Annotated in this window: 112 protein-coding genes (1 of these 112 running past the window's edge); 42 read left to right on the forward strand and 70 right to left on the reverse strand. The window is 66.6% G+C overall.

The genetic code is table 11. The features are described 5' to 3' along the window. The first annotated feature begins 127 nt into the window (after positions 1-127). Complete coding sequence (locus tag ACODTJ_RS18385; protein ID WP_454656734.1) at positions 128-445, forward strand: cytochrome b; 318 nt, start codon at positions 128-130, stop codon at positions 443-445. 31 nt (positions 446-476) lie between these two features. Here ACODTJ_RS18385 and ACODTJ_RS18390 read toward each other — a convergent pair whose 3' ends face one another. Next, positions 477-1,220, reverse strand: coding sequence for a response regulator (locus tag ACODTJ_RS18390; protein WP_454656733.1), 744 nt, complete (start codon positions 1,218-1,220; stop codon positions 477-479). A gap of 138 nt (positions 1,221-1,358) precedes the next feature. Between ACODTJ_RS18390 and ACODTJ_RS18395 the strand changes: the two genes are divergently transcribed. Beyond that, positions 1,359-2,111 (forward strand): Crp/Fnr family transcriptional regulator, encoded by a 753-nt coding sequence (locus ACODTJ_RS18395; RefSeq protein ID WP_454656732.1) that lies wholly within the window; start codon positions 1,359-1,361, stop codon positions 2,109-2,111. A gap of 9 nt (positions 2,112-2,120) precedes the next feature. Further along, a complete protein-coding gene (locus ACODTJ_RS18400) occupies positions 2,121-4,034 on the forward strand; it encodes a hybrid sensor histidine kinase/response regulator (RefSeq protein ID WP_454656731.1) in 1,914 nt (637 codons plus the stop codon). A gap of 26 nt (positions 4,035-4,060) precedes the next feature. Here ACODTJ_RS18400 and ACODTJ_RS18405 read toward each other — a convergent pair whose 3' ends face one another. Continuing rightward, positions 4,061-5,647, reverse strand: a complete 1,587-nt coding sequence (locus ACODTJ_RS18405; RefSeq protein ID WP_454656730.1) for a bifunctional aminoglycoside phosphotransferase/ATP-binding protein — start codon at positions 5,645-5,647, stop codon at positions 4,061-4,063. Positions 5,648-5,791: 144 nt separating this feature from the next. Between ACODTJ_RS18405 and ACODTJ_RS18410 the strand changes: the two genes are divergently transcribed. After that, complete coding sequence (locus ACODTJ_RS18410; RefSeq protein ID WP_454656729.1) at positions 5,792-6,034, forward strand: hypothetical protein; 243 nt, start codon at positions 5,792-5,794, stop codon at positions 6,032-6,034. A 38-nt stretch (positions 6,035-6,072) separates the two neighbouring features. Here the strand turns inward: ACODTJ_RS18410 and ACODTJ_RS18415 are convergent, their stop codons facing one another. Together ACODTJ_RS18415 and ACODTJ_RS18420 are read right to left on the reverse strand one after the other, a co-directional pair. Next, positions 6,073-7,680, reverse strand: coding sequence for an MBL fold metallo-hydrolase RNA specificity domain-containing protein (locus ACODTJ_RS18415; RefSeq protein WP_454656728.1), 1,608 nt, complete (start codon positions 7,678-7,680; stop codon positions 6,073-6,075). Further along, positions 7,677-7,868: a hypothetical protein gene (locus ACODTJ_RS18420; RefSeq protein ID WP_488849569.1), complete on the reverse strand. Its 192-nt coding sequence runs from the start codon at positions 7,866-7,868 to the stop codon at positions 7,677-7,679. Before ACODTJ_RS18420 ends, ACODTJ_RS18415 begins: the two co-directional genes overlap by 4 nt. On the opposite strand from ACODTJ_RS18420, the gene ACODTJ_RS18425 reads away from it, so the two are divergent. Both ACODTJ_RS18425 and ACODTJ_RS18430 read left to right on the forward strand, forming a co-directional pair. Continuing rightward, positions 7,867-8,313, forward strand: coding sequence for a host attachment protein (locus tag ACODTJ_RS18425; protein ID WP_454656727.1), 447 nt, complete (start codon positions 7,867-7,869; stop codon positions 8,311-8,313). The two genes, ACODTJ_RS18420 and ACODTJ_RS18425, sit on opposite strands and share 2 nt — an antisense overlap. Before the next feature lie 1,031 nt (positions 8,314-9,344). Continuing rightward, positions 9,345-9,500 carry a hypothetical protein gene (locus ACODTJ_RS18430; RefSeq protein WP_454656726.1) on the forward strand — a complete coding sequence of 52 codons (156 nt, stop codon included), beginning with the start codon at positions 9,345-9,347 and terminating at the stop codon, positions 9,498-9,500. 31 nt (positions 9,501-9,531) lie between these two features. On the opposite strand, the gene ACODTJ_RS18435 is transcribed toward ACODTJ_RS18430, so the two are convergent. Together ACODTJ_RS18435 and ACODTJ_RS18440 are read right to left on the reverse strand one after the other, a co-directional pair. Continuing rightward, a complete protein-coding gene (locus ACODTJ_RS18435) occupies positions 9,532-10,908 on the reverse strand; it encodes a PleD family two-component system response regulator (RefSeq protein WP_488849570.1) in 1,377 nt (458 codons plus the stop codon). Positions 10,909-10,926: 18 nt separating this feature from the next. After that, positions 10,927-11,295 carry a response regulator gene (locus ACODTJ_RS18440; protein ID WP_061968283.1) on the reverse strand — a complete coding sequence of 123 codons (369 nt, stop codon included), beginning with the start codon at positions 11,293-11,295 and terminating at the stop codon, positions 10,927-10,929. 133 nt (positions 11,296-11,428) lie between these two features. On the opposite strand from ACODTJ_RS18440, the gene ACODTJ_RS18445 reads away from it, so the two are divergent. Further along, a complete protein-coding gene (locus tag ACODTJ_RS18445) occupies positions 11,429-11,719 on the forward strand; it encodes a DUF3572 domain-containing protein (protein ID WP_454656724.1) in 291 nt (96 codons plus the stop codon). Continuing rightward, a complete protein-coding gene (locus ACODTJ_RS18450) occupies positions 11,716-13,065 on the forward strand; it encodes a DNA polymerase IV (protein ID WP_454656723.1) in 1,350 nt (449 codons plus the stop codon). The genes ACODTJ_RS18445 and ACODTJ_RS18450 overlap by 4 nt, the downstream gene beginning before the upstream one ends. On the opposite strand, the gene ACODTJ_RS18455 is transcribed toward ACODTJ_RS18450, so the two are convergent. After that, entirely contained in the window at positions 13,022-13,867 is an 846-nt protein-coding gene (locus ACODTJ_RS18455) for a cell envelope integrity EipB family protein (protein ID WP_454656722.1), read from the reverse strand. The two genes, ACODTJ_RS18450 and ACODTJ_RS18455, sit on opposite strands and share 44 nt — an antisense overlap. A gap of 193 nt (positions 13,868-14,060) precedes the next feature. Here ACODTJ_RS18455 and ACODTJ_RS18460 point away from each other — a divergent pair, with 193 nt between their 5' ends. The 7 genes from ACODTJ_RS18460 to ACODTJ_RS18490 all read left to right on the forward strand — a co-directional run bounded on the left by ACODTJ_RS18460 (position 14,061) and on the right by ACODTJ_RS18490 (position 19,282). Further along, complete coding sequence (locus ACODTJ_RS18460; RefSeq protein ID WP_454656721.1) at positions 14,061-14,534, forward strand: RidA family protein; 474 nt, start codon at positions 14,061-14,063, stop codon at positions 14,532-14,534. Next, positions 14,534-15,313: a glycerophosphodiester phosphodiesterase family protein gene (locus tag ACODTJ_RS18465; protein ID WP_454656720.1), complete on the forward strand. Its 780-nt coding sequence runs from the start codon at positions 14,534-14,536 to the stop codon at positions 15,311-15,313. The genes ACODTJ_RS18460 and ACODTJ_RS18465 overlap by 1 nt, the downstream gene beginning before the upstream one ends. Further along, a complete protein-coding gene (locus ACODTJ_RS18470; protein WP_454656719.1) occupies positions 15,310-16,548 on the forward strand; it encodes a GNAT family N-acetyltransferase in 1,239 nt (412 codons plus the stop codon). The genes ACODTJ_RS18465 and ACODTJ_RS18470 overlap by 4 nt, the downstream gene beginning before the upstream one ends. Next, complete coding sequence (locus ACODTJ_RS18475; RefSeq protein WP_454656718.1) at positions 16,541-17,317, forward strand: 2'-5' RNA ligase family protein; 777 nt, start codon at positions 16,541-16,543, stop codon at positions 17,315-17,317. The genes ACODTJ_RS18470 and ACODTJ_RS18475 overlap by 8 nt, the downstream gene beginning before the upstream one ends. A 90-nt stretch (positions 17,318-17,407) precedes the next feature. Then, positions 17,408-17,836: an HIT family protein gene (locus ACODTJ_RS18480; RefSeq protein WP_257731955.1), complete on the forward strand. Its 429-nt coding sequence runs from the start codon at positions 17,408-17,410 to the stop codon at positions 17,834-17,836. Between the two features lie 62 nt (positions 17,837-17,898). After that, on the forward strand, positions 17,899-18,369 hold the full coding sequence (locus ACODTJ_RS18485; protein ID WP_454656717.1) for a carboxymuconolactone decarboxylase family protein: 471 nt from the start codon (positions 17,899-17,901) through the stop codon (positions 18,367-18,369). Positions 18,370-18,388: 19 nt separating this feature from the next. Beyond that, the gene (locus ACODTJ_RS18490) at positions 18,389-19,282 is read left to right on the forward strand and encodes a sigma-70 family RNA polymerase sigma factor (protein ID WP_454656716.1); all 894 of its coding nucleotides are present in this window, start codon (positions 18,389-18,391) and stop codon (positions 19,280-19,282) included. Between the two features lie 185 nt (positions 19,283-19,467). Here ACODTJ_RS18490 and ACODTJ_RS18495 read toward each other — a convergent pair whose 3' ends face one another. The 5 genes from ACODTJ_RS18495 to clpS all read right to left on the reverse strand — a co-directional run bounded on the left by ACODTJ_RS18495 (position 19,468) and on the right by clpS (position 23,929). Next, the gene (locus ACODTJ_RS18495; RefSeq protein WP_454656715.1) at positions 19,468-19,827 is read right to left on the reverse strand and encodes an AzlD domain-containing protein; all 360 of its coding nucleotides are present in this window, start codon (positions 19,825-19,827) and stop codon (positions 19,468-19,470) included. Further along, positions 19,824-20,546, reverse strand: a complete 723-nt coding sequence (locus ACODTJ_RS18500) for an AzlC family ABC transporter permease (RefSeq protein ID WP_454656714.1) — start codon at positions 20,544-20,546, stop codon at positions 19,824-19,826. Before ACODTJ_RS18500 ends, ACODTJ_RS18495 begins: the two co-directional genes overlap by 4 nt. Before the next feature lie 147 nt (positions 20,547-20,693). Beyond that, positions 20,694-20,993 carry a hypothetical protein gene (locus ACODTJ_RS18505; RefSeq protein ID WP_488849571.1) on the reverse strand — a complete coding sequence of 100 codons (300 nt, stop codon included), beginning with the start codon at positions 20,991-20,993 and terminating at the stop codon, positions 20,694-20,696. Between the two features lie 4 nt (positions 20,994-20,997). Next, on the reverse strand, positions 20,998-23,523 hold the full coding sequence (gene clpA / locus ACODTJ_RS18510; protein ID WP_488849572.1) for an ATP-dependent Clp protease ATP-binding subunit ClpA: 2,526 nt from the start codon (positions 23,521-23,523) through the stop codon (positions 20,998-21,000). 46 nt (positions 23,524-23,569) lie between these two features. Further along, positions 23,570-23,929 carry an ATP-dependent Clp protease adapter ClpS gene (gene clpS, locus ACODTJ_RS18515; protein ID WP_454658984.1) on the reverse strand — a complete coding sequence of 120 codons (360 nt, stop codon included), beginning with the start codon at positions 23,927-23,929 and terminating at the stop codon, positions 23,570-23,572. Between the two features lie 285 nt (positions 23,930-24,214). On the opposite strand from clpS, the gene kdsA reads away from it, so the two are divergent. Both kdsA and ACODTJ_RS18525 read left to right on the forward strand, forming a co-directional pair. Next, positions 24,215-25,087: a 3-deoxy-8-phosphooctulonate synthase gene (gene kdsA / locus ACODTJ_RS18520; protein WP_454656711.1), complete on the forward strand. Its 873-nt coding sequence runs from the start codon at positions 24,215-24,217 to the stop codon at positions 25,085-25,087. Next, positions 25,080-26,303: an MFS transporter gene (locus ACODTJ_RS18525; RefSeq protein WP_454656710.1), complete on the forward strand. Its 1,224-nt coding sequence runs from the start codon at positions 25,080-25,082 to the stop codon at positions 26,301-26,303. The genes kdsA and ACODTJ_RS18525 overlap by 8 nt, the downstream gene beginning before the upstream one ends. Here the strand turns inward: ACODTJ_RS18525 and queF are convergent. Further along, a complete protein-coding gene (queF, locus tag ACODTJ_RS18530) occupies positions 26,288-26,743 on the reverse strand; it encodes a preQ(1) synthase (protein WP_377848791.1) in 456 nt (151 codons plus the stop codon). The two genes, ACODTJ_RS18525 and queF, sit on opposite strands and share 16 nt — an antisense overlap. A gap of 282 nt (positions 26,744-27,025) precedes the next feature. Here queF and ACODTJ_RS18535 point away from each other — a divergent pair, with 282 nt between their 5' ends. Further along, positions 27,026-27,349 (forward strand): hypothetical protein, encoded by a 324-nt coding sequence (locus ACODTJ_RS18535; RefSeq protein ID WP_454656709.1) that lies wholly within the window; start codon positions 27,026-27,028, stop codon positions 27,347-27,349. Between the two features lie 202 nt (positions 27,350-27,551). After that, positions 27,552-28,835, forward strand: a complete 1,284-nt coding sequence (eno, locus tag ACODTJ_RS18540; RefSeq protein WP_454656708.1) for a phosphopyruvate hydratase — start codon at positions 27,552-27,554, stop codon at positions 28,833-28,835. Between the two features lie 24 nt (positions 28,836-28,859). On the opposite strand, the gene ACODTJ_RS18545 is transcribed toward eno, so the two are convergent. Continuing rightward, a complete protein-coding gene (locus ACODTJ_RS18545) occupies positions 28,860-29,486 on the reverse strand; it encodes a hypothetical protein (RefSeq protein WP_488849573.1) in 627 nt (208 codons plus the stop codon). A 171-nt stretch (positions 29,487-29,657) separates the two neighbouring features. Here ACODTJ_RS18545 and ACODTJ_RS18550 point away from each other — a divergent pair, with 171 nt between their 5' ends. Beyond that, positions 29,658-30,647 carry a DMT family transporter gene (locus tag ACODTJ_RS18550; protein WP_454656706.1) on the forward strand — a complete coding sequence of 330 codons (990 nt, stop codon included), beginning with the start codon at positions 29,658-29,660 and terminating at the stop codon, positions 30,645-30,647. Here ACODTJ_RS18550 and ACODTJ_RS18555 read toward each other — a convergent pair. From ACODTJ_RS18555 to ACODTJ_RS18580, 6 genes are all read right to left on the reverse strand, one after another. Next, positions 30,561-31,346 carry a hypothetical protein gene (locus tag ACODTJ_RS18555; RefSeq protein ID WP_454656705.1) on the reverse strand — a complete coding sequence of 262 codons (786 nt, stop codon included), beginning with the start codon at positions 31,344-31,346 and terminating at the stop codon, positions 30,561-30,563. The genes ACODTJ_RS18550 and ACODTJ_RS18555 overlap by 87 nt on opposite strands. Further along, positions 31,343-32,506, reverse strand: a complete 1,164-nt coding sequence (gene tgt, locus ACODTJ_RS18560; protein WP_454656704.1) for a tRNA guanosine(34) transglycosylase Tgt — start codon at positions 32,504-32,506, stop codon at positions 31,343-31,345. Before tgt ends, ACODTJ_RS18555 begins: the two co-directional genes overlap by 4 nt. Positions 32,507-32,590: 84 nt before the next feature. After that, positions 32,591-33,337, reverse strand: a complete 747-nt coding sequence (locus tag ACODTJ_RS18565; protein ID WP_454656703.1) for a hypothetical protein — start codon at positions 33,335-33,337, stop codon at positions 32,591-32,593. Positions 33,338-33,432: 95 nt separating this feature from the next. Continuing rightward, the gene (locus ACODTJ_RS18570) at positions 33,433-33,789 is read right to left on the reverse strand and encodes an ArsC family reductase (RefSeq protein ID WP_454656702.1); all 357 of its coding nucleotides are present in this window, start codon (positions 33,787-33,789) and stop codon (positions 33,433-33,435) included. Between the two features lie 176 nt (positions 33,790-33,965). Beyond that, positions 33,966-34,673 (reverse strand): glutathione S-transferase N-terminal domain-containing protein, encoded by a 708-nt coding sequence (locus ACODTJ_RS18575; RefSeq protein ID WP_454656701.1) that lies wholly within the window; start codon positions 34,671-34,673, stop codon positions 33,966-33,968. Positions 34,674-34,791: 118 nt separating this feature from the next. Further along, positions 34,792-35,439 carry a 2'-5' RNA ligase family protein gene (locus tag ACODTJ_RS18580; protein WP_454656700.1) on the reverse strand — a complete coding sequence of 216 codons (648 nt, stop codon included), beginning with the start codon at positions 35,437-35,439 and terminating at the stop codon, positions 34,792-34,794. 142 nt (positions 35,440-35,581) lie between these two features. Between ACODTJ_RS18580 and ACODTJ_RS18585 the strand changes: the two genes are divergently transcribed. Beyond that, positions 35,582-36,961 carry a M20/M25/M40 family metallo-hydrolase gene (locus ACODTJ_RS18585; protein WP_454656699.1) on the forward strand — a complete coding sequence of 460 codons (1,380 nt, stop codon included), beginning with the start codon at positions 35,582-35,584 and terminating at the stop codon, positions 36,959-36,961. Between the two features lie 271 nt (positions 36,962-37,232). Here the strand turns inward: ACODTJ_RS18585 and ACODTJ_RS18590 are convergent, their stop codons facing one another. The 3 genes from ACODTJ_RS18590 to ACODTJ_RS18600 form a co-directional block, all read right to left on the reverse strand. Continuing rightward, positions 37,233-38,015 carry an enoyl-CoA hydratase/isomerase family protein gene (locus ACODTJ_RS18590; protein ID WP_454656698.1) on the reverse strand — a complete coding sequence of 261 codons (783 nt, stop codon included), beginning with the start codon at positions 38,013-38,015 and terminating at the stop codon, positions 37,233-37,235. A gap of 12 nt (positions 38,016-38,027) precedes the next feature. Then, a complete protein-coding gene (locus tag ACODTJ_RS18595) occupies positions 38,028-39,221 on the reverse strand; it encodes a CaiB/BaiF CoA transferase family protein (RefSeq protein WP_454656697.1) in 1,194 nt (397 codons plus the stop codon). A 283-nt stretch (positions 39,222-39,504) separates the two neighbouring features. Further along, positions 39,505-40,821 carry an aspartate aminotransferase family protein gene (locus ACODTJ_RS18600; RefSeq protein WP_454656696.1) on the reverse strand — a complete coding sequence of 439 codons (1,317 nt, stop codon included), beginning with the start codon at positions 40,819-40,821 and terminating at the stop codon, positions 39,505-39,507. A gap of 133 nt (positions 40,822-40,954) precedes the next feature. Here ACODTJ_RS18600 and ACODTJ_RS18605 point away from each other — a divergent pair, with 133 nt between their 5' ends. Then, complete coding sequence (locus tag ACODTJ_RS18605) at positions 40,955-41,746, forward strand: IclR family transcriptional regulator (protein WP_293808767.1); 792 nt, start codon at positions 40,955-40,957, stop codon at positions 41,744-41,746. A gap of 5 nt (positions 41,747-41,751) precedes the next feature. Here ACODTJ_RS18605 and ACODTJ_RS18610 read toward each other — a convergent pair whose 3' ends face one another. From ACODTJ_RS18610 to ACODTJ_RS18660, 11 genes are all read right to left on the reverse strand, one after another. Continuing rightward, positions 41,752-42,699, reverse strand: coding sequence for an ABC transporter permease (locus ACODTJ_RS18610; RefSeq protein ID WP_454656695.1), 948 nt, complete (start codon positions 42,697-42,699; stop codon positions 41,752-41,754). Then, complete coding sequence (locus ACODTJ_RS18615) at positions 42,696-43,574, reverse strand: ABC transporter permease (RefSeq protein WP_454656694.1); 879 nt, start codon at positions 43,572-43,574, stop codon at positions 42,696-42,698. Before ACODTJ_RS18615 ends, ACODTJ_RS18610 begins: the two co-directional genes overlap by 4 nt. Positions 43,575-43,617: 43 nt before the next feature. Beyond that, positions 43,618-45,156, reverse strand: coding sequence for an ABC transporter substrate-binding protein (locus tag ACODTJ_RS18620; protein WP_454656693.1), 1,539 nt, complete (start codon positions 45,154-45,156; stop codon positions 43,618-43,620). A gap of 31 nt (positions 45,157-45,187) precedes the next feature. After that, positions 45,188-46,696, reverse strand: coding sequence for a M81 family metallopeptidase (locus tag ACODTJ_RS18625; RefSeq protein ID WP_454656692.1), 1,509 nt, complete (start codon positions 46,694-46,696; stop codon positions 45,188-45,190). A 339-nt stretch (positions 46,697-47,035) separates the two neighbouring features. Then, complete coding sequence (locus tag ACODTJ_RS18630) at positions 47,036-47,998, reverse strand: ABC transporter ATP-binding protein (protein WP_454656691.1); 963 nt, start codon at positions 47,996-47,998, stop codon at positions 47,036-47,038. Beyond that, complete coding sequence (locus ACODTJ_RS18635; protein ID WP_454656690.1) at positions 47,995-48,807, reverse strand: ABC transporter ATP-binding protein; 813 nt, start codon at positions 48,805-48,807, stop codon at positions 47,995-47,997. The genes ACODTJ_RS18630 and ACODTJ_RS18635 overlap by 4 nt, the downstream gene beginning before the upstream one ends. After that, positions 48,804-49,658 (reverse strand): ABC transporter permease, encoded by an 855-nt coding sequence (locus ACODTJ_RS18640; RefSeq protein ID WP_454656689.1) that lies wholly within the window; start codon positions 49,656-49,658, stop codon positions 48,804-48,806. The genes ACODTJ_RS18635 and ACODTJ_RS18640 overlap by 4 nt, the downstream gene beginning before the upstream one ends. Before the next feature lie 8 nt (positions 49,659-49,666). Next, a complete protein-coding gene (locus ACODTJ_RS18645) occupies positions 49,667-50,608 on the reverse strand; it encodes an ABC transporter permease (RefSeq protein ID WP_454656688.1) in 942 nt (313 codons plus the stop codon). Between the two features lie 34 nt (positions 50,609-50,642). Next, positions 50,643-52,241, reverse strand: coding sequence for an ABC transporter substrate-binding protein (locus ACODTJ_RS18650; protein WP_454656687.1), 1,599 nt, complete (start codon positions 52,239-52,241; stop codon positions 50,643-50,645). A gap of 216 nt (positions 52,242-52,457) precedes the next feature. Continuing rightward, the gene (locus ACODTJ_RS18655; protein ID WP_454656686.1) at positions 52,458-53,774 is read right to left on the reverse strand and encodes an alanine racemase; all 1,317 of its coding nucleotides are present in this window, start codon (positions 53,772-53,774) and stop codon (positions 52,458-52,460) included. Beyond that, complete coding sequence (locus ACODTJ_RS18660) at positions 53,765-55,225, reverse strand: M81 family metallopeptidase (RefSeq protein WP_454656685.1); 1,461 nt, start codon at positions 55,223-55,225, stop codon at positions 53,765-53,767. Before ACODTJ_RS18660 ends, ACODTJ_RS18655 begins: the two co-directional genes overlap by 10 nt. A gap of 187 nt (positions 55,226-55,412) precedes the next feature. On the opposite strand from ACODTJ_RS18660, the gene ACODTJ_RS18665 reads away from it, so the two are divergent. Further along, positions 55,413-56,897: a M81 family metallopeptidase gene (locus tag ACODTJ_RS18665; RefSeq protein ID WP_454656684.1), complete on the forward strand. Its 1,485-nt coding sequence runs from the start codon at positions 55,413-55,415 to the stop codon at positions 56,895-56,897. Positions 56,898-57,138: 241 nt separating this feature from the next. Then, entirely contained in the window at positions 57,139-59,532 is a 2,394-nt protein-coding gene (locus tag ACODTJ_RS18670) for a heavy metal translocating P-type ATPase (protein WP_454656683.1), read from the forward strand. Positions 59,533-59,731: 199 nt separating this feature from the next. Here ACODTJ_RS18670 and ACODTJ_RS18675 read toward each other — a convergent pair whose 3' ends face one another. Beyond that, a complete protein-coding gene (locus ACODTJ_RS18675) occupies positions 59,732-60,085 on the reverse strand; it encodes a hypothetical protein (RefSeq protein WP_454656682.1) in 354 nt (117 codons plus the stop codon). Positions 60,086-60,646: 561 nt separating this feature from the next. Here ACODTJ_RS18675 and ACODTJ_RS18680 point away from each other — a divergent pair. Both ACODTJ_RS18680 and trmFO read left to right on the forward strand, forming a co-directional pair. Then, positions 60,647-60,802, forward strand: coding sequence for a DUF1127 domain-containing protein (locus tag ACODTJ_RS18680; protein WP_082009515.1), 156 nt, complete (start codon positions 60,647-60,649; stop codon positions 60,800-60,802). Between the two features lie 185 nt (positions 60,803-60,987). After that, on the forward strand, positions 60,988-62,394 hold the full coding sequence (gene trmFO, locus ACODTJ_RS18685; RefSeq protein ID WP_454656681.1) for a methylenetetrahydrofolate--tRNA-(uracil(54)-C(5))-methyltransferase (FADH(2)-oxidizing) TrmFO: 1,407 nt from the start codon (positions 60,988-60,990) through the stop codon (positions 62,392-62,394). 45 nt (positions 62,395-62,439) lie between these two features. Here trmFO and ACODTJ_RS18690 read toward each other — a convergent pair whose 3' ends face one another. The 5 genes from ACODTJ_RS18690 to yajC form a co-directional block, all read right to left on the reverse strand. Then, complete coding sequence (locus ACODTJ_RS18690; RefSeq protein ID WP_488849574.1) at positions 62,440-63,327, reverse strand: phytoene/squalene synthase family protein; 888 nt, start codon at positions 63,325-63,327, stop codon at positions 62,440-62,442. Between the two features lie 89 nt (positions 63,328-63,416). After that, positions 63,417-63,794, reverse strand: a complete 378-nt coding sequence (locus tag ACODTJ_RS18695; RefSeq protein WP_454656679.1) for an Mth938-like domain-containing protein — start codon at positions 63,792-63,794, stop codon at positions 63,417-63,419. Between the two features lie 135 nt (positions 63,795-63,929). Then, positions 63,930-64,892, reverse strand: coding sequence for a protein translocase subunit SecF (gene secF / locus ACODTJ_RS18700; protein ID WP_488849581.1), 963 nt, complete (start codon positions 64,890-64,892; stop codon positions 63,930-63,932). 33 nt (positions 64,893-64,925) lie between these two features. After that, positions 64,926-66,536, reverse strand: coding sequence for a protein translocase subunit SecD (gene secD, locus ACODTJ_RS18705; RefSeq protein ID WP_454656678.1), 1,611 nt, complete (start codon positions 66,534-66,536; stop codon positions 64,926-64,928). Between the two features lie 62 nt (positions 66,537-66,598). Beyond that, a complete protein-coding gene (yajC, locus tag ACODTJ_RS18710) occupies positions 66,599-66,874 on the reverse strand; it encodes a preprotein translocase subunit YajC (RefSeq protein WP_454658982.1) in 276 nt (91 codons plus the stop codon). A 342-nt stretch (positions 66,875-67,216) separates the two neighbouring features. Here yajC and ACODTJ_RS18715 point away from each other — a divergent pair, with 342 nt between their 5' ends. Beyond that, positions 67,217-68,101 carry an ATP-binding protein gene (locus tag ACODTJ_RS18715; RefSeq protein WP_454656677.1) on the forward strand — a complete coding sequence of 295 codons (885 nt, stop codon included), beginning with the start codon at positions 67,217-67,219 and terminating at the stop codon, positions 68,099-68,101. Between the two features lie 302 nt (positions 68,102-68,403). Here the strand turns inward: ACODTJ_RS18715 and ACODTJ_RS18720 are convergent, their stop codons facing one another. The 15 genes from ACODTJ_RS18720 to ACODTJ_RS18790 all read right to left on the reverse strand — a co-directional run bounded on the left by ACODTJ_RS18720 (position 68,404) and on the right by ACODTJ_RS18790 (position 85,047). Continuing rightward, positions 68,404-69,777 (reverse strand): peptidoglycan DD-metalloendopeptidase family protein, encoded by a 1,374-nt coding sequence (locus tag ACODTJ_RS18720; RefSeq protein WP_454656676.1) that lies wholly within the window; start codon positions 69,775-69,777, stop codon positions 68,404-68,406. Between the two features lie 422 nt (positions 69,778-70,199). Continuing rightward, positions 70,200-70,862, reverse strand: coding sequence for a protein-L-isoaspartate O-methyltransferase family protein (locus ACODTJ_RS18725; protein ID WP_454656675.1), 663 nt, complete (start codon positions 70,860-70,862; stop codon positions 70,200-70,202). Positions 70,863-70,881: 19 nt separating this feature from the next. After that, positions 70,882-71,643 carry a 5'/3'-nucleotidase SurE gene (surE, locus tag ACODTJ_RS18730; protein WP_454656674.1) on the reverse strand — a complete coding sequence of 254 codons (762 nt, stop codon included), beginning with the start codon at positions 71,641-71,643 and terminating at the stop codon, positions 70,882-70,884. Positions 71,644-71,646: 3 nt separating this feature from the next. Then, positions 71,647-72,948 carry a serine--tRNA ligase gene (serS, locus tag ACODTJ_RS18735; RefSeq protein ID WP_454656673.1) on the reverse strand — a complete coding sequence of 434 codons (1,302 nt, stop codon included), beginning with the start codon at positions 72,946-72,948 and terminating at the stop codon, positions 71,647-71,649. Positions 72,949-73,054: 106 nt separating this feature from the next. Next, positions 73,055-73,867, reverse strand: coding sequence for a twin-arginine translocase subunit TatC (tatC, locus tag ACODTJ_RS18740; RefSeq protein ID WP_454656672.1), 813 nt, complete (start codon positions 73,865-73,867; stop codon positions 73,055-73,057). Further along, the gene (tatB, locus tag ACODTJ_RS18745; RefSeq protein WP_454656671.1) at positions 73,864-74,550 is read right to left on the reverse strand and encodes a Sec-independent protein translocase protein TatB; all 687 of its coding nucleotides are present in this window, start codon (positions 74,548-74,550) and stop codon (positions 73,864-73,866) included. Before tatB ends, tatC begins: the two co-directional genes overlap by 4 nt. Positions 74,551-74,594: 44 nt before the next feature. After that, positions 74,595-74,843, reverse strand: coding sequence for a twin-arginine translocase TatA/TatE family subunit (locus ACODTJ_RS18750; protein ID WP_454656670.1), 249 nt, complete (start codon positions 74,841-74,843; stop codon positions 74,595-74,597). Between the two features lie 80 nt (positions 74,844-74,923). Further along, a complete protein-coding gene (locus ACODTJ_RS18755; protein ID WP_454658981.1) occupies positions 74,924-75,964 on the reverse strand; it encodes an ABC transporter ATP-binding protein in 1,041 nt (346 codons plus the stop codon). Positions 75,965-76,211: 247 nt separating this feature from the next. Beyond that, positions 76,212-76,910: an SMC-Scp complex subunit ScpB gene (gene scpB / locus ACODTJ_RS18760; RefSeq protein WP_454656669.1), complete on the reverse strand. Its 699-nt coding sequence runs from the start codon at positions 76,908-76,910 to the stop codon at positions 76,212-76,214. Continuing rightward, complete coding sequence (locus ACODTJ_RS18765; RefSeq protein WP_454656668.1) at positions 76,907-77,737, reverse strand: segregation and condensation protein A; 831 nt, start codon at positions 77,735-77,737, stop codon at positions 76,907-76,909. The genes scpB and ACODTJ_RS18765 overlap by 4 nt, the downstream gene beginning before the upstream one ends. Before the next feature lie 48 nt (positions 77,738-77,785). After that, entirely contained in the window at positions 77,786-78,796 is a 1,011-nt protein-coding gene (gene nagZ / locus ACODTJ_RS18770; protein ID WP_454656667.1) for a beta-N-acetylhexosaminidase, read from the reverse strand. Between the two features lie 238 nt (positions 78,797-79,034). Beyond that, a complete protein-coding gene (locus ACODTJ_RS18775) occupies positions 79,035-80,129 on the reverse strand; it encodes a TRAP transporter substrate-binding protein (RefSeq protein ID WP_454656666.1) in 1,095 nt (364 codons plus the stop codon). Positions 80,130-80,312: 183 nt separating this feature from the next. After that, a complete protein-coding gene (locus ACODTJ_RS18780) occupies positions 80,313-81,890 on the reverse strand; it encodes an SPOR domain-containing protein (protein ID WP_454656665.1) in 1,578 nt (525 codons plus the stop codon). 101 nt (positions 81,891-81,991) lie between these two features. Then, positions 81,992-83,758 (reverse strand): arginine--tRNA ligase, encoded by a 1,767-nt coding sequence (gene argS / locus ACODTJ_RS18785; RefSeq protein WP_488849575.1) that lies wholly within the window; start codon positions 83,756-83,758, stop codon positions 81,992-81,994. Positions 83,759-83,793: 35 nt separating this feature from the next. Further along, positions 83,794-85,047 carry a deoxyguanosinetriphosphate triphosphohydrolase gene (locus ACODTJ_RS18790; protein ID WP_454656663.1) on the reverse strand — a complete coding sequence of 418 codons (1,254 nt, stop codon included), beginning with the start codon at positions 85,045-85,047 and terminating at the stop codon, positions 83,794-83,796. Between the two features lie 100 nt (positions 85,048-85,147). Between ACODTJ_RS18790 and ACODTJ_RS18795 the strand changes: the two genes are divergently transcribed. Beyond that, positions 85,148-85,498 (forward strand): HesB/IscA family protein, encoded by a 351-nt coding sequence (locus tag ACODTJ_RS18795; protein ID WP_454656662.1) that lies wholly within the window; start codon positions 85,148-85,150, stop codon positions 85,496-85,498. 3 nt (positions 85,499-85,501) lie between these two features. Here ACODTJ_RS18795 and ACODTJ_RS18800 read toward each other — a convergent pair whose 3' ends face one another. Further along, positions 85,502-86,377: an HD-GYP domain-containing protein gene (locus ACODTJ_RS18800; RefSeq protein WP_454656661.1), complete on the reverse strand. Its 876-nt coding sequence runs from the start codon at positions 86,375-86,377 to the stop codon at positions 85,502-85,504. A 21-nt stretch (positions 86,378-86,398) separates the two neighbouring features. Here ACODTJ_RS18800 and ACODTJ_RS18805 point away from each other — a divergent pair, with 21 nt between their 5' ends. After that, a complete protein-coding gene (locus ACODTJ_RS18805) occupies positions 86,399-86,638 on the forward strand; it encodes a hypothetical protein (RefSeq protein ID WP_454656660.1) in 240 nt (79 codons plus the stop codon). A 129-nt stretch (positions 86,639-86,767) separates the two neighbouring features. Here ACODTJ_RS18805 and ACODTJ_RS18810 read toward each other — a convergent pair whose 3' ends face one another. Further along, entirely contained in the window at positions 86,768-87,385 is a 618-nt protein-coding gene (locus ACODTJ_RS18810; RefSeq protein ID WP_454656659.1) for a cold-shock protein, read from the reverse strand. A 199-nt stretch (positions 87,386-87,584) separates the two neighbouring features. Between ACODTJ_RS18810 and ACODTJ_RS18815 the strand changes: the two genes are divergently transcribed. Then, a complete protein-coding gene (locus ACODTJ_RS18815) occupies positions 87,585-88,214 on the forward strand; it encodes a LysE family translocator (RefSeq protein WP_454656658.1) in 630 nt (209 codons plus the stop codon). Here ACODTJ_RS18815 and ACODTJ_RS18820 read toward each other — a convergent pair. Further along, the gene (locus ACODTJ_RS18820; RefSeq protein WP_454656657.1) at positions 88,211-88,966 is read right to left on the reverse strand and encodes an SIR2 family NAD-dependent protein deacylase; all 756 of its coding nucleotides are present in this window, start codon (positions 88,964-88,966) and stop codon (positions 88,211-88,213) included. The genes ACODTJ_RS18815 and ACODTJ_RS18820 overlap by 4 nt on opposite strands. A 106-nt stretch (positions 88,967-89,072) precedes the next feature. On the opposite strand from ACODTJ_RS18820, the gene ACODTJ_RS18825 reads away from it, so the two are divergent. Continuing rightward, positions 89,073-90,257 (forward strand): aminotransferase, encoded by a 1,185-nt coding sequence (locus ACODTJ_RS18825; protein ID WP_454656656.1) that lies wholly within the window; start codon positions 89,073-89,075, stop codon positions 90,255-90,257. 132 nt (positions 90,258-90,389) lie between these two features. Here the strand turns inward: ACODTJ_RS18825 and ACODTJ_RS18830 are convergent, their stop codons facing one another. After that, positions 90,390-90,782 carry a hypothetical protein gene (locus tag ACODTJ_RS18830; protein WP_454656655.1) on the reverse strand — a complete coding sequence of 131 codons (393 nt, stop codon included), beginning with the start codon at positions 90,780-90,782 and terminating at the stop codon, positions 90,390-90,392. A gap of 210 nt (positions 90,783-90,992) precedes the next feature. Between ACODTJ_RS18830 and ACODTJ_RS18835 the strand changes: the two genes are divergently transcribed. After that, positions 90,993-91,967 carry a VOC family protein gene (locus ACODTJ_RS18835; RefSeq protein ID WP_454656654.1) on the forward strand — a complete coding sequence of 325 codons (975 nt, stop codon included), beginning with the start codon at positions 90,993-90,995 and terminating at the stop codon, positions 91,965-91,967. Between the two features lie 18 nt (positions 91,968-91,985). On the opposite strand, the gene ACODTJ_RS18840 is transcribed toward ACODTJ_RS18835, so the two are convergent. Continuing rightward, positions 91,986-93,515: a UxaA family hydrolase gene (locus tag ACODTJ_RS18840; protein WP_488849576.1), complete on the reverse strand. Its 1,530-nt coding sequence runs from the start codon at positions 93,513-93,515 to the stop codon at positions 91,986-91,988. A gap of 222 nt (positions 93,516-93,737) precedes the next feature. Between ACODTJ_RS18840 and ACODTJ_RS18845 the strand changes: the two genes are divergently transcribed. The 6 genes from ACODTJ_RS18845 to ACODTJ_RS18870 all read left to right on the forward strand — a co-directional run bounded on the left by ACODTJ_RS18845 (position 93,738) and on the right by ACODTJ_RS18870 (position 97,035). Next, complete coding sequence (locus tag ACODTJ_RS18845) at positions 93,738-93,959, forward strand: GDCCVxC domain-containing (seleno)protein (protein WP_454656652.1); 222 nt, start codon at positions 93,738-93,740, stop codon at positions 93,957-93,959. A 101-nt stretch (positions 93,960-94,060) separates the two neighbouring features. After that, the gene (locus ACODTJ_RS18850) at positions 94,061-94,765 is read left to right on the forward strand and encodes a L,D-transpeptidase (protein WP_454656651.1); all 705 of its coding nucleotides are present in this window, start codon (positions 94,061-94,063) and stop codon (positions 94,763-94,765) included. Positions 94,766-94,851: 86 nt separating this feature from the next. Then, on the forward strand, positions 94,852-95,178 hold the full coding sequence (locus ACODTJ_RS18855; RefSeq protein ID WP_454656650.1) for a hypothetical protein: 327 nt from the start codon (positions 94,852-94,854) through the stop codon (positions 95,176-95,178). Between the two features lie 195 nt (positions 95,179-95,373). Continuing rightward, on the forward strand, positions 95,374-96,075 hold the full coding sequence (locus ACODTJ_RS18860) for a L,D-transpeptidase (RefSeq protein ID WP_454656649.1): 702 nt from the start codon (positions 95,374-95,376) through the stop codon (positions 96,073-96,075). A 69-nt stretch (positions 96,076-96,144) separates the two neighbouring features. Next, entirely contained in the window at positions 96,145-96,531 is a 387-nt protein-coding gene (locus tag ACODTJ_RS18865) for an ACT domain-containing protein (protein ID WP_454656648.1), read from the forward strand. 42 nt (positions 96,532-96,573) lie between these two features. After that, positions 96,574-97,035, forward strand: a complete 462-nt coding sequence (locus ACODTJ_RS18870) for a GNAT family N-acetyltransferase (protein WP_454656647.1) — start codon at positions 96,574-96,576, stop codon at positions 97,033-97,035. On the opposite strand, the gene ACODTJ_RS18875 is transcribed toward ACODTJ_RS18870, so the two are convergent. The 3 genes from ACODTJ_RS18875 to ACODTJ_RS18885 form a co-directional block, all read right to left on the reverse strand. Then, positions 96,926-97,660, reverse strand: coding sequence for an SCO family protein (locus ACODTJ_RS18875; RefSeq protein ID WP_454656646.1), 735 nt, complete (start codon positions 97,658-97,660; stop codon positions 96,926-96,928). The genes ACODTJ_RS18870 and ACODTJ_RS18875 overlap by 110 nt on opposite strands. Next, entirely contained in the window at positions 97,654-98,238 is a 585-nt protein-coding gene (locus tag ACODTJ_RS18880; RefSeq protein WP_454656645.1) for a methyltransferase family protein, read from the reverse strand. Before ACODTJ_RS18880 ends, ACODTJ_RS18875 begins: the two co-directional genes overlap by 7 nt. Positions 98,239-98,449: 211 nt before the next feature. After that, positions 98,450-98,797 (reverse strand): phasin family protein, encoded by a 348-nt coding sequence (locus tag ACODTJ_RS18885; RefSeq protein ID WP_454656644.1) that lies wholly within the window; start codon positions 98,795-98,797, stop codon positions 98,450-98,452. Between the two features lie 295 nt (positions 98,798-99,092). Here ACODTJ_RS18885 and ACODTJ_RS18890 point away from each other — a divergent pair, with 295 nt between their 5' ends. Further along, positions 99,093-100,742: an SPOR domain-containing protein gene (locus tag ACODTJ_RS18890; protein ID WP_454656643.1), complete on the forward strand. Its 1,650-nt coding sequence runs from the start codon at positions 99,093-99,095 to the stop codon at positions 100,740-100,742. Between the two features lie 58 nt (positions 100,743-100,800). Here ACODTJ_RS18890 and ACODTJ_RS18895 read toward each other — a convergent pair whose 3' ends face one another. Both ACODTJ_RS18895 and ACODTJ_RS18900 read right to left on the reverse strand, forming a co-directional pair. After that, positions 100,801-101,520 carry a J domain-containing protein gene (locus ACODTJ_RS18895; protein WP_488849577.1) on the reverse strand — a complete coding sequence of 240 codons (720 nt, stop codon included), beginning with the start codon at positions 101,518-101,520 and terminating at the stop codon, positions 100,801-100,803. Beyond that, positions 101,517-102,257, reverse strand: coding sequence for a VWA domain-containing protein (locus ACODTJ_RS18900; protein ID WP_454656641.1), 741 nt, complete (start codon positions 102,255-102,257; stop codon positions 101,517-101,519). Before ACODTJ_RS18900 ends, ACODTJ_RS18895 begins: the two co-directional genes overlap by 4 nt. Before the next feature lie 207 nt (positions 102,258-102,464). On the opposite strand from ACODTJ_RS18900, the gene panC reads away from it, so the two are divergent. Further along, positions 102,465-103,355 (forward strand): pantoate--beta-alanine ligase, encoded by an 891-nt coding sequence (gene panC, locus ACODTJ_RS18905; protein WP_454658980.1) that lies wholly within the window; start codon positions 102,465-102,467, stop codon positions 103,353-103,355. A gap of 33 nt (positions 103,356-103,388) precedes the next feature. Here the strand turns inward: panC and ACODTJ_RS18910 are convergent, their stop codons facing one another. The 3 genes from ACODTJ_RS18910 to ACODTJ_RS18920 are packed head-to-tail and all read right to left on the reverse strand — an operon-like array spanning position 103,389 to position 104,410. Then, positions 103,389-103,682 (reverse strand): type II toxin-antitoxin system RelE/ParE family toxin, encoded by a 294-nt coding sequence (locus ACODTJ_RS18910; protein ID WP_454656640.1) that lies wholly within the window; start codon positions 103,680-103,682, stop codon positions 103,389-103,391. Further along, complete coding sequence (locus tag ACODTJ_RS18915; protein ID WP_454656639.1) at positions 103,675-103,917, reverse strand: type II toxin-antitoxin system ParD family antitoxin; 243 nt, start codon at positions 103,915-103,917, stop codon at positions 103,675-103,677. Before ACODTJ_RS18915 ends, ACODTJ_RS18910 begins: the two co-directional genes overlap by 8 nt. A 55-nt stretch (positions 103,918-103,972) precedes the next feature. Further along, a complete protein-coding gene (locus tag ACODTJ_RS18920; protein ID WP_454656638.1) occupies positions 103,973-104,410 on the reverse strand; it encodes a DUF1489 family protein in 438 nt (145 codons plus the stop codon). Positions 104,411-104,629: 219 nt separating this feature from the next. Here ACODTJ_RS18920 and ACODTJ_RS18925 point away from each other — a divergent pair, with 219 nt between their 5' ends. Together ACODTJ_RS18925 and ACODTJ_RS18930 are read left to right on the forward strand one after the other, a co-directional pair. Next, positions 104,630-105,397 (forward strand): SDR family oxidoreductase, encoded by a 768-nt coding sequence (locus ACODTJ_RS18925; RefSeq protein WP_454656637.1) that lies wholly within the window; start codon positions 104,630-104,632, stop codon positions 105,395-105,397. Further along, positions 105,394-106,239, forward strand: coding sequence for an aminoglycoside phosphotransferase family protein (locus tag ACODTJ_RS18930; protein ID WP_454656636.1), 846 nt, complete (start codon positions 105,394-105,396; stop codon positions 106,237-106,239). Before ACODTJ_RS18925 ends, ACODTJ_RS18930 begins: the two co-directional genes overlap by 4 nt. 190 nt (positions 106,240-106,429) lie before the next feature. Here the strand turns inward: ACODTJ_RS18930 and ACODTJ_RS18935 are convergent, their stop codons facing one another. Together ACODTJ_RS18935 and ACODTJ_RS18940 are read right to left on the reverse strand one after the other, a co-directional pair. Beyond that, positions 106,430-108,415, reverse strand: coding sequence for an acetyl/propionyl/methylcrotonyl-CoA carboxylase subunit alpha (locus ACODTJ_RS18935; protein WP_454656635.1), 1,986 nt, complete (start codon positions 108,413-108,415; stop codon positions 106,430-106,432). 31 nt (positions 108,416-108,446) lie between these two features. Beyond that, on the reverse strand, positions 108,447-109,019 hold the 3' portion of the coding sequence (locus ACODTJ_RS18940) for a cation efflux transmembrane domain-containing protein (RefSeq protein ID WP_454656634.1). It continues 144 nt past the right edge of the window; the window shows 573 of its 717 coding nt (coding positions 145-717); its start codon lies beyond the right edge, outside the window — the gene reads right to left on this strand; it ends in the stop codon at positions 108,447-108,449.

The following is a 109,019-nucleotide window of genomic DNA, read 5'->3' on the forward strand; positions in this document are numbered from 1 at the left end:
AACGGTGGCCGGATATTGATCGGAATGCCGGCCGGCTTCACGTCGGAATCCGCAAGCACGGGCGCTATATCCGCGAGCATGGCGTGGACATGCCGGAAGTGAGTGACTGGGAGTGGACCGCGACGGGATGAGACCAGCGTCGACGACTCGTCCGCACCAAAGTCTGCGGGGCTGCTACCCGGCGGGCGTGGCGGGTCTCATCTCAGTTCTCGGCCTCGTCAACGTGGCCGTGCGAGGCTGGGACTGGTTCGGAATCGTGCAGATACCGGGGTTTGCCTCTGACGATCGGGCCCTGCGACGTTCCATCAACGGCTGGCATGAGCTTGCCGTCAACGCGCTGCTCAGTCTCGCAGTCATTCATGCCGTGGCCGCTCTGTATCATCAGCTCGTGCGAGGCGATGACCTGCTTAAGCGCATGTGGTTTGCGCGGCGGAACATGTCCTGATCGAGGAAGCCAGGCGATGCCCTAGGCACACCTAGACCGTTCGCGCTGGCGATTGCCCGGTGAAGACGTATCCCACTCCGCGCACGGACTTGATCAGGACCAGCGGATCCTTGCCGCCTTCGATCTTCTTGCGCAAACGGGAGATCTGCGCATCGATCGCCCGGTCGAAAGCCTCGTAACTTCGGCCTTTCGTCAAGTTCATTAGCGTATCACGTGAAAAAACGCGGCCGGGATGCTTGGCCATCACCATGAGAATGTTGAATTCTCCCGTCGTCAGCGCGACGTCTTCTCCTTCAGGCGTGATCAGCCGACGCTCCCGGGGATCCAACATCCAGCCATTGAACCGGATGACGTTCCCATCTTCGGTGTCGATCGTTTGGTGCGGACTCGGGTGGTGCCGACGTAGCACGGTGCGTAGCCTCGCCAGGACTTCCCGCAGATGGAACGGCTTCGCGATGTAATCGTCGGCGCCCATTTCCAGCCCGACGATCCTGTCCACAACGTCATCCCGACCCGTCAGCATGATGATGGGCACATCCGATCTGGATCGGATTTCGCGGGCCAACATCAATCCGTCCTCTCCGCTGTCGAGGATCAGGTCCAGCAAGACGATGTCGATCGCGTTGCGCTGTAACGCATCACGCATTCCCCGACCGTCCGCCACTGCACTGACGTGGTAGCCTTCCTCCTCGAAGTAGCGGATCAGCATCTGGCGGATGCGCGGATCGTCGTCCACGACCAGAATATGAGCGCTTCGCGATGTCGGCTCGGCCATGGCGGGTTGCACCGATTGGGCCACGGATCGGTTGTTACAATCCGTAACAATTCTACACACACGCTAACACGCAGACCTTCGACGCGCCATGCGTCGCCGCTTTCATCCCCTCATCAGATCGAAGCGGAGGATCGCGCTATGCTCATCGTGAATGCGGCGTCCAACTTTCCTTCCCCATTGCCCATCGTCGCGAAGGGCGAACCGAAACCTGGGTTGCTGGGGCTGTTCAGTCAGCAGCCTCTCGAAGCGTTCGGACGTGGCCAGACCATTTGCCGGGACGGCGATCCGGCCACGCACGTCTTCAAGATCGTGACCGGGCTGGTCCGCATTTCCAAGATCCTCAGCGATGGCAGCCGCGTCATCACGGGCTTCTTCTATCCCGGCGAGATCTTCGGCCTTTCTCCGGATGAACACTGTCTCGGCGACGCGGAGGCAGTCGGAGAGGTAAAGCTCCGGCGGTTGAATCGGAGTCGCTTTCAGCAGGCGGTCGACAGTTCCGAACAATTGCGCCCCCAATTCGTCAACTGGCTGTGCCAGGAGATGGCGAGTGCACAGGCGAGAATGATCCTGCTTGCCCGCAAGAAAGCCGAGGAGCGCGTTTGCGATCTGCTGCTCACGCTCGCGCGGCGTGCCGGAAACGAGCACGGCCCGGCCACCGAGATCGAAATCCCGATCAGCCGGGTCGACATGGCGGACTATCTCGGCCTGACGATCGAAACGGTGTCGAGAACGATGACGAACCTGATCAAGCGGGGCGTCATTCAGTCCAACACTCGTTATCGCTTCACGATCCGCAAGCCGGCGCTATTGAGAAGCCTTGCCGACGGCGGAGACGAATACGATGATCTGCACGACATTCCTCCCGGCCGACAGGCCATGCGAGCGCATTGACGGGGAAGCATGACGGCAGCGCGCGGCCCAAGGGCTATCAGCCAGAGGAGCCTGGATGAGATCGTTCAGGTGCTCGATGACGCCAATATCCTGGTCTATGAGTTCGATGGCAGGATTGTTCGCTGGAGCGGTGGCTGCGAGGATCTATACGGTTGGAACGCCCGGGAAGCCCTCGGTCAGAATGTCCGCCAACTCCTGAGGACCGAGTTTCCGCAGCCGCTGGATGTCATCCTGCGGGATGTGCGTCGAGACGGAACCTGGAAAGGCGAGCTGACGCAGCGCCACCGGGATGGAAGACGGATATTCGTCGTGAGCCGGTGGGTGGTCGTGATCAGGCAAGCGCCGGAAGACTCGGTCGTCCTCGCCACGAACATTGACATCAGCGAACTGAAAAACGCGCAGGCCGCCCTCGCCTCCCGTCAGTCACACCTGCTCTCGATCCTCGATACCGTTCCGGAAGCGATGGTCGTGATCGATGAAGCCGGTATCATGATGTCGTTCAGCAAGGCCGCGGAGAAGCTGTTCGGCTACGCCGCCGACGAAGTCTGCGGCCGGAGTGTCAAGGTCCTCATGCCCGATCCCGATCGGAGCCGACACGATGGCTATATCGGCCGCTATCTCGCGACCGGAGAGCGTCGCATCATCGGCTTCGGACGCGTGGTGACGGGCCAACGCAAGGACGGAACGACCTTTCCAATGGAACTTGCCGTTGGTGAGGCCGCCGCGAATGGCCAGCGCATCTTCACGGGCTTCATCCGCGACCTGACCAGCCGGCACCGGATGGAGGAGGAATTGCGGCAATCCCAGAAGATGGAGGCCATCGGTCAGCTCACCGGCGGGATCGCGCATGATTTCAACAACCTGCTGACGGTGATCAGCGGGAATCTCGAGATGGTCGAGCGCCGCCTCGAAGACGGTCAGCTTCTGGAACTGCTGCGCGAAGCCCAGGGTGCGACCGATGACGGAGCCAAGCTCACGGGCCAACTTCTCGCCTTCGGCCGGCGCCAAGCCCTCAACGCAAAACTGACGAATATCGGGGAGCTCGTTTCGACATTCTCCGAGCTGCTGCGCAGAACCCTTGGCGAAACCATAGAATTGCAGACCGTCGTCACGGGCCATTCCCTCACGGCGCTCGTCGACACAACCCAATTGCAGAATGCATTACTGAACCTTGCGCTGAACGCCCGCGATGCGATGCCGCGCGGCGGGCGTCTCAGGGTCGAGATCGCGCGCACTCACCTCGATCCCGACTATGTCCAGATGTATCCGCAGATTCGGCTGGGAGATTATGTTCTGATCAGCGTCTCCGATACCGGTGTCGGGATGACCGAAGAGGTCAAGCAAAGAGCATTCGACCCGTTCTTCACCACGAAAGGCGTGGGCGCCGGAACCGGGCTGGGCCTCAGCATGGTCTACGGCTTCGCACGTCAGTCCGGGGGCCACGTTCAACTCTACAGCGAACTTGACGAGGGAACGACCGTTCGCTTGTTTCTTCCCGCCGCCAATCCGGTGTCCGTTCCCGACGCGGGCAACGTCGATCCTGTTCCCGCCGCCAAGCCCAGCGCGGACGAATGCATCCTCGTGGTCGAGGACGATGCGCGCGTGCGCAGGGTCGTCGTCGCACGCTTGGAGGAGGAAGGGTACCACGTCATTCAGGCGGCCGATGGCAAGGAGGCGCTGTCGCTCGTGGCTGCGCACCCGGAAATCCGACTGCTCTTCACCGATATCATCATGCCGGGAGGTATGTTCGGCGATGAGCTGGCCAGGGAAGCTCGCATTCTTCGTCCGAGCCTGAAGGTTCTCTTCACGTCCGGCTATGCCGAGCCGAGCCTCGCCGGACGCGAGCTCGCCGAAGGAAGCTGGCTCAAGAAGCCATACACTGCGCGGGAGCTAGCCTCACGGCTGCGCGTGCTGCTCGACTGAAGATCCGCGCAGATACGACAGCACGCTCATGTCTTCACCGCGTGCGTCCCTGATCGCGCGCATACCGGACTGGGCCAAACCGCCGCGGCTCCAGCCTGCAAGCCGATCGCTGCAAGAGCGGCAGCGGCGACAATGTCGATATTCTCCTGTGCCGAGATCCGCATCCATTCGGTCGCAGCCCCATGCCGGGCAATCTGGTCGATCACGACGCTGGGGGTGGCGTCGGAAGGATCACCGCGACGCTCGATTACCCGTTGCACGAGCGCATCTTTCGGCGCCCGAAGCCAAAGGCCGCAGAACGGCACGCCGGCGCGCCTAGCCACTTCGCCGATCCGCTCCCGCTCGATGCGGCGGTCGAACACGGCGTCGGATACAGCGGCATGGCTCTGCGCCAATGCCGCCTCCGCAACCTGTATCATGACGGCATACGTTCGGGCCGAGACCTCCGCGTGATACGCATCCACCGGCAATCGGGTCTCTGCGGGAACGCCATGCAGCTTCTTCCGGATCCGATCCGAGGCGGCTATGCGGGCCCCGGGGGGCGGCCCCAGCAGGGGCGCGAGCTTCGCCGCAAGCGTCGATTTCCCCGAACCTGAATAGCCGCCGACCGCGACCAGGACGGGAGGTCTGGACTTAAGGAGGCGGCGGCAAAGGTCGAGATAGGCTCTCGCCTCGGTCAATCGGTCTGTCTCGGACCTCCCGGTGTCGACCGCAACAACGTGCGCGCGCACGGCTGCTCTCACCGCCATAAAGAACGGTAGCAGGCGAATTCCCCGCTCGTCGTCGACGGCGTCGAGGTAGCGGTTGAAGAGGAGGTTGGCGAGTACTTCAAGATTCCGGTGCCAGAGGTCCATGAGCACGAAAGCGAGATCATAGAGAACATCCACGGTCGCCAGGTCCTCATCGAACTCGAGGCAATCGAAGAGCAACGGTTCGCCCTTGAACAGGCAGATGTTGCGCAGGTGCAGGTCGCCATGCCCGCGCCGTACTTTTCCCTCCTGGGCTCTCTGGTTCAGCAAGTCGGTATGACGAGTCAGCGCTTCCCGACAGCCCGCGATAACGGCTTCGACTTCATCGCGAGGAAGAATGTCCGCACCGGCAAGAGCGCGCTCGTTGACCGCGAGCACGCGCGTCATCCGCTCGGCTCCTTCGCTGTCCGTCGAGACGGAGGCCGTCCGATGAAGTCGCGCGATCACACTCGCGAGCTCAGTCATATCGGTCGCGGTGAGACGCTGCCGCTCCGCCATCCGGTCGAAGAGCCAGTTGTCGTTGAAGCGCTCCATTTCTAGGACGGCATCGACCAACTCACCTTGGCCGTTCAGGGCAAGCTCGCCATTTTGTTCGCGAGTGATCCGATGGACCGCATGATAGAGACCCGATGCCGTCCGGCGGTTCATCATCAGCTCTTGCTCGCACATCGACAATCGCCGTTCCGGCGTCGACAAATCGACGTAAGCCAGTTTGACCGCGCGCTTCAACTTGAGGGCGCGGGCCCCGATCAGCATGACAACCGAGATGTGGGTGGAGACCAGTTCGATCCACTCAGCCCCCCCTCCAAAAGCGTCGCACGAACCGATAAAGCAGATCGTTTCATTCTGGCTGGCCATCTGCATGACGAGTCTCCGGTCGAAGCGCCACTTTCTTCCCGCCCGGAGAAATCACCTTGATTCTCATCAATCTGAAGGTCCTGGTTCTCTCCAAGTTTGAGCAGCTCCGGCGCTTCGCGATCGCTCGTTTCGGGAACTGGAGTGTCATCCTTGACGATGATCAAGGACTGCCGCCGGGGTTGCGATCATGAAGGCTCGTTCCCTTCGAAGGGCCATGCCATGCCCGAAGCACATGCGACCGACTGGATAGCAAAGGCCCGGCGTTCCTGGCGAGCTTGGCGCGAAACCCGACCGCCCGAGATCATCAGCGCACTCGATCAGAAGCCGACCTTGGCGTTCCTGCTACATCTGCGGGCCTTCATCAGCCTCATTCGCGAAATCCTGTCCCGCTGAGACCATCCCGCCGCGGGGTCCCATCGAGCGGCCGAAGCTCACTCGGACGTAAGCGCCTTCCGCAGCCGCCGGATGATCTGCTTCCGCCCACGTTCGTCGGCGGCGAGCGACATCTGCTCGTCGATATCGAGGATCAGGCTGGACAATTCATTATGCCAGTCGAGCCGTCCGGCGCTGTTCGCAGCGCTGCGGACCGGATTGCCGATCTGACGCGGCGCCCCGCCCGGGAGCGTGAACATGCTGTCGAGCAGGGGGGCGATCACCAGCAGCTCGGGATCCAGCTTCTTCAACCTGTCAGCGAAACTTTGCATGGCACGCTCCTCGCCATGCGTCAGAAAAACGGAACCGGAGATCGGCCGCCGCCCCGCAACCCAGGCAGCGAGCTGAGGCCCGTCGGCATGGCCGGAATAGACATCGAGCGAGCGAATGCGGGCCTTCACCTGGACATCCTCGCCCATCAGCCGCACATGGTGGGCGCCGTCGAGCAGAATTCGCCCGAGCGTCCCTTGCGCCTGGAAGCCGGCGAACAGGATCGTCGCGGCACCCCGCCACAGCCATTCTTTCAGATGATGCCGAATGCGGCCCGCATCGCACATGCCGCTCGCCGCTATCACGATATGAAAGCCGCGAATGCGGTCGATGGCTTTGCTCTGTTCGACGGATTCCGTGAACCGGACCTGGGGATCCCGCAAGGCCTTGAGTAAGGCTTGGCCGTTAGTCATCTCACCAGCGTGCTTCTCGAAGACCGCACTGGCCCTGGTCGCAAGCGGTGAATCGACGAAGATCGGCGCGCCCGGAATGCGACCTGCCTTCATCAGCCGGATGAGATCGACAAGGAGTTCCTGGGTCCGTTCGACGGCGAAGGAGGGAATCAGAAGCGGTCCCTCGAGCTGCGCCGCAGCGGTTACCTCGGCTTGCAGCAACAGCAGGCGTCGGTCCAGCATAACGTCTTCCCGATCGACGTCGCCATAGGTCGTCTCGCAGATGACGTAATCGATCCCTTGTGGACCGGTCGGATCAGCATGAAACGGCTTAAGGCTGGAGCCGACATCCCCCGAGAAGAGTATCCGAAGGGGTATGCCGCCGGGTCTGTCGATCTCGACCTCGATGGAGGCCGAGCCGAGCAGATGCCCGGCATCCCAGTATCGCGCACGTATCCCTTTGGCGATTGCCATCAGCTTGCCGAGCGGAACGGAACGGAACTGCGTAAGGGTCGTGATGGCCTGCTCGACCCCGTAGATCGCCTCCACCGCCGAACGGCCCCGCCGTGCGTTTCGCCGGTTGAGTTGTTCGACTTCCATCTCCTGGATGTGCCCGGAATCCGGCAGCATTACCGAGCAGAGGTCTACGGTCGCCGCCGTTGCGAAGATCGGTCCCGAGAAGCCGTCCTTCGCGAGCTTTGGCAGCAACCCGCTGTGATCGATATGGGCATGCGTCAGGAGCACGGCGTCGATCAAAGCTGGGTCGAAGGGAAATGCCCGGTAGTTCAGTTCCTTTTCCGACTTTGATCCCTGGAACATGCCGCAATCGATGAGGATGTGAGCCTCGTCCGTCCGAAGCGAGAAGCAGGAACCGGTGACGGCGTGGGCTGCTCCGTGAAAACAAAGACGGATTCCGGTTTCCTGCCGACTTTCGACCTCCGTCATTGTCGATCTCCGAAAAGGGCCGCGAACCTGAAGGCCAGCGAAGGCTTTCCCAGCACGATCCGTCGCGTCACGCCTTGAGAACGATCAAATTCGCCGCTGAGGCGTTCCTTTTGAGTTGGATCAAGGCGCGCGCCAGGCCAGCAGCGATCCTCGGCAAAGACCAGATCCGACTTAGGGAGCGCAGTCATGGACCTCCGGATTCCGCACGATGCCTGGGTGATCGTATGCGACGCCCGCAAGGCGATGTTTCTACGAAACGAGGGCAACCCGACGCAGCCCAAGTTCGAAGTCGACGAGGTGAGGGAAGCCTCCGCGAACCCGCCGAGCGCTCGACAAGGAGCGGACCGGCCAGGCCGTATTCAAAACGCCGTCGGCCCCACGAGCGCGACCGAGGAGACGAATTGGCACGAGCTTGCCGAGACGAAATTTGCGCGCGACACGGCTGCTGCCCTCAACCGTCCCAATCAGTCCGGACTACCCCGGGACATCGTGCTGGTGGCGCCGCCACGTATCCTCGCGGCGCTTCGCCAACACCTCGATGGGGAATCGCGTGCTCGCATCCTCGCGGAAGTCGACAAGGACCTGACCAAGCACCCGATCCACGAAATTGAGCGGCTATTGTCGAGCCCATAGGGATCGGCCTGAACTCGAGAGTCATCCGAGGCAAAGCAGGGTTGCTCCCCCAAAACCGTGCTCAATGTGTTTCGGCGTGCAAGTTTGACCCCATGAGGCGGGGGATCGGCGTCCAACTTTGCCCCCCTTGAGCCGGCTTCGGATGGGCGGGCGGGGGATGAAGGGCGTGGATACAATTGCGCGGATCCGGCGCGAGTTTTCGATCCGCGGGAAGATGCCGTTCGTCGCTATGCGCGAGGCTGGCGCCGCGATGAGCAGCCGCGGCGCGGCTACCAGGCCTGCCCACGGAGGTCGGGGCCGGTGTATCGGCAGACGGGATCGTGAACCACCGCAGCGTGTCGGTGATAGATTCCTGCTCGCGAAGAGGAAGAGGCGCCACCCGGCCAGGGTACGATAGAAGCGCTAAGTATTAATGTACGTGCCCGAAACGGATTCTGGCAATGCGAGGTGGCCGGCCAGCGACGGTTCTGAGGAGGCCAGAATTCCATCACCGACCGGCCGAGCCCTTCGGTTTCCCAGGAGATGCGGCGGACCTGAGCACCCGAGGGGCGTTCGAGAGCGATCTCTGCGATCGCTGCGTCACATAACCTCTACAATGCACAGGATCTGAATCAATCAAATCCAACCGATCGCCTTCTTTTACCGATCATTAACCCTACCCGCTAAGATTACCTCGTCTGCTTTCGAGCCAATTCCCAAAAACGCCGCGCAAACCTAACGATGCGGGATCGGCAACTGGTCGGCATGAAGGGATTACTGGGGCAAGCAAGCGCCTGACGGGCGTTCGACAGCCGGCCTTCCAGGGCGGCCATGTTGCTCATGGGGGACAACGTCCGAACTTGCCCCCTTCCGACCCGGGGGCTTCACAACACGGTGACCGCGCGAGCCGAAATCACTGACCTGGCGTATAATGCCATGGCTGAAACCTATCGTTGACGGGCTTCCAGGCAGAATCTCCTGCAAACGCTGCGGATCGGAACCGAGCGATGATCGTCCAAGGGTGCCGTGCCAGCCTTGTCTTGACGCTCCTCATGGCAGCCCTGAACGTGCTCGGCCTCGTCAACATCCCCTGGTGGTGGCTGCTTTGGCCCCTTTGGTTCGCGCTTCCCGCCTATTTGCTGGTGGCGGTCATCCTCGTCGTCGGGGCTGCCTTCGCGACGGCCCGCTCCCGGCCGCCCGAATTCTGACCTCCCCGGCGGTCTTCCCTCTCAAGCGCGTCTAGGCCGCGCTGGCGACGATCACGCGGTTGCGGCCATTGGCCTTGGCCCGATAGAGCGCATCGTCCGCGCGCTTCATCATATCCGCGGAGGATGTGTCCCCGGCGCGCCGGTTCGCGACGCCGACCGAGACCGTGACCTTGATGTCGCGCGTGTTGTTCTGGATCGCGAAGGGCGAGCGCTCGACCCGCTCGCGGATGCGCTCCGCCACGCGAGAGGCGGCATCGCGCCCGGTATCGGGCAGCACGACGACGATCTCCTCGCCGCCCATGCGCGCGACGAGATCGATGCCGCGCGTGCAGGCACGGACCCGGTCGGCGAATTCACGCAGGACCTCGTCGCCGGCATCATGGCCCCAGCTGTCGTTCACCGCCTTGAAATGGTCGATGTCGAGCACGAGCAGCGACAGCGATCGGGCCCTGAGCGCCGATTCGTCGAACATCACGGCGAGCCGGTTGTCCATGAAGCGGCGGTTATGCAGCCCGGTGAGCTGGTCCATCACCGCCATTTCCATCGAAGACTGCACGCTGTCGCGCAGCCGCTCGGTGAAGCGCTTGCGGCGGACCTGGGTGCGCGCACGCGCCAGCAACTCGTTGCGGTCGATCGGGCGGAGCAGGAAATCATGCGCGCCGATCTCGAGCCCGCGCAGGATGCGCTCGCGATCCTCGGCCTCGCCCATCAGCAGCACGGAGATGTTGCGCGTGCGCTCCAGCGAGCGGAGCTGGCTGCACAGGCGCAGGCCGTCCTGCCCCTGCAGGCCGAGGCTGATGACGACGGCGTCGAAATCGCCCTCGGCGGCCCGCATCACCGCCTGCTGGGCGTCGCCCTCGATTTCCACGGCATGGAAGGCCGAAAGCGTGCTCTGCACGCGCTCGGCGGCGGCCGGGCGATCCTCGATCACGAGGATGCGGCCATTCAGGCCGGTCTCGGCCGCCGCGGTCACCAACGGATCGGCGATGCCCAGCCGAACGGAAGCGACGGCGCGGCTGCGCAACTCGTCGGTCATCGCCTTCAGGCGGGCGAGGCTGCGCACGCGGGCGAAGAGCGCGGTGTCGTCGAGCGGTTTGGTCAGGAAATCGTCGGCGCCGGCATCGAGCCCCTGCAGGCGGTCGCGGGGCTGGTCGAGCGCGGTGACGATGACGACGGGGATATGCGCGGTCGCGGGCGTACCCTTGAGCCGCCGGCAGACCTCGAAGCCGTTCATGCCCGGCATCATCACGTCGAGCAGGACGATATCGACCTCGCCGCGCTCGCAGAGCGCGATTGCATCGCGCCCGTTCGTCGCCGTGACCACGCCGAAATACTCGGCCGACAGCTTCGCTTCGAGCAACTTCACATTCGCGGGGATGTCGTCGACGACGAGGACGCGGGCAGTCATGGCTCTGCTTTCGCCGGCTCAGGCCGCGCCGGCATAAGTGCGAACGGTCTCCAGGAACTTGGCAACGGAGATCGGCTTGGAGAGATAGGCCTCGCAGCCGCCCTCCCGGATCCGCTCCTCGTCGCCCTTCATCGCGAAGGCCGTGACCGCGACGACCGGGATCGACTTCAGGTCGTCATCCTCCTTGATCCATTTGGTGACTTCGAGCCCGGAGACCTCCGGAAGCTGGATATCCATCAGGATCAGGGCGGGGTGATGCGTCCGCGCCAGCTCGATCGCCTCGATGCCATCCGACGTCTTCAGCGTCGCATAGCCATGGGCTTCGAGCAGATCGTTGAAGAGCTTCATATTGAGCTCGTTGTCCTCGACGATCAGAACCGTCTTCATCGGGCCGCCCTTCATTTGCGCCGGGGAAGGCCCATGCCGATGGCAGGCTTTCCAAATTGGCGGCGTCATCAGATGATTGCGTAGCACGCGAGCAGTTGACGAAACACAAACCGGATACGTGACTCAAGGCCCCATGATACGACGACCGACCACCGATCAGGCCGAGGCGCTCGCGCTCCAGGCCCTCGCCTTCCTGGCTTCCGAACCCGAACGGATCGAGCCCTTCCTGAGCGTGACCGGCCTCAACCCGGCCAATCTGCGCGAGGCCGCCGGCGAACCCGGCTTTCTTGCCGCCGTGCTGGACCATATCGGCAGCAGCGATTCGCTCCTTTTGGAGTTTGCCGGAAACTTGAGACTGAATCCCGAAATCGTCGCCGATGCCAGGCGCGTCCTCGCCGGGCCGGAGCCGGACGACATTCCGTGAGCACGGGCGCGCCCTCGCCGCGCTGGCTCTGCCGCGACTGCCTCGTGGACCACGACACAGGCGCAGCGCTGAAGCGCTGCCCGGCCTGTGGCTCGCCGCGGCTTCTCAGCCATGCCGAGCGCGATTCACTCAGCCTCGCCCATATCGATTGCGACGCCTTCTACGCCACGATCGAGAAGCGCGACGACCCTGCCCTGCAGGACAAGCCGGTGATCGTCGGCGGCGGCAAGCGCGGCGTCGTCTCGACCTGCTGCTATATCGCCCGCACCTATGGGGTGCGCTCGGCCATGCCGATGTTCAAGGCGCTGAAGGCCTGCCCCGAGGCCGTGGTGGTCAAGCCGAACATGGCGAAATATGTCGCGGTCGGCCGTCAGGTCCGTCAGCTGATGCGGGAGCTCACACCACTGGTCGAGCCGCTCTCGATCGACGAAGCCTTTCTCGACCTCTCCGGCACGGCACGACTGCACCATGCCAGCCCAGCGGTGACGCTGGCGCGCTTCGCCCGGCATGTCGAAGCCGAGCTCGGCATCACCATCTCGGTCGGGCTGTCCTATGCCAAGTTCCTCGCCAAGGTCGCCTCCGATCTGGACAAGCCGCGCGGCTTCTCGATCATCGGGCGGGGCGAGGCGATAGCCTTCCTCTCGACCAAGCCGATCAGCCTCATTCCCGGCATGGGCCCGGCAGGCGTCGCGAAGCTGGCCGAAGGCGGCTTCAAGCTGATCGGCGACCTCCGCGAAGCACCCGTCGACAAGCTCTTCAAGCTTGCCGGCAAGGACGGCCCGCGCCTGAAGAACCTCGCCAACGGCATCGACGCCCGCCAGGTCACGCCGGAGCGCGAGACCAAGAGCATCTCCAGCGAAACCACGCTCGACGTCGACCTCGCCCGCTTCGAGGAGCTGGAACCGATCCTGTGGCGGCTCTGCGAGAAGACATCGAAAAGGCTGAAGGCTCAGGAGCTTGCGGGGCGAACCATTACGCTGAAGCTGAAGACCGCCGATTTCCAGATCATCACCCGCGCCGCTCGCCTGCCGGAGCCGACGCAGCTCGCCGCCCGCCTCTTCATCGCCGGGCGCGACCTGCTGAAGCGCGAATGCAACGGCGCGCATTATCGCCTGATCGGCATCGGTGCGAGCGACTTCAGCCCGCCGGACACCGCCGACCACGGCGATCTCGCCGACACCGCGACACCGCGCCTGAAGGCGATGGAGGGCGCGCTCGACAAGCTGCGCGCCCGCTTCGGTGACGAGGCGATCGGCAAGGGCCTGAGCCTTCGCCTGCCGCAGCGCCGCGCGTCGGAGCCCGCTACTTCGCGCAAGGCTCCTGAGGAAGAAGATCCAGACGCGTGAGCGTGCCGCGCAGCGCAAACGAGCCGTAATCGAGCCGGATCGCGCCGGTGACGCCGTTCTCGTAGAGCTCGAAATTGATGCTGTAGGCCGGCGTCGATTCGCCGGAGCCCGCCTTGAAGTAGGAGATCGTCACCGGCCAGCGCGCCATCTTCCCGAATTCGGGGCGCTGCAGCGGCTTCTCGGCCGGCTCGATCTCGATGCGCTTCCCGATGATCGAGAGCGTGTCATAGACCTCCTTGCCGGAGTTCGCCCCGTCATAGAGGCGCACGCTCAGCGTCTTCTGCCCGGCGCGGGCGGCCTGGATCACGGCCTTCATCTGCGCGTTGGGAAAGAGCGCGTCGTTGCTCTCGCGATGCGTCTCCGCCTTGGGCTGGCGCAGCTTCACCTCGTAGCCGCCATTGCTCTTCTGGGCCGTGCCGTCGACGATGTCGGGCTTGGCGCCGGCGGCGGTGCTTTCGGTCTTGAAGCGGTAGTTCGCGCCGTCCCCGGCCTCGAAGCTGGTGGTGCGGGCGTCGATCAGGCGCGGCCCGGCCTCGGTGCCGAGCTGCGTGACCTGCCGGAAGGACAGCGCATAACCCTCGCAGGCATCGCCGGTGAACTCGAAGGCGATGCGGCCCTTCGCCGTCTCGATATTGCCGGATGGCTTGCCGCTGTCGAGCACGAGGTCATAGACCGCACGATGCGGTGCCAGAACCACCCGCTCCGACGCTGCCTGGGCAAAGGCCGGCATCGCGGCCAGAACCAGCACCCCCGCGAGAACCCCGCTCGCCTGGGTCGCGAGCTTCGAGACTGTTTCGTTCATGCGCCGCTTGTCCGTTGTGACCTGTGCGAAATCTAGGTGCATCGCGGCAATGGCGCAAACATGGCGGCGGGCTGCTCCCGCCCGTCGCATCGGCCCTGCCCGCGCGGCATGTCCCGATGCTTGCGAGGCCCGCTGGCTTCGGCCATGAAAGGCCTGCCCGAAGGCACCCTGCCTCGCTCGCGGAGCCAAGCTTATGAACGTCGTCGATACCCGCCTCGCCGAACTCGGCATCACCCTGCCGAGCCCGGCCGCGCCCATCGCCAACTACGTGCCTTATGTGATCACCGGCAACCTGCTGGTCATCTCCGGCCAGATCTGCTTCGGCCTCGACGGCAAGCTTTCCGACAAGCACAAGGGCAAGCTCGGCGCCGAGATCTTCAACGAGGCCGGCCTGGAGGCCGCCCGCCTTTGCGCCATCAACGTGCTCGCCCAGGCCAAGGCCGCGCTCGGCGGCGATCTCGGCCGCATCGTGCGCTGCGTCCGCCTCGGCGGCTTCATTAACGCTGCCCCGCATTTCGCCGCGCTGCCGGCGATCATGAACGGCGCTTCGGACCTGATGGTCGAAGTGCTCGGAGACAAGGGCCGCCATGCCCGTTCGACCGTCGGCGTCGCCGAACTGCCGGCCGATGCCGCCGTCGAAGTCGAAGCGATGTTCGAGATCGCCTGATGTCCGCAGGGACGCTCAAAAACCCCGGCCGGCCCGATCTGGGCTGGCTGGTGGCGAATCCGATCGCGCATCGCGGCCTGCATGATCTGGCAGCCGGCGTGATCGAGAACAGCCCCTCCGCCGCTACCGCAGCGATTGCCGGCGGTTTCGGCATCGAATGCGACGTCCAGCTCACCGCCGATGGCGAGGCGGTCGTGTTCCATGATTTCGTGCTTGATCGCCTGACAGGCGAGACCGGCGCCGTCGTCGCTCGTAAGGCGGCGGAGCTCACCGCGATCACGCTCAAGGGGTCGAGCGATCCCATCCTGACGCTCTCGGCCTTCCTCGACCTGATCGGCGGACGCGTTCCGCTGGTGATCGAGATCAAGAGCCGTTTCGACGGGGACCTGACCCTGACCAAGCGGACCGCGAAAATCGTCGCGGGCTACAGGAACCATCCGATCGTGATCAAGTCCTTCGATCCCGCGATCGTGACGGCTCTGCGCGAGCTTGCGCCGGAGATTCCGCGCGGCATCGTGGCGATGAACGCCTATGATTACGGCGATTACGACAGCCTGTCGCCGGAGCGGAAACATGCCCTCGCCAATCTCCTGCACTTCACCGAGAGCCGGCCGGACTTCATCTCCTGGAAGGTCACCGACCTCGACAGCGCAGCTCCTTACCTCTGCCGCAACGCGCTGGGCCTGCCCTTGATGAGCTGGACAGTGCGCACGCCTGAAGAGCGGCAGCGGGCCGCGGCCATGGCCGACCAGATGGTCTTCGAGGGCTTCCGCCCTTGAGCGAAGCGGGGGGCGGCGATCTCACCGTTCGTGTCGCGACCTCCCTCAAGGCCGTCCCCGCAGGCGCATGGAACGCCTGCGCCAACCCTCATGCGCTGGCGGACGCCATCTCGGCCCCCGCCGCGCGCCCCGGCGATCCCGCGCTCGACCGGGACAATCCCTTCGTCAGCCATGAATTCCTCATGGCGCTGGAGGAGAGCCGCTGCACCGGCGGCCGCACCGGCTGGTCGCCGGCCTATCTCCTCGTCGAGGACGATGCTGGCCAGCTCCTGGCGGCGGCGCCCAGCTTCCTGAAGAGCCACAGCCAGGGCGAATATGTCTTCGACCATAGCTGGGCCGATGCCTACGAGCGCGCCGGCGGACGCTACTACCCCAAGCTCCAGGTCGCTGCGCCCTTCACCCCGGCGACCGGCCCGCGCCTGCTGGTCGCCGATAGCCCACGCGCCGAAGAAGCCCGCGCCGCCCTGATCGATGGGCTGGAAGCGCTGCGCGGGCAGACGCAATCATCCTCAGTCCATGTCACCTTCGCGCAGGAACCGGACATCGCCGCGCTGAAGCAAGCCGGGTACATCGAGCGCAACGACCTTCAGTTCCACTGGCAAAACGAAGGCTTCGGCAGCTATGACGATTTCCTCGCGACACTGGCCTCGCGCAAGCGCAAGGCGCTGAAGCGTGAGCGGCGCGAGGCGCTCGCCAACGACATCACCATCGAAGTCCTCTCCGGCAACGGCCTTACCGAGGCAGTCTGGGACGATTTCTTCTCGTTCTACGAGGATACTGGTTCGCGCAAATGGGGTCGGCCCTATCTCAACCGTGCCTTCTTCTCGGCGGTCGGCGCGGCGATGGGCGAACGCATCGTGCTGGTGATGGCGAAGCGAGCCGGGCGCCATATCGCCGGCGCCATTAATTTCCGCGGCGCCAACACGCTCTACGGCCGCAACTGGGGCTGCATCGAGGATCACCCCTTCCTGCATTTCGAGGTCTGCTACCATCAGGCCATCGATTATGCGATTGCCCACGGCCTCGCCCGCGTCGAGGCCGGCGCGCAGGGCGAGCACAAGCTGGCCCGCGGTTACCGGCCGGTCATCACCCGCTCGCTGCACCATATCGCCGATCCCGGCCTGCGCCGGCCCGTCGCCGCCTATCTCGCGCAGGAGCGCGAGCAGATCGCGGCGGCGCGGGAAGCGCTGGCAGCCGAAAGCCCCTTCCGCAAGACGGATACCGCCGATGACTGACGCCGCGCTTGCGACCACCACCTCCTCCGCGCCGATCTTCTGCGAGGACGGCGAACTCGGCTATCGCCGCAGCCTCACCGACTTCACGAATCCGCTCACCCTCGACGAAAGCTACCGGCTGGCACATCTGCCTCTGGTCGCGCCGGAGCATCCCGGAATCATCGCCCGGCGCGAAGGCAAGTTCTACGAGATGGGCCGCCACCCTGTGGTCTACTCGCTGGTGCTGCCTGTGGAAGACCGCGCCTTGCGCGCTTCTCCGGCCTTCCTCGCACTGGAGGCCGAGCTGAAGGCCGCGCCCTTCGCCGGCAAGATCGCCTGGGACATCCTGCCTAAGCGACAGGACCGCCTGCACGCGACGGTCTGCGGCTCGCTCAGCCTTGCCGAGGCTCCAGCCATCACGGCGGAGACGCGCGAAGCCTTGCGCCGAATTGAGCCCTTCACGGTGGAACTGCGCGGGCTGTTCTCCGGCAACGTCAATCGCGGCCGGCTCTATCTCCCAGTCTATCCGGAGAAGCGCGCCGGGCGGAACACGCTGCAAGAGGTGCAGGCGGCTTTCGGCCGGACGCCGGGCGATCTCTGGCTCGTCGGCCTCTACAATCTCACCGACGATCTCGATGCCGCGGAGACTGCAGCACTGGCCGACATCGTCTCGCGCTGGTGGAACAAGCCTTTGCTCCGCCTCGCCGTAAGCGAGCTTCAGGTGATGGGCGCGAGCGACGATCTCGTGCTCGATGCCCATGTCGAGACAGCGCTGCTGCTCGGCGCCTGAGACAGGGCCATCAACCGGCCCGCGGCCTTGACGCCTCGGCCGGGGCGCCGCAGCTTGCGCCTACCCATTTCCGACCCTGCCGGACCCGCCATGACCGCCTATGATCAATCCAACGTCTTCGCCAAGATCCTGCGCGGCGAACTGCCCTCCCACACCGTCTACGAGGATGGCGAGACGCTCGCGATCATGGACATCATGCCGCGCGCCGACGGCCATGTTCTGGTGATCCCGAAGGCCGCCTGCCGCAATGTCTTCGACGCGCCCGCCGATGCGCTGAATGCGGTCGCGCTGACCACGCAGAAGCTGGCCCGCGCCGTGAAGGCGGCCTTCTCGGCCGAGGGCGTCACCATCCAGCAGTTCAACGAGGCCGCCGGCGGCCAAGTCGTGTTCCATCTCCATGTCCACGTCATGCCTCGCTTCGAGGGCGTGGCGCTCCGCCCGCATACCGGCGCGATGGAGAAGAACGAGGTGCTGGCCAGCAATGCCGAGAAAATCCGCGAGGCCCTGAAAAAAATCTGACGGGCCATGTCACAGCGAGGCAGGCTGCCTCGTCTTGTCGTCATCAACCGATGGAGACAATCATGAGCCAACGCCTCAACGCCTTCCAGATCGCGCCCGAAGCCTACAAGGCGATGCTGGTCCTGCAGGACTACGTCAACAACTCGACCCTCGAGCACAGCCTGATGGAGCTGGTGAAGATCCGCGCTTCGCAGATCAACCGCTGCGCCTATTGCCTGCACATGCATGTGCTCGACGCGCGCAAGGCCGGCGAGAGCGAGGCGCGCATAAACCTGCTCAATGCCTGGGAGGAGTCCGAGCTCTATACGCCGCGCGAGCGTGCCGCCCTGCGCTGGACGGAAGAGCTGACCCGTGCCTCCGAGCGCAGCCCGAGCGACGCGGCCTATGCCGAGCTGAAGGAGCATTTCAGCGAGAAGGACATAGTCGACATGTCCTTCGCCATCGGCGCGATCAATACCTGGAACCGCATCAATGTCGGCTTCCGCACGCGCCACCCGGCCGACCGGCCGCGCAAGAGCGAGGCCGCCGCTTGATGACATCAACCCGGCGCGCATGACAGGCGCGCCCGCCACTGCTTTCGAGGCCAACCGGTCCTACCTGATCCGCCTCGCCTACCGCATGCTCGGCTCGCTCAGCGATGCCGAGGATGTGGTGCAGGATGCATGGCTACGCTGGCACGACTCCGCGCCCGAGGCGATAGCGAACCCGCGCGCCTGGCTCGGGCGCGTGGTGACGCGGCTCTGCCTCGACCTGATGAAGTCGGCCCGGCGCAAGCGCGAGACCTATGTCGGCGCCTGGCTGCCGGAGCCCCTAATCGAGACGATCGGCGCTGCCCCGAGTGCCGGCGAAGCGATCGACGTGCCCTATGCGCTCCAGCTCGCGCTGGAACGGCTTTCGCCGCTGGAGCGCGCCGCCTTCCTGCTGCACGACGTCTTTGACCTGCCTTTTTCCGAGATCGCCGACACGCTCGGGCGCAGTGAGGCCACCTGCCGGCAGCTCGTCTCACGGGCGCGCCGCCATGCCCGCGAGGAGGACGGCCCGCGCCACCCGCTCTCGCCCGACGACGCCCGGCGCTATGCAAAAGCCTTCTTCGAGGCCGCCCACAGCACCGATGCCACGATCCTGAAAAGCATGCTGGCCCATGACGCGATCCTGCGCGCCGATGGCGGCGGCAAGGTCAATTCGGTGCTGAACCCGATCCTCGGCAGCGAGAAGATCGGCCGCTTCTTCGCCGGCATCAGCCGCCATGTCGAGCGCGAGGCTCGCGCCACGACACGCTATGAATTCGTGATGATCAACGGCCTGCCCGGCTATGTCAGCCTGGAGCGCGGCGAAACAGCCCAGGCGATGGCGCTCGATATCCGCGACGGGGCAGTCGCCGCGATCTACATCATTCGCAATCCCGACAAGCTCGGCCATGTCCGCCGGCTGCTGGCGGAAGTCTAAGCGAAGGGGACAAGTGCCAAGTCACTCCTAGCCAGCGCCACCCTTGTCATTCCGGGGCGCGCCGCAGGCGCGAGCCCGGAACCCACGACCGGGTGAGACATCCTTTGTTCGGTTGCTGGCCGCGCACCCGGTCGTGGGTTCCGGGTTCTTCGCTACGCGAAGCCCCGGAATGACAAGGGGTATGCCTAGGCCGCGAACAGCCAGACGCCGCCGATCAGGACCGTCTCGCCGGCGAGCACCGCGAGCATCATCCGACGCTTGTCGACGAGCATGACGGCGGCCGCGGCCACCAGCGCCGCGACGCGCACCCAGCCCGGAGCCGCCGCGAGCACGCCCGGCGGCGAGACGATCAGCTTGGCCACGATCCCCGCGAGCAGCGCGGTCGCGACCGCCCTCACCCATTCGAGCAGCGGCGAATCGTTGGAGAGCCCACGCGAGAAGCCGACCGCAAGCCAGCGCCAGATCTCCGTCGGCAGCACGGCGAAGAGCAAGAGCGCGAGATAGGGCCAGAGCGGCCCGTCGAGCATGGCGATCGGCTGGGTCATGCCGGCTTCCGTTTCCGTCCGATGAGGAAGGCCAGGGTTCCGGCCACGAGTCCGGCCACGATCAGGTCGAAGCCACCGCCGATGAAGCGCTGGCAGAGGGGCGCGAAGGCGAGCCCGAGGATGAGAGCCGCCACATCGCCGCGATGGCGTAGGCCGGCGAGCAGCGAGATCAGGAAGAACATCGGCGTCAGGCACAACAGGCCGGCAGCGAAGGGAACCGGCAGCGCGCCGAGCAGGTAGTACCCAGCAAAGGTGCCGAGCGAGCTCACCGCCATGCAGGTATTGGCGAAGCCGAGGAAATAGGCCACGCGCTGATGCGGCGCGATGCCGGGCAGGCGCCGCAAACCCTCGCTCCAGGCGGTGACCGCGACGTAGTGGGCGAGCAGAAGCTGCTGCCAGACGCTCTGGCCGGGCCGGCGCAGCAGCGGCAGGATCGCCATCGTCATCGGCAGGAAGCGCAGCGAGGCGAAGGCAATCGCGATCACGATCGCGCTCCAGGCGGCTCCGGCCGCGATCGAGGCGAAGAACAAGACCTGAGAGGGACCGGCCCAGACCAGGATGGTCGAGAGCACGGCGACATCGACGGGATAGCCGACATCGCGCGCGAGCGAGCCGATGCCGATCAACCCGAAGCCGACGATCCAGGCCGGCAGCATCAGCGCATCGCGCATGCCGGCCAGCGCGACGCGCTGCCAGCTCCAGTCGGCGGATACGCTCATGAGGTCATTGCTGCGGGATGGTTCGACACAGGTTCCGGCCCGGAAGAGTGCCGGTCAGTTCCTCTATCGTCCATGCGCCCGACGCTTGCATAGGCACCGTCAAGCCGATCCGCCCTGCGGTTGATGCAGGAGCGTCGGCGCTGATCGTCAGCCCTTGCCGCCCTTCATCGCGATGGCGATGAGTTCGTTGGCGAACTCGATCAGTTCCTTGGGGATGCCGCCGACGGCCTGCACGCCCAGATAGATCAGGTAGCCGAAGGCCGGCACCAGGATCCAGCCCAGCACCTCCTCGAAGATCTTGCGGCGGCGGCGACGCCGGTCCCGCTTCTCGAACCAGCCGAGCTTCTCCTTCTTCGGGCGCGCCGGGGCGGTGGGCGCCACGGGTGCCTCCTGAAGCACCTCGCCGCCATCGGCGGCGAGGCTCGCGGTCTTGCGCTTGAACAACACGTTCTCAGGCCTTCGTCAGCGGAACCTTCGGCACGGTGCGGACGCCCTTGGCCGAGGCCTGCGGCGCGCCACCTGTCCCATCTGGAGTGCCGCTACCTTTAGGCCCTCGCCGCGGCGGAGTCTTGGTCGTTTTGCCGGCAGCTGCAGTTTTCGCACGCGGCTTCGAAACGCGCTTGGCAGTCGCCGCCGCGACATCTTTCTCCGGCTTGGGCTTGGCCGGTCCGTCCGGGAACTCGAGGCCGAGCACCTTGATGCCGGTCTCGGACTGGACGACGACGACCTTGACCGCGCCGCCGTTCTTCAGGCGCCCGAACAGCACCTCGTCGGCGAGCGGGGTCTTGATCGTCTGCTGGATCAGGCGCGCCATCGGGCGCGCGCCCATCGCCTCGTCATAGCCGTTATCGACCAGCCACTCGCGCGCTTCGTCCGAAAGCTCGATCGTGACGTTGCGGTCGGCGAGCTGCGCTTCGAGCTGGAGCACGAACTTGTCGACGACGCGGGCGACCACCGTCTTCGGCAGGTGGCCGAAGGAGATGACCGAGTCGAGCCGGTTACGGAACTCCGGCGCGAACAGCTTGTTGATCGCCTCGGTATCGTCGCCCTCGCGCTTGGTGCGGGTGAAGCCATAGGCGTTGCGGGCCATGTCGGCGGCGCCGGCATTGGTCGTCATGATCAGGATAACGTTCCTGAAATCGACCTGCTTGCCATTATTGTCGGTCAGCTTGCCGTGGTCCATCACCTGCAGGAGGATGTTGAACAGGTCGGGATGGGCCTTCTCGATCTCGTCGAGCAGCAGCACGCTATGCGGATGCTGGTCGATCTGGTCGGTCAGCAGGCCGCCCTGGTCGAAGCCGACATAGCCGGGAGGCGCGCCGATCAGCCGCGAGACGGTGTGGCGCTCCATGTATTCCGACATGTCGAAGCGGATCAGCTCGACGCCGAGCGAGGAGGCGAGCTGGCGCGCGACCTCGGTCTTGCCGACGCCGGTCGGGCCGGCAAAGAGATAGCAGCCGATCGGCTTCTCGCCGTCGCGCAGGCCGGCGCGGGCGAGCTTGATCGAGGAGGACAGCGCCTCGATCGCCTTCTCCTGGCCGTAGACCGTGCGCTTCAGCGTGGTCTCGAGATTGCGCAGCACCTCGGCATCGTCCTTGGAGACGGTCTTGGCCGGGATGCGCGCCATGGTTGCGACCGCAGCCTCGATCTCCTTGACGCCGATCGTCTTCTTGCGCTTGGACTCGGTCACCAGCATCTGCGAGGCACCGGTCTCGTCGATCACGTCGATCGCTTTGTCCGGCAGCTTGCGGTCATGGATGTAGCGGGCCGAGAGCTCCACCGCCGCCTTGATGGCGTCGTTGGTGTAGCGCAGCTTGTGGAACTCCTCGAAATAGGGCTTCAGCCCCTTCAGGATCTCGATCGTGTCCGGAACCGACGGCTCGTTGACGTCGATCTTCTGGAAGCGGCGCACCAGCGCCCGGTCCTTCTCGAAATACTGGCGGTATTCCTTGTAGGTGGTCGAGCCGATACAGCGTAGCGAGCCCGAGGCAAGCGCTGGCTTCAGCAGGTTGGAAGCGTCCATAGCGCCACCCGAGGTCGCACCGGCGCCGATCACCGTATGGATCTCGTCGATGAACATGATCGCCTTCGGGTGCTGCTCGATCTCCTTCATCACCTGCTTGAGGCGCTCTTCGAAATCGCCGCGATAGCGCGTGCCGGCGAGCAGCGTGCCCATGTCGAGCGAGAAGACGGTCGCGTCCTCCAGCACCTCGGGCACCTCGCCGCGCGTGATCTTGAGGGCGAGGCCCTCGGCGATCGCGGTCTTGCCGACGCCGGGATCACCGACCAGCAGCGGATTGTTCTTCTGGCGGCGGCACAGGATCTGGATCGTGCGCTGCACCTCGGCCTCGCGGCCGATCAGCGGGTCGATGCGCCCGTCCCTCGCCTTGCGGTTGAGGTTGACGCAGTAAGCGTCGAGCGCACTTTCCTTTTTCTTCTTGTCCTTGTCCTCGGCCTGGCCCTGCTCGGAGCGCTGCTCGCGCTGCGGCTCGCCCTCCTCCTCGGAACCGCGGACAGGCCGGCTTTCGCTCGCGCCGGGGCGCTTGGCGATGCCGTGGCTGATATAGTTGACCGCGTCGTAGCGGGTCATGTCCTGCTCCTGCAGGAAGTAGGCGGCGTGGCTCTCACGCTCGGCGAACATCGCGACGAGCACATTGGCGCCTGTCACCTCCTCGCGGCCCGAGGACTGGACATGGATCACCGCGCGCTGGATGACGCGCTGGAAGCCGGCGGTCGGCTTGGAATCGTCACGTCCGTCGGTGACGAGATTGGTCAGCTCCGCGTCGATGTAATCGACGAGATTGCGCCTGAGCAGGTCGAGATCGACGCTGCAGGCGCGCATCACCGCGGCCGCGTCCTGATCGTCGACCAGCGCGAGCAGGAGGTGTTCGAGGGTGGCGTATTCGTGACGGCGCTCATTGGCGAGGGCCAGAGCCCGGTGAAGCGCCTGTTCGAGACTGCGCGAGAAACTCGGCAAGGGGCGCGCTCCTATCTGATTTCCAAAAGAACTCGATGACCCAAGACTACTTCTTCTCCATCACGCATTGCAGCGGATGCATGTGCTTGCGCGCCAGATCCATGACGAGCGTAACCTTGGTCTCGGCGACTTCGTAGGTAAAGACGCCGCATTCGCCGACGCCGTTCTGATGCACATGCATCATGATCTGCGTGGCTTCGGCGCGATCCTTGTTGAAGAACCGCTCCAGAACGTGAACGACGAACTCCATCGGAGTGTAGTCGTCGTTGAGCAGCAGGACACGATAGAGATTGGGCTTGCGCGTCCGCGTCCGGGTGAGGACCGCAGTGCCGCTGCCCTCGCGCCCGCCGCCTTCGCGCCCGCTGCCATCGCTCGGTGGCTGGCTGCGCTTGGGGCGATCGGCCATGACCAGCCCGGTCATCACCAACCCGCCGCCGGCGCGCACCGGACGCCCTGCCTGCCTTGCCTTGTCCTGGCCTGACTGCATCATTCCCGTCCGCGCCGTATCCACATCCGATCCTGCATCGTCATCCGAGATAGTGCTTCGCCTGTGAATTTACAGACCTCGCTCCTGCTTCGCCAGCCCGTTCGCGGCAAGCATGGCCGATAAGCTCTCCGCAAGGCAGCCCCGACTTGACCCGGCCGTGCCGGCGGACTTAAGCCCGGCAGCCCGCTGGACAAGGACGCCACCATGACTCCCAACGCCATCGTGACCATCGGCGAGGATCTCGCCCGCCCCGTGCGCTTCGGCAATGCGCTGCCGCTCGCCCTGATCGCCGGCCCCTGCCAGATGGAAAGCCGCGATCACGCGCTCGAATGCGCGCTGGCGCTCAAGGAGATCGCAGACGAGCTGAAGATCGGCCTTGTCTTCAAGGCCTCCTTCGACAAGGCCAACCGCACCAGCGTCAAGGGCGCCCGCGGCATCGGCATGAAGGCCGCCCTGCCCGTCTATGCCGAGATTCGCGAGCGCACCGGCCTGCCGGTCGTGACCGACGTGCACGAGGCCGACCAGTGCGCGCCCGTGGCCGAAATCGTCGACATCCTCCAGATCCCGGCCTTCCTGTGCCGCCAGACCGATCTGCTCGTCGCCGCCGCGAAGACCGGCCGCGTCGTCAACGTCAAGAAGGGCCAGTTCCTCGCCCCCTGGGACATGGTCAATGTCGCCGCCAAGGTGACCGAGAGCGGCAACCCGAACGTGATGCTGACCGAGCGCGGCGCCTCCTTCGGCTACAACACGCTGGTCTCCGACATGCGCGCCCTGCCGACCATGGCCGAGATCGGCGCGCCGGTGATCTTCGACGCCACCCATTCGGTACAGCAGCCCGGCGGCAAGGGCGCCTCGACCGGCGGCCAGCGTGAATTCGTGCCGGTGCTGTCGCGCGCGGCGGTCGCCGTCGGCGTCGCCGGCCTCTTCATCGAGACCCATCCCGATCCCGACAAGGCGCCCTCGGACGGCCCCAACATGGTGCCGCTCGCCGAGTTCAAGGGCCTGATCGCCGAATTGCAGGGCTTCGACCGCCTGGCCAAGTCGCGCACCGCCCCGGCGGCGCTCGCCTATGTCTGATCCCGCGTCGCTGAAGGAACCATCGGCGACATCGCTAGGAACGCTCGTTCTCGTCCTCGGGGCCTGCGGTTTCGCCTCGACCTTCACCATGCGGCTCATCGACCCGCTGGTGCCGACCCTCGCCGACCATTTCAGTCGCTCGATCGCGCAGATCGCGGTGATGGCGACAGCGTTCTCCTTCTCATACGCGTTCGGGCAGCCGGTCCTCGGCCCCATCGCCGACGCAGTCGGCAAGATCCGCACGATCGGCACCTGCCTCGCCCTCCTGACCCTGCTGTCGATCGCCTGCTCTTTCGCGCCGAACTTCGAGGTATTGCTCGCGCTGCGTGCTGCGAGCGGCATCGTCGCCGGCGGAATCATCCCGATCGCGATGGCCGCGATCGGCGATCGCGCGACGATGGCTCAGCGCCAGATCACGCTCGGCCGCTTCACCGTCATCATGATCTTCGGCCAGATGGCTGGCGCCGCCTGTTCCGGCGTGATCGCCGAATATGTCGGCTGGCGGGGCGTCTTCCTGATGGCAGGCGGCATTGCCGCGCTCGCCTTCCTGATGCTGACCCTGACGATGCGGCCGCGCGCCAATGCGGTGCGCCGCCGTCCGACCCTGGGCGGAGCGATCGCGAGTTACGCGGCCGTCTTCTCGAACCCGCGCTCGAAGCTTCTCTATGCGCTGGTGATCACCGAAGGCAGCCTGATCTTCGGCATGCCGCCCTTCGTCGCCGCAATCCTGCAGGAGCGCGCCGGGGTCGGCCCCTCGCTTGCCGGGCTGGTCATCGCCGGAACCGGCATCGGCGGGCTGATCTACGGTCTCTCGACCCGTATCCTGGTTGATCGGATCGGCCCTGCCCGCATGCCGGTCGTCGGCGGCGTTCTCATGGCGATCGGCTATGGGCTGTTTGCGCTGCCCTTCCTGCCGTGGTGGAGCGCCGTGCCGTTCTTCGTCATCAACGGCTTCGGTTTCTTCCTGATGCACGGCACGTTCCAGGCGCAGGCCACCGAACTCGCGCCCGGCGCCCGCGGTTCGGCGGTCTCTCTGTTCGCCTGCTCGCTGTTTGCGGGCCATGCGCTCGGTCCCGTGCTGATGGGCACCGCGCTCCACTTGTTCGGCACGACCGGCGCCGTCACCCTTTTTGCCGTTGGGATCGGGCTGCTCGGCTTTGCCGCGCCGCGCATCCTGCCGATGCTCGGCGCGGCGGAGGCTCACCGCCCGCGATAGGGCGCAACGCCCTGGTCGGGCAGCCAGAGGCCCTTCGGCGGCTCGCCTGTTTGCCAGAACACGTCGATCGGAATGCCGCCGCGCGGATACCAGTAGCCGCCGATGCGGAACCATTCCGGCTCCAGCAGATCGACCAGCGTCTTGCCAATCGACACGGTGCAATCCTCGTGGAAGGCGCCGTGGTTGCGGAACGAGCCGAGATAGAGCTTCAGCGACTTCGATTCGACCAGCCACTGCCCCGGCAGGTAGTCGATGACGAGGATACCGAAATCGGGCTGGCCGGTGACCGGGCAGATCGAGGTGAATTCCGGGCAGGTGAAGCGGGCAAGGTAGTTCGTGCCGGCATGTACATTGGGCACGCGGTCGAGCCGCGCCTCCTCCGGCGAGGCGGGCAAGGCGCTGCTCTGGCCGAGCTGCAAGGTGGAGGCGTCGATGGTCATGGGATGCTCCTGGATTTGGGCGGGGTTCTAGAGCATCTCCGGCCGATATGGGAACTGCCGCCGTTTTGAACGCCGGACAGCACCGGCCCTGCATCCTGCTGCGCGCAGCAGCGGGAGCTTCCGTCCGTTCGTCAATAAAACGATCGATATAATAATCAAATTTTATACGATCATATTCGATAGTTTTCTTAAATATCTTCCGATCTTCCACACGCTTGTTTGCGTGATCGCGCCATAAGATCTAGGTCGATATCACGAAATCAGAAGCCTAGACCAAGCTACATGATCATTGCCGGCATATTATTTCTGATGGGCCTGCTGATCGGCTTGTCCTACGGCTATCCGGCAATCGTCCTGGCCAGCGTCGCCGTCACGCTCGTCATCTTTCCGACATGGGTTATCCGCGGCGAGTTCGGCCTCTTCGTCGTCCTCGTCTGGATCGGCTATCTCTTCGCGCTGCAGGCCGGCTTCCTGCTCGGCGGCTATCTCGGGCTGCCGGACGAGGACCAGGACCTACCAGAACCAGACCGGCCGCCCCGCAGCGAGGCAAAGCCCCACCCACCACAGCACGGTGAGGCCGGACCAGAACAGGACAGAGTTGAGTGAAGGCCGGCGACGGTTAGGCATGGTCTGGAACATGATCGTTTCCCGATGGGACGAAGCGTCTGGTTGCCCCGACAATCCGCAAGCGCCGCGCCATGGGACCGCTGCCGCACCGTCAAGAACCTGCGGATTGAGGCTTTCCCCGCGGCAGGCTCTTGGCTAGAAGCGCCCTATCCATCCCGCCCCGCCTCTCCCGGAGCCTGCCATGACCGCGATCATCGACATCATTGGACGCCAGATCCTCGATTCCCGCGGCAATCCGACGGTCGAGGTCGATGTCGTGCTGGAAGACGGTTCGATGGGCCGCGCCGCCGTTCCGTCGGGCGCCTCGACCGGTGCGCATGAGGCGGTCGAGCTGCGCGACGGCGACAAGTCCCGCTATGGCGGCAAGGGCGTGCTCAAGGCGGTCGAGGCGGTGAACGTCGCCATCGCCGAGGCGATCGTCGCCATGGACGCCGAGGACCAGACCGCGATCGACCAGGTCATGATCGAGCTCGACGGCACGCCGAACAAGTCGAAGCTCGGCGCCAACGCCATCCTCGGCGTCTCGCTCGCCGTCGCCAAGGCCGCGGCCGAAGCCTCCGGCCTGCCGCTCTACCGCTATGTCGGCGGCACCTCGGCCCGCGTCCTGCCGGTGCCGATGATGAACATCGTCAATGGCGGCGCCCATGCCGACAATCCGATCGACTTCCAGGAATTCATGGTCATGCCGATCGGCGCGCCCTCCTTCGCCGAAGGCCTGCGCATGGGCGCGGAGATCTTCCACACCCTGAAGAAGAAGCTGCACGACGCCGGCCACAACACCAATGTCGGTGACGAGGGCGGCTTCGCCCCGAACATCAAGTCGGCCGAGGCTGCGCTCGACTTCGTCATGCAGGCGATCGAGACTGCCGGCTACAAGCCGGGCCAGGACGTCGCGCTGGCGCTCGACTGCGCCGCGACCGAGTTCTTCAAGGACGGTTCCTACGTCTACGAAGGCGAGCGCAAGACGCGTGATCCCAAGGCGCAGGCCAAGTATCTCGCCAAGCTCGTCGGCAACTACCCGATCGTCTCGATCGAGGACGGCATGGCCGAGGATGACTGGGAGGGTTGGAAGGCGCTGACCGATCTCGTTGGCTCGAAGTGCCAGCTCGTCGGCGACGATCTCTTCGTCACCAACGTCACCCGCCTGTCGCAGGGCATCAAGAGCAAGACGGCGAACTCGATCCTGGTCAAGGTCAACCAGATCGGCTCCCTGACCGAGACGCTGGCCGCCGTCGAGATGGCGCAGCGCGCCGGCTATACCGCCGTGATGTCGCACCGCTCGGGCGAGACCGAGGATTCGACCATCGCCGACCTCGCCGTCGCCACCAATTGCGGGCAGATCAAGACCGGCTCGCTCGCCCGCTCGGATCGGACCGCGAAGTACAACCAGCTCCTGCGCATCGAGGAAGAGCTGGGCGCGCAAGCCGTCTATGCCGGCCGCAGCGCGCTGAAGGCGCTGGCCTGATCGATAGGCCTCAAGCTGCCGCGCTCACCAGCGCGGCAGCAGGCCGTTCGCCTGCGCCAGGGTCCATGACCCTGCGGCCTGCACGCTCCCGGCAGCACCGGACACCACATCGACAACTTTCATCGCCGGCGCGACCACAAGCTGCCGCAGGGATGTATCGCCGCCTGACGCTTCCGCCGCCTGCGCCGTATCTACGGTGATCATGGCCGCCGGAGGCAGGATCACCAGCGGCGCGGCCACCGCCTGCCCCTTCTTCTCGGACAGCACCGCAAGACGACGCGGCGGCAGCGTAACCGCACTGGCTGCGGCGGGCACCTTGGCCTGCGTGACCGTCCGGGGCGGGGTCCAATCACCCTGCTCCGGCCATGCGAGCGTCATCGGCATCGCCAGGGCGGCCGGCGTGAGCGGACGCCCGGCCGAGAAATCCTCCTCGCCGACCGATGCGAATTCCGCCAACCGGTCGCCGATCTTGCCATCGCGCAGCAGGGTCAGGGTCGATGCCCTGGCGCGATCGGGCGCCGCATCGGACATGAGCGTCGGCACCATCACGAGCAAGGCGGTCGCCGTGGCGACGCCCAACGTCAGCAGGAGATCGCCCCCCAACCTGGCCGCCATCGTGGTCGGGGCGGGAAAATCAGAATCTGTCGGCATCGGTTGCGCTCCACATTGCTGCGCCCCTTGCATGTTGCCGCGCAAGAAAGCCGTCGCGTCTGGGCGCCAGCAGGGCCGAAACGGGGCGCAAATACGGTCTGCCGCGGCACGCGCGGGCGCCATGCGTGCCGCCCCGTAACCGGCCCGGTGGCGCGGCGGTAGAGAGAGGCCATGGATCAGATCGCTCCCGCTGCCCTGCACGAGACGGATGCGAGGGTGCGCCGCCGCAAGCGCCTCGCGGCGCTCGGCATGCTGCTGGCCGTGCTGATCTACGGCTCGAATTTCGTCATCAGCCGCCATGCCGTCCTGAACGGATTGACCCAGCACGACCTGATGGCGCTGCGCTTCGCCACCGCCGGCCTGCTGCTCTTGCCGATCTTCCTGCGGCCGGGCCTGGCCTCCTGCGGCGGCGTCGGCTGGAAGCGCGGTCTCTGGCTGACGCTGAGCAGCGGCTTTCCGATGACCTATCTGATGCTGACCGGTCTCACCATGGCGCCCGCCGCGCACGGCGCCACCATCGGGCCGGGCACGGTGACGCTGATCGGCATCATCGGCTCGGTCGTGATGTTCGGCGCCGCCCTGACCGGGCGGCTCATGGTCGGCGTCGCCGGCGTGCTCGCCGGTCTGATCTGCCTCGGCATCGCCGGCAGCGCGGGCGCGAACGCCATGACCCTGCGCGGTGATCTCTGCTTTCTCGGCGTCGGCCTGCTCTGGGGCTTCTATCCCCTGATGATCCAGCGCTGGCAGGTCGACGGCCTGAGGGCGACGGCGATCGTCTCGGTCCTGTCGCTCGTCTACCTGCCGGTCTATTTCCTGTTCTATTTCCGCGGCTTCGACGTCGCGCCCTGGTGGGTGCTCGCGCTCCACGGCTTCAACCAGGGCGTTCTCAACGTCATCGTCGGGCTCTGGGTCTGGGGCTGGGCGGCACATGTGCTGGGGCCGTCCGTGGTCGGGCGCTTCCCGCCGCTGATCCCGGTCACCGGCACGCTGCTCGCGATCCCGGCGCTCGGCGAGATCCCGTCCTCGCTTCAGCTCGCCGGCATCGTGCTGATCATCGGCGGCCTGTTCGTGGCGTCATGGCGCCGCCCGGCGCGCCAGCCCGAGCAGGATCAGGTTCCACAGAACCGCGATGGCGAGACCGAGTCCCAGCGCCGTCCATGAGCCCCAGGGCACGGCAGCGAGATGCACAGCAGCCAGCCCCAGCCCGGCTCCAAGCAATCCGAGCGCGCTGCTGCCGATGACGGCGGCGGCCGCCGGGCCGCCTGCGCGGGTGTGCAGGATGATGATCAGGCTCGACAGGATGATCGGCAGGCCGGCGAGGATGCCGGACCATTGCGGGCCGACGCGTTCACTGAGGCCGGTCACGATGCCGACCAGCGCCGCGACGCAGGCCGCGCGGATCGGAATAGCATAGCGCGAAATCCCGGCCGGCGGCTTTGCCCGCACCTTGAGATAAGGCCGCACCAGCACATGCACGACCGACAGGGCGAGCACGGTCAGCACCGTGAGCGGGACGACCGGCAGCGCCATGCTGCGCAGAACCAGCAGCAGCACCGTCCAGATTGTCAGCGCCCCTCCCAGCGAGACGAGCACGCCATGGCGCTGGGCCAGCAGCACATAGCTCAGCACGAAGCTGGCATGGGTCGCATTGGCGTTCATCGTGCCCAGCGCAGCCCCCGCGATGAAGTCCGGACCATGGTCGAGCGCGAGGAAAACGAGGACCGGCCCGAGCGAGATCGGCAGGGTCGCGATCATCGCCGCCATCAATGGCCCGGCGCGCTCGGCCAGCATCGAACAGCTCACGACCACGCAGGCCGCGAGCGCCATCTTGAGAGGCAGCAGGGCGAGGCCCGTGCTCAAGCCGGCTCGCCCCTTTCCCAGCCTTCGCGGGTCTCGGCGATGAAATCCTCGAGCCGTCCGGCGGCGATCGCGGCGCGCAAGCCCGCCATCAGATCCTGGTAATAGGCGAGGTTCACCCAGGTCAGCAGCATCTTGCCGAGCATCTCCTCGGCCTTGACGAGATGGTGCAGATAGGCGCGCGACCAGCTGTTGGCGGCCGGGCAGGAGGATTGCGCGTCGACCGGACGCGGGTCCTCGGCATGCTTGGCGTTCTTCAGGTTCATCCGGCCGAAACGTGTGAAGATCTGGCCATGGCGGCCGGCGCGCGTCGGCATCACGCAGTCGAACATGTCGATACCGCGCGCCACCGATTTGACGATGTCGTCGGGCGTGCCGACGCCCATCAGGTAGCGCGGCTTCTCCTGCGGCAGATGCGGCTCGACCGTCTCGATCATCGCCAGCATCACGTCCTGCGGCTCGCCGACCGCGAGCCCGCCGACAGCATAGCCCTTGAGGTCCATGGCAGCGAGTTCGCGCGCGCTTTCGACGCGCAGATGCGGCACGTCCCCGCCCTGCACGATGCCGAACAGCGCCCGGCCCGGATGGTCGCCGAACGCGGTCTTGCAGCGCTCGGCCCAGCGCAGCGACAGGCGCATCGCCTTCTCCGCGACCTTCTCCTCGCAAGGCAGCGCCACGCATTCGTCGAGCTGCATCACGATATCGGAGCCGAGCAGGTTCTGGATCTCGACTGACCGCTCGGGGCTGAGCACATGCTTCGAGCCGTCGATATGCGATCGGAAGGTCACGCCCTCCTCGGTCAGCTTGCGCAATTGCGACAACGACATCACCTGGAAGCCGCCGGAATCGGTCAGGATCGGGTGCGGCCAGTTCATGAACTTGTGCAGGCCGCCGAGCCGGGCGACGCGCTCGGCGCCGGGCCGCAGCATCAGGTGATAGGTGTTGCCGAGCACGACATCGGCGCCGAGCGCCCTCACCTGATCGGGATACATGCCCTTGACGGTCGCGGCGGTGCCGACCGGCATGAAGGCCGGCGTGCGGATGACGCCGCGCGGCATGCTGATCGCGCCGGTGCGCGCGGCGCCGTCGCGGGCGGCGACCTTGAAGGTGAATTCGGGTGTGGCAGCGATCTCGGGCTGCGCGGGATGGGGCTGAACGGTCATGGCCTGCGAGGTAGCGCATCCCCCCGCTGGGCGAAAGGCCATGTACGCAGAAGCGCTCCGCTCAAGTCGCCTGTCGGCAAGCGGTCAGGCTCGGTACGATTGGCGCAGCGCAAAGACCAAAATCGCAACCGTCAGCCAAAGCCGCAGCGTCGCGAAGATCACGACGTAGCTGAGAGACAGCAGCGCCTTGACCCCGATGGGCACGCCCTGCCCCAGCCAGATATCGCGGATCCACAACCGGAACCAGCCTTGGATCGGCGCCAGGAGGATTGCGGAGGCGCCAACCAGAAGAACGCCGGGCAGCAGCCAGCGAATGCGCCGCATGAACTCCCGCATGGCGCGAAAGAGACTCGGCTTCGCGCTCTCATCGACCTGCAGGACCATCAGCAGCACGATTGCGGCGACGAAACCGCTCCAGACGCGACCGGCATGCGTATGCTGATCGAACGCGATGCCATCGAAGCCGAGCATGAATGTCCCGGGCCGGGTGAATAGCCCCGATGCTGCCGCGGCCACCGTCGCCACGACCAGAAGTCCCAGTATGGGCAGCAGCACATGGCGCGTCATTCTGAGTTGCTGCGAGAACGCGAGCTGCCCCAGACCGGATTGACCGTCGCTGATCAGCACCATACGCCATGCCACGATCACGAATGCCAGCAGCAATGCGACATTCGCGATGATGAGCGCCGGCACAGCGATCAGCCCGCCCGCGAAGGCGACAATCCGCATTGACGCGGCCAGCATCAGCCACGGCACCGCCTCCATCTGGCGAAACGGACCGTAAGACACCGAGGGCAAAGCGCTGTGCGCCGAGGAACGTCGAACCAACATGGCTGCGCATCATAAGGCGCAACGTTCCAAGCAGCCCTTGCAGCAGCCACTAAAACTACACAGGCGCTGCAAAGATCCGGATAACGCTTTCAGCGTTAGCTTCGCCCCAGCGCCGCCTCGTAGATCTCCGGCTTGAAGCCCACGATCGTCTTGCCTTTGCCGAGGTCGAGCACCGGCCGCTTGATCATCGAGGGCTGCGCCAACATCAGCGCGATCGCCCTCCCGGCATCGAGCCCCTGCTTCTCGGCGTCGGGCAGCGCGCGGAAGGTGGTTCCGACGCGGTTCAGCACCGTCTCCCAGCCGTGCTCCTTGACCCAGCGTTCAAGCGAAGCCCGGTCGATCCCGCTCGTCTTGTAGTCATGGAACGCGACCGCGACGCCGTGGCCATCGAGCCAGACGCGCGCCTTCTTCATCGTGTCGCAGTTCTTGATGCCGTAGATCGTGATAGCCACGCTCGAACACCCCTGAATCTCATTGAAAGTTCATCAAGCCCTCATCCTGAGGAGCCATTCCGTTCGGGAATGGCGTCTCGAAGGATGTTCCAGGAGGCTCCGGAGGCAACTGGAACGCCCTTCGAGACGGCCCTTCGGGCCTCCTCAGGACGAGGGCTGAAGTTCTAAATCAAACCTCAGGCCGGGCGCTTCGGGCTATCGAGGCCGCGCTGGACCGCGGGGCGCGACAGACAGCGCTCCAGCCAGATCGGCACATGGGTCAGCTTCGCATAGTCGACGAGTTCGCCCGCGCCGTAGAAGCCGACGAGATTGCGTACCCAGCCGAGGATCGCGATATCGGCGATGCTGTAGTCGTCGCCCATGATCCAGGTGCGGCTCGCGAGCCGATCCTCCAATACGCCGAGCAGGCGCTTGCTCTCGCTGGCGTAGCGGTCGCGCGGGCGCTTATCCTCGTATTCGCGGCCGGCGAATTTATGGAAGAAGCCGAGCTGGCCGAACATCGGGCCGATCGCCGCCATCTGGAAGAACACCCACTGAATCGTCTCGTAGCGGGCGGCAGGGTCCTTCGGCAGGAGCTTGCCGGTCTTCTCGGCGAGATAGAGCAGGATCGCACCGGATTCCCACAGGCCGAACGGCTTTCCCCCCGGGCCGTTGGGGTCGATGATCGCCGGGATCTTGCCGTTGGGGTTCAGCGACAGGAATTCCGGCCCCCAGGTCTCGTTCTTGCCGATATCGATGAGATGCGGCTCGTAGGGCAGCTCCAGCTCCTCCAGCGCGATCGAGACCTTCACGCCGTTCGGCGTCGGCAGCGAATAGAGCTGGATGCGGTCGGGATGCGCGGCGGGCCAGCGCTTGGTGATCGGGAAAGCGGACAAGTCGGCCATGAGAGGCTCCGTCTGAATCGGATGAGGCTTCGGCCGCGAACGATAGAGCCGGCCGCGACCAAAGCAACGGGACACGACCCCGATTGCCGCAAGCCGGCCTTGCACGGCTGCATGGAAGTCAGTCCAGCGGCCAAGAGCCTAAAATCACGTACTCCCTGTTATCGATGCTCTCGATCAGGACGAACTCGCGCACCTGCCAGCTCAGCGGCGGCACATCGATCGGCTCCCGACGTTTCCGGTCGTAGAACATCGTCACATGCGGCCGGAAGCTCGACCCATCGACCTTGAGCCCGGCGCGTCGCAAGGCGTCGAGGAGCGTGCCGGACAAGCCGTTGGCGCCCGGCAAATCCTCACATGTCATCAGCGAAAACGCGTAGTTCGTAGGCTTACCGAAGCTTGCCGCTTGATTGAACATGACAGCGAAGGAGGTCTTCCGGATTGTCTTGGCGACCTGACGTGCCATCGCGATGCTCTGCCCGAACGGGCCGTCGGGGACCGCGATCCCCCGCAGGGTCACATGATACTTGTCGGGACCGCGCAGCGGCCTCCCAGGGTGAAGACGACTGTGCAGAGCGCGCGCAAGCTGGTCGATCTGCAGCCCAGCCTCCGCATCCGGGAGGAGCGCGAAGAAATAACGGGGCGGGCGGCGGCCTTCTCGCGGCCGGAACTCTCGCCCACCGTCAAGGTCGAGAACGAGCTGCATGATCGCATGAATAGAACAAAACAAGAACTTAACAAGGAGCGAGCCGACCAGCAAAATTCGCAAGGCTGCCAGTCGCCGCGACCGCCCTACCCGCGCTTGAGCACCACAGGCCCCGCGTCTAGGCTGCTTTCGGTGGCCGCACGGCCGCCGCTTGCGCCCCCCGCTCGGCGGGCGGCACGGATTCCTCTCCTGTCAGGCATTGGCTATGGCTTCCTCAGACGCACTCGCCGCGGTCTTCGACCATATCGAGACCAACCGCAGCGCCTTCCTCGACCGCCTCATCGCGTATCTGCGCCATCCCAGCATCAGCGCCGAGAATATCGGTATCGCCGAGGTCGGCCTGCTGCTCGTCGACATGCTCACGGAGATCGGCCTCGAGACCAGCCTGATCCCGACCGAAGGCCATCCGGTCGTCGTCGCGCGCTGGGAGAAGGCGCCGGGCAAGCCGACCGTGCTGCTCTACGGCCATTACGACGTGCAGCCGCCGGACCCGCTCGACAAATGGGTCTCGCCGCCCTTCGAGCCGACGATCCGCGACGGCCGGCTCTATGCGCGCGGCGTCGGCGACAACAAGGGCCAGCATTTCGCCCAGATCCTCGCGATCGAATCCCACCTCAAGGTCCATGGCGAATTGCCCTGCAACGTCATCCTCGTGCTTGAGGGCGAAGAGGAGATCGGCAGCCCGAACATCGCCGGCTTCGTCCGCGCCAACCCGCATCTGCTGCAAGCCGACCTCGCCGTCACCGCCGACGGCCCGCGCCATGCCAGCGGCGCGCCCTCGATCAAGTTCGGCTCGCGCGGCGTCGTCTCCTTCGACCTGCGCTGCCGCCATGCCAGCCGCGACGTCCATTCCGGCAATTTCGGCGGCGTCGTGCCGAACCCGATCTGGACGCTGGTCCATCTCCTCGCGACGATGAAGAACCCCGAAGGCGAGATCACCATCGACGGACTCCATGACGACATCGAGCCGCCGACGGCGGAGGAGCTGGAAGCGGTCGAGCACCTGCCTCTGGACATCGAGGCCTTCAAGAAGGGGGTCGGGCTCACCCGCCTCGATGCGCCCGCGGATCGCCCGTTCTACGAGCGCCTCTGCTTCCGGCCGACGCTGACCATCAACGGCTTCCATGGCGGCTATGGCGGGCCGGGCACCAAGACCGTGCTGCCGAACGAGGCGCTGGTGAAATGCGACATCCGCCTCGTCGAAGCGCAGGACCCGGAGGACATCCTGCGCAAGGTCCGGGCGCACGTCGAAAAGCACGCGCCCGAAGTCGAGTTCATCTGCGAAGAGAAGGGCATGCAGCCCTCCAAGACCTCGATCGCCTCGCCCTATACCGCGCCGCTGCGCCGCGCCTTCGTCGCCGCGCAGGGCGAAGAGCCTCTGCTGATCCCGGCCGGCTTCGGCAGCCTGCCGAACTACGTCTTCACCAAGATCCTGGGCATCCCGGCCTTCGTGACGCCCTATGCCAATCACGACGAAGCCAACCACGCCCCCAACGAGAACATGACGCTGGACTGCTTCTACAGCGGCCTGCGCACGGGTGCGGCCCTGCTGCACGAACTCGGCCAGCTCGGAAAGCCGGTCTGAGGCAGGCGTCACGGTACGCCGTCATGGTCGGGCTTGTCCCGACCATCCACGTCTTCGCTGGGCGAAGGCCGTGGTCAAGACGTGGATGCTCGCCACAAGGGCGAGCATGACGCTCCGAGCAGAAACGTGGGTCATCCCGGACAAGCCGCAAAGCGGCGCCGATCCGGGATCTATGCCGGAACCTTCATCAGGAGCGCTCCGGAATGGATCCCGGGCCTCCGCTTCGCTCCGCCCGGGACGACGGCGTGGTTCCGGTGAAAATCTGGAGGAGCTACCTGCCCTGCCAATTCGGCGTCCGCTTGCCCAGGAAGGCTTCCATGCCCTCGCGGAAATCGGCGCTGGTGTAGCAGAGCGTCACCAGATCATGGCCGTCGATCCCTGAAGCGGTCGCGGCCGTCAGGCGGCGCATCGCTTCCTTGGTCGCGCGCATCGTCAGGGGCGCATGGCCGGCGATGATCACTGCCAGTTCGCGCGCTCGGCGCATCAGCGCCTCGTGATCCGGCACCAGCTCATTATAGAGCCCGATGCGCGCGCCCTCCTCCGCCTCGACCAGCCGGGCGGTGAAGACGATGTCCTTGACCCGCGCCGGGCCGAGAATGGCGTAGAGCCGCCCGTAATTCTCCATCGACAGGCAGTTGCCGAGCGTGCGCGCGATTGGGAATCCGAAGCGCGCCGTCTCCGTCGCGATGCGCAGGTCGCAGGCGAGCCCGATCGCCGCACCGCCACCCGTGAAGGCGCCGGAGATCGCGGCAATTGTCGGCACAGGGCAGCTTTCGATCGTACCGATCACGGTCTCGATCCGCTCCTCATAGGCCAGCGCATCCTCGGCGCTGGAGAAGGAGCGGAACTGGGCGATGTCTGTGCCGGCCGCAAAGGCCTTGTCGCCCGCCCCGGTCATGACGATGACGCGTGGATCGCCATGCGCGGCCGGGTCACGGCAGATCTCGGCGATGCGCTCGTACATGGCGAAGGTCAGCGCGTTGCGCGCCTGGGGCCGGTTGAGCGTGATCGTGCCGACCCCGCCCTCGACCACATACAGGATTTCGTCGTTCACGCAGGCTCTCCGTCAGATCACGCCATCGGCCCGCAAGCGCGCGAGCCCGGCTTCGTCATAGCCGAGATCGGCCAGAATCTCGTCGTTGTGGGCGCCGGCCGCAGGCGTCGGCGTCGCGACATCGGCCGGCGTCCGCGACAGCGTCACCGGCTGGCCGATCAGCCGGATATCGCCGAGTTCGGGATGGCTCACCGGCTTGGCGATGCCGAGATGGCGCACCTGCGGGTCCTCGAACATCTCGTCGACCGCATAGATCGGCCCGGCCGGCACGCTGTTGCGCTCCATCGCCTCCAGCCAATCGGCGCTGTCCGCTGCCGCAAAAATCTCCTCGATCAGCTCCCGCAGTTCCGGCCGACGGGCGAAGCGCTTCTCCGTGCTGTCATAGCGGGCATCGGCGCCCCATTCCGGTCGCCCGATCGCCCGGCAGAACGAGCGCCACTGCTCCTCGCCGCCAACACCGAGATTGATCGCGCCGTCGCGCGTCCGGTAGACGCCCATCGGCGTCTGGTAGGGGTGGTCGTTGCCGGATTGCGGCGGCACCGAGCCCTCGACGAGATAGCGCGCGGCCTGGAAATCCATCATCGCGATCTGGGCCTCGAGCAGCGAGGTCTGCACCCACTGCCCCCGCCCCGAGACCGCCCGCTCCTGCAGCGCGACCAGCGCGCCGACCGCGCCATAGAGCCCGGCCGAGGAATCGGCGAGCGCGATTCCGGCCCGCACCGGCCCCTGACCGGGCAGGCCGGTCACCGACATCATCCCGCCCATGCCCTGCGCGATCTGGTCGAAGCCGGCGCGCGTCCGGTACGGGCCGGACTGGCCGAAGCCGGAGATCGAGACCAGGATCAGCCGCGGATTGCGGGCATGCAGCGTCTCGAAATCGAGCCCGAGCCGCTCCTTCACGTCGGGCCGGAAATTCTCGACGACGAGATCGGCCTCGTCGACGAGCTTCATCAGGATCGCCTTGCCTTCGGGCGTCTTGAGGTTCAGCGCCAGCGAGCGCTTGTTGCGATGCAGGTTCTGCATGTCGTAGCCGAGGCGCGGCCCGCTCATGTTCTCGTTGGGATCGAGCCCCGGCGGGCTCTCGACCTTGATCACGTCGGCCCCGAAATCGGCGAAGACGCGCACGCAGGTCGGCCCCGCCCGCACCCGCGTCAGGTCCAGCACCTTGAGCCCGGCAAGCGCGGTGGACGGTCTCGGCTGCGGCATCGGTCTTCGCTCCCTCTCGGAGCGAACTATCCGGTACGGTACGCGGCGCGGTCAATGGCAGGGCGCATGCTGCATGCAGGAGCCAAGCGCATGGCGAACCACCCTTGTCATTCCGGGGCGCGCCGCAGGCGCGAACCCGGAACCCACGACTGGGTGGGACATGGAGTATTCGGTTGCCGGCCGCTCGCCCGGTCGTGGGTTCCGGGTTCTTCGCTCCGCGAATCCCCGGAATGACAAGGGGAGAGGCCCTAGACCGCTCCGGTTGAACCGTTGCGCGGCGCCGCTACGCCATCGCCCGCGCCGCGTCTCGCACCGCCGCCAGCGTCGCATCGACCACCGCCGCGTCGTGCTCCGACGACACGAACCAGGCGCCGCGCTCCAGCACGCGCACGCCGCGCTTGAGCAGTTCATGGGCGAAGCGGCTATAGGCGGCCTTGTCGGCACGCGCGACATCCCTGTAGTTCCGCGCCGGTGCGTCGAGCCCGAAGGCGACATGGAACATCAGCGGGAAGCCGGCGACCTGCGCCTTGATGCCCGCCTCTTTCAGGATCGCGCGGATGCCGTCCTGCAGGCGCTGGCCATGGACGGAACTGCGCTCGTAGTGCTCCGGCGTCAGCGCCTTCTGGGTCGCGACCAGCGCCGCCATCGCCACCGGCTGGGCGTTGAAGGTGCCGCCATGCAGCACACCATCGGCGAAGAGGTCGAGCAGGTCGGCCCGGCCCGCGATCGCCGCGACCGGGAAGCCGTTGGCGATCGCCTTCGCCATCAGGGTGAGATCGGGCGTCACACCGAAACGCTCCTGCGCCCCGCCACGCCCCAGCCGGAAACCGGTGATGACCTCGTCGAAGATGAGGATCGCGCCATGTTTGCGGCAGGCCGCTAGCGCGCCTTCCAGATAGCCCGGTGCCGGCGCGATGGCGCCCTGGTTGCACATCGCCGGCTCCATCAGCACGGCCGCGACATCGCCCTTGGCAAGCCGCGCTTCCAGCGCCGCGAGATCGTTCCAGCCGAGGATCGAGAGCCCCTCGCCCGCCTCCGGGTCCTGCCCCTTGCTGCCGATCACCGGTGTCGGCGCCTCCTCGGGACCTGCCGCATTCAGCCCCGGCGCGGTCGACCACAGGATGTTGTCGAACCAACCGTGGTAATGCCCTTCGAACTTGACGATGGTGCGCTTACCCGTCGCCGCGCGCGCCAGCCGCATCGCCGCCTGCGCCACCTCCGAACCGGATGAGCCGAAGCGCAGCCGTTCCGCCGAGGGAATGCGCTCGCAGATCAGTTGCGCCGCTTCCGCCTCGATCGGCATCTGGCCGGCGAAGAGGATACCTTTCTCAGCCTGGCGCTTCACCGCCTCGATGACGGGTGCCGGCGTATGACCGAGCACGGTCGCGCCCATGCCGCAGTAATAGTCGATGATCCGGTTACCGTCGGCATCGATGAGATAGGCGCCCTCGCCGCGCTCGAAGACGAGCGGCCCGGGCTGCATGCCCAGCCGGAAATTGCTGTTCACGCCGCCGGCGATGAAACGCGCATTCGCCGCGATCTGCCGGGCGGATTCGTCAAAGCGCAGAGCGCCCGCCTGCTGGCTGCCATTGCCTGTCACTGCGTTGCCTCCTGCTGTTGTCCCGACCAGACCAGACCGCTCGCTCCGCGTAAAGGAACAGCGGTTTCGCCTTGCGGAATTCGTCGGGGTTAGCCATGCTGGCTCTCGAGCGAGCCCGACCAGCGGAGCGGCCATGCCCAGGAAAACCGACAACCCCTATGTCGTGCAGCCGGTGATGAAGGCGCTGAAGGTGCTGGAGCTGGTCGCCCGCCACGGCCACGAGATCGCGCTCACCGCCGTCAGCAAGGAGCTCAAGATCCCGAAGACGACGACCTTCCGCTATCTGCAGACGCTGACCGCCGCCGGCTTCCTCGACCACAACCGCGCGACCGACCGCTATAATCTCGGGCCGCAACTGCGCGCCATCGCCCGCGCCGATGCCAGCGTCAGCAAGGTCCGCGAACTCGCCCGCCCGGCGATGATCGAATTGATGCAGGAGTTCAACGAGACCGTGAACCTCGCCGTGAAAGGCAACGGCAGGGTCGTCTATATCGACCTGATCGAGGCCAACCGCTCGCTGCGCATGCAGGCCCGGATCGGCGAGAGCCATCCGATGCATTCGACCGCGCTTGGCAAGGCGATCCTCGCCTTCCTGCCCGAGGCGGAGCGGCAAAGGCAGCTCGACCTGCCGCTCACCGAGCGCACCGGCCGCACCTTGCTCGAGCGCGAGGAGATCGAGCGGCAGCTCAGGCAGGTCGCCCGCACCGGCTATGCCACGGAGATGGGTGAGAACGAGGACGGCGCCATGTGCGTCGGCGTGCCGATCCTCGACGAGGACGGCTATCCCGTCGCGGCGCTGAGCGTCTCCGCGCCGCTGATGCGGATGCCGCATTCGCTGGCCGCCAAGGTCGGTACGCGCCTGCGCGAGGTCGCCGCGGGCATCTCGACCCATCTCGGCTCGCGGCCCACGGCCGATCTGCGCTGAGGCGCTCATCGGTATTCGATCCGCGGGTCGATCCAGGCGTAGAGCATGTCGACCGTGAGGTTGATCAGCATATAGGCGACCAGGATCACCAGGATGCAGCCCTGAAGCAGGGGGTAGTCGCGGGTGGTGATCGCCTGGATCAGCAGGCGCCCGAGCCCCGGATAGGTGAAGACCGCCTCCGTCACCACGGCGCCGCCGATGAAGTTCGCCATCATCAGCCCGACGATGGTGACGAAGGGCAGGAGCGCATTGCGCATGATGTGCAGGCCGACGATGCGGTTTTCCGGCACGCCCTTGGCGCGGGCGGTGCGGACATAGTCCGCCCGCGCCTCGCCGATCAGCGAGGCTCGCAGGAAGCGCGCCAGGATGCCCGAGACATAGGTTCCGAGCGTGATCGCCGGCAGCGCGAGGCTGCGCAGCGCATCAACAGGCGATTCCCAGAACGGGACATGGCGCGAGGCCGAGGGCAGCCAGCGCAGTTCCACCGCGAAAAGCAGGATCAAGAGAATGCCGAGCCAGAAGGTCGGGACGCCCAGCGCCAGGGCGCTCCAGCCGCTGAGCAACCGGTCGAGCCAGGAATTCGGCCGAACCGCGCTCGCGATCGCCACGGGAATGCCGATGAGAAGCGCGACGAAGATCGCCGCCAGCGCGAGCTGCAATGTCGCCGGCAAGCGCTCCCCGATCAGTTGAAGCACCGGCTGGCGGCTATGCAGCGAGAGCCCGAAATCGCCCACCATCGCCCTGCCGAGCCAGTCCGCGTATTGCACGACCATCGGCCGGTCGAGCCCGTAGCGCTGGATCGCGGCGGCGATCTCCTCGGGTCCGGCATTCTCGCCGACGATCACCGCGACCGGTCCGCCCGGAACGGCATAGATCATCGCGAAGATCGCGAAGGAGGCGATCAGCAGCACCGGCAGCATCTGGAAGAGGCGGCGCAGAACATAGGCCGTCATCGCCGCCCCCCGATCGTCTCGCCGCTCGCATCGGTCCCGTCGCGGTCGAGGATCGCGGTCAGCGCCCGGCCGATCGTGTCGAGCGAGAGGATCGTCAGCGTCAGCACGATACCGGGCAGAACCGCATAGGTCGGTGCCTCGTAGAGGTAGGATTTGCCGGTGCGCAGCATCTCACCCCAGCTCGGCGTCGGCGGCGGCACGCCGACTCCCAGGAAAGCCAAAGCCGCCTCCAGCAGGATCGCGATCGAGGCCAGCACGATCGCCTGAACCACCAATGGACTCAGGGCGTTGGGCAGGATCGTTCGAAACATGATGTAGCCGGGGCTGCCGCCGAAGCCGCGCACCGCCGTGACGAAATCGAGCTGGCGCAAGGCCATGACCTGCGCCCGCGCGATGCGGGCGAAACCCGGGATGCCGGCGATGCCGACCGCGATCAGTGCCGCGCCCTGGCTGCGTCCAAGCACGGCGATCAGCGCCATCGCGAACAGGATGTTCGGCAGCGCCAAGAGCACGTCGATGCAGCGCATCAGGAGTGAATCGCGCCAGTCGCCATAGAAGCCGGCAGCGAGCCCGATCGGCACGCCGACCAGCGCCGCAATGATGACCGCGCCGGCCGCCGTGAACAGTGAGGTTCGCGCGCCATAGATGACGCGCGCCAGGATATCGCGGCCGAGTTCGTCCGTGCCGAACCAGTTCTCGGCCGATGGCGGCAATAGCGAGGCCGCCACGCTCTGCGACAGCGGATCGAAAGGCAGCACGGTTGCAAAACCTGCCGCCAGCGCGACCAGCGCGAGGAAACCGAGCCCCAAGGCCGCGCCGCGCCGGGCAATCAGCCGGCGCAGCAGGGCTTTGAGCCGGGCAAGCGTCTCCGTCATCGCCAGACGCCGCGCTGGCGCCGTCCGGCCCCGTCAAGCCGCATCATTTGAAGCCGATGGTGCGCGCGATGAAGAGGTTGTCCATATCGAGCGTCACGCCGCCGATCTTGTCGGAGGCGACGATCAGGCCGACATCGTAGGAGTTGGTGGGAATGCCGAAGGCCTCCTCGACCAGAACCTTGTTGAGGTTGTCATAGGCAGCCTTCACCTCCACCGCGCCGCCCGACGTAGCATCGACCCTGGCGATCGCCGCGACATAGTCGGGATGCGGATGCGGGTCCTTCAGGACCGGATTGCCCGAGGTGCGGTAGATCGAGTTGGTGGCGACGCGCGACGGGAACTTCTGGACATTGCCGACGGCGCCGAAGGTCGCCGCGAAATCGCCGCCGAGCAGCGCGGTGACGTATTCCGCGCCCTGCCGCATGTCGAGCTCGACGGGAATGCCGATCTTTTGCAGCGAGCCCTGCACGATCTGGCTGATCGCGACGGACGGCTCGTCGCTGCCGTTGACCAGGAGCTTCCAGTTCTTGGTCTCGTCGGCGGAGAGGCCGGAAGCGGCGATCAGCTTCTTCGCCTTCTCCAGATCATAGGCATAGGTCGCGTTGTAGCTCTCGTCATAGGCCGGGCTCGCCGGCGCCCAGGGCAGCGCCACGACCTTGCCCATGCCGGCATAGCCGACCCGCAGGATGCTCGCCCGGTCCATCAGATGGTTGAAGGCCTGCCGGAACGCCTTGTTGCGGAACGGCCCGCGCGTCGAGTTGATGCGGAAGACCTGTACCAGCGGCCCCGGCCCGGCGAAGACCTGGAAGCCGGCATTCTTGAGCCGGACCGCGCTGCGCGAGGAGCCGTTATAGACGATGTCGACCGCGCCCGATTCCAGCGCCGCGCTGGCGGAAGCGTCCTCACTGAACACCGTGAAGACGAGGTCCTGCACGATCGGCTGCTTCTCGCGCCAGTATTTCGGGTTGGCCTTGAGCGTCAGGCTCTGGCCGACGGCGCGGTTGACCAGCGTGTACGGCCCAGTGCCGGCCGGCACGGTCTCGACCGTGTCGATGCCCTTCGGGTCGATCGGGATCAGGAATTGCAGCAGGTCGAGCATCTGCCGCTCGGGCACCGGTGCCTTGAAGTTGATCGTCACCGTCGCATCGTCCGGTGCCGACCAGTCCTTGACGATCGACATGGTCGCGAAGACGTTCTTGCCGCGTTTGGGATCGGCCCCCTTCTGCAGGGTCGCCAACACGGAATCCGCCTTGAACGGCGTGCCGCTATGGAAGGTCACGCCGCTGCGCAGCTTCAGCGTCACCGAGGTCTTGTCAGGCGCGATCGTCCATGCCGTCGCCAGGCTGGGCTCCGGTTTCCCCTCCGGCGTGTATTCGATCAGGCTGTCATAGAGGTTCTTGATGACGTGGAAATTCACCGTCGAGAGCTGCTGCGGATCGTAGTTCGCCAGCTCGCTCAGCACGGCGACGCGCAGTCTCCCGCCCTTGAGCTGCTGGGCGGAAGCCGGGAGGGCTCCCGCCAAGGATACGCCCGCCAGCGCAAGGCCGGCCATGCCGAATTGACGTCGCGACAGCTTTGTCATCGCTTTCCCCTCTTGTTGTGTTGGTTTCGTCTCAGCACGTCCCCGCTCCCGGCTGGGACGAGTGTGCCCGCCAGTCGCTTATTGTCTCCAACGGATAGACCGGGCGCGGAATCCGCTGCCACGGCAAGGTGAACACGTCCGATTGCCCCGGCCCGCGCGTATCGGCACGGACGAGCCCGGAGGCGATGCGGTCGAAATACTGGAAGTTCGAGGCCGTCTTGAGCACCGCCATCTTGTAGTCGGAGAGGTCGATGCCGAAGGCCTCGTAGACATCGGGCACATTACCGGCGACGCCGCGCAGCTCCGAGATCAGGAGCGTCACCGGCCCGACATCGAAGACCGCGACGCGGCCCATATCGACCTCGGGCTGATGGTTGAACTTCAGCGGGATCGAGCCGCCGCCGAGCTTCCTGACCCGCCCCGTTACCGTCAGCGGCTTGAAGAAGGCGGTGGCGGCATCGCCACCGAGCGGCAGCGTCACCTCGGCGCCCTCGCCCGCCGCCGTCAGTGTCGCGACGGCCTTGGGCGAGATCAGCGGGATCAGCGCCTTGCTCCTGATGCCGAGCCGCAGCATCGATTCCAGCAGCAGGTTGCTGTCGCCGGCCGCGCCGCCGAAAACGGTGTCGCCGGTATCGCTGACCACGACGATGCCGCGCTCGGCCGCATCGGCCTTGCGCACGGCATCGTCGATGGAGACCGCCTCGCGAATCTGGAAATCGTCGCGCATCGACCAGGCGAGATCGGCGAGCTCATCCGCGAGCTTTTCTGCCAGCGCCTTGTCGCCATCGGTGACCACGATCGTCGACCAGCCGCCTTCGGCGACATCGAGCCATGGCTGCATCGGATAGTTCGAGGCCTGCAACACGCGCCGGTCCGCCTCGATGGCACGGGCCCGGTCGAACCAGATTTTCATCGGCCCCTTCGAGGTCAGGAACTGCTCCTGATGCGACAGCAGCGGGATCTTGCGCCAGGCCATGACTGGCTTGCACTTCTCGGTGAGGATGCGCAGCAGCACCTCGGTCCCGACCTTGCCGGTGTCGAACACGTCGTGCGGCTGGGTGCGGTGGCCGACGATGGCCGTGCAATTGGCCATGATCTTGTGGGTGACATTGGCGTGGTGATCGAGCCCGAGGAGGATCGGCACGTCCGGCCCGAGGATCTTGCGGCAGAGCTCGGCCTGCTCGCCCTCGACATCGTCGATGCCCTCGGCCGCGCAGGCGCCGTGCAGATGCAGGACCAGCCCGTCGATCGGCCCGACCGTTTCCAAGCCAGCCCGGATCTTCGCCTGGAAGAAGTCGAAAGCCTCGCGCGAGATGCGCCCGCCCGCCACGGCCCAGGCGCGGATGATCGGGATCGTCTCGATGGCGAGCCCGCTCTCCTTCACCGCCGCGTAATGTCCGCCGATCTGGCCGATCTCGCCGAACTGCCGGGCGATCTCCTCGCCCTCGACCAGGCCGAACGCCTCGAAATCGGCAAGCGTCGTCAGCAGCGGATTGAAGTCGTTCGTCTCCTGAACGATGTGGATCAACGCCAGACGCACGGGCATCCTCCCGGATTGCGACCGCTGCTCCGGCCGATGCCGGGCGAAGCGGTTTCTCGGACTTCAGGGCATCGTTCCGGGCCACTTCTTCAGCCCGGCCTCATCGTCAAAAGCCTAGTTGCGCCAGATATTTCGCGTCAAGGATTGGATGTTCCATCTGAAGGAACACGCTCGACCTCCCCCGAAAGAAGCGATGTCATCCCGGGCGACCGAAGGGAGACCCGGGATCCATTCCGGAACCTTCATCGGAAATGCTCAGAAATGGATCCCGGATCTTCGCTTCGCTCCGTCCGGGATGACCGGGCGATAAGATTGAGAACTCGCAATTCAAGCGATCGCTCACGCCGCCTCTCGTCCTGCTCCCTTCGGCCAGTAGCGACAGGAGACGCCGTGCCCCGGCACGACCTCATGCCATTCGGGCGTCCCCGCCCGCGCGTGATCGACGCCATGGACGCAAGCCCCGCCGTCGCCGTCGAGGAAGCGCAGATCGGGCGGCGGGCGTCGGAGCCGCTCGCGCTGGAGCACGGGATCGGGCACCGGCACCGCATCGAGCAGGAGCTGCGTGTAGGGATGGGCCGGGCTGTCATAGACTTGGGCTGCGCTGCCCATCTCGACGATGCGCCCGCGGAACATCACGGCGACGCGATGCGCCATCTCCCGGACGATGGCGAGGTCATGCGCAATGAAGAGATAGGACAAGCCGAGCTTCTCCTGCAGCGATTGCAGCAGCGTGACGATCTGCGCCTGCGTCCGCACATCGAGCGCCGAGACCGGCTCGTCGCAGACGACGAAATCGGGATTGACCGCCAAGGCGCGGGCAATGACGACGCGCTGGCGCTGCCCACCGGAGAATTCGTGCGGATAGCGCCGCATCACCAACGGATCGAGATTGACCAGTTCCAGCAGCTCCGCGACGCGCTCGTGGATGCGGTTCGCCGGCACCGTGCGATGCACCTGCAAGGGCTCGCTCAGGATCTGCCCGATGGTCATGCGCGGATGCAGGCTGGAATAGGGGTTCTGCAGCACGAACTGCATATGCCGGCGCATCCGGCGCAATTCGCCGGAGCGCATGGTCGTCAGCTCCTGCCCCATCAGCCGGACCGAGCCCTCGCTCGCCTTCTGGAGCTGGAGGATGGCACGCCCGGCCGTGGTCTTGCCGGATCCGGACTGGCCGACGAGCCCGAGCGTCTGCCCCGGCGCGATCTCGAAGGAGAGGCGCTCGACCGCTTTGACCGGCGGAGCTCCACGCCGCGCCGGAAACAGCACCGAAAGATCGCGAACCTGCAGCAGCGGCTCCGTCATCGCACAGCCCCCGCCCCTTGCAGGCGCGGCACGGCATCGAGCAGCGCCCGCGTATAGGCATGCTGCGGCCGTGCGAACACATCATCGACAGGCCCGGCCTCGACGATCTCGCCGCGATACATCACGTTCACCCGGTCGACCATGCCGGCGACGACGCCGAAATCATGGGTGATCAGCATCAGCGCCATGCCGCGCTCTTCCCTGAGCCGCAGCAGCAGGCGCAGGATCTGCGCCTGCACGGTGACGTCGAGCGCCGTGGTCGGCTCGTCGGCGATCAACAGGTCCGGCTCGCAGGAAATCGCGATCGCGATCAGCACCCGCTGGCGCTGCCCGCCCGAGAACTGGTGCGGGAAATCGTCGATCCGCCGTGCCGGGTCGGGAATGCCGACGAGGTCGAGCAGCTCGACGCTGCGCGCGCGCGCGTCCCTCACAGAGAGGCCGAGATGGCGGCGGAGCATGTCGCTCATCTGCGCGCCGATGCTCATCACCGGGTTGAGCGAGGTCATCGGGTCCTGGAAGACCATCGCGATGCGCCGGCCGCGCAGATCGCGCATCTCGTCCTCACCGAGCCCGAGCAGTTCCTGCCCCCAGAAGGCAACGGAGCCGCCGAGCCCGATCGAGGCGCCCTCGGGCGCCAGTCGCATCAGCGCCTTGGCGGTGACGCTCTTGCCGCAGCCGGATTCGCCGACGAAGCCGACCGCCTCGTCGGCATTGATGTCGAAGGAGATGCCGCGCACCGCCTGGATCACCTCGCGACGCGTGGTCACGGTCGCGGTCAGGTCGCGCACCCTGAGCAGCGGGCCGGTCATCGCACGCTCCCCACATCCAGAACCTCGCGCAAGCCATTGGCGATGATGATGAAGGTCAGCGTCGCGAAGACGATTGCCAAAGCCGGGCCGACCACGGTCAAGGGCGCGAGCTCCATGAACTGGCGGGCTTCCGAGAGCATGCCGCCCCAGTTCGGATCGGGCGGCGGTGGGCCGAGGCCGAGGAACGACAGCGCCGTCACCGTGAAGATCGTCTGGGACAGCGTCAGGCTCGTCGCGACGAGGATCGGCGAGACCACGATCGGCAGGATATGGCGCAGCACGAGCCTGATCTCGCTCATGCCCACGCTGCGCGCCGCCTCGACATGGTCCCATTGCTTGACGCTGAGCACCGGCGCCCTGACCACCCGCGCCATGGCCGGCGTGTAGACGATCGCGATGGTCAGGATCAGGTTCGGCACGGTCGGGCCCAGCGCTGCCACCACCGCGATCGCCAGCAGCAGCACCGGGAAGGCGAAGACGACATCAAGCAGGCGCATGATGATCTCGTCGGTGCGCCCGCCCATGTAGCCGGCCGCGAGCCCGAGGATCAGTCCGGCCACCAGCGCGATCAGCACAGCCGAGACCGTGATCAGCAGCGTCGTCCGGCCGCCGACGATCAGGCGGCTCAGCACATCGCGCCCGATCGAATCCGTGCCGAGCCAATGCGCGGCGCTCGCAGGCGCGAGCGAATCCGGCGAGGTGGCGGAAGGGTTATAAGGCGCGACCAGCGGCGCAAAGATCGTCAGCACCAGCATCGCTGCCAGCATGGCGAGCCCGACGCCGAGCAGGAGCCAGCCCTGCGTGATCCCGGTTCTCTTGCGCGCCGCAGCCACCGGCGCGCTGTCTTGCACGGCGCCGCTCACATCTGCACCCGTGCGTCGACGCGGGCATAGGCGATGTCGATCATCGTATTGACCAGCACGACGATCCCGGCCGCGACCAGCACGATCGCCTGGATCACCGGATAGTCGCGGCTGTTGATGGAATCGAACAGGTACTGCCCCATGCCGGGAATGGCAAAGATGGTCTCGACCAGGATGCTGCCGCCGAGCAGCGCCGCGATCTTGAGGCCCGCTGCGGTGATCACCGGGGTCAGCGCATTGCGCATCAGGTAGTCGCGCAGGATCGCGGCCGGCGTCAGTCCCTTGGCGCGGGCGACCATGACGAAATCCTGGTTGGCAACCTCGAGCACGGCAGCGCGGGTGTTCTCCGCGATCGTCACGGAGACCGCGAGCGCCAGCGCGAAGGCCGGCAGCAGCAGGCTGGCGAGATTGCCGAGCGGGCTCTCAAGAAAGGGCGTGTAGCCGAGCACGGTGATCTCCGGGAAGTAGAGCCCGAAGAGCAGCACGATCAGCGTCGCCACGACATAGTTCGGCACCGCCAGCATCAGCCCGTTCCAGAGCCGGACCAGCCAGTCGGTCGCGCCGCGCAAGCGCGCCGCTGCCAGCCCGGAGGCGACCCCCATCACCGCTGCAATGACGGCGGCGAGCAATGTGAGCTGGATGGTGACGATGAGCCGGTTCAGCAATTCGCCGAGTACCGGCTGGCGGGTGACGAAGGACTTGCCGAAATCGCCGGTCAGCGCCGCGCCGAGCCAGCTCAGATATTGCGCCATCAGCGGCTGGTCGAGGCCGAGGTCGCGCCGGATCGTCGCTAGAACCTCCGGCGCGACGCTCTGCGAGCCCGCCGCCGCGATGGCGAAATCGCCGGGAATGGCCCGCATCAGCATGAAGGCGACGAAGGAGACGCCGAGCAGGATCGCAGCCATCCAGGCAAGACGCCCGAGGACGAAGCGCGTCATCGACAGACCTCCGCCGGAAGGCGGCAGGCCGGACCTATTTTTTTAGCCATGTCGTACGCACGAAGGAGCGGATATTCGCGGCGAGCGGCACATAGCCCTGCACATGGTTCCACCAGATCTCCCAGCGCAGCGGGTACTGGTAGATCTGGATGACATAGGCGTTGTCGGCGATGCGCTTCTGGATCGCCTGGTTCTTCGCTGCACGCTTGGACACGTCGAGCTCGGCTCGCGCCTCGGCGACCATCTTGTCGAGCTCGGGATCGTTCGAGCCCATCGCCTTGCCGTAGCCACTGGTCGAGGTGATGTACTGGAAAATACCGTCCGGATCCGGCGTCCAAGACAAAGCGACCGAGAGCAGCGTCGGCCAGTCGCCGCTTGCCCATTTGGCGAGAAGCGGAGCGGTCTCCATCGGCACCAGTTTCACGGTGATGCCGGCCGCCTGCCATTGCTGCTGCAGGATCTGCGCGCAGGCGACGTCGAGCGGGTTGGCCGCGACAACGATATAGTCGCCGAGATCGAGCCCGTTCGGGTAGCCGGCCTCGACCAGCAGCGCCTTCGCCGCCGCCGGGGCGTGCTTGTAATAGGGCAGTTCGCTCACGCCGTCATAGCCGCCGACCTGGCTTTCCGGGATCATCGCACCGACCTTGCCGGCGCCGCCGAGCACGGTGTCGAGGCAAGCCTTGCGGTCGGTTGCGAGGCTGAGCGCGCGACGCACCTTCACGTCGTTGAGGGGCTTCGCCTTCATGTTCAGCCAGATCGGGAAGGTCCGAGAGGTCTGGCCCGGCGCCGAGACGAAGCTGGATGAGGCGCGCGAGATCGCGGTCGCGACCTTCGGGTCCTTCACCCAGGTCATGTCGATGGCGCGCGAGCGCAGCGCCGAGGTCAGCGTCGCCTGGTCCTTGTAGAACTTGAAGATCACCTTCGCGAGATAGGGCTCGCCCTTTTCGTAATAGCCGTCGAAGCGCGTCAGCGAGAATTGCTGGTTCGGCTGATAGGCCTCGAAGGCGAAGGGGCCGGTGCCGACCGGCTGGGTGACGAGGTTCTCGACGCCAGCCGGCACGATCGCGCCATTGGGATTGCTGGCGAGGTTGCTGAGGAAGGCCGCATCGGTCGCGTTGAGCTGGAACTTGACCGTGAAGGGGTCGATCACCGTCACCGACTCGACGCTGGAATAGAGCGCCCTGAGCCGGCTGCCCGTCGCCGGGTTCATGATCCGGTCGAAGGTGTGCTTCACGTCGGCAGCGGAGAAATCCTTGCCGTTATGGAATTTCACGCCCTGCCTGAGCTTGAAGACATAAGTCTTCGGATCGGGCTGCTCATAGCCCGTCGCCAGATCGGGCTCGACCTTCATCTGGGCGTTCCAGCGCAGCAGCCCGGTATAGAGCAGGCTGGTGAAATCGAAGGACGAGAAGGCGTTGACCGTGACCGGGTCGAGCCCGATCGGATCGGCATCGGCGCCGATCGTCAGCGTGCCGCCGGCAACCGGCGTCTGCGCCGATGCGAAGCTGCTCCACAGGCCGGGCGCGGCCAGCGCCGCACCACCCGCCGTCAGCAATTGCAGCAGGCTGCGGCGCCGCAGGCCCTGCACGGCGAGATCAGGCTCATCGGCCATCGGGAATGACGGTGTCGTCACGAACGATCCTCCCAGCATCCTGCTTGCCGGCCGATCCCGGCCGATTCTGCGCGAGACAGGAGCTGGCCTTCGCCGTGCTTCCCGTCATCGCCGCTTGGCCCGTCTCGTCCGCGTCGCGGATAGCGGGCCTTCCCTCTGTGAGATGCAGGCTAGGAACGGCCTGAATTCACGTCAAGGATTGCAGGTTTCACCAGAAGGAACAGATTCGGAAGCGCGTCAGAAGAAGGTCCGGATTGCGCCGGTGACGTTCCAGTCATCGTCGACCAGCATCAGCACGGCCCATTTGTCGAAGGTCAGGCAGGGATGTGCAATGCCGAAGGCCACCATATCGCCGACCTGGAGCGGGCTCTCCTCCGGTGTGCCGAGATGGCAATGCTGGTCGTTAAGCGCCAGCACGTTGTGCCCGGCCGGCATCGGCTCTGGCCGCGCCATCGCCCCGCCCGGCCGATACCAACGCAGCGGCACCGGCAAAGCGGAATCATAGGTGACGTCGCGCTTGCCGAGAGTGAGCAGGCTACGCCCGCGCTCCGGCCGCGACTGGACATAGGCCCAGACCTCGAGGGCGGGTTCGAGCCCGCCGGGCGGCAGCTTCAGGCTGGTCTCCAGCATGATCCGACGGAAGGAGGCCGAATAGCCGAGATCGTCATGCGTGAGATAGCAGCCGGAGCGCAGCACCTTGAGCAGCGGGCGCCCGAGACTCGCCGCGTTGAATTTTTCGCCAACCCGGTCGAACAGCGCGGTTCCGCCGGCGCTCAGGACCAGCGGCTCGGGGCCGAGCAGGCCCTCGGCATTCGCCGCCGCAGCGACGGCGATCACCTCGTCGAGCAGCTTATCAGCGCCTGCACTATCGCTATGCAGACCCTCGAAGCATTCGAAGCCAGCGAGCCGCAGGCCCGGAGCACCCGCGATGGCCCGCGCCACAGCGAGCGCCTCCTCGCGGGTCCGCGCGCCGGTGCGCCCGCCCATGAAACCGATCTCGACGAAAATACCAAGCGGATTGGCGCCCGCATGCCCCTTCGCCGCCTCCGCCAGCAAGCCGACCCCGGCGATGCTGTCGGCAAGGCAATAGAGCTCGAAGCCGGGCTCGCGCAAGGCCTCGAAACAGGCCGCAACCTCTTGCCGCCCGATCGGCTGGTTGGCGAGGATCACCCGCTTCACCCCGAAATGCCGGGCGACCGCCAATTGCTGCATCGTCGCGACGGTGATCGCCCAGGCACCGTCGGCGACCTGCAGATCGAAGAGCTGCGGCGCCATCGTGGTCTTGCCATGCGGCGCGATCAGCAAACCGTTGGCAGCGCTGAAGGCGCTCATCCAGGCGCTGTTGGCCTTGAGCACGCTCTCGCGGATCACGGCGAGCGGCATCGGCATGTCCCCAGTGAGCACGTTCCAGCCCTGCTTGCCGACATCGCCAAGCCGGAGCGATGCGCCCGGCGGCAGGCCCTTCACCAGCACATCGAGGCGCTGATCCTCGATCTCGCGGAGCGACAGGCGCGGGAGCGGGAGCGGGAGCGGGGCGGAAGCAGTCACAGCCATGGATTCGGGTCCAACGGAGAGAAGGGGCGTTTCACCTTGGTGTAGGGGATTTTGCTCGCATCGGGCGGGTAGGGTCCACCGCTGTCGAGGTAAAGCACTTGTGCCGCGATCGGCGCGAAGGCGGCGTGGAAATGGTTGGAGGATTTCACCACCACCACCTTCTTCGTGCTCAGATCGATGCCGAGATTGGTGAAGACCGGCGGGCTGAAGGTCTGCGCCCGGGTCGAGGCCAGCACGATGTCGAGCTTGCCGATCCGGATCGCCGCTGCCGGCCCGAGCGAGACCCAGCTCTGCTCGAACGGAATCAGCAGGTCCGCGGTCGCACCAGTGACCGTCACCATCGCATCGATCGGCCGCCCCGAGGACGGCGCCGCCTTGCCGATGAAACGCAAGGGAATCTCTGCGCCGACGCCGGCCGCCCGGCACAGGCTGACCGCCACAGGGTCCCACATCGCGCCGATCGCAGCCGGAATCTCGGGATGCTTCAGCAGCGCCTCGACCATCACCGAGGAATCGCCGGCAACGCCGCCGCCCGGATTGTCCCAGCGATCGGCCAGCACCACCGGCTTGCCGGGCTTGGCCAATTCGAGCGCAGCAGCGATGCCCTCCTCCGGCTTGTAATGCTTCGGCGAGGCGCCCTGCCCCCAGCGCAGGATTTCGAGGCCGAGTTCCTTCGCCAGCGTCGCCGCCTTCGCTCCGTCGCCATCGGCGATGACCAGCACCTTGGTCCCGACATCGGCGACATCCGCCGCCTGGAAGCCATGAGCGACCGAGATCGAGAGGATGCCGTCTTGGCCCTCCATCGCCAGGAGCCGGTCGACGAAGCTGCGTCCCGGTTCGCGGCTGGTCATAAAGGCGGCAAGCCCGCGGCAATCGAACACCGCGCTCACCGGCCTCACCTGCTTGCGCGCGGTCTTCAGGCAGAGTTCCAGCAGGTCCTCCGCCCGCGCCAGGAAATCCGTATGCGGGAACTCCTTGAAGGCGACGATGATGTCGGCGCCCGCGACCATCTCAGCCGTCAGGTGGCAATGCATGTCGAGTTCGGCCCCGATAACGCAATCCGGCCCGGCCAGCGCCCTCACCCGCGCGATCAGGTCGCCCTCGCAATCGTCATAGCCGCGCGCCACCATCGATCCGTGCAGGCCGAGCAGCACGATATCGACCGGCAAGGCCGCCTTGAGCTGGCCGAGGATTTCGTCGCGCAGGCTCTCATAGGCCTCCTGCGAGACGAGGCCCGCCGGTTCCGCCCAGGTCGCGGTGCCCTCGACCAGCTCATAGCCCTCGCTGGCGGCGCGGCGGCGCGCCGCCACGGTCGGTGCCGAGCACAGCGTCGGCGTCTCCGGATGCGTGCCGGGCGGGCAGTAGAAGGCGCCCTCGAAAGCGCTGCGATCGACGAAGAGCGGTGCGAACGTATTGGTTTCCGTCGCCAGCGACGCAGTGAAGACGCGCATCCGCATGCTCTCTCGGTCAAGCGCGGCAGCCGCCCCTTGAGACTGCCGGCCGACCTCATGAAACGAGGTCGGGGCGCGGCCTGTCAAAGCATCCGCGTTCCCTACGATGGAACAATGCAGGCTTGATCCGGAACAGATCGGCGGCCGAGATGGAGGGGCTTTGCGAGCCAAGGAGCTTCAGCTGATCATGTCCCGCCGCCGCATCCTGCTCGGATCGCTCTTCCACGAGACCCATAGCTTCGTCGAGGAAGAGACCACGCTTGCCGACTTCACCATCCGCAAGGGCGCGGAGCTGCTGGCCCGGCGCAGCGACGGCTCGACGATCGACGGTTTCCTGGAGGTCGCCGAGGCCGAAGGCTGGGAGGTCCTGCCCACGATCGACTACGGCGCCCTGCCGGCCGGCCCGGTCGACCATGCGGTGTTCCAGCGCTTCCTCGCGGAATTCGACGCCGGGCTGAAGGCGGCCCTCGCCGATGGCGGCCTCGACGGGATCTGGCTTGCGTTGCACGGCGCGATGGTCACGACCCGATGCTGCGATCCTGAGGGCGCCTTGCTCGCCCATATCCGCGCGGTACCCGGCTGCGAGACCTTGCCGATTTTCGCCGTCTTCGACCTCCACGCCAATTTCACCGCGTCCATGGCGCAGCATGCCAACGCCCTCGTCGCCTATCGCGAGAACCCGCATACGGATGCTCGCGAATCCGCCGTCCGCTCCGCAAGACTACTGGCGCGCTCGCTCGCGAGCGGGGAGCTGCCGCGCATGCTCTCCTGCAACGCGCCCGTGATCTGGCCACCGACCGGAACCGGTACCGCCGACCGGCCGATGCGCGACCTGGAGGCGCTGGCGCGCCAGATCGAGCAGAAGAACCCGGATATCTGGGTTGCCAATGTCGTCGGCGGCTATTCCTTCTCGGATGTGCCCGAGGCCGGCGTCGCCTTCGCGGTCGCCTTCACCGGACCGGAAGCGGCAGCCCGCGATGCTCTGGAGCGCCTGACCGCGACCGCCACCGAATTGCGCGAGCTCGGCCTGCCGGCGGAATGGAATCTCGACGAAGCCGTGGCGGAGATCCTGCGCTCGGAGGGCGGCCCCTATATCGTCGTCGAGCCGGCCGACAATATCGGCGGCGGCGCGCCGGGCGACTCGACCTCGGTGCTGCGCGCCTTCCTGCGCCATGGCGTCGAGAATTGCGCCGTCGCCATCGCCGATCCCGCAGCTGTCGCCGCCATGGCCGGCGCCAGGCCCGGCGAGACCCGCAAGCTCTCGATCGGCGGCAAGGGCAGCCCCATCGCCGAACGCCCGGTCGAGATCGAGGCACGCTTCGTCAGCGCCAGCGATGGCGAATTCGCGCTGGAAGACCTCAACAGCCATCTCGCGGCCGCGCAGGGCTCGCATTTCAGCATGGGGCCGTGCGTGGTCGTGCAGGTCGAGGGCGTCACCGTGCTGCTGAGCAGCCGCAAGACGCCGCCTTTCGACCTTGGCCAGCTCCGCTCGCAGGGCATCCAGCCGGAGACGCTGAAGGCGATCGGCGTCAAGGCGGCGGTCGCGCACCGGCGCGCCTATGACAAGATCGCCAAGGGCAGCTTCACCGTGGCGACGCCCGGTCCCTGCACCAGCCGGATCGCCGGCCTGCCCTACAAGCGCCTGCGCCGGCCGGTGTTTCCGCTGGATTGAAGACCGTCTCCGCTTTCATTCTCGACGCGGGTCATCCCGGACGCAGCGAAGCGGAGATCCGGGATCCATGCCTGAACCTCAGCCGGAAGCGCTCCGGAATGGATCCCGGGTCAAGCCCGGGATGACAACGCGAGGCTTGAGAGAACCAGCAGGCGCATAAACTGCATTTTCCCTCTTGAACCTGAAGTGGCTACAGCTTGTAGAGAAGTGTCCCGTAGCGAAAGAGAGACGGAGACACGTCATGGCCGCCCGCCCCGAAACCACAGCCCAGACCCTGTCCTGGAAGGTCGGCGGCATGGATTGCGCGAGCTGCGCGGCGAAGATTCGGGGCGCGGTCGAGCGCCTGCCCGGCGTCAGCGACGTCAAACTCTCCGTGATGTCGGAAACGCTGACGCTCGCGCTCGATGCCGGCGCGACCACGCCGGAAGCGATCGAGAAGCGCGTCAACGGCCTCGGCTACAGCACCTCCGCTCTGGCGGCCCCGGCCACTGAGCGTCCGGCAGCCAAGCCGGACAATTGCGGCTGCGGCCACGATCATGGCGTCCACGCGCACGAGCATCACGACCACGCGCACGATCACGGGAAGCATCAGCACGGCGACGCCTGCTGCTCGGGCCATGCGCATGATCACGATCACCAGCACGATCATTCCGGCCATTCCCACGCCGGTCATGATCACGCCCCGAAGGCCGGCAAGCAGTCCGCCACCGCAGGGGATCACGGCCACGGCCTGCCCGGCCATGTCCACGAAGCCACGCCCGAGGGCGCGAACTGGTACCAGACCGGCAAGGGCCGGCTCGTCATCGCGACGGGTCTTTTGCTCGGCGCCTCCTATGCCGCCGGGCTGATCTGGCCGGGCATCGGCCACTGGGCCTTCATCCTGGCCTGTATCGTCGGCGTCACCCCCGTGGCGAAGCGCGCTGTCGCGGCCGCCCGCGCCGGCATCCCCTTCACCATCGAGATGCTGATGACGATCGCCGCCATCGGCGCGCTCTTCATCGGTGCGGCCGAGGAGGCGGCACTGGTCGTCTTCCTCTTCGCGGTCGGCGAGGTGCTCGAAGGCGTCGCGGCCGATCGTGCCCGCGCCTCGATCCGCGCGCTCGGCGACCTCGTCCCCAAGACCGCCATCGTCGAGGAGAACGGCGCGACCCGCCAGGTCGATGCCGCGAGCCTTCGCATCGGCCAGACCGTGCTGGTCCGCCCCGGCGACCGCATCCCGGCCGATGGCGAGATCACCGACGGCACCTCCGGCATCGACGAGAGCCCGGTCACCGGCGAATCCGTGCCCAAGACCAAGGGCGTCGGCGAGCCCGTCTATGCCGGCTCGGTCAACCGCGAGGCGGCGCTGCGCGTGCGCGTCGACAAGGCAGCGCAAGACAATACCATCGCCCGCATCATCCGCCTGGTCGAGGAGGCGCAGGAAGCCCGCGCGCCGACCGAGCGCTTCATCGACCGCTTCTCGCGCTGGTACATGCCGGCGATCGTCGGCCTCGCCGTGCTGGTCGCGCTGGTGCCCCCGCTCCTGCTCGGCGCCGAGTGGTCGGTCTGGATCTACCGGGCACTGGCGCTGCTGCTGATCGGCTGCCCTTGCGCGCTCGTCATCTCGGTGCCCGCCTCGATCGCCGCCGCCTTGTCGGCCGGCGCCCGCCAGGGCCTGTTGATGAAGGGCGGCGTCGTCATCGAGACCGCCGCCAAGACTGGCCTCGTCGCCTTCGACAAGACCGGCACGCTCACGCAAGGCAAGCCTGGTGTCACCGATGTCGTGGCGCTCGCCGGCAGCGAGGCTGAGGTCCTGGCCTTCGCCGCCGCTGTCGAGCACGGCTCGTCGCACCCGCTGGCCGAAGCCGTGCTGGAACACACCCGCAGCAAGAGCATCGCCTACAAGCCGGCGACCGAGGCGGCGGCGCTGGCCGGCCAGGGCGTCACCGGCAAGGCCGATGGCCGCGCCGTCTTCGTCGGCGCTCCCCGCCATGCCGAGAGCCGCGCGCCCTTCGACAAGCGGGCACGCCTCACGACCGAGGAACTGGAGGCTGCCGGCAAGACTGTCGCCGCCGTCATCGTCGACGGCGCGCTCGCCGGCTTCATCGCGCTGCGCGACGAGCCGCGCGAGGACGCCGCGGCGGCCATCGCCGAACTCAAGGCGATGGGCATCCGCTCGACCATGCTGACCGGAGACAATGCCCGCACCGGCGCCGCCATCGCCGCCGGCCTCAGCATGGAGCACAAGGCCGAACTGATGCCCGACGACAAGGTCGCGGCGATCAAGGCCTTCTCCAGCGAGACCGCAGTGATGATGGTCGGCGACGGCATTAACGACGCGCCCGCGCTCGCCGCTGCCAGCATCGGCATCGCCATGGGCTCGGGCACCGATGTCGCTTTGGAGACCGCCGATGGCGCGGTGCTGAAGAGCCGCGTGCGCGATGTCGCGGCGCTGATCCGGCTGGCGCGGGCGGCGATGGGCAATATCCGCACGAACATCACCATCGCGCTGGGCTTAAAGGCCGTGTTCCTGGTCACCAGCGTGCTCGGCTATACCGGGCTCTGGGTTGCGATCCTCGCCGATACCGGCGCGACCGTGATCGTCACCGCCAACGCGCTGCGGCTCCTGCGCTTCGACGCCGGCAAGGCGAGCTGAACAGCAGCGCCACACAGTTGTCTTTCCGGGGCGCGCCGCAGGCGCGAACCCGGAACCCACGACAGGGTGCGACTGCATTGTTCAGTTGCAAGCGGCTCGTCCGGTCGTGGGTTCCGGGTTCTTCGCTGCGCGAAGCCCCGGAATGACAAAGGCGGCGCAAAGCCGCGACCATACAGCTTCAGCAGCGTCCAGGCGTGCCTCAGACCCGGATATCGGCGAGCGCACCAGTCTTGTTCGCGCTCTCGCCCTTGGCTTCCATCTGCTTCAGCATCTCGTCGCGGATCTTGGTCATCACGTCCGCCTTGGCCTGGGCATCGAGCTTGTTGAACTCGTCCTCGGTCATGCCGAGCTTGGCGAGGAGTGCGGCCTGAACCCGCTCCTCCGGCGTCATCCGCGCGATCTTCAGGAACTCGGATTCGGCCGAGGGCGATGAAGCAGAGGACGAGCCGGAAGCTCCGGCATCCTGCTTCGAATCGTTATCGGCCGCCTGTTTGGCGGCGTAGGTCTTCGGCAGGTTGACGGGCCAGTTCGAGGTCGAGAATGAGACGGTCATCGCGCGCTCCTTTCTGTTGACCACCGTGAGGCAAGCCCTGGGCCGCGAGCGGATCGCAAGGATTCTTCTTTCAATTCAATAGATTGGCCAGAAATAGACCCAGACAACGATGGGCCACCCATTCTGAAGTCGGCAAGTTCTGCCCGGCAAACACTGCCGCACGCGGATCATTTTGAGTCGCGCCGTCGCCCCCCGCTGCGACCAGGCATCGCATCCGCAGCGCCTCGTACCGCAACGCAAAATTGCCCCGTCGCAAGCGCCCACCATTTAGCAACCGCAACATGCCTATTTCAGAGGCGCATATCGCCAGACTACTCGCTCAAATTTATGAATGCACAAATCATAGGCTGCGAATTTCCTCAATTTCGCCGCAACCGTTACCGTCAACGCAGAACGACCCCACGAAAATGACCGGAACCTTAACTCGACATGCATTGATTGCATATCGGAGCTGACCTTGTGCCCCTGTTGGAAGCAGGCTGTCCGGTTTATATGCACTGCACAACGAGATTGTCGCTGTGGGCACCGCCCCGGTCCGGAATATTCGCAAGGGATACCACCATGTTCGTCACCATGATCGCTGCCAAAATTCGCGCCTACCTCCGCTATCGCGAGACCGTTCGTGAGCTCTCCCGTCTGACCGACCGCGAGCTCGATGATCTCGGCCTGTCGCGCTCGGAGATCTCCTTCATCGCGCGTTCGCACGCCGCGGCCTGAAGGCTCTGGAATGAGAACCGCCGCGCACAGGGTGCGGCGCGTTCCGTGTAGTTTCTCCTGAGGCTCGTGTTTCCCCTCCCCTCGAGCTTCGGTCGAAGAGCGAATGCCCGCCTCACGGCGGGCATTTTGCATTTCAGGGCGCCTGTCCCTTGACCTCGCGGCCCGCTGCGGACACATCCGCAGCCATGGAACCCGTTCACATCATCGGCGGCGGTCTCGCCGGCTCCGAAGCCGCCTGGCAGATCGCTGAGGCCGGCATCCCCGTCATCATCCACGAGATGCGCCCCGTTCGCGGCACCGACGCCCACAAGACCGAAGGCTTGGCCGAGCTCGTCTGCTCGAACTCCTTCCGCTCCGACGATTCCTCCAGCAATGCGGTCGGCCAGCTCCATTGGGAGATGCGCCGCCTGAATTCGCTGATCATGGCCAAGGGCGACGCCCATCAGGTCCCGGCCGGCGGCGCGCTCGCGGTGGACCGTGACGGCTTCTCGCAGGCCGTCACCGCAGCACTGGAAGCCCACCCGCTCGTCACCATCGATCGCGGCGAGATCGCCGGCCTCCCCCCGGCCGAATGGGACAATGTCATCATCGCCACCGGCCCGCTGACCTCGCCCGCGCTGGCGCAGGGCCTGCAATCGCTGACATCCGAGGATGCGCTCGCCTTCTTCGACGCGATCGCGCCGATCGTCCATTTCGATTCGGTCGATATGGATCAGGCCTGGTTCCAGTCGCGCTACGACAAGGCGGGGCCGGGTGGCACCGGCGCCGACTACATCAATTGCCCGCTCGACCGCGACCAGTACGAGGCCTTCATCGACGCACTGCTCGCAGCCGAGAAGACCGAATTCAAGGAATGGGAAGGCACGCCCTATTTCGACGGCTGCCTGCCGATCGAGGTCATGGCCGAGCGCGGCCGCGAGACCTTGCGCTGGGGGCCGATGAAGCCGGTCGGCCTGACGAACAAGCATAACCCGACGGTCAAGGCCTATGCCGTCGTCCAGCTCCGGCAGGACAACGCGCTCGGCACGCTGTTCAACATGACGGGTTTCCAGACCAAGCTGAAATATGGCGAGCAGGCTGCGATCTTCCGGATGATCCCGGGCCTCCAGAACGCCGAGTTCGCAAGGCTCGGCGGCATCCACCGCAACACCTATCTGAACTCGCCGAAGCTGCTGGATGAGCGCCTGCGTCTCAAGGCCGATACGCGCCTGCGCTTCGCCGGCCAGATCACCGGCTGCGAGGGCTATGTCGAGAGTGCCGCCACCGGCCTCCTTGCCGGTCGCATGGCCGCCGCCGAGCGGCTCGGGCGCGACCTGCCCCTGCCGCCTGCGACGACGGCGCTCGGCGCGCTGGTGAACCACATCACCGGCGGCCACATCGTCACCATCGACGAGGGGCCGCGCTCCTTTCAGCCGATGAACATCAATTTCGGCCTGTTCCCGCTGATCGAGGGCGTGGCGACCACCGGCCCCGACGGCAAGCGCCTGAAAGGCCCGGCCAAGAGCCTCGCCCGCAAGCAGGCCCTGACGATCCGCGCCAAGCAGGTCATGGACGAATGGGCCGGCGGCGTCGAGGCGAAGGCGGCGGAGTGACGAGGTAAAGCGTCTGGCTCGGGTCAAGCCCGGGCATGACGCACCTCAGCGCTTCCGCGACGCCCGCCACAGCACCCATTGCCGGCGCCAGGCCGGCAGGGTGATGATGGTGCGGTAGGGATCGTAGCCGCCGACCTCCATTCGCTTGAGATAAGGCTCGACCAGCGCGACCGGCAGGAAGGCCGGCTTCAGGCCGGCGGGGATCGTCTCGCCGAGGCTGGTCAGCCGCTTCAGGTGTCCACGCACGATCTCGCGCAGTTCCTTGAGCGTATAGAGCACACCCGGCCCGCCGCGCCCGCGCACGATATCGTCGCGCGTCACGCCGTTGCGGGTGAGGATGTCGGCCGGCAAATAGACCTGCCCCTCGGCCGCATGCCAGGGAAAGGCACGCATCAACCCGGTCAAGGCATAGGCGACGCCGGCATGGCCGCAAGCCGTCGCCCCGCCGGGATCGCGCCCGCCGGCCAGGATGATGCAGGCCAGCCGGATCACGGCACTCGCCGTCTCGCCGGCATAACCCTCCAGGTCGCGCAGCGAAGGCATCGGATCGTCGTAGAGGTCGAAGATGCGCGCATCGATCAGCGCGGTCAGGGGAGCGGCCGGCAGGCGATAGCGCTTGATCGTGTCGAGCAGGGCGGCAGCCACCGGATGCGCCTGCGTCTCACCCCCTGCCTGCCCTTCCAGCACGTCACGCCACCATTGCAGCCGGACCTCGCCGGGCAGAGGCTCGCTGACCAGCGCCCTGACCCGTGCGATTTCCAGGCTGAAGGCATAGAGCGCATAGAGCGCCGCCCTGCGGTCCTCGGGCGCGTAGAGCCCGGCGATGTAGCGGTCCTGGTCCTGCTCGCGGACGAGCTCGGCGCAATGGGCATAAGCCTCCGGCAGGCGCGCCGGCGCGGTTTCCCTGCGGTCGTCGGTATCGGTCTGCGGCATTGTCCCGCCTCGGCCCGTCATCATGCGGCCGTTTCCAATCTTAGGGCAAGCACCCTGTTCCCGCCACGCCTGGCCAACATGGCCGGCATCTAATCGACCGCGATCAGCGCCGCCGCAACCCGCCGATCTTCGCCGACGAGGACATTATAGGTCCGCGCTGCGGCTCCGGTCGCCATGCCCTCGACCGTGATGCCGGCTTGCTTCAAGGGATCACGCAGAGCGGGCGGAATGAAGGCGATGTCCGGCCCCGTCCCGATCAGCAGGAAATCGATCGTACCGGCCTCGTCGAGCACCGGCTGAAGGCTCTCGATCGTGATCTCGGCAAAGCGCGTCACCGGCCAGATACGGATGCCCGCCGGCGTCGCGATGATCGAGCCCTTGTGGCTCATCTCGGCGAAGCGGAACCCGCCCGCGCCGATGGCGTCGAGCGGGAACCGGCCGGGAACGAAGCCCTCGAAGCGCGGCATCCTCTCTCTCCTTCAGGCTTCCCTCGTCGTCATTGCGAGGAGCGAAGCGACGAAGCAATCCAGGGAGACTGAGCGGAACGTCGCACCCAGTCTCCCTGGATTGCTTCGTCGCTCCGCTCGCAATGACGACAGCGCTCAGGCCTTCGCCTTGGAGGCAGAAGCCTTGGCGGCCCGCGCCGCCTCCTGCGCTTCCTCTCGGGCGCCGGCCGAGCGGACGTCCATGTAGAGCAGCACTGGCGTCGAGACGAACATCGCCGAATAGGTGCAGACCACGACGCCGAACAGCATGACCAGCACGAAGCCCTCGATCGCCGAGCCGCCGAAGATCACGAGCGCCAGCAGCGACAGGAAGGTCGTGGTCGCCGTCATCGCCGTGCGCGACAGGGTCGAGTTCACCGAGAGGTCGAGCAGCTCGGCCACCGGCATGGTCTTGTAGCGGCGCAGCAATTCGCGTGTGCGGTCGAACACAACGACGGTCTCGTTCAGCGAATAGCCGACGATGGTCAGGATCGCCGCGATCGAGGTCAGGTTGAATTCGAGCTGCGTGATCAGGAAGAAGCCGATGGTCAGCACGATGTCGTGCAGCGTGCCGAGAATGGCGCCGATCGCCAGCGGCATCTCGAAGCGGAACCAGAGATAGATCAGCACGCCAACGATCGCGAGCACGACGCCGAGCGTACCCGCCTGGACCAGTTCGCCCGAGACGCGCGGGCCGACCGTCTCGACGCGGCGGAAATCAAAGGTCGAGGCGAAGGCCTCGCGCGCCTTGACCACGACCGCCTGCTGCGCGGTCTCGCCGCCCGGCTGCATGCCGAAGCGCATCGAGACCTCGCCGCCCGAGCCGAATTCCTGCACCTCGGCCTCGCCGAAGCCGAGCCCGTTGGCGGTATGGCGGATCTGGGCGATGTCGACCGCCTGCCCCTTCGTCTGCATCTCGATCAGCGTGCCGCCCTTGAAGTCGATGCCGAAATTCAGGCCGACGGTCAGGAAGAGCGCGAGGACGAGGATCGAATAGGCAGCCGACAGCGGATAGCTGAAGCGGCGGAACCAGACGAATTTGAACTTGGTGTTGTCGGGAACGATACGAAGCAGGCGCATGCGCATGGCCAATCTCCTGAGGGGTTGGCAGCGTCAGAACGGAAGATGCTTGGGCTTGGCCCAGCGATACCAGATCGCGATCAGCATCCGGGTCAGCGTCACCGCCGTGATCACGGTGGTGAGAATGCCCAGGATGAAGACGACCGCGAAGCCGCGCACCGGGCCGGAGCCGAGCGAGAACAGCGCAACGGCCGCGATCAGCATGGTGACGTTGGAGTCGATGATCGTCGCGAAGGCGCGCTGAAAGCCGGCTTCGAGCGCCGAGACCAGGCTGCGGCCCTGATGCTCCTCCTCGCGCATGCGCTCGTAGATCAGCACGTTCGAGTCGACCGCCGTGCCGATGGTCAGCACGATGCCCGCGATGCCGGGCAGCGTCATCGTCGCGCCGAGGAAGGACATCAGGCCGAAGATCAGGCCGACATGGACGACGAGCGCGATGCTCGCGATCAGGCCGAAGATGCCGTAGGTCGCGAGCATGTAGATCACCACCAGCACGGTCGCGATCAGGGTCGCCATCTTGCCCGCCTGGATCGAGTCGGCGCCGAGGCCGGGGCCGACAGTGCGCTCCTCGACGATGGTCATCTTGGCGGGCAGCGCGCCGGCACGCAGCAGGATCGACAGGTTGTTGACCTGCTCGACCGTGAAATTGCCGGAAATCTGGCCCGAGCCGCCCGTGATCGGCGACTGGATCACCGGCGAGGAGATCACCTTGTTGTCGAGCACGATCGCCAGCGGGCGGCCGAGATTCTCGGTGGTGATCTGGCCGAAGCGCTGGGCGCCGCGGATGTTGAAGCGGAAATTCACGATCGGCGTGCCCGAGCGCGAGTCGAAGGCCGGCTGCGCGTCGATCAGGTCGGCGCCGTCGACGACGGGCTGGCGCAGAACGGGCACCATCTGGCCGCCGGCATCCTGCGAAGGCAGCATGTCGACATCGCTGCTGTTCGCATCGCCGACGAGGCGGAATTCGAGTTTGGCGGTATCGCCGAGGATCTGCTTCAGGCGCTGCGGGTCCTGCAGGCCCGGCACCTGCACCAGGATGCGGTCGAGGCCCTGGCGCTGGATATTCGGCTCGGTCGTACCCAGCGCGTCGACGCGACGGCGCAGCACTTCCATGGCCTGCTCGACGGCGCGGCGGATGCGCTCGTTCGAGCCGGCTTCCGTCACCGTGAGCTGGATCAGCCCGTCCGGCTGTTCCGTGACATTGATCGACTGGTTGCCCGACGGCCCGAAGGCGCCGATCGTGCCGATCGGCTGGGCGAGCTCGCGCAACTTCGGCATCACGCGGGCGCGCTCGGTGGCGTCCGGAACGCGGACCTGCACGCCCCGCGGCGTCGTCTGGATGCCGCCCTGGGGCGCGGCGCGCTCGTCGCGCAGGATGCGGCGGACGTCGTCACGCAGCTGGACGACCTGGCTGCGCACCAGCTCGGCCCGGTCGATCTCGAGCAGGACGTGGGACCCGCCTTGCAGGTCGAGGCCGAGCACCACGGCATGAATCGGCAGGAAGGCCCGCGGAATCCAGGACGGTGCGTTGGTTTCGATGGCCTTGCGCGTCTCAGGCGACAAGAGGTTCGGCACGGCGAGCCCACAGCCGATGAACAGCACGAGCAGGACGAGGATGACCTTGCGGGCCTGGAGACGAAGCATCTGCGTGAACAGCCTTGTTATCGTGGCTCAGGCTCCGCATGCGGAGCCTGACCGTGGCATTCTCAGTTCTTGACCGGCTCGCTCTTGGAGCGGACGTCCTGGATCATGCCGCGCACGATGCGCACGCGCACGCCGTCGGCGATCTCGACCTCGATCTCAGCATCGTCGACGACCTTCGAGACCTTCCCGATCATGCCGCCGGAGGTGACGACGGTGTCGCCGCGACGCACGTTCTTGATCAGCTCCTGGTGAGCCTTCGCCCGGCGCTGCTGCGGCCGGATGATCAGGAACCACATGATGACGAAGATCAGCAGGAACGGCACGAGCTGGATCAGCATGTCGGCGCCGCCACCGGCTCCCGAAGCCTGGGCGAAAGCGGGGGTGATCACGAATACACTCCTCTGGTACGGCGGCGGCACGCCGCCGACCGCGAATCTCTGATGGAAAGACGTAAGGCCAAAACCACCGCCCGGCCGGAAAATCGCGCGGACTATAGCCAGCAACGCCATGAAATCAATCGGACGCGCCCGGTTTCCCGCGCGCGCTCCCTCACCTATGGGCTGGCTGCCATTCGCGCAATGCCCCTTGCGCACGATCCACGGCGTGGTTTAGCTAGCGGCGTGAACCGTACCGGACGGTACGGTACGGTTCGACAGAACGAAACGAAGGCGCAAGCTGCCATGACCACGACCGAAACCGCCCCCGACCAGACGCTGGCCACGCTGCTGCGCATCGCCGACGCGCTCGAGCGCATCGCCCCGCCCCGCCGCAAGGCCGCGGACCTCAAGGCTGCGGACGCCTTCGTCTGGCAGGCTGCGGGCTCGGAGCTGGTGCCGGTGCCAAAGGTGAACCGCGTCGCACTCTCGCTCTTGCGCGGCGTCGATCGCGTTCGCGACACGCTGGCCGAGAACACCGAGCGTTTCGCCCAGGGCCTGCCGGCCAACAACGTGCTGCTCTGGGGCGCGCGCGGCATGGGCAAGTCCTCGCTGGTCAAGGCCGTCCATGCCGACACCAACCTGCGCCTCGCCAAGGATGCGCTGCCGCTGAAGCTGATCGAGATCCATCGCGAGGATATCGAGAGCCTGCCCGCGCTGATGAGCCTGCTGCGCAACGATCCGCACTATGCAATCGTCTTCTGCGACGATCTCTCCTTCGACAGCGACGACACCTCCTACAAGTCCCTGAAGGCGGTGCTCGACGGCGGCGTCGAGGGCCGTCCCGACAATGTCGTGTTCTACGCCACCTCGAATCGCCGCCACCTGCTGCCGCGCGACATGATGGACAACGAGCGCTCGACCTCGATCAATCCGGGCGAGGCGATCGAGGAAAAGGTCTCTCTGTCCGATCGCTTCGGCCTCTGGCTCGGCTTCCACAAATGCAGCCAGGACGAATACCTGGAGATGATCAACGGCTATGCCGGCCATTTCGGACTAAATGTCGCCGCCGACGAGTTGCGCCGCGACGCGCTGGAATGGTCGACGACGCGCGGCTCCCGCTCCGGCCGCACCGCCTGGCAGTACATCCAGGACCTCGCCGGCCGGTTGGGCAAGCGGCTGGAATCCTGAAAAAGGCGTACGCTCGCAACGACTTTGCCCCCCCCTTGTCATTCCGGGGCTTCGCGCAGCGAAGAACCCGGAACCCACGACCGGGTGAGCCGTCCACAACCGGTCTTATTGGCCAGCCCAGTCGTGGGTTCCGGGTTCGCGCCTGTGGCGCCCCCCGGAATGACAACCGAGGCAACTGCCTGCCCAACCCGGAACACAAACGAAAACGGGGCCGCCCTTTTCTGGGGCAGCCCCGTTCTTTTCGATCGGGAGGGTCTCGCGGAACCGATCGAAGGCTGGAAAATTCGTCCGCGGCTCCTGGATCAGTTGTTCAGATAGGGCGTCGGATCGACCGGCGCAGAACCCTTGCGTAGTTCGAAGTGGAGCTGCGGCGAGGAGACGTTGCCGCTCTGGCCGGAGCTGGCGACAACCTGGCCGCGCTTCACGGTGTCGCCGCGCTTCACCTTGAGCTCGCCGTTATGGGCGTAGGCCGAGACATAGCCGTTCGGGTGGCGGATCAGGACGAGATTGCCGTAGCCCTTCAGCTCGCTGCCGGCATAGGCGACCGTGCCGCCCTCGGCCGCCTTGACCGGCGTGCCTTCGGGAACCGCGATGTTGATGCCTTCGTTGCCGCCCTTGCCGCTATAGCCCGAGATCACGCGGCCGCGCGCCGGCCAGCGGAAATCCGCCTTGTCGGCCGAAGAGGTCTCCTCTTCCTGCTTCGGGATGCTGGCCGTGGTCTTCGGCTCCGGAACCGGATCGGCCTTCGGGATCGCGGTCGGCTTCGGCTCGACAGCCGGAGCGCTCGCGACGACCACCGGCTTGGCGGCTGGCACGGCGGTCTTCACCGGCTTCGCCTCGGGAGCAGGCTTCGCAGCGACGACCGGCGCAGCCGCAGGCTTGGCAACCGGCGTCGGCAGGGCGGCGCCGGTTTTGCGGGCATCGGCCTTGGCCTTCGCTTCGGCAGCGAAACGGGCGCGCGATTCCTTCATGGCCTGCGCATCGGCGGCAGCCTTCGCCTTGGCCTCGGCGGCAGCAGCAACCTTCGCGTCGGCAGCGGCCTTTGCCTGCGCCTTCGGATCGACGGCAGCCGGCGGGGTCACACGCGGAGCCGCCGACGGGCCGGCGACGAAACGCTGCGTCTCGGCCGGCGCCTGGGCGACCTGGCGGGCCGGCGCGGGGGCGGCGGCCGGAGCAGCAGAGGCGGAAGCGTTGTAGACGGGAATGGTGATGCGCGTTCCGGGAGCAACGTTGGCGCTGTTCAGCCCGTTCGCCGACATGATGGCGGCGCGCGGCACGCCATAGCGCGACGAGATCGTGTCGAGTGTCTCACCCTGGGCGAGCACGACGGGGGTTCCGCCCTGCGCGGACCAGCCGGCGGCACCGCCGGAGACGGCCTGCGGGACCGGCGAGCTCAGCGCGACGGAGGATTGCGGCGGCGGCAGAGACTGCGCCCGAACGACCGGAGCGGAAGCCACCGGCTGCAGCGGCGCGCTCGACACCTGCCCGATCGAGCCGGTCGTGGCCGGATCACGGAACTGGGACGGCGCCTGGGCCGACTTGAAGGGGCTCTCGAACGGCGTGTCGGTGAAGCGCATCGCATCCGACGAGCAGGCACTGACGCTGAGAGCGAACAGGCACACCGTCGACAAGCGACGGAGCGCGCGGGGATTGATCGTTTCGGCTTGGCTACGCATGAACTGAGTACTCGCGAACGACGCAACTCGATGACCGGGATTAAAGTCCCGTTGAGCTTAATTTCGCGTAAACGGCGCCAGAAACTTGGGTAACGCGTTCCAGGCGCCGCAAGGAGCCGGGTACGGCCGGCCTGACCGCCCGCCCATGAGCGCAAGACCCCTCAGCGATCCACCGGCATCCCTCGAATGTAGGATGCGCGCCAGCATGACGTAAGGGTAAGATATGCCGGAGATTGGTCCACCTCACCCCATGCCAGGCGGGCCGGCTCCTCGGGGAACCGACATGGATCGCTTCAGAGGCTTCGTTGCCATCACCATCGTGATCGCCGCCGTCGTCACGACGATCGCGTGGATCGGCTTTCTCGGCTGGGCCGCCTGGCACCTGCTGGCCTGAACGGACGGCCGCCGGTGCGACGGCACGCCTACAGCGCGCGCGACCGGCCGGGTATCAAGGGCGGCAGGCGCAGCGCCGGCCCGGTCGCATGGTCGAACTGCCCGTCTTCGAGATGGGTGACCACGACCCGCCGCGCCGCCCCTTCGACACGCAGCGCGCCGACGAGACGACCGCCCGGCGAGAGCCGCGCCAGCAACGCCTCCGGCACCGCCTGCGTGACGCCGTTGACGAGGATGCGATCGAAACGCCCGAGCGTCCGGTCAGGCTGGAATCCGTCCGCATGGCGCAGATCGACGGCCCCGCCGAAGCCGCTGTCGGAAACGCGCTCATGAGCCGCCAATGCGAGCGAGCGATAGCGCTCCAGCGAAACGACCTCGCCCCCCATCGCGGCCAGCAGCGCCGAGACATAACCCGATCCGGTCCCGATCTCGAGCACCCGCGCGCCCGGCTGCATGTCGAGCGCGCCGAGCAGGTTCGCGACCGTATGCGGCGCCGTCATCGTCTGGCCACAGGGCAGCGGCACCGACACGTCCTGCCGGGCGAGATCGGCGAAGCGGGATGGCGCGAAGCGGTCGCGCGGCACCCGCTCCATCGCGCGCAGCAGCGCGAGATCGCGCACGCCCCGCGCGCGGAGCGAGAGCAGGAAGGCGACGGTGCGCTCGCCTTCGCTGGCCGGCGCGTCCTCGCTCATGCCCCTCCCCGCCTCTCGCTCAGGCGAACAGCTGCGCGAAGCGCGTCAGCGTCGGCTCATGCGTCAGGTCGAGTTCGAGCGGCGTGATCGAGATGCGCTTCTCGGCCAGCGCCTTCAGGTCGGTGCCGTTGGCCGGCTCCTTGCCGCTGCGCTGGAAGGCAATCCAGTAATAGGGATTGCCGCGGCCGTCCTTGCGCGGCTCCAGCTGCACCAGTTCCTGGTCGCGTCGACCCTGCACGGTGACGGCGACGCCCGCAACCTCGTCCGGTCCCGCATTGGGGAAGTTCAGGTTGAACAGCACGCCCTCCGGAATGCCCTCTTCCAGCAGACGGCGGATGATGCCCGGCGCATGGCTCTCGGCGCAGTCCCAGCGGATCGAATCGCGATTGCCGGGCGCATAGGCCTGGCTGATCGCGATCGAGGGCACGCCGAGCAGCGTGCCTTCCATGGCGGCAGCGATGGTGCCGGAATAGGTCACGTCCTCGGCGACGTTCGAGCCGCGGTTGACGCCGGAGAGCACGAGATCGGGCCGCGCATCGGCCATGACCGAACGCACCGCCATGATCACGCAATCGGTCGGCGTGCCCTGCACCGCGTAGCGCTTCTCGCTGATCTCGCGGAGCCGCAGCGGATTGGACAGCGACAGCGAATGCGCGACGCCGGACTGGTCGGTCTCGGGCGCGACGACCCAGACATCGTCGGAGAGCTGGCGCGCGATGCGCTCCAGCACGGCCAGGCCCTCGGCATGGATGCCGTCATCATTGGTGACGAGGATACGCATGTCTCAGGCCGCCTTCTCGATCCGCGTCACGCCGCGCATATAGGGCACCAGCACGTCCGGCACGGTGATCGAGCCGTCGGCGTTCTGGTAGTTCTCCATCACCGCGATCAGCGCCCGGCCGACAGCCGTGCCCGAACCGTTGAGGGTGTGCACGAAGAACGGCCCCTTGCCGTCCTTCGTCTTGTAGCGGGCGTTCATCCGCCGCGCCTGGAAATCGCCGCAGACCGAGCAGGACGAGATCTCGCGATAGGTCTTCTGGCCGGGCAGCCAGGCCTCGATGTCCCAGGTTTTCTGCGAGGCGAAGCCCATGTCGCCGGTGCACAGCGTCATCACGCGATAATGCAGGTCGAGCTTCTTCAGCACCGCCTCGGCGCAGGCGAGCATGCGCTCATGCTCCTCGCGCGACTTCTCAGGCGCGGTAATCGAGACGAGCTCGACCTTCTCGAACTGGTGCTGGCGCAGCATGCCGCGCGTGTCGCGTCCGGCAGAGCCGGCCTCCGACCGGAAGCAGGGTGTCAGCGCGGTGAATCGAAGCGGAAGCTCTTCCTCGGAGAGGATTGATTCCCTTGCCAGATTGGTCAGCGGAACCTCGGCGGTCGGGATCAGCCAATGCTCCTCGCCGGCGCGGAACTGGTCCTCGCGGAACTTCGGCAGTTGCGCCGTCCCGAACATCGCATCATCGCGCACCAGCAGCGGCGGGTTGACCTCGGTATAGCCGTGATCCTCGGTGTGCGTGTCGAGCATGAACTGCCCGATCGCCCGCGACAGCCGCGCGATCCCGCTCTGCAGCACGACGAAGCGCGAGCCGGAGAGCTTGGCCGCCTTCTCGAAGTCCATCTGGCCGAGGGCCTCGCCCAGCTCGAAATGCTGCTTGGGGTCGTTGACGCCCGCGAGCAGGCCGCGCTCCTCCGGCTTCACGCCATGGACATGCAGCACGACATTGCCGTGCTCGTCGGCGCCATCAGGCACGTCGTCGAAGGGCGCGTTCGGGATCGCGGCGAGCTTCTCGTCGAGCGCATCCTTGGCGGCCTTCTCCTCGGCCTCCAGCGCCGGCTGCTGCTCCTTGAGCGCCGCGACCTCGGCCTTCAGCGTGTCGGCGAGCGCGACGTCCTTCGCGCCCATCGCCTTGCCGATCTCCTTGGAGAGCGCGTTGCGGCGTTCCTGCGTGGCCTGCGCCTTGGCGATCGACGAGCGGCGGACATCGTCGAGTGCGAGCAGCGAGGACGACAGCGGCGCCAGGCCCCTGCGCTCAAGCCCCTTGTCGAACGCCGCGGCGTTCTCGCGAATCCATCTGATGTCGTACATCGTCGTCCGGCCATGCCATCGCTGCGGAATGCAGCGTCGCATGCTCTAGACCGGGATCGCGCGCGAGGGAACCACCCCTCGCGTCATTCCGGACGGCGGAGATCGATTACTCCGCCGCGCCCTCTTCGGCCTTCGCGGCTTCGCTCTTCTTCTCGACCCGGCGCACCGAAAACACCGAAAGCTCGTAGAGCAGCATCATCGGGATCGCGAGCATGAGCTGCGAGATCACGTCCGGCGGGGTCAGCACCGCCGCCACGACGAAGACGAAGACGATGGCGTAGCGGCGCTTTTCCTTCAGGAACTTCGAATCGATGATGCCGGCCTGCCCGAGCAGGGTCAGGATCACCGGCAGCTGGAAGGCGATGCCGAAGGCGAAGATCAGGGTCATGATCAGCGAGAGATATTCGCTGACCTTCGGCAGGAGCGCGATGCCGGCCTGCGTCTCGGTCGCGGCCTGCTGCATGCCGAGCGAGAACTTCATCAGCACCGGCATGGCGAAGAAGAAGACCAGCATCGCGCCAAGCGTGAAGAACGCCGGCGTTGCCATCAGGTACGGTGCAAACGCCGCCTTCTCGTTCTTGTAGAGGCCGGGCGCCACGAACTTGTAGACCTGCGTCGCGATCACCGGGAAGGCGAAGAAGCCGGCGCCGAAGGCCGCCACCTTGATATGGGTGAAGAGCAGCTCGAGCGGGCCGGTATAGATCAGCTGCGCATTGGCGGCGCTGCCGGCGGCCCAGACATAGGGCAGCACGAGGATGTTGTAGATCTGCGTCGAGAAGCCGAAGCAGACGAAGAACATCAGCAGGAAGGCGATCAGCGACTTGATCAGCCGCGAGCGCAGCTCGACCAGATGCTCGATGAGCGGCGCGCGCGAGGCCTCGATCTCGTCCTCGCCCTCGCGAGGATTGGCGACGCTCATGCGGAATTCTCCTCGCCCTTGGCGGCCTTGCGCTTGCGGGCGGCAGGCTTGGCGGGTTCAGCCGGGGCGGTAGCGACCTTGAGCTTGCGCGCGGCGGCTTTCGGCGCCTTGGCCGACACAGCCACGACAGGCACCGCAGCCGGTGCTTCGGCGACCTTGGCGCTGCGCTTGCGGACGGGCTTCGCCGGAGCGGGCTCAGCCGCGACGGCCGGGGCAACCGGCGCCGCGACGACCGGGACCGCCGGCTCGGCTGCGGCCTTGCTCGCGCGCTTCGGCTTGTCGGCGGGCTTGGGCGTCTCGGCCGCGATCTGGACCGGCGGCAGAGGCTCAGGCGGCGGCAGCGAGGCGAGCTTGGCCTCGGCCTCCTTCAGCGCGGCCTCGTCCGGCTTCGGCGCATCGGGCTTGGAAGCCTCGAAGTCCTTGATCGAGTCGATCGGCTTGAAATCATTGTTCAGCGCGCTCGACACCGATCCGCCGACATCCTCGACCTGCTTCTTCAGGTCGGCGAGCTCGGCCTCGCGCATCGCGTCGTTGAACTGCCCCTGGAACTCCGAGGCCATGCGCCTGACACGGCCAATCGTCTGGCCGACCGTGCGCAGGGCCTTGGGCAGGTCCTTCGGGCCGATAACGACCAGCGCCACCGCGCCGATCAGCACCATCTCGCTCCAGGCGATGTCGAACATCGACGGCTCGTCCTCTCAAGCCTGCCCCCGAAGGGGCAGCGGCATCAGGCCTTGTGCTCGGCCTTGGCCTGGGCCTGGGCAGCGGCGTTGTCGGCCTTCGTCTGGTCGATCACCTTGGGATCGACGGTCGTAGCGGTCGGCGCCGCCGTCTCGTCATCCTCGGCCATGCCCTTCTTGAACGATTTGATGCCCTTGGCGACGTCGCCCATCAGCTCGGAAACCTTGCCGCGTCCGAACAGCAGCATCACGATGACGCCGACGACGATCCAGTGCCAAATGCTCACGCCACCCATGGCGAAACTCCTCCGAAATTGCGTCGACCGGGGCAGGCCCCAACCAAGTCCTTGTCCGGTCGATTGTTCGGCGGCGGAACCTATTGATCCGCAGCCGGAAACACAAGGACTTCATCCGACGGAATCTCGACCCCGATCTCGTCGCCCACCGCGATCTCGTCAGAGAGCGGCGCCCGCACCGACAGGGCCCGATCGAAGCCGTCGACCCTCACCTGCAGATGGTCGGCCTCCCCGAGGAAGCGCCGGCCGATCAATCGCCCGCGCAGGTAATAGCCCTTCGGCACGATACGAACGCGGTGCGGCCGGATGCAGGCAATGGCGGCCGCGCCCTCCGCGATCCCCGGCGCTGCGAAGCGGCCGAACGGGGTATCGACGGCTCCATCGGAAACCCGCCCCTCGACCTCGGTTAAGTCGCAGAAAAATCGGGCGGCAAAGAGGCTGGCAGGCTGCCGGTAGAGTTCCTCGCCGGTGCCGATCTGGACGATCCGGCCGGCCCGCATCAGCACGATCCGGTCGGCGATCCGCATCGCGTCCTCGGGATCATGCGTGACGATGATCGAGGTCGCACCGGTCTCTTCCAGCAGGGCTGCGGTCTCGTCACGCACCACATCGCGCAAACGCCGGTCGAGATTGGAGAAGGGCTCGTCCATGAGCAGTACGCCCGGCCGCGGCGCGATCGCACGCGCCAGTGCCACGCGCTGCTGCTCGCCGCCCGAGAGCATATGCGGATAGGCATCGGCGAGTTCTGCGAGACCGACCCGCCCCAGCGCCCGCAAGGCGGTCGCATCGGCCGCGGCCGGAGCCTGGCCGCGCAGGCCGAAGCGGACATTCTCACGCACCGAAAGATGCGGAAACAGGGCATAGTCCTGGAAGACGAAGCCGACGCCGCGATGCTCGGGCTCGACGAAACGATCGGGGTTGGAGACGTCTCGCCCTTCCAGCAGGACGCGACCGGCGCTCGGCCGCTCGACCCCGGCCGCGAGCCTGAGCAGCGTCGTCTTGCCGCAGCCGGATTGGCCGAGAAGCGCGACGATCTCGCCGGGTTTGACGGAAAGCGAGACATCGGACAGCGCCGTCACCGAACCGAAGCGTTGCGTCACGCCCTCGAAGCCGAGCGCCATCGGGATCGCCGCCCCGGCCGTGCCGCGCCGGCCCCAGCCGAGCCATCCTGATTTGGTTTCGCTCTGCGCCAATGCCCTGCTCCACCTATCCAAATTTGCGCTGTCATCCCGGGCGACCGAAGGGAGACCCGGGATCCATGCCGGAGCGCATCCAGCAGAAGCTCAGGCATGGATTCCGGATCGGCGCCGCTGACGCGGCTCGTCCGGGATGACATACGGAGGGGAGCAGCGACCTCAGCGTGCACCCTCACCCCTGTTGCGATCCGCCTTCGCCGTCGTCAAGCGGGCTGAACAGATCGCCGAGCGGGTCCTCGTCGTCGCGCAAGCCCGGATCGTCGTCGGGAACGGGCACGGCGAGGTCGCGCGTCAGCCGCCCCTCGATGAAGCCCGTGCCCTTGAGTTCCTCGAGTCCCGGCAGGTCGTCGATGCGATCGAGCCCGAAATGATCGAGGAAGCCCGGCGTCGTCCCGTAGGTGATTGGCCGCCCCGGCGAGCGCCGCCGCCCGCGCAGGCGCACCCAGCCCGCCTCGAGCAGGATGTCGAGCGTGCCCTTGGCGGTGGCGACGCCGCGGATCTCCTCGATCTCGGCCCGCGTCACCGGCTGGTGATAGGCGATGATCGACAGCACCTCGAGCGCAGCCCGCGACAGGCGCCGCGGCGGTTCCGCCTCGGCCGCGAGCAGGTAGCCGAGGTCCGGCGCCGTGCGAAAGGCCCAGCCGCCGGCAACCTGACGCAGATTGACCCCACGCAGCGCATAGCTCTCGACAAGCCGCGCCAGCACCTGATCGATCGCGATGCCGGCCGGGATCGCGCGCCCGAGCGCATCAGTGGTCAGCGGCGCGGCCGAAGCAAACAGAAGCGCCTCGACGACGCGCACCGCCTGCGCAAAGGCCTCCGCCCCGCCATCGGCCTCGACATCCCCGGGCTCAGCCGCCGCGCCGGTCATGAAGCATCCTTGGCCGCGAAGGGCAGGCCTTCAGGCCGGGCCGAGCGGCGGCGCACCTGAATCGGCGCGAAGGCCTCATCCTGGCGGAGGTCGATCACCCCTTCCCGCACCATCTCGAGCATCGCCGACAGGGCTGAAGCCCGCACCGTCGCCCCCATCTCCCGCGCCGGCAGGCCGTGCGCCATCATGTATTGCATCAGGTAGCCGTCGAGCTCGGTCCAGTCTCCGGCCTCCCCGACCAGCCGCTGCAACGCCTCGCGCGCCTCGACCAGCGACCAGACGACGCGGTGGCCGACCGAGATATGGCCCTGCACCCGCTTCTGCCGCTGCTGGGCATAGGCCGCGAGCAGATCGTAGAGCTCGGCCTCCCAGACCGGCCGGGCGCCGGCAACGATCTCCTCCGGCGCGCCGCGGGCGAACACGTCCTGCCCCAGCCGCTCGCGCGCCGAGAGCTTGTTGGCGGCGACGCGGATCGCTTCCAGCCGGCGCAGGCGCAAGGCGAGCGCGGTCGCGAGATCGGTAGCGCTGGGCTCCTCGCCCCTGGGCGGCTCCGGCAGCAGCAGGCGCGACTTGAGATAGGCGAGCCAGGCCGCCATCACGAGATAGTCGGCTGCGAGTTCGAGACGCAGCGCCCGCGCCTCCTCGACAAAGGCGAGATACTGCTCGGCCAGCGCGAGGATCGAGATGCGGTGCAGATCGACCTTCTGCCGGCGCGCGAGATCGAGCAGCAGGTCGAGCGGTCCTTCATAGCCGTCGACATCGACGACGAGCGAAGGCTCGCCCGCGCGCTCGCTGCGGTCTTCCTCGAATGGCAATTCGGCCGTCATCGAAGGCCCTGCCCCACCTGTCATCCCCGGAGATGCAGATTCGGCCGTTCAGGCGCTCAAGGCAAGCGCGGCCATGACTTCTGCGCGCGCGGCCTCCAGATCGACCGGCTCCGGCTCATGCCGGATGCGGCCGAGTGCGGCGGCGGCGCGACGGGCGCGGGCGCCGGTCATCTCCGGCACGGCCCCGGCGACCGCGATCATCTCGTCCATGATGCCGTGGCAATGCAGGATGACGTCGACGCCAGCCCGGATCGCGGCCCGCGACTTCGCCTCGAACGAGCCGGACAGCGCCTTCATCGAGATGTCGTCGGTCATGATCAACCCGTCGAAGCCGAGCTCGCCGCGCATGATCTCGCGCACGATCTTCCGCGAGATCGTCGCCGGGTTCTTCGCGTCGAGCGCGGTGAAGACGAGATGCGCGGTCATCGCCAGCGGCATGTCGGCGAGATGCCGGAACGGCCGGAAATCATGCGCCCGCAATTCGTCCAGCGAGGCATCGACGATCGGCAGGTCGTGATGGCTGTCGGCCCGCGCCCGGCCGTGGCCGGGCATATGCTTGACGACCGGCAGCACGCCGCCGGCGATCAGCCCCTCGGCGGCGGCCCGGCCGAGCCGCGCGACCTGATCGGGGTCATGAGCATAGGCCCGGTCGCCGATCACGTCATGGCTGCCGGCGACCGGCACGTCGAGCACCGGCAGGCAATCGACATCGATGCCGACTTGTCTCAGGTCATGCGCCATCAGGCGGGCGCTGAGGCGGACGATCTCGCGCTGGCGGATGGGATCGTTGATCGCGAGGAAGGCGCGGGCCGACTGGTATTTCGGCCAGTTCGGCGGCCCCATGCGCTGGACCCGCCCGCCCTCCTGATCGATCAGGATCGGCGCGTGCCAGCCAACGGTCTCGCGCATCTCCGCCGTCAGCGCCGCAGTCTGCTCGGGCGTCTGCGTGTTGCGCTTGAAGACGATGAAGCCCCAGGGCCTGGCGTCGCGGAAGAAGGCCCGCTCGTCAGCGGTGAGGCTCGTGCCGAGGCAGCCGGCGATGAAGGCGCGCGATGTCATGACATCGGGTTACGACATCGGCCCAAAAAGGCAAATGCGGTTTTCGGACCAGGCCGATGCGGGAAAGCAATGGCGACGAGGCACCGTCATCGCCTCACCTTCGACGTCATCCCGGACAAGCCGCCTTCGGCGGCGCCGATCCGGGATCCATGCCGGAGCGCGTCCGGCATGGTTCAGGCATGGATCCCGGGTCTCCCTACGGTCGCCCGGGATGACACGCCTTGGCGGGAAAAGTCCCTCACTTCACCTGCTGGTAGTTCTGCGCGTTGAAGGCGTCGAAGGGCAGTTCGGCGATGCGGAACCAGAGCTGTTCCTTCTTCCAGTACGGCAGGAAGGAATCGTAGAAGGTCTTGAAATTGGCGTTGCTGGCGGCGAGTTCGCCATACATCGCGAAGGCCTCCTTGAACGCCGCCGTCATCACCTCCTGCGGGAAGGGCCGCAGCTCCGCGCCCGTGCCGGCGAGGCGAATCAGCGCGTCGGGGTTGTTGTGGTCGTACTTGGCCAGGCAGTTCATGTTGGCCTCGGCGCAGGCCGCTTCGACGATCGCCTTGTAGGAGGCCGGCAGTTCGTTCCACTTGTCCTGGTTGGCGAGGAAGCTGACATTCGCGTTCCCCTCCCAGAAGCCGGGATAGTAATAGTACTTGGCGACCTTCACGAAGCCGAGCTTCTCATCGTCATAGGGACCGGAGAACTCGACGGCATCGAGCGTGCCGCGCTCCAGCGCCGGATAGATGTCGCCGCCGCCGATGGTCTGCGGCACGACGCCGAGGCGCGCCATGATCCGCCCGCCAAGGCCGGCGATCCGGAACTTCAGGCCCTTCAGGTCCTCCAGCGACTTGATCTCCTTGCGGAACCAGCCGCCCATCTGCGCGCCGGTATTGCCCGACGGGATGGTGTGGATGTTGTAGCTCTTCATGAAGGCACGGCAGAGTTCGAGCCCGCCGCCCTGGTAAAGCCAGGCATTCTGCTGGCGGGCATTGAAGCCGAAGGGCAGCGAGGTCTCGAAGGCGAAGGCCGGGTCCTTGCCGATATAGAAGCTCGCCAGCGTATGGCTGCACTCGACGGTGCCGTTCTGCACGGCGTCGAGTGCCTGCAGCGGCGGCACGATCTCGCCGGGCGCGAAGACCTGGATCTGGAAATTGTTGTCGGTCGCCTCGGCCACGCGCTTCGCGACATGGGTCGAGATGCCATAGAGCGTGTCGAGGCTCTTGGGATAGCTTGAGGTCAGGCGCCAATTGATCTTGGGCTGCGACTGGGCGACAGCCGGCGCGGCGATGGCGGCGCTGCCGGCTGCACCTGCGGCAGCGGCCTTGACGAACTTGCGGCGATCCATGGGTTACCTCCAGCGTTCGGACGGCTGCCCCTTCGGGGCAAGCCTCGCGTTGTTGGGGAGGCTACTCGCATGGCCGAACGCATGAAACAAGCGCGGCGGCGCACCCTGTCATGCGTCTGATTCAAATGAAAACGGCGGCGCCCGATGGGCACCGCCGTCCGATCTCGTCGTGGGCCGATCGGATCAGTTCTTGGCGATGAAGCACTGTCCGCCGGCCGCCTGGAGCGCCGTGCACATCGAGGTCGCGTCCTCGCGGGAATACGGCCCGACGCGCAGGCGGAAGACGGTCTTGCCGCCCGCCAGTTCCGTCTTGCGGATGATCGGTGCCTGGCCGCCGAGCTGCTGCGGATACTTGCGCTGAAGTGCCGCGAAGGTCGCGCGGGCCTCGGCATCGCTGCCGGGGGCGCCGAGCTGCACCACGAAATCGCCCGTTCCGGCGCGGACGGCGGCCGTCGCCGGGGCCGGCGGCACGGCCGCGGGAGCCGGAGCAGCGGCGGCGAGACGCGTCGGTGCGACCGGGGTGGTGGCGGCGGGCGGCGTCGTGGCGCGTTCCTGGACCTTCGGCGCGGCAGCCGCGACCGGAGCCGAAGCGGGACGCTGCGAGGCCGGGTTCGTCGCCTGGGTGGCGAGCGAGCGGCTCGGCGCCGAGCCGGTCGCGATCGGGCTGTCGATGGCGACCGGATTCTGCACCGGCGTGCCATCGGGGCGGATCGCGACGGTGCGGACCTTGCGCGGCTCGCCGAGACCCGGCACCGGCGGCATCGGGGTCAGTGCCGGCTCCGGCGGGATGATGCTGCGCTCGGGCGTGGTGGGGGCGGCGGCGAGCGCGTTACCCGCACCGGAGATCGGCCCCGGCATGACCACGCGCGGCGGCATTGAGCGGGCGGCCTGCTGGACGTCGACCGGCTGCTCCTCGTTGTTCACGACCTTGCTCTGCGCCTGGGGGGCGTCAGGGCTGCGCTCGTAGATCTGCTTGTTCTGATTCGGGATTTCGGCGCCGCCCGGATTGGCGGGAGCGACCTTGACCGGCCCGGAATCGGCCGTGATCACCGGAGGCTGGCCGTCCTTCGTGGCCGAGCCGCCGCGCAGGGTGAAGGCAGCGCCGACACCGACGAGGCCGACGGCGATGACCGCCGCAGCCGCCCAGAGCCCCTTGCGCGAACGGCGCGGCTCCAGGTCGGGCATGTCGTCTTCGCTATAATCCGGCGTCGGAGCGCCCTGCTGATGAGTATGACCATAGTCGTAGGCCGGCTCTTCATGCGCATAGGCGGCCGGAGTCTGGCGGTATTGCGCACCCTCGTCGAGATCGCGCGGCGCAGCTGCCCCCTGGATCGCAGCCGGGCGAGCGTAGGGCAGCGGCTCGGGCAGGTCGAAATCGGGCTGATAGTCAGGCTGAGGAGCCGGCGGCGTCGGCGCCCGCACAGGCGCTTCCGCCCGGCGCGGCTGGGTACTACGCAGCAGCGCCTCGAACTCGTCGAGCGCGCCGCGCATCTCGGCTGGCGGCTGGCTCACCTCGGGAACGGCCGGCGCCGGCTGCTGCGGCACGACCTCGAAGCTCGGCTCCTGGCGCATCGCAGGGCGCGGCGGCTGGCGCCGCTCGGCGAAGATGTCCTTGAGCGGGTCGTCCTGCCCGACGATGCGGGTCAGCTCCGCAAGCGGGTCGGCCTGCTGCCCCGGGCGGGGCGCCTGCCCTGCTCCGCGCAGCTGGCGCTCGAGATCTTCGAGATCGAGCGCAAAACGGTTCCTAGCTGGCTCACTCATGGTACGATCCATTCCAGCACAAGCCGCTTCCTCCTATGGAAGAACCGGGAACTCTGTGCGGTCAACCTGACCTTGTGCGCGCCGCCGGAAAGACCTTTCCGTCAGCGCATCTCTTCCGGCGCCGCAACTCCGGCGACAGCCAGACCGGAAGCAAGGACGCTGCGCACCGCGTGCACAAACGCCAATCTTGCCAAGGTCGACTTTCGATCAGTTTGATTAACGAACCGTAATTGCGGCGAGTCTTTGCCCTTGTTCCAGAGCGAATGGAAGGCGCTCGCCAGCTCGTGGACGAAGAAGGCGACGCGATGCGGCTCATGCGCGGCGGCTGCGCCCTCGATGATTCGCGGATAGGATGCGAGCATCTTGACGATGCCGACTTCCGCCTCGTCGGTCAGGATCGACAGGTCGGCCCCGGCCAGCGCCGGCGTCGACAGGTCGAGGTCCGGGAACGCCTCGCGGGCCTGCCGGAAGATCGAGGCGCAGCGCGCATGCGCGTACTGGACGTAGAAGACCGGGTTGTCCTTCGACTGCTCGACGACCTTGCCGAGATCGAAATCCAGCGTCGCGTCATTCTTGCGGAAGATCATCATGAAGCGCACCGCATCGCGGCCGACCTCGTCGATCACCTCGCGCAGCGTGACGAAATCGCCGGAGCGCTTCGACATGCGCACCTGCTCGCCGTTCCGCAGCAGGCGCACGAGCTGGCAGAGCTTGACGTCGAGCGAGCCCTGCCCGTTCGTCACCGCCTTCACGGCCGCCTGCATGCGCTTGACATAGCCGCCATGGTCGGCGCCCCAGACGTCGATCATCTCGGGGAAGCCGCGCACGAACTTGGAGCGGTGATAGGCGATGTCGTTGGCGAAATAGGTGTAGCTGCCATCCGACTTCAGCAGCGGCCGGTCGACGTCGTCGCCGAACTTGGTGGCCCGGAACAGCGTCTGCTCGCGGTCCTCCCAATCCTCGTCCTTCTGGCCCTTCGGCGGCGGCAAACGGCCCTCATAGACCAGGTCGCGCGCGCGCAGGTCCTCGATGGTCTGATGCACGGCATTCGTATCGCCGTCCCGCCCCTGCAGCGAACGCTCCGAGAAGAAGAGCTCGTGGACAACGCCGAGCGCAGCGAGATCGTCGCGGATCATCGCCATCATGCCGTCGATCGCCGCCTGCCGGACGAGCGGCAGCCAGTCCCATTCGGCCTTGTCGCGCAAAGCCGGGCCATACTGCTCGGCGAGCGCCTTGCCGACCGAGACCAGATAATCGCCGGGATAGAGCCCCTCGGGAATCGCGCCGATATCCTCGCCCAGCGCCTCGCGATAGCGCAGGAAGGCGGAGCGGGCGAGCACATCGACCTGCGCGCCGGCATCGTTGATGTAGTATTCGCGGGTGACGTCATGGCCGGCAAAGGCGAGCAGGCTCGCCAGCGCATCGCCGAACACCGCGCCACGGCCATGGCCGACATGCATCGGCCCGGTCGGGTTGGCCGAGACGTACTCGACATTGACCTTCGGCTCGGGCTTTGGTGCGCCGCGCCCGTAATCCAGCCCAGCCTCGATCGCCGCCTTCAGAACCGCCGTGAACACGGCCGGCTGCAGCGTCAGGTTGATGAAGCCGGGGCCGGCGATCTCCGCCTTGATGATCTCCGGGTCCTTGGACAGCTCCTCGACCAGCAGCGTCGCCAGCGCGCGCGGGTTGGTGCCGGCATCCTTGGCCAGAACCATCGCAGCATTGGTGGCGAGATCGCCATGGGCCGGGTCCTTGGTCGGCTCGACCACGACGCGCGCGAGATTGAGGCCGGCCGGAAGCGCGCCTCGCTCGGCCAAAGCCGAGAGCGCAGCGTGAAGACGGGCGGAATAGATCTCGAACAGGTTCATTGCGGCCACGATTGCGGATGGAAAGCCGCCCGGCCCTATCGCAGCGAGGGGGTGGCGTCAAACAGGCGACGGTGCTCGTCGAGCGCATACCAGTCCGTCATGCCCGCGATATAGTCGGCGATTCGCCGGGCGCGGCGGTGTTCGTCGAGAGGATCGCAACCCGCCGCCCACTCCTCCGGCATCGCCGCCGGATCGGCGCTGAAGCGCTCGAACAGCTCGCGCACGACCTGCGCCGCATCGGCCCGGATCGGCGCGATGCGCGGGTGGCGATACATGTTGGGATAGAGGAAGCCCTTGATATCGCGGTCGGCCTTCTCGATCACCGGCGAGAAGGCGATGACGGGAGCATCCGCCCGCCGGATCGCATCCGCATCATCGGGCATCAATTCAGTCAGGCGCCGCTGCGATTCCGCGATCACGTCTTCGACGAAGCGCGTGATAACCCGCCGCACCAGCTCGTTGGTGGCGCGCGCCCGCTCCAGCCCCGGATGACGCCACTCGATCTCGTCGAGCAGTTCGGCCAGGAACGGCACGGCCCGAAGCTCGGCATGCCCGAACAGCCCGGCCCGCAACCCGTCGTCGATATCATGAGCGTTGTAGGCGATGTCGTCGGCCAGTGCCGCGGCTTGCGCCTCCGCCGAGGCATAGCTGTCGAGCCAGAGGTCCTGACGCTCCTGATACTCGACGATCGCAACCGGGATGCCGCTCTTGGCATAGCGCGCCGTCGGTTTGCCTTCGTGGTCGAGCAGCGGGCCGTTATGCTTGACGAGGCCCTCCAGCGTCTCCCAGCTCAGGTTGAGACCATCGAAATCGGCATAGCGCCGTTCCAGCCGCGTCACGATGCGCAGCGTCTGGGCGTTGTGGTCGAAGCCGCCGAACCCGGCCATGCATTCTTCCAGCGCGTCCTCGCCGGTATGGCCGAAGGGCGTGTGGCCGAGGTCATGCGCCAGCGCCAGCGCTTCGGCCAGATCCTCGTCGAGGCCGAGTGCGCGTGCCAAAGCGCGGGCGATCTGCGCCACCTCGATCGTATGGGTCAGGCGCGTGCGGTAATGGTCGCCCTCATGCGAAACGAAGACTTGCGTCTTGTGCTTCAGCCGGCGGAAGGCGGTCGAATGGATGATGCGATCGCGGTCGCGCTGGAACTCGCCGCGCGTCGCCGAAGCCGGCTCCGCTACGAGGCGGCCGCGGCTCGTCGTCGAGCGGCAGGCATAGGGCGCGCGCCAGCGCTCCCCCGGCTCGGTGCCGGACGCGAAGGAAAAGCCGGAAGGCTGGTTCTGTGGATGCGGCATGGCTGCCCCGTCGCGCGCCCGAGCTTGTAGAGGCGCTGCCGGGCCATTACCTTCCCGAGTAACCAGGGTGCAAGGCGCATCTGCCCAAGGAGCCCCGAATATGTCGACCGATCTTGCGGTCAACCCGCGCGGCATCGCGGTCACCGCAAATGCCGCCAAACGAATTCTCTCGGTGATGGCGCAGGAGCCGCCGGGCTCGATGCTGCGCGTCAGCGTCGCCGGCGGCGGCTGCTCCGGCTTCCAGTACATCTTCGACGTCGATCGGGAGAAAGCGGCGGACGATCTCGTCATCGAGCGCGACGGCGCGACCGTCCTGATCGACGAAACCTCGCTCGACCTGCTCGAAGGCTGCACGATCGACTTCGTCGACGACCTGATCGGCCAGTCCTTCCGCATCACCAATCCGAATGCGACGAGTTCCTGCGGCTGCGGGACGTCCTTCGCTGTCTAGGGCTTAGGCGACGCGCCCGGTTGCGCGCTTCAGGACGGGCTTGCCGTACTGGCCGAGACGGGCGATCTCGGAATCGAGCACGACCTCGCCGAAGACCCTGACGAGATCGCGGTCGAGTTTTCCGCCCATCGCGACGAGCACCGCATAGGCATCCCCCGGCGACATCGGCGGCTTGTAGCTGCGCCGCTCGATCAGGGCGGCGTAGACGTCGCAAATGGTGATGATCCGCACCGGGTCAGGGATGTCGCCGCCGCTGAGCCCATGCGGATAGCCCGAGCCGTCGAGATATTCGTGATGCGACAGCACCGCGGTGAGGACCAGCGGCGCGAAGCCCCCTTGCGCGACCAGCATGCCATGGCCATCGCCCGGATGCCGGCGCATCACCTCGCGTTCCGCCGGCGACAGGCCCGCAGGCTTGCGCAAGATATCGAGGGGAATCCGGGCCTTGCCGATATCGTGCAGGACCGCCGCCTCGGCGATCAGCCGCCGGTCGGCTTCGCGGAAGCCGAGCCGATGCGCGAAGGCCGCCGCCAGGCCGGAAACGAGCAGGCAATGCTGGTAGGTGGCATCATCGTGCCGCCACACCATGTCGAGCCAGGCGTTGAGATCGCCGCCATCGGCGGCGCGGTTGAGCGCGGTGACGCTGTCCTCGATCGCCTTCGCCGGCAATCCGACGCCGGTCTCAGCCGCCCCCATCAGATCGGCGAACGCCGCCGAGGCCGCCACGAAGCGCCGCCCCAGCGCCGCCGCGTCATCGGTCTGGTCCGACGGGGCCAGCAGCAGACCGACCTTGTCGAGCAGCACGGCCGTTGAGACATCCGCCGGCAGGATATCCGTCGCGCCGAGCGCATTGGCCTGAATCTGGCAGCGGCTCGACATATCGCGGAGCAGGAAGATGCAATGCGAACCGGCATGCAGGCGCGGCGCGAGCGCCGCACGAGCCGCCTCGATGCTCAATCGTTCGGACAGGTCGAGATCGACGACGAGAAGACCAGCGCCGTCATGCGGGACATCCCCACCAGGCGACAGCGCCGTGCACGGCCCCCAGATCGAGAGAACCCGCTGCAACGCCTGACGGCGTTCGTCGTGATCACTGAGCAGAAGAACGATGACGCGGCCTCCAGAGAAGCCAACATCTGAAAACCGCGCGGATTGATGAACCGTAAAGCCCGCTGCGAATACTCGGGCCTATCACGAATAAAAACCGTGCAAGACAACGTCGCTCAGGAAAAACCGAAGGAGCGGCTGCCCCCTCGCTCCCTTCGCGCCTCAGTGCGCCGCCGTCGCGGCCACGTCCTGCTCGAGATGAATCTCGGCAGCCATCAGCCCCTTCGGTCCGGGGCCATAGCGCACCAGCACCGTCTGTCCCGGCACCAGCTCGACGAGGCCGTAGCGGCGCAGCGTCTCCATATGCACGAAGATATCGGGCGCACCCTCGCCCTTCGAGACGAAGCCGAAGCCGCGCAGGCGGTTGAACCACTTCACCTCCATGCGCTCCAGCCCGCTCGTCGGCGAAACCGCGACATTGGTGCGCGCCATCGGCATCTCGGAGGGGTGGCGGCCAACGGACGTGTCGATCGAGAGCACGCGCACCGCCTGGCGGCCCCGCTGCTTCTCGACGGCTTCGAGCACGATGCGAGCCCCTTCCGCTATCGTATTGAATCCATCACGCTTCAGGATCGTGACATGGAGGAGCACATCGGCGCCGCCCGCCTCCGGCACGACGAAGCCATAGCCCTTGGAGACATCGAACCACTTGACGTAGCCAATGACCTCGACCGGCACCTCTGTCGCGTGGCTGCCCGCCCCATCGAGCCGCATGACGCGATTGAGTGACTGGATGGGACCCATCGGTGGCCGCCCGCTCTCACCGAATTCGTCGGACATGTGCCGCTCACCCCCACGCGCAACGCTTGATTCGTGCTGTCACGATACCATTGCTGCCGATTCAGGATACAGCCCCGAAAAATTCGTCCACATCATCCGGTGCCCGGACAATCGGGCGGATCAGCTCATCGCCCGACGCGTAACGGCTGAGACCAAGCCCGTGGCATGATGCCGGAACGCCACATCATCGGGATTCGCCATGCTCGACCTGCCTACGCTCGCGCTCTTCACCGCCGCGGCGGCGGTTCTCACGGCCACGCCCGGCCCCGACATGCTGCTGATCGCCTCGCGCAGCCTGAGCCAGGGCCGGATGGCCGGCCTCCTCACCTATGCCGGCATTGCGATAGGCAGCTACCTCCAGGCCTTCGCCGCGGCCTTCGGCCTGTCCCAGCTCTTCATCCTCGTGCCCACGGCCTATGACGTGCTGCGCTGGGTCGGCGCGGCCTATCTCGCCTATCTCGCCTGGACGACCTTGCGCTCGCAGGCACCGCTCTTCGCGCCCGGCCGCGTCGCCGCCGTCCCGCTGCGCCGCATCTTCCTGCAAGGCCTCTGGACCAACCTGCTCAATCCGAAGATGGCGTTGTTCATGTTGGCGCTGCTGCCGCAGTTCCTGAAGCCGGAACTGGGCTCGATCGCGCTTCAGGTCATCGTTCTCGCGACGATCCTGAACGTCATGGGCTTCCTGACGAACGGCATCGTCATCCTTGCAGCGAGTCGCATCGGCCAGGCGCTGGCCAGCCGGCCGGCTCTCGCGCGCCTGCCGCAAAGGCTGATGGGCGCGGTCTTCGGTGGACTGGCGGTCAGGCTCGCGCTCGCCTCGCGCGACTAGGCCCGCAATGCGCCGAGCACCGCACCGCTCTCGGCGCGGATGACAAGGTCCGCGATCGGGTCGAGCTCCGTCGGCTCGCGGTTGAGAATGACGAGCTTCGCACCCTGCCGCTTGGCGATCACCGGCAGGGTCGCCGCCGGATAGACCACCAGCGACGAGCCGACGACGAGAAAGAGGTCGCATTCCAGCGCCAGTAACTGTGCCCGCTTCATCGCCTCCTGCGGCATCGCCTGCCCGAAGGAGATCGTCGCCGATTTCACCGGCCCGGCGCAGATCATGCACTCCGGCGGCTCGCCGGTGGCCTCAAAGACGGGCCGGATCGCCGCCAGCTCGTGCCGCCAGCCGCAGGTCAGGCAGGTCGCATAGGTGCCGTTGCCATGCAGCTCGATCACCCTCTCCTCAGGCACGCCCGAAGCCTGGTGCAGGCCATCGATGTTCTGGGTGACGATGGCGGGCGAGTGTCCCTCGGCTACCAGGCGGGCCAGCGCCCGATGGCCGCTGTTCGGCGCTGCCCCGCGATAATGATCGTCCATCGTGAACTTGCGGCGCCAGGCCTCGATGCGGACCTCGCGGCTCTCTACGAAGGCGTCGTAGGGAATCGGCTTGTTGACCATCCAGGGCGAGCCGGGCGTGCGAAAATCCGGAACGCCCGATTCCGTCGAGATGCCGGCGCCGGTGAAGCTGACGATATCGTCCGCCTCGTCGAGAAGTTCCTGCAACGCGGCGATGGCATCCTCGGTTTCATCCTGCATGCGTCGGCCCGGTCGCTGGATTGGAAGTCTCCCAGATATGGCGCGGGTTTGTTGCGCTTCCAAGGCGATTGACGGAAAGCCGCGCACGCCGCAAATCAGAGGCACCATGCCGACGACCGCCAGCGCCCAGCTCAATCCCGATCTCATCGACACCGGCACGCCGCCGATCCCGGAGGCGCAAGGCTGGGCGCGCGCCTATGGCGGAGCCCGCGGCCCGCTCATCGACCTCTCGCAGGCGGTGCCCGGCGCTCCGCCCCCAGTGACCCTGCTCGAGAAGCTCGCAGCGGCCGCGGCCGAGCCCGGCAGCACGCGCTATGGCGGCATCACCGGCGATGCGGCCTTGCGCGAGGCCTATGCCGCCGAGATCTCGCGCATCTACGGCACAGCCTTCGCGCCGGCCGAGGTCGCGATCACCTCGGGCTGCAACCAGGCCTATGTCGTGACGATGATGGCGCTGGCGCGGGCCGGCGACAACGTGCTGCTGCCGACGCCCTGGTATTTCAACCACGAGATGACGCTGACCATGCTCGGCGTCGAGGCCCGCCCGCTGCCCTGCGCGCCGGAGGCCGGATTCGTGCCGGATGTCGCGACTGCCGAGGCGCTGATCGACGACCGCACGCGCGCCATCGTGCTCGTCACCCCCAACAACCCGACCGGCGCGGTCTATCCGCCGGAGACCATCGCCGCCTTCGCCGCGCTCTGCGCAAGGCGGGGTATCTGGCTGGTGCTCGACGAGACCTATCGCGATTTCCTGCCTGCGGATGTTGCCAAGCCGCATGAGGTCTTCGCGACAACGAGCTGGCAGGATTCGGTGATCGGCCTCTACAGCTTCTCGAAGGCCTATGCGATTCCGGGTTGGCGCCTCGGCGCGATCACGGCCGGCGAACCAGCGCTCGCCCAGATCGGCAAGGTGCTGGACTGCGTCCAGATCAGCCCGGTCCGGGCCGGGCAGGCGGCGGTCACCTGGGGCATCGACGGCATCCGCGACTGGCGCGAGCGCAACCGCGCCGAGATCAACGCCCGCGCCGATCTCTTCCGGCAGGCAATGGCGCCGCTGAACGGTTGGCGCGTGCTTTCGGCCGGCGCCTATTTCGCCTATGTCGCCCACCCGTTCGAGGGCGTGAAGGCGGCGGAGGTGGCGCGCCGGCTCGTCGAGGATTGCGGCGTGCTCGCCCTGCCCGGTCCCTATTTCGGCCCCGGACAGCAGAACCACCTGCGCATCGCCATCGCCAATGTCGCGGCGGACAGGATCGAAGAGCTGCGCGAGCGGCTGACGGGGTTTTCGCTCTGACCTGAAGCCAACTGTACCGTCATGCTCGCCCTTGTGGCGAGCATCCACGTCTTGAACACGGATTGCATTGGCGCAGACGTGGATGGTCGGGAGGAGCCCGACCATGACGGGAAAGCTCCGGCGACACCGGGCTTACCGGAACAGCGCCGCGTAACGGTCGCGATAGGCCCAGACCAGCATCGAGCCCAGCACCACCAGGATCACCGCGACCGGCAGGCCCTGCGGGTTGATCGTGGCATGGAACAGCACGATCACCGCCATCACGGGGGCGATCAGCGCCAGCCCGAAGGCCGGCACGACATTCGAGATCAGGCTGAGCGCGCCGGTCAGGTTGATCGCCTTGATGAAGGGCCAGATGAAGCCTGAATCCTGCAAGGCGGTCTCGAAGACGACGCCGCGCGGGCTGGTCGGCGGATGGATCAGGTTCGCGCCTGTGGCGAGCCACCAGAAGCCGTCGACGGCGCTGATCAGGAAGATCACCCCGAGCAGGACACGCGGGATGGTGACGAGGAAGAAAGTCTTCATGGAAATCCGGACCGATGGAAGAAGCGCTCCGGGATCGCTGGCAACCAGCGCCGGAGCCATCCTTGGTCGCGGCTCACAATGGTCCGGTTCAATCATGTGGCGAAAATTCCGACGCGCCCGGCAAGCCAGCCCACGCGCTTGTGAGATGCGCTGGCGCCCTCTGCCGTCCATGAGGAGCACAACAGCCACGCACGCAACATGTCTCGCCCCATGAACAGCACCCAGACCCGCCGCTTTCTGCTTCAGCTCGCCGGTGCGGCTTCGCTCGCAGGCGCCGCCAGCTTCGCCGCTCGCGCCGAGGGCGGCCCCGTCGCCGCGCCGTCCGCCGGGCCGGGCTTCGCCAGCAAGACGCCGATCCGGATCGGCGCTGCCGCGCTCAAGGTGCGCGATATCGAGCGGATGACGAGCTACTACCGCGACGTCATCGGCCTCGCCGTGCTGGCGCGCGGTACCACCTCCGTCACCCTCGGCACCAGCGAAGGCGCCCTGCTGACGCTGGAGCCGAAGCCGGGCGCCGCCCTGGAGCCGCCGACCGCAGCCGGGCTCTTCCACATCGCCTTCCTGATGCCGAGCCGGCGGGACCTCGCGCGCTGGCTGGTCCATGTCGCGCGCAACCAGACCCCGCTGACCGGCTTCGCCGACCACAGCGTCAGCGAGGCCGTCTATCTCAACGACCCCGAGGGCAACGGCATCGAAGTCTATGCCGATCGCCCGGCCGAAAACTGGCGCTGGGACAACGGCCGTGTGGTGATGGGCACGCACCGGCTCGATGTCGACGGCATCCTGTCGCTGACGAATACAGCCATCGCCGACTACGCCAAGGCGCCGGACGGGCTTCGCATCGGGCATATCCATCTGCGCGTCGGCGATGTCGATGCCGGCGACAGGTTCTACAAGGACCTGCTCGGACTGGCCCCGACCAGCCGGCGCGACACGGCGAGCTTCCTGTCTTCAGGCGGCTACCATCATCATCTCGCGCTCAACACCTGGAACAGCGCCGGCGCCGGACGGCGTGACGAAGCCGGCACCGGGCTCGCCTGGTTCTCGCTGATGACGCAAAGGCCGGAACTGATGGCAGCGCAGGCCGAGCGCCTCGCCGGTGCGAAGCTCGCGGCCGCGCCGGTCGCCGGAGGCTTCGAGAGCCTCGATCCCTGGGGAACGCGCGTCAGGCTGCTGCAGGGCTGAATTCGCCCTGCCCGGCCCTCACATCGTCGCACCGATCTGCCAGGGCACGTATTCGGCATCGCCATAGCCGAGCTCTTCGGATTTCGAGCGCTCGCCCGAGGCGATCTTCAGCAGCTTGTCGAAGATCTCGCGGCCCTTCTGCTCGAGGCTGACGCCGTCGAGCACGTCGCCGCAATTGATGTCCATGTCGTCGATCATCTTCTCGTAGATCGGCGTATTGGTCGCGAGCTTCACCGAGGGCGTCGGCTTGCAGCCATAGGCCGAGCCGCGCCCGGTGGTGAAGGCCAGGATGTTCGAGCCGCCGGCCACCTGCCCGGTCGCCGCGACGGGATCGTAGCCGGGCGTGTCCATGTAGACGAAGCCCTTCGCCTTCACCGGCTCGGCATAATGGTAGACCGCCGAGAGCGTCTTGGTGCCGCCCTTGGCGGCCGCGCCCAGCGACTTCTCCAGGATGGTGGTGAGCCCGCCCGCCTTGTTCCCCGGCGAGGGGTTGTTGTTCATGCTCATCCGGGCGCGCTCGGTGTAATCCTCCCACCACTTGATGATGCCGACGAGCTTCTCGCCGACCTCGCGGGTGGCGGCGCGACGCGTCAGCAGATGCTCGGCACCGTAGATCTCGGGGGTCTCGGAGAGGATCGCCGTGCCGCCATGCTCGACGAGGATGTCGACGGCGGCGCCCAGCGCCGGATTGGCGGTGATGCCGGAATAGCCGTCCGAGCCGCCGCATTGCAAAGCCAGCATCAGCTCGGAGGCCGGCACCGTCTCGCGCACGGCACGATTGGCGATCGGCAGCATCACCTTTAGCGCATCGATGCCGGCGGCGACCGCCTTCTTCGTGCCGCCGGTCTCCTGGATCGTCAGCGTGCGGAAGGCGTCGCTCTCGGTGACGCCATAGGCTTCCTTCATGCGGCTGATCTGGAAGCCCTCGCAGCCCAGCCCGACGACGAGCACCGCCGCCATGTTCGGATTGCAGGCATACCCCCAGGTCGTGCGCTTCAGCACCTCGAAGCTCTCGCCATTATAGTCGATGCCGCAGCCCGTGCCATGGGTCAGCGCGATCACGCCGTCGACATTCGGGTAGTCGGCGAGCAGGCCGGAGCGCTTGACCTCCTCGGCCATGAAGCGCGCGGCCGAGGCCGAGCAGTTCACCGAGGTCAGGATCCCCACATAGTTGCGCGTGCCGGCCTTGCCATTGGCCCGGCGGAAGCCCTCGAAGGTCGCCTGCTGCTCGACCGGCAGCACGAATTCGGGCTTGGCCTCCGCGGCGAACGCATAGTCGCGATCGAAGGCATGGAAGCCGGTATTGTGCTCGTGCACCCAGTCGCCCGGCACGATATCGGCCGTCGCGAAGCCAATGATCTGGCCGAACTTGCGGATCGGCTGATCCTTCGCGATCGGCACGATCGCCATCTTGTGCCCGCGCGGGATGCGCTTGAGCGCCTCGACACCGGCCGCTGTCACGCCGAGATCGACGGGATCGACGGCGACGACGACATTGTCGGCAGCGTTGAGCTTGAGCGTGCGGGGCGGCGCGGATTTGTCGAGCATGGCGGAAACCGGAACCTCTCGGCACCGCGACGGCGGCGCACGTCCCTAGAGATGCCCCCAACCGGCGGTCTTTTCAATCGGTTCAAATCAGAAGGCCAGGTGCTCCGGCCTGACCTGCCCTCTTTGCCTGCTCATGCCGTTCCGGCTGCGGGCTTCGCTTCCGTGCAGACTTGTCCGGTTCTTTGGACTATCCAGAAGGCATCGGCCGACAGGATGGTGATCATGCAGCTCCGTTCCACGCTCACCTGCCCGCATTGCGGTCACCAAGCGACCGAAACGATGCCGACCGACGCCTGCCAGTTCTTCTATGAATGCGCCGGCTGCAACACCGTTCTCCGTCCCAAGCAGGGCGATTGCTGCGTCTACTGCTCCTATGGCGACATGCCCTGCCCGCCGATCCAGGAAGCCAGGCGGACCGGGCAGCCCTCGCATTGCTGCAGTTAGGCAAGATCGAGGCTCCGGGACCGGGCCGCCCGAACCACGGTTCACGCAACAGTAACCATCCAAGCCGATGTATCGGCTCAGGCCTTCCTGAGAGATACCCGATGCTGACGCGCCGCTCGTTTACCTTTCCCGCCCTGTCCATCGCGGCAACGGACCTGGCCGGATGCGGCTCGCGAAGCATCGTCGCCCTGCCCGAGATCGGCCAGAGCCCGCGAGGTCTCTCGACCCGGACGCTTTCGCGGCCGAACTATGCTGAGGTCTACACCGAATATCCCGGCGAGCGCTTCCCGATCATGGCGATCGACTATCAGCGCATCGATTCCCGCTATCTCAGGCAGACGGTCGAGTTTCCGCGCGACGAGAAGCCGGGCTCGATCGTGGTCGATCCCGCCGGCTATCACCTCTATTTCGTGGAATCCCCGCGCGTCGCGACGCGCTACGGCGTCGGCGTCGGCCGTGAGGGCTTCGGCTGGTCCGGCGCGGCCCGGATCAACATGAAGCGCGACTGGGCCGATTGGGTTCCGCCTCCCGAGATGATCGCGCGTGATCCCGCGATCAGGGCCCAGCTCGAGCAGACGCCGCGCGGGCTCGGCGTGCGCGGTGGCTCGAAAAGCCCGCTCGGCGCCCGCACGCTCTATCTCTTCGGCGAGGGTCGCGATCTCGGCTATCGCATTCATGGCACATTCGAGCCCTACACAGTCGGCACCAATGTCTCTTCAGGTTGCATCCGGATGATCAATCAGGACATCGCCCATCTCTACGCGCGCGTCGCACCCGGCACGCCGGTGACCGTTCTGCCCGTGTGACATCGCCAGATGAACGGCAGCCGACAGATCGGTTCAGGTTTCGTTGAGGGGCGGCGTGGTTTGATCGCCATCGAAAGGAGTTTGCCATGCGCAAGCTGTTGATTTTTGCCGCGATTGCAATCGGGAGCGCGCTCGCCGCACCGGCTATGGCCTCCGAGGCCCTGCCGCAGGCCCTGGCCGAGCGCCTCGACAAGGCGCCGGCCGAGTATTCCTGGTCGGCTGCGGCCGAGCGTCGGCACATGATCATAGAAGAGACCATGCGCCAGCAGCGCTATGGCCGTGGTGGTGGCTACGGCCCACCGCGAGGCTATGGTCCGCCGCGCGGTTATGGCTACGGCTATGGCCCCGGTCCGGGCTGGGGTCCGCCGCCGCCGCGCTATTATCCGCCTCCGCCGCCTCCGGGCTGGTGGTGATCGCAAGAGCGACGGGCAACCGTCGCTCTTTTTTCGCCCGCGCCATCAAGCCTTTGGCGCAGAGCAGGCCCACGACGAAGGCTGGTACTTGCCAGCCCAGCCCTGTGGCGGCAATCTCCGCCCGGCTATCGAGTTCAACGCGTGTGTGCCGGAGCGAGACCTCGCCGGGCAGCAGGACATGGGAAATCCCGGATCATGATCATTGACGGTAGGAATGCCGGTGCCGGCGAGATGGCTTCGCCCGGGCGCCGGTCGGGGCTTGTCGATCGCCGCTCGTTCCTGGTCGGCTCGGCGGCCGGCCTCGGCGCGCTGGGGCTCGGCGGCTGCGCTGCGACCGACGGCATGAGCCTCGCCGAGGCGCAGCAGGTCTATGGGCCGGTGCCGGACAAGAAATTCGCGATTCCCGCCGCCGACGTCACCAAGGTCGATCGGAAATACTGGCGCCGCACCGTCCGCTACGAGACCAAGGAAGAGCCGGGCACCATCATCGTCGACCCCGCCAATTACTATGTCTATCGCATCGAGGGCGACGGCAACGCTACTCGCTACGGCGCCAATGTCGGCCGCGACGGCTTCCGCTGGAACGGCGACGCCTATGTCGGGCGGAAGTCGGAATGGGCGACCTGGACGCCGCCGCCGGAAATGATCAAGCGCCAGCCCGAAGCCGCCAAATACGCGCGCGGCATGCCCGGCGGCCTCGACAACCCGCTTGGCGCTCGCACCCTGCATCTCTACCAGAACGGCCGCTATACACTCTACACGATCTACGCATCGAGCGACGAGGAATCGATCGGCTCCGGCATCACCAGCGGCTGCGTCGGCTTGCTCAGCCAGGACATGATCGATCTCTATGATCAGACACCGGTCAAGACGAAGGTGGTCGTTCTTCCGGCCTGAGCCGAGTACATCAACCCGGATCGACAGGGCGGCGCCTGAGCGCCGCCCTTCTTCATGGAGGGGTAGCGCATGTCCGTTGCCGTGAGACTGCGCAGCCTTGCCGGCATCTATGGCGTTGCACGGCTCGGCCCCGCCTCTCCCATCCCGAACTGGTTCGATGGCCCCGGTTTTTCCGCGCTGATGAGCGCCGAGGACGAGCTGACACTCGTCTGCCTGCAGGAGCGAATGCCGGAAGCCGTTGAAGCCGAGAGGAACTGGCGCTGCTTCCGCAGCCTCGGCCCGATCCCCTTCAACGCGACCGGAATCGTGCAGGCACTGATCGAACCACTGTCCACCCAGGGCATCGGTGTTTTCGTGGTCTGCACCTTCGACGGCGAGCACATTCTCGTCGCCGATGCCGATTGGGAGCAATCGAGAAGTCTGCTCGAGCAGGCAGGCCATGTCTTCGAAGTTTAGAGGCCGCTGTTCCGACCCATGCAACCAGCTACCGTTAACAGCATGACCGATCTCGTCATTCGCGCAGCGGAGCAGGCCGACCTGCCCGCACTTCAGGGTCTCTACCGCCACCTCAACCCTGATGATGCACCCTGCCCCGACGACATGGCGGCGGAGATTCTGGAAAAGCTGCGGAGCTTCGAGGGCAGCGCCGTCCTGCTTGGCTTTCTCGGCAGCGACCTCGTGGCGAGCTGCACTGTGATCGTGATCCCGAACCTGACGCGGGGCGGAACGCCCTATGTGCTGATCGAGAACGTCGTCACCGACACCGGCTATCGCAACCGGGGGCTTGGGAAGGCCATTCTGCAAGCTGCCATGGATCGCGCCTGGGCAGCCGGATGCTACAAGGCGATGCTCATGACCGGCTCGAAGAAACCGTCCACGCTGGCCTTTTACGAGGCTGCCGGCTTCGAGCAATCCAAGACCGGCTTTCAGGCCAGGCGGCTTCCGGTCCGCGCGGAATAGGGAGTGGACCGCGCCATCCTTCGCTGCCCCTCTCTCGGCGCAGCAACATCCGCAGCTTGGCGAGCGCGGATGAATCGGCCTCGTGATAGTCGATCATCGTGCGGAAAGCCCCCTCGCCGGTCATCAGATAGACATTGGCCGTGTGGTCCATGGTATAGCCACCATCGGCCGGGATCTTCTTCGCATAGGCCTTGAAGGCTCCAAGCGCGGCATCGACCTGCTCCTGCGAACCGGTCAGGCCGACCACGCCCGGATCGAAGGATTGCAGATAGAGCGCGAGTTGCGCAGGCGTGTCGCGCTCCGGATCGACCGTGATCAGCAGGATCTTCAACCGCGCCGCATCCGCGCCCAGCTGCCGGGTGAGGTTGCCCAGCCGCAAGAGCGTGGTCGGGCAGACCTCCGGGCAATGCGTGAAACCGAAGAACACGGCGAGCGGGCTGCCGCGGAAATCCGCATCCGTCACCGCCTTGCCGGTGTGATCGGTGAGCGAGAACGGGCCACCAATCGTGGTCGCCTGTTCAGTCCGCGACCGATCCGACATCCACCACCCCATGAGGATCGAGGTGGAAACGAAGCCGACGACCAGGACGAGCGCCCAGGCGCCATAACGCACGAATTTCAGCATGAGCGGCCGGCCCAGCGGTTCACCCGGCGCTGATACGCCAGATAGGGCGCGCCGAGATCGCGGCGCAGCACGCCCTCCTCGATCCGGACCTGTAAGGCGATTGCGACGGGCACCGCGAGCGCGAGCGCCAGCTCAACCAGACCCGGCCGGACAAGGAACAAGCCGATGAATAGCAGCGCCTGACCGACGAAGGCCGGATTTCGCGAGAAGGCGAAAGGGCCGCTATCGACGATCGGGCCGATCTCGCCCTCGGCCGCGCCGATGCGCCAGGACCGCCCCATATGGAGCTGGGCCCAGAGGGCCAGCACCGCGCCGACAATCACGAGCGTCAAGCCGGGAACACCGGAAAGCCCGCCGAACGGCGCCTCCCCGCCAAGCCAGCCACGAACCGGCGGCCAGAGCACGCCTCCGGCAAAGCCGAGCTTGAACAGGAGCGCCGGCAGGCGCTGCGATCGGCTGCCGCGGGAGAAGATCCAGACCGGCTGGCCGCGCGCGCGCGCCTGCTTCAGCGACAGGAACAGGAAGGTTCCGACATAGCCGAGCGTGACCAGATAGGCGGCAATCTCTGTCTTGGACAAAACACGGTCTCCGGCTCACAGCGGCGGCGGGACCTCTCGTCTACAAGCTGGAGTCACTAGAGCTTCAAGCCCCAATCGGAAGCGGAGTTCAATGGCGCCCGATGCCGCAGGCTCCGGCTCCGGCCAACGAAAAACCCCGGCCTCGCGGCCGGGGTTCGCAAACGCAACTGAACTCATGGAAGCGCGGCAGCCTGACAGCTGCCGGCCGAAATCACGCCTTCGGGGCGGCCGGAACAACCTTGGCCACGATGCCTTCGAACGGCTTGTAGGCGTCCTTGGCGAGAGCGGCATAGAGCTCGCCCATCTTGGTGACCTGGGCGACGGCGCCCTCGAACGAGGTCTTGATGAAATCGGCCTGGATCTCGAGGGCCTTGTCGAAGGTCTTCACGCCAGCGAGCTTCTCGAGCGTGGCGGTGCCGGCCTCGAAGGACTTCTTGGCATAGTCGGTGGTCTCGACGGCGATCGCCTGCACGCCCTTCGAGGTGGTGCCGAAAGCCTTCAGAGCGGCGTCGACATTGTCCTTGGAAGCCTTCTGGATGGTCTCGAACTGCTGGATCATGGGTCGTCTCCTTGGCACTCTGCGGTGCCGCCTCAGGTGATTGGGCCGGAGCGGCCCGATAGCTGCCCCAAGGTCGTGTGACCGTGATCACCACCGGGGACTGCCCGTATATTGTGCATTGCAACATGAATGTCAAGGGAACGCTGCAATGCACCAAGCGCAGATCGTTCCACTGGCAACCGTTCAAGTTTTAACGGCTCCGTAACCGCATCCGCCTAACCTCTCCAACTGTGTCCCCTGCGCCACGATGAGCCAGGCGTGGGATCGGCCCATGGTTGTGTGTTCGAGGCGGGTCATGTTGTCTGGTTGCGTTGGGTTGCGGCGGCCGCGTCTGCGGGCTGTTGCCGGTCTGATCGGTGTCGTCGCGGTTGCGGCCACGATCGCCTCCTCCCCCGCCGAGGCGCGCAAGCGCCGTCATGCGGCCGGTGGCGGCTATACCCCCCCTTATGCTGCGATGGTGGTCGACGCGAAGACCGGCCGCACCTTGCATGCGGTCAACGAGGATGCCGCGCGCATCCCGGCTTCGCTGACCAAGGTCATGACGCTCTACATGCTGTTCGAGCAGATGGAGCGCGGCCGCTTCACCATGGATTCCGAGCTCAGGGTCTCGTCCTACGCGGCCTCGCAGCCGCCGACCAAGCTCGGCCTGCGCGCCGGCTCGACCATCGCGGTCGAGGACGTGATCAAGAGCATGATCACGCTCTCCGCCAACGATTCCTCAGTCGTCGTCGCCGAGAACATCGCCGGTTCCGAGGAGGCTTTCGCCGAGCAGATGACGCGCAAGGCGCGCTCGCTCGGCATGAGCTCGACCCGCTTCTACAACCCGCACGGCCTGCCCCATTCTCCGCCGAACATCACGACGGCGCGCGACCTCACGATCCTCGCACGCGCCATCCAGGAGCGTTTCCCGAAATATTACCCGCTCTTCTCGATGCGGGCGTTCCAGTACGGCAGCCGCACGATCCGCGGGCATAACCGCCTGCTCGGCAAGGTCGAGGGCGTCGACGGCATCAAGACCGGCTACACCCGCGCCTCCGGCTTCAACCTGATGACCTCGGCCAAGGCCGAAGGCCGGCATGTCGTCTCGATCGTGCTCGGCGGCCGCTCCGGCGCCTCTCGCGACAAGATCATGACCGATCTCGTGCTGGCCAGCCTGCCCCGCGCCTCGACCAGCGGCCGTTCCTCCGTGATGGTCGCCGAGGCCCCGGAGCCGGAGGAGCGCCCGCGTTCGATCCAGCAGGCGGCCGCGGCCGAGCCCGCGCCGATCCCGGTGCCGCGTCCGCGCCAGCAGCCGCAGGTCGAGGAGCAGCCTGCTCTCCCGGCCGCCGCGCGCGCCTATGCCCCGATGCCGACCACCACGCCGATCGCGCCGCCGCGGCCGGTCGCCGTCGCCGGTGGCCAGCCGCTGCAGATCTCCGGCATGCGCCCGGTCGCTGCCACCACGACGCCCTCGGCCATGCGCTGGTCGATCGGTGCCCAGCCGTCCGATGCCAAGGTCCTGCGCCCGCCGGCGAATGTCGACGTCACCTCCTCGATCGCCAGGGCGCCCGAGCCCGTCGCCGAGCCGGTGAAGGTCGCGGAAGCCAAGATCGACGTTCCCGCAGCGCCGGTCGCCCGCAAGATCGAAGCCGCTCCCGCCAAGGTTCAGGTTCAGGAGCCGGCTCCCGCAATGTCGCATCAGGCCGCGATCGTCGCCTCCGGCAAATGGGTGATCCAGCTCGGCGCCACCGATGACGAGGGCAAGGCCAAGGAAATCCTGGCCCGGGCCAAGGCCAAGGCTTCCAGCTCGCTCGCCAGCGCCTCGCCCTTCACCGAGAAGGTCGCCAAGGGTGGCTCCACCCTCTTCCGTGCCCGCTTCGCCGGCTTCGACGACTCGAAGGATGCGCAGAACGCTTGCAACCAGCTGAAGCGCGGCGGTTTCTCCTGCTTCGCCACCCGCACCTGACCAAGGACCAGGGAAAGGAGTTCACGACATGTCGCAGACCCACTCCCCGACCCCTTCGCTAGCGCTGCTTCAGAAGGACGTCCTTGGCCTGGTTGACGCGAGCGGCAAGGCCGCTGGTGCCCCCGGCATCCGGGTGGATGCGCTTCATCAGGGCCCGATGGGCTTCGCGGACCGCCTCCTCGCCCGCCCCCGGCTGAAGCCCCACGATATCGTAGGCCTCCTGCTGCGTCATCGCGCCCGCGCCCGGCGCGCCGCGCTGCCCCGTGTCGCCATTACGCTGAGCGTCTTCACGCCAGCCGGGCGACCGGCGGTCGAGATATGCCTCTAGCAGGCGAGCGCCGTCCGGATCGCGCGTGAGGCAATCGCGCATCAGCGCGGCCAGCTCAGCCATATCGAGACTGTCGAGCGCCCGCCCCGCATAGGGGCCGGCGGTGACGGTGCCAACCATTGCACCGCTGTCGTGGTCGAGCTCCATTTCCAGCAGCGTCGACTTGACCTTCGAGGTCGCGCCCGGCGTCGGCCCGGAGCGATCGGCCCAGGGAAAGCGGATGCCACCCGGCCCGGTCGCGCTCCAGCCGAGCAGCCACGCGCCGACACCGCCGAGGAAGATCGCCATGTCCATCCGGCCGCGCACCATCAGGAGCCCGGCGACACCGAGCGCGGCGACGCCTCCGCCGGTCTTCGCTAATCGCGCCAGCACCTTGGGATTGGCCCCGGCGAACAGTTTCACCAGCCACCAGACGAGGATCAGGACGGCAACGCCGTAGAGCAGACTCACCGGCGTCCTCCATCCATCGCGGTGATCAGCCCCTTCACCGCCGGGGTCGAGCCCGCCAGCCGCAGCATCGCCTCGCGCCCGCCGGCCGCATAGGCCGCCGCGCCGCGCAGGAGGTCGAGCAGGGACGCCGGCGCATTCACGTCGAAACGAGCATGGGCACCGCCGGTCAGGCGGGCGATCGTCGCGAAGGCCGCGCTCGCCGCCGGATCATGCCCCTCCTGGAAGACGAAGCCGCGGATGCCGCGCAGACCGAGCTCGCCGGCAAGCGCCGCCAGGGCATCGACATCCTCCTCCATCGCATCGCCGACATAAACGAAGGCGCGTACCGGCACGGTCTTGGCCTCGTCGCGGATATGACGCAGCACGCGGGCGATCTGGGTCTGGCCGCCCTCGCAGGCAATGCGGCGCATCAACCCGGTCAGGCGCGCAGGCTCGCCGACCCAGCCCGAGGCGCGGCACTCGCCGATCCCCCTGAAATAGACGAGCTGCACAGCAAGCCCACCGCTTTGCGAGGTGACGTCGAACATTCGCGCCTGCAGCGAGCATGCGAGATCCCAGGTCGGCTGGCGGCTCATCGTGGCGTCGAGCGCGAAGACGAGCCGCCCCGCCTGCCCGGTCGCCAAGGGCGCGAGCTGCTTCGCCGCGCCGAGAAAGCGGTCGATCTCGCCCGGCTGCGAATGCGTCGCCGGCGTGGTCGCTCCCGCCTTGCCGACAGCCCGGTCCTTCCTCTCGCTCATCGACCCCTTCGATCCACCTGAATCATCCTTTGCCCTGATATTGGCCATGGCGGCGGCATTTGCTACCCGTGCGCCGAACGGAGGACGCGATGTCCCTTCAGCCTTCATCCTGAGGAGCAAGCGAAGCTTGCGTCTCGAAGGATGCTCCAGATGGTTCCGGAGCCTGCTGGACCATCCTTCGAGACGCCGCTGACGCGGCTCCTCAGGATGAGGGCTGAGGAGAGCAGCGCAGGCGGGAAAGGTCGGAAAGTGACTGGAATCACGGTTTTCGAGACGGTCGCCGCGATGCGCGAAGCCGTCGCCGGCTGGCACGCTGCCGGCGAGAAGGTCGCGCTGGTGCCGACAATGGGCGCGCTGCACGAGGGCCATATCGCGCTGGTGAGCGAAGGCCAACGCCACGCGAAGCGGGTGATCGTCACGATCTTCGTCAACCCGACGCAGTTCGCGCCGCATGAGGATTTCAAGAAATACCCGCGCACCTTCGACGACGATTGCGCCAAGCTCGTCGCGGCGGGTGCCGATGCGGTGTTCTTCCCCTCGGTCGAGGAGATGTATCCGGCTGGCTTCGCCACCCGCGTGCTGCTGCTCGGCCCGGCCGCCGTCGGGCTGGAGGACCGCTTCCGCCCGACGCATTTCGAGGGCGTCGCGACCGTCTGCTGCAAGCTGTTCACGCAGTCGCGCGCCGACTGCGCGATCTTCGGCGAGAAGGACTATCAGCAGCTCAAGGTCGTGACCCGCATGGCCGCCGATCTCGATCTCGGTATCAGGATCATCCCGCTGGCGACGATCCGCGAAGCGGATGGCCTCGCCATGTCCTCGCGCAACCGCTATCTCTCGAACGAGCACCGGGCACTGGCGCCGTTGCTCCAGCGCGTGATGCAGGACCTCGCCGCGCGCATCCGCAACCGCGACGACCTGTTCAAGGCGGTCGCTGATGCCCAGAACGAGATCATCACGGCCGGCTTCGAGCTCGACTATCTGGAAGCGCGCCATGCCGAGACGCTGGCGCCGGTCGCCTCGCTGGCGGACGGCCCGATCCGCCTGATCCTCGCGGCGCGCATCGGCAGCACGCGTTTGCTCGACAATATTGCGGTGTGAGCCGGAGTCGAGGTCGAGACACCAAACACGGCTCTAGAGATGGCGTTCGACATCCATGCGCTGATGCAGAATGCGGATCACGTCGATTCCAGCAGCCGATAGGCGATAGAAGACCACATGCGAGCCGACAGCGTACTTGTAATAGCCGTCTCGAACATCGACTGCCCGCCCCTTCTTCCGGCCACAGCTGAGCCCCTCGAAAGCAGAGATGAGGCTGGCGTGATAACTTTCGGCCTGTTCCGCCGACCAGCGTCGCTCTGTCCAGAACCAGATACGTTCGAGGTCTGTAACCGCCAGTCGAGAGAGGCGATAACCGGCCTCAGCCATGCCTGGCGCGCATCCGCTGCAGAAATGCGCCGTTGTCGAACGGCTCCGGCTCGCCGGATTCCTCGCCGGTAATCAGCGCGTCCTGCAGGGCTTTCACGCGCGCCTCGTGTGTTTCCAGCAGGCGCAGGCCAGCACGCACGACTTCACTCGCCGAACCATACCGGCCGCTTTGCACCTGCTCGCCAATGAAGTGGCTGAAATGATCGCCCAGCGCGATCGAAGTGTTCTTTGTCATCCATCGCTCCCGAATGCCAATAAGTACCAAATATTGGTAGGGCGAGCAATGAATCCTAGAGCAGCCCCAACCCCGCCAGCTCGCGACGCAGCTCCTCCGGCATCTCGCCGACATCGCCGCCATGCTCGGAGAGGTCGCGCGGGGCGTCCTTGGCCTGCAGGTAGCGCCAGCCCTGGAAGGGCCGGAACGGCCGCGGCTCGACCGGCACCACGACCGGCTCCATCACCAGATGGCAGCGGCCGATGCCCTCGGCATCGGAGAAGGGGCGGATATCGGTCAGGCGCTGACGCGCCGAAATCTGGCCCTTGATCACCCAGTAGAGCGAGCCGCCATCGAGGATCTCCTCGATCTTCTTCGGCACCATGCGGGTGGTGTGCAGTTGCTCGGCCGGCTCGCCACGGGCGCGGCGCTGCGCCTGACGCTCGGCGATCCAGTCCTCGAGATCGCTGATCGATTCCGCGCCGACGCAGAGCTTGAGCAGATGTAGGGGCATGGCCGCAAAATAGGCCTCGGAACGCCAGCCGACCAGCCTCCCCGCTTATTCTCCACAGCCCGGCGTCAACCGCGATGCTCCGGCACGCCGATGATGGCGTGCATATCGAAAATGTCGCCGTAGAAAGGTTTGGCCAGCCTCGGCTCGGCGGTTAGCATGTCCGCCACAACACGCTTCATCGTCATACTCATTTCCTGGACAGGCTACGGACGCTCCATCATGCGCGGACTTGCAGGCAAGGTCATTCTCGTCACTGGTTCCTCGACCGGCATCGGCTTCGCGATGGCCGAGCGCCTCGTCACTGAGGGCGCCAAGGTGCTGATCCACGGGCGCGACGCGGCGGAAGTCGATGCGGCCGTCGCGAAGCTCGGCACGGCGACGGCAGGCGCGACCGGCGACCTCGCCGAGCCCGCGACCGCCCAGGCCATCGTCAACGCCACGGTCGCCGCCTTCGGCCGCATCGACGGGCTCGTCAACAATGCCGGCATCTATCCGCGCGGCATCCTGACCGAGACCACCGCCGCCTTCTTCGACCATATGTTCGCGATCAACACCCGCGCGCCGTTGCTTTGCGCCGAGGCCGCGATCCGCGCCTTCCGTGCCCAGAAATCGCCCGGCGCCATCGTCACCGTCGGCTCGATCAACTCCTATTGCGGCCTCTCGAACCTCACGGTGTATTCGATGTCGAAGGGCGCGCTGATGACGATGACGCGCAATCTCGCCAACACGCTCGGCCCCGAGCACATCCGCGCCAACCAGCTCAACGTCGGCTGGACCTGGACCGCCAACGAGGACGCGACCCAGCAGCGCGAAGGCCGCAAGCCCGGCTGGCAGAACCATCTCCCGCTGCGCGATGCCCCGACCGGCCGGATCATGCAGCCGGAGGAGATCGCCGCGCACACCGCTTTCTGGCTCTCGGAGGACAGCGCACCGGTCTCCGGCCAGATCTACGAGGCCGAGCAGTTCCCGGTGATCGGCCGCGGATGAGCCGGATTTCCGGGACGGTCTTCGAACCCTGGCTCGCCCGCTGGGGCCTCGTCGCGGACGGCAAGCCGATCAGGACCCATGCCAGCCATCTGCTGCCGGTCCTTCAGGACGGCGCGCCGGCCATGCTGAAGCTGCCCGAGGTCGAGGACGAGCGGCGCGGCTACCTGCCGCTGGGCTACTGGAACGGCGACGGCGCCGCCCGCCTGCTCGCCCGCAGCGGGAACGGCGAGGCGATGCTGATCGAGCGCGCCACCGGCCAGCGCTCGCTCGCTTCCATGGCCCGCAGTGGCGCCGCTGGCGACGATGAAGCCACCTCCATCCTCTGCGATGCCATAGCAGGACTTCAGAAGCCGCGCGGCCCAGCCCCCGCCGGGCTGATCCCGCTCGATATCTGGTTCAAGGACCTGTTTCCGGCAGCTGCCCGGCACGGCGGCTTGCTCGTCCGAGCCGCGGCGGAGGCGAGCGCGCTGCTGCCGGTCCAGCAGGAGATCATGCCGCTCCATGCCGACCTGCATCATGACAACGTCCTCGATTTCGGGGAGCGCGGCTGGCTCGCCATCGATCCGAAATCGGTGATCGGCGACCGCGCCTTCGAATACACGATCCTGTTCTGCGACCCCGACCTTGCCGATCCCGAGCCGCCCGTCGCGGTCGCGCCCGGTGCCTTCGAGCGCCGGCTGGAGATCGTGCTGGCGAAGTCGGGGCTGGAGCGGCAGCGCCTGCTGCGCTGGATCATCGCGTGGTGCGGATTGTCGGCAAGCTGGTTCCTGGAGGACGAGGACCCACTGGTGGAGATCAACCTGACGATCTTGGAAAGAGCGGCCGCGGCGCTGGCCGACTAGCACTCCCTTCACTCCAATCCTCGTCATCCCGGACGGAGCGATGCGGAGATCCGGGATTCATGCCTGAACCGATCCGGAATGGATCCCGGATCGGCGCGGCTTCGCCGCTTGTCCGGGATGACACGAACAGGGACATCCGAAGCGGAATCAATTCCTCAGCGATCGCCCGCAAGCGATTCCATCGACTCGCCTATTCCCCCAGCACGACCACCTTCGCGCCCTCCGCGACCTGCGCGCCGGGCTCGCCCGCGACCTCGCTGACCGTGCCGTCACGCGGGGCGGTGAGGACATGCTCCATCTTCATCGCCTCGACGATGGCGAGGCGCTGGCCCTTGGTTACGGCCTCGCCCGGCGCCACGAAGAGCGCCACGAGCTTGCCGTGCATCGGCGCCTTGACCACGCCGCCCGAGCCGGCCGCCGCATCGAGATCGACGCTGAACGGATCGAACAGCGAGACCGCCGTCTGCCGCCCGCGATGCAGCGCGAACCAGATGCCACTCTCGCCCTCGGCCAGCGCGATCTCGTGTTCACCTTCGCCGATCTCGTGACCGGGCAGGCTGACGCGGGCGTCGTCGCCATGCCACTCGATCCGGGCATCGATACGCTCGCCATCGACCGTCAGCGGCAGGCCCAAGGGCTGGCGTGGCATCAGCGAGAAGGCGTCGGGGTCGAGCCAGGGTGAGCGCGCCTCGCCCTCAGCCCGGCCCGCGGCCGCAATCATGCCCGCCGCCTGCCGCTCCTCCTCGAGCTGCAAGGCCGCCGCTGCGACTGCCGCCGCATCGAGCGGCTGCGGCTCGGCGCCGAGCGCGCTGATATTGCGGTCGATGAAGCCGGTATCGAACGGCCCCTTCCGGAAGCCCTCGGCCTCGGTCAGCTTCTTCAGGAAGGCGAGATTGGTGCGCGGGCCGGCGACCACCGTCTCGCCAAGAGCTGAACCCAACCGATCGAGCGCCTCGTCGCGCGTCGCACCGTGGGCGATCACCTTGGCGATCATCGGGTCGTAGAACGGCGTCACCGTATCGCCCGCCTCGACGCCGGTATCGATGCGAATGCCCTCGCCTTCCGGGAACTGCAGCGCCCAGAGCTTGCCGGTCGAAGGCAGGAAGCCCTTCTCCGGGTCCTCGGCATAGAGCCGCGCCTCGACAGCATGGCCCGTGGCCGAGACGTCCGCCTGCGTGAAGCCGAGCGGCTCGCCCGCCGCGACCTTCAACTGCAACTCGACGAGATCGAGCCCGGTGATCGCCTCCGTGACGGGATGCTCGACCTGGAGCCGCGTGTTCATCTCCATGAACCAGAAGCCATCGGCCTTCAGGCCGTCGCGCCCGTCGGCGATGAACTCGACCGTACCGGCCCCGACATAGCCGACCGCCTTCGCGGCCTCGGTCGCTGCCTTGCCCATGGCGGCGCGGACCTCGGCGCTCATGCCCGGCGCTGGCGCCTCCTCGATCACCTTCTGGTGGCGGCGCTGCAACGAGCAGTCGCGCTCGTAGAGATGCACGACATTGCCATGGCTGTCGCCGAAGACCTGGATTTCGACATGGCGCGGCGAGAGCACATATTTCTCGACCAGCACGCGCGCATCGCCGAAGGCGTTCTGGCCCTCGCGCTGGGCACTGGTCAGGGCGTCCGCGAAATCTTCCGCACGGTCGACCTTCTTCATGCCCTTGCCGCCGCCGCCCGCAACCGCCTTGATCAGCACGGGATAGCCAATGCGCTCGGCCTCCTTCGCCAGGAAGGCGACATCCTGTTCGGCGCCGTGATAGCCCGGCACCACCGGCACGCTGGCCTTCTCGACCAGCGCCTTGGCGGCGTCCTTCAGGCCCATCGCCCGAATGGCCGAGGCCGGCGGGCCGACGAAGACGATGCCGGCCGCGGCGCAGGCATCGGCGAACTCGGCATTCTCGGAGAGGAAGCCGTAGCCCGGATGGATGCAGGCGGCGCCCGCCTCCTTGGCAACGGCGAGGATCTTATCCGCGTCGAGATAGCTCTCGCGAGCCGGGGCCGGGCCGATATGATAGGCCTCGTCCGCCATCTGCACGAACAGCGCCTCGGCATCGGCATCCGAATAGACGGCGATGGTGCGCAGGCCCAGCCGCTTGGCCGTGCGGATCACCCGGCAGGCGATCTCGCCGCGATTGGCGATCAGGATGGAGGGCAGCTTGGCGGCGATCGTCATGGCGGCGGCATCCTCAGGAGACGTGCCGCCTTTATAGCCCGCCCGTGGCGTCTGTCTGCGCCTTGTTGCGCAAACCGGTTTGGGATGCTTCCGAATCCACGCTCCGCCGCAGCGACCGCCAGATCGCCCATGTCGCCTGGAAGCAGATGCCGGCGACGACGAGGTCGAACAGATATTCCGGCCAGCGCACCGGCGCGACGCGGGCGGCGAGCCCGACCAACGCGAAGCCGGTGGTCGAGATCGTGTCGTTGCGGCTCGACAGCCAGGTCGCCTTGATGACCGGGTTCTCCTCGCGCCGGAAGCGCCAGAGCGCCCCAACGACGAGGAAGGCGATGACGATCGCGCTCGCCGCCGCGAAGCCGAGCGTCCAGACCTCGATCGGCCGTGGCCGGACGACCTTGTCCCAGAGATCGTAGAGCGTGTGCAGCCCGGCCACCGCCATGACCGCGCCGATCGCCACGGCCGCCAGCCGCTCGATCCGCGCATCGCGGCCGAAGACGATCGCCGCGATGCCATAAAGCGCGACGTCGTAGACCCAGTCGACGCCGTCCTTGAAGAGCTGGGCATTGCCGATGGCGAGTGCCCACGCGACGGTCGCCACCGC

It is taken from the genome of Allobosea sp. FG18 (assembly GCF_057809495.1).

Excerpts from the sequence above, each read along its gene's own strand:
- tatB (WP_454656671.1), bottom strand. The coding sequence starts at position 74,550 with ATGTTCGACATCGCCTGGAGCGAGATGGTGCTGATCGGCGCGGTGGCG.
- ACODTJ_RS18670 (WP_454656683.1), top strand. The coding sequence starts at position 57,139 with ATGGCCGCCCGCCCCGAAACCACAGCCCAGACCCTGTCCTGGAAGGTC.
- ACODTJ_RS18795 (WP_454656662.1), top strand. The coding sequence starts at position 85,148 with ATGTCGACCGATCTTGCGGTCAACCCGCGCGGCATCGCGGTCACCGCA.
- ACODTJ_RS18820 (WP_454656657.1), bottom strand. The coding sequence starts at position 88,966 with ATGCAGGATGAAACCGAGGATGCCATCGCCGCGTTGCAGGAACTTCTC.
- ACODTJ_RS18490 (WP_454656716.1), top strand. The coding sequence starts at position 18,389 with ATGACAGGCGCGCCCGCCACTGCTTTCGAGGCCAACCGGTCCTACCTG.
- ACODTJ_RS18885 (WP_454656644.1), bottom strand. The coding sequence starts at position 98,797 with ATGATCCAGCAGTTCGAGACCATCCAGAAGGCTTCCAAGGACAATGTC.
- ACODTJ_RS18815 (WP_454656658.1), top strand. The coding sequence starts at position 87,585 with ATGCTCGACCTGCCTACGCTCGCGCTCTTCACCGCCGCGGCGGCGGTT.
- ACODTJ_RS18860 (WP_454656649.1), top strand. The coding sequence starts at position 95,374 with ATGATCATTGACGGTAGGAATGCCGGTGCCGGCGAGATGGCTTCGCCC.
- ACODTJ_RS18790 (WP_454656663.1), bottom strand. The coding sequence starts at position 85,047 with ATGCCGCATCCACAGAACCAGCCTTCCGGCTTTTCCTTCGCGTCCGGC.
- ACODTJ_RS18595 (WP_454656697.1), bottom strand. The coding sequence starts at position 39,221 with ATGCCGCAGCCGAGACCGTCCACCGCGCTTGCCGGGCTCAAGGTGCTG.
- ACODTJ_RS18930 (WP_454656636.1), top strand. The coding sequence starts at position 105,394 with ATGAGCCGGATTTCCGGGACGGTCTTCGAACCCTGGCTCGCCCGCTGG.
- ACODTJ_RS18420 (WP_488849569.1), bottom strand. The coding sequence starts at position 7,868 with ATGACTGCGCTCCCTAAGTCGGATCTGGTCTTTGCCGAGGATCGCTGC.
- ACODTJ_RS18870 (WP_454656647.1), top strand. The coding sequence starts at position 96,574 with ATGACCGATCTCGTCATTCGCGCAGCGGAGCAGGCCGACCTGCCCGCA.
- ACODTJ_RS18750 (WP_454656670.1), bottom strand. The coding sequence starts at position 74,843 with ATGGGTGGCGTGAGCATTTGGCACTGGATCGTCGTCGGCGTCATCGTG.
- ACODTJ_RS18925 (WP_454656637.1), top strand. The coding sequence starts at position 104,630 with ATGCGCGGACTTGCAGGCAAGGTCATTCTCGTCACTGGTTCCTCGACC.
- tgt (WP_454656704.1), bottom strand. The coding sequence starts at position 32,506 with ATGACCGTTCAGCCCCATCCCGCGCAGCCCGAGATCGCTGCCACACCC.
- ACODTJ_RS18575 (WP_454656701.1), bottom strand. The coding sequence starts at position 34,673 with ATGGCCGACTTGTCCGCTTTCCCGATCACCAAGCGCTGGCCCGCCGCG.
- ACODTJ_RS18480 (WP_257731955.1), top strand. The coding sequence starts at position 17,408 with ATGACCGCCTATGATCAATCCAACGTCTTCGCCAAGATCCTGCGCGGC.
- ACODTJ_RS18440 (WP_061968283.1), bottom strand. The coding sequence starts at position 11,295 with ATGAAGACGGTTCTGATCGTCGAGGACAACGAGCTCAATATGAAGCTC.
- ACODTJ_RS18425 (WP_454656727.1), top strand. The coding sequence starts at position 7,867 with ATGGACCTCCGGATTCCGCACGATGCCTGGGTGATCGTATGCGACGCC.
- ACODTJ_RS18495 (WP_454656715.1), bottom strand. The coding sequence starts at position 19,827 with ATGACCCAGCCGATCGCCATGCTCGACGGGCCGCTCTGGCCCTATCTC.
- ACODTJ_RS18775 (WP_454656666.1), bottom strand. The coding sequence starts at position 80,129 with ATGGATCGCCGCAAGTTCGTCAAGGCCGCTGCCGCAGGTGCAGCCGGC.
- secF (WP_488849581.1), bottom strand. The coding sequence starts at position 64,892 with ATGCGCCTGCTTCGTATCGTTCCCGACAACACCAAGTTCAAATTCGTC.
- ACODTJ_RS18840 (WP_488849576.1), bottom strand. The coding sequence starts at position 93,515 with ATGCTCGACAAATCCGCGCCGCCCCGCACGCTCAAGCTCAACGCTGCC.
- ACODTJ_RS18585 (WP_454656699.1), top strand. The coding sequence starts at position 35,582 with ATGGCTTCCTCAGACGCACTCGCCGCGGTCTTCGACCATATCGAGACC.
- surE (WP_454656674.1), bottom strand. The coding sequence starts at position 71,643 with ATGCGTATCCTCGTCACCAATGATGACGGCATCCATGCCGAGGGCCTG.
- argS (WP_488849575.1), bottom strand. The coding sequence starts at position 83,758 with ATGAACCTGTTCGAGATCTATTCCGCCCGTCTTCACGCTGCGCTCTCG.
- ACODTJ_RS18675 (WP_454656682.1), bottom strand. The coding sequence starts at position 60,085 with ATGACCGTCTCATTCTCGACCTCGAACTGGCCCGTCAACCTGCCGAAG.
- ACODTJ_RS18630 (WP_454656691.1), bottom strand. The coding sequence starts at position 47,998 with ATGACGGAGCCGCTGCTGCAGGTTCGCGATCTTTCGGTGCTGTTTCCG.
- ACODTJ_RS18525 (WP_454656710.1), top strand. The coding sequence starts at position 25,080 with ATGTCTGATCCCGCGTCGCTGAAGGAACCATCGGCGACATCGCTAGGA.
- ACODTJ_RS18475 (WP_454656718.1), top strand. The coding sequence starts at position 16,541 with ATGACTGACGCCGCGCTTGCGACCACCACCTCCTCCGCGCCGATCTTC.
- ACODTJ_RS18665 (WP_454656684.1), top strand. The coding sequence starts at position 55,413 with ATGTCCCGCCGCCGCATCCTGCTCGGATCGCTCTTCCACGAGACCCAT.
- ACODTJ_RS18875 (WP_454656646.1), bottom strand. The coding sequence starts at position 97,660 with ATGCTGAAATTCGTGCGTTATGGCGCCTGGGCGCTCGTCCTGGTCGTC.
- ACODTJ_RS18910 (WP_454656640.1), bottom strand. The coding sequence starts at position 103,682 with ATGGCTGAGGCCGGTTATCGCCTCTCTCGACTGGCGGTTACAGACCTC.
- ACODTJ_RS18825 (WP_454656656.1), top strand. The coding sequence starts at position 89,073 with ATGCCGACGACCGCCAGCGCCCAGCTCAATCCCGATCTCATCGACACC.
- ACODTJ_RS18610 (WP_454656695.1), bottom strand. The coding sequence starts at position 42,699 with ATGACGGCCTATGTTCTGCGCCGCCTCTTCCAGATGCTGCCGGTGCTG.
- ACODTJ_RS18900 (WP_454656641.1), bottom strand. The coding sequence starts at position 102,257 with ATGAGCGAGAGGAAGGACCGGGCTGTCGGCAAGGCGGGAGCGACCACG.
- ACODTJ_RS18680 (WP_082009515.1), top strand. The coding sequence starts at position 60,647 with ATGTTCGTCACCATGATCGCTGCCAAAATTCGCGCCTACCTCCGCTAT.
- ACODTJ_RS18620 (WP_454656693.1), bottom strand. The coding sequence starts at position 45,156 with ATGACAAAGCTGTCGCGACGTCAATTCGGCATGGCCGGCCTTGCGCTG.
- ACODTJ_RS18430 (WP_454656726.1), top strand. The coding sequence starts at position 9,345 with ATGGCAGCCCTGAACGTGCTCGGCCTCGTCAACATCCCCTGGTGGTGG.
- ACODTJ_RS18485 (WP_454656717.1), top strand. The coding sequence starts at position 17,899 with ATGAGCCAACGCCTCAACGCCTTCCAGATCGCGCCCGAAGCCTACAAG.
- ACODTJ_RS18855 (WP_454656650.1), top strand. The coding sequence starts at position 94,852 with ATGCGCAAGCTGTTGATTTTTGCCGCGATTGCAATCGGGAGCGCGCTC.
- ACODTJ_RS18405 (WP_454656730.1), bottom strand. The coding sequence starts at position 5,647 with ATGCAGATGGCCAGCCAGAATGAAACGATCTGCTTTATCGGTTCGTGC.
- ACODTJ_RS18390 (WP_454656733.1), bottom strand. The coding sequence starts at position 1,220 with ATGGCCGAGCCGACATCGCGAAGCGCTCATATTCTGGTCGTGGACGAC.
- ACODTJ_RS18445 (WP_454656724.1), top strand. The coding sequence starts at position 11,429 with ATGATACGACGACCGACCACCGATCAGGCCGAGGCGCTCGCGCTCCAG.
- ACODTJ_RS18455 (WP_454656722.1), bottom strand. The coding sequence starts at position 13,867 with ATGAACGAAACAGTCTCGAAGCTCGCGACCCAGGCGAGCGGGGTTCTC.
- ACODTJ_RS18725 (WP_454656675.1), bottom strand. The coding sequence starts at position 70,862 with ATGAGCGAGGACGCGCCGGCCAGCGAAGGCGAGCGCACCGTCGCCTTC.
- ACODTJ_RS18535 (WP_454656709.1), top strand. The coding sequence starts at position 27,026 with ATGATCATTGCCGGCATATTATTTCTGATGGGCCTGCTGATCGGCTTG.
- ACODTJ_RS18385 (WP_454656734.1), top strand. The coding sequence starts at position 128 with ATGAGACCAGCGTCGACGACTCGTCCGCACCAAAGTCTGCGGGGCTGC.
- ACODTJ_RS18715 (WP_454656677.1), top strand. The coding sequence starts at position 67,217 with ATGACCACGACCGAAACCGCCCCCGACCAGACGCTGGCCACGCTGCTG.
- ACODTJ_RS18655 (WP_454656686.1), bottom strand. The coding sequence starts at position 53,774 with ATGGCTGTGACTGCTTCCGCCCCGCTCCCGCTCCCGCTCCCGCGCCTG.
- eno (WP_454656708.1), top strand. The coding sequence starts at position 27,552 with ATGACCGCGATCATCGACATCATTGGACGCCAGATCCTCGATTCCCGC.
- ACODTJ_RS18415 (WP_454656728.1), bottom strand. The coding sequence starts at position 7,680 with ATGACGGAGGTCGAAAGTCGGCAGGAAACCGGAATCCGTCTTTGTTTT.
- ACODTJ_RS18845 (WP_454656652.1), top strand. The coding sequence starts at position 93,738 with ATGCAGCTCCGTTCCACGCTCACCTGCCCGCATTGCGGTCACCAAGCG.
- ACODTJ_RS18645 (WP_454656688.1), bottom strand. The coding sequence starts at position 50,608 with ATGACGCGCTTCGTCCTCGGGCGTCTTGCCTGGATGGCTGCGATCCTG.
- ACODTJ_RS18720 (WP_454656676.1), bottom strand. The coding sequence starts at position 69,777 with ATGCGTAGCCAAGCCGAAACGATCAATCCCCGCGCGCTCCGTCGCTTG.
- ACODTJ_RS18830 (WP_454656655.1), bottom strand. The coding sequence starts at position 90,782 with ATGAAGACTTTCTTCCTCGTCACCATCCCGCGTGTCCTGCTCGGGGTG.
- ACODTJ_RS18695 (WP_454656679.1), bottom strand. The coding sequence starts at position 63,794 with ATGCCGCGCTTCGAGGGCTTCGTTCCCGGCCGGTTCCCGCTCGACGCC.
- ACODTJ_RS18920 (WP_454656638.1), bottom strand. The coding sequence starts at position 104,410 with ATGCCCCTACATCTGCTCAAGCTCTGCGTCGGCGCGGAATCGATCAGC.
- ACODTJ_RS18660 (WP_454656685.1), bottom strand. The coding sequence starts at position 55,225 with ATGCGCGTCTTCACTGCGTCGCTGGCGACGGAAACCAATACGTTCGCA.
- ACODTJ_RS18545 (WP_488849573.1), bottom strand. The coding sequence starts at position 29,486 with ATGCCGACAGATTCTGATTTTCCCGCCCCGACCACGATGGCGGCCAGG.
- panC (WP_454658980.1), top strand. The coding sequence starts at position 102,465 with ATGAGGGCTGAGGAGAGCAGCGCAGGCGGGAAAGGTCGGAAAGTGACT.
- serS (WP_454656673.1), bottom strand. The coding sequence starts at position 72,948 with ATGTACGACATCAGATGGATTCGCGAGAACGCCGCGGCGTTCGACAAG.
- ACODTJ_RS18850 (WP_454656651.1), top strand. The coding sequence starts at position 94,061 with ATGCTGACGCGCCGCTCGTTTACCTTTCCCGCCCTGTCCATCGCGGCA.
- queF (WP_377848791.1), bottom strand. The coding sequence starts at position 26,743 with ATGACCATCGACGCCTCCACCTTGCAGCTCGGCCAGAGCAGCGCCTTG.
- ACODTJ_RS18400 (WP_454656731.1), top strand. The coding sequence starts at position 2,121 with ATGACGGCAGCGCGCGGCCCAAGGGCTATCAGCCAGAGGAGCCTGGAT.
- ACODTJ_RS18500 (WP_454656714.1), bottom strand. The coding sequence starts at position 20,546 with ATGAGCGTATCCGCCGACTGGAGCTGGCAGCGCGTCGCGCTGGCCGGC.
- ACODTJ_RS18465 (WP_454656720.1), top strand. The coding sequence starts at position 14,534 with ATGTCCGCAGGGACGCTCAAAAACCCCGGCCGGCCCGATCTGGGCTGG.
- ACODTJ_RS18615 (WP_454656694.1), bottom strand. The coding sequence starts at position 43,574 with ATGACGGAGACGCTTGCCCGGCTCAAAGCCCTGCTGCGCCGGCTGATT.
- tatC (WP_454656672.1), bottom strand. The coding sequence starts at position 73,867 with ATGAGCGTCGCCAATCCTCGCGAGGGCGAGGACGAGATCGAGGCCTCG.
- ACODTJ_RS18765 (WP_454656668.1), bottom strand. The coding sequence starts at position 77,737 with ATGACGGCCGAATTGCCATTCGAGGAAGACCGCAGCGAGCGCGCGGGC.
- ACODTJ_RS18550 (WP_454656706.1), top strand. The coding sequence starts at position 29,658 with ATGGATCAGATCGCTCCCGCTGCCCTGCACGAGACGGATGCGAGGGTG.
- ACODTJ_RS18690 (WP_488849574.1), bottom strand. The coding sequence starts at position 63,327 with ATGCCGCAGACCGATACCGACGACCGCAGGGAAACCGCGCCGGCGCGC.
- ACODTJ_RS18935 (WP_454656635.1), bottom strand. The coding sequence starts at position 108,415 with ATGACGATCGCCGCCAAGCTGCCCTCCATCCTGATCGCCAATCGCGGC.
- ACODTJ_RS18865 (WP_454656648.1), top strand. The coding sequence starts at position 96,145 with ATGTCCGTTGCCGTGAGACTGCGCAGCCTTGCCGGCATCTATGGCGTT.
- ACODTJ_RS18805 (WP_454656660.1), top strand. The coding sequence starts at position 86,399 with ATGCGAACCGGCATGCAGGCGCGGCGCGAGCGCCGCACGAGCCGCCTC.
- ACODTJ_RS18890 (WP_454656643.1), top strand. The coding sequence starts at position 99,093 with ATGTTGTCTGGTTGCGTTGGGTTGCGGCGGCCGCGTCTGCGGGCTGTT.
- ACODTJ_RS18780 (WP_454656665.1), bottom strand. The coding sequence starts at position 81,890 with ATGAGTGAGCCAGCTAGGAACCGTTTTGCGCTCGATCTCGAAGATCTC.
- ACODTJ_RS18635 (WP_454656690.1), bottom strand. The coding sequence starts at position 48,807 with ATGACCGGCCCGCTGCTCAGGGTGCGCGACCTGACCGCGACCGTGACC.
- nagZ (WP_454656667.1), bottom strand. The coding sequence starts at position 78,796 with ATGACATCGCGCGCCTTCATCGCCGGCTGCCTCGGCACGAGCCTCACC.
- ACODTJ_RS18800 (WP_454656661.1), bottom strand. The coding sequence starts at position 86,377 with ATGTCGAGCCGCTGCCAGATTCAGGCCAATGCGCTCGGCGCGACGGAT.
- secD (WP_454656678.1), bottom strand. The coding sequence starts at position 66,536 with ATGCTTCGTCTCCAGGCCCGCAAGGTCATCCTCGTCCTGCTCGTGCTG.
- scpB (WP_454656669.1), bottom strand. The coding sequence starts at position 76,910 with ATGACCGGCGCGGCGGCTGAGCCCGGGGATGTCGAGGCCGATGGCGGG.
- ACODTJ_RS18605 (WP_293808767.1), top strand. The coding sequence starts at position 40,955 with ATGCCCAGGAAAACCGACAACCCCTATGTCGTGCAGCCGGTGATGAAG.
- ACODTJ_RS18915 (WP_454656639.1), bottom strand. The coding sequence starts at position 103,917 with ATGACAAAGAACACTTCGATCGCGCTGGGCGATCATTTCAGCCACTTC.
- clpS (WP_454658984.1), bottom strand. The coding sequence starts at position 23,929 with ATGGCCGATCGCCCCAAGCGCAGCCAGCCACCGAGCGATGGCAGCGGG.
- ACODTJ_RS18810 (WP_454656659.1), bottom strand. The coding sequence starts at position 87,385 with ATGTCCGACGAATTCGGTGAGAGCGGGCGGCCACCGATGGGTCCCATC.
- ACODTJ_RS18395 (WP_454656732.1), top strand. The coding sequence starts at position 1,359 with ATGCTCATCGTGAATGCGGCGTCCAACTTTCCTTCCCCATTGCCCATC.
- ACODTJ_RS18835 (WP_454656654.1), top strand. The coding sequence starts at position 90,993 with ATGAACAGCACCCAGACCCGCCGCTTTCTGCTTCAGCTCGCCGGTGCG.
- ACODTJ_RS18460 (WP_454656721.1), top strand. The coding sequence starts at position 14,061 with ATGAACGTCGTCGATACCCGCCTCGCCGAACTCGGCATCACCCTGCCG.
- trmFO (WP_454656681.1), top strand. The coding sequence starts at position 60,988 with ATGGAACCCGTTCACATCATCGGCGGCGGTCTCGCCGGCTCCGAAGCC.
- ACODTJ_RS18565 (WP_454656703.1), bottom strand. The coding sequence starts at position 33,337 with ATGTTGGTTCGACGTTCCTCGGCGCACAGCGCTTTGCCCTCGGTGTCT.
- ACODTJ_RS18435 (WP_488849570.1), bottom strand. The coding sequence starts at position 10,908 with ATGACTGCCCGCGTCCTCGTCGTCGACGACATCCCCGCGAATGTGAAG.
- kdsA (WP_454656711.1), top strand. The coding sequence starts at position 24,215 with ATGACTCCCAACGCCATCGTGACCATCGGCGAGGATCTCGCCCGCCCC.
- yajC (WP_454658982.1), bottom strand. The coding sequence starts at position 66,874 with ATGCTGATCCAGCTCGTGCCGTTCCTGCTGATCTTCGTCATCATGTGG.
- ACODTJ_RS18755 (WP_454658981.1), bottom strand. The coding sequence starts at position 75,964 with ATGGCGCTCGGCTTCGAGGGCGTGACGCAACGCTTCGGTTCGGTGACG.